We start from the raw sequence: 115,343 nt of genomic DNA on the forward strand, positions 1-115,343 counted from the left end.
CCGCCGACTCGGCTCCATGTACTTCAACATCCTGCAGACGCTGGTCGTGGCCGGTGTGGTCTACTTCTTCGTCTGCTGGCTGCTGTCCCGACTGGCCGAATCGCTGCCGGCACGTCTCCAGCAGCACACCGCCGCGCCGACCGAGCCCGAACCCGTGGCCCCCATCGCGGCAGGCGATCCCTCCAACGTGAACCAGATCGCCGTGGCCAAGGAGGTCGAGGAGCTGCCGCTCGGCGGCACCGATCGCCAGTACCACGTGCATCATCGTGGCACCAACGCCTCGATCCACCAGTGGAGGCAGACCAAGTACGTGCAGGGATACGACGTGACGCACCCCGAATCGCAGGAGGAAGCCGAAAAGGACAAGCTGTTCAAGCTCCACCACAAGAAGGAGAACCACAGCGAGGAGGAGTGATCCTCCGGCTGCCTTTGCGTAGGCCGGGTACATGCAAGCCGTTCCGTATGAAGCCATTGCTTCGTGCGGAACGGCTTGCGGCGTTTATGAGGGCTATACTGGAACGCGGCGATCGACCCTGAAGGGCGGTCAGCCACGCAACAGAGACGGCACGGCCAAGGCGGCCGGCACGCCGTCGACCCCGAATAAAGGAATATCATGACAACATCCAACGGTGCATACGGCAATGCCGATGCAACCACAGCAGAGAAACGCAATATGGAAGGTACGGCCAATGAGGCCGGCGTGGCCAGCACGGACGAAAGTCTGAACGCCCGCATCAAAACGCCGAAATCCAAGCGACCGAACACGTGGGTCATCATCGTGGCGGTGGTGGCCGTCATCGCGATCATCGTCGGCGTGGTCGCCGTGGTCAACGGACGAAACGCCAAGCAGTCGGCATCGAACAACGACACCGTGACCATCGGGCTCAAACTCGCGCCCCCCAGCCTCGATATCCGTCACCAATCCGGATCGGCCATCGAACAGGTGCTCATCGGCAACGTGTACGAAGGACTGCTCAGCCGCGACAGCGACAACGCCGTGCAGCCGGGACTCGCGAAAAGCTGGGATATCTCCAAGGACGGCAAGACCTACACCTTCCACCTCAACCGGAACATGACGTTCTCCAACGGCGACAAGCTTGACGCCGATGACGTGGCATGGTCCATCAACCAGCTCAAGGAAAAGCAGTACTACAACGCCAACCAGGTGGAAAGCCTCACCAAGGCCGAAGCCGTCGACGCGAACACCGTGCGGCTCACCCTCAGCGCCCCGGACTCCAACCTGCTGTGGTACCTGACCGGGCGCCCGGGCCTGGTATTCGACAAGGACGCCACCTACAACGCGAAGACCCAGGCTGTCGGATCCGGCCCATACACCGTCGAATCCTTCGACTCTGCCAGCAAGATGGTGCTCAAGGCCAACCCGAACTACTGGGGCGCCGCCCACAAGCCGGCCACGCAGCATGTGATCATCGACTTCATCACCGACGACAACGCGGCCGTCAACGCGCTGAAAAGCGGCGACGTGGACGTGCTCTCGCCGGTGAACGCCACCCTGGCGAAATCGCTCGACCCCAAGACCTACAAGGTCTCCACGGCCGACGGCAGCGACAAATTCGTGCTCGCCTTCAACTGCGCGAACAGCAAGCTCAAGGACAAGCGGGTGCGCCAGGCCATCCGCTACGGCATCAACCACAAGGAGATCATCGCTTCCCGAGGCGGTGTGGACGCTGCACTCGGCGGGCCGATCCCATCCGTGGACCCCGGCTACGAGGATCTGACCGACCTGTACCCATACGATCTGGACAAGGCCAAGCAGCTCATGGGCGAAGCCGGCTACTCCACCGGCAAGCCGCTGAAACTCACCCTGACCTATGCCAACACCTACGGTACGGAACTTGGCGACCAGCTCAAGAGCCAACTCGCCAAGATCGGCATCGACCTGAACATCAACTACGTGGAGTTCTCCACCTGGCTGCAGGACGTGCATACCAACGGCGACTACGAGCTCTCGCTGGTGGACCATGCCGAAAGCCACGACTTCTACAAGTGGACCACGCCGGACTACTACTTCCATTACGACAACGAGACCGTGCAGTCGCTGTACGCCAAGGCGCTCGCGGCCACCAGCGAGAAGGATAGCGCCGAGTACCTCAAGCAGGCGGCGAGGACCGTCAGCGAGGATGCTCCGGCGGATTGGCTGTTCGCCTACCGCGTGACCGTGGCCTACAACAGGAACATCAAGGGATTCCCCAGCAAGCTCAGCCAGACCGTGCTGCCCCTGTGGCAGATCTCCAAGGCGGAATGACATGGGATTCGTGGCCAAGCGGTTCGGGCTGTTCGTAGCGGCTCTGTTCGGACTGTCGATACTGGTGTTCGTGGCATTGCGCATACTGCCCGGCGACGTCGCGGCCGTCATGGCCGGAACGAACGCCACGGCGGCCCGCATCGCCGCACTGCGTACGCAGATGGGACTCGACAGACCGCTGATCGTGCAATACGGCGATTGGCTCGCAGGACTCCTGCACGGCGACCTCGGCATGTCCGCCATCAGCGGCAAGTCGGTCGCCTCCCAGGTCGGCGCCCGTGCCGCGGTCACGTTCCCGCTCATCGTACTCAGCCTTATCATCGCGCTGCTCATCGGCCTGCCGCTCGGATGCGCGGCCGTCATCACCAGAAACACGCGGCTGCGCGGGCTGTTCCACGCGCTCGCCATCGTCGGCGGTGCCGTTCCCGCCTTGTGGAGCGGCCTGCTGCTGATCCTGCTGTTCTCCCGCGGGTCGGGACTGCTGCCGGTCCTGCCCTCGCAGGGGTTCCCGAACAACGGCTGGGCGAATTTTGGGCGTGCGGCCGCTTCGCTGGTGCTGCCCGCATTGGCCACCGGCATTACCGCAGGCGCGGGCATCATGCGCTACACGCGTGCGGCGTTGGGCGATGCCGCGCAATCCCAGGCAGTGGCCATGGCGATGGCGTGCGGTATGACCCGCCGGCAGGCGCTGCTGCGCGTCGGTTTGCGTCTGTCGCTGCCGCAATTGGTGTCGGTCGCCGGATTGACGTTCGCCCAAATGGTGACGGGCGTGATGGTGGTCGAGAACCTGTTCGCGCTGCCCGGTCTTGGCGCGATGCTCGTCACCGACGTAGGCAACCGCGATCTGATCGCCGTGCAAAGCGAACTGTTCCTGCTGGCGGCGTTCTTCCTGCTGCTGGGACTGGTGGTCGATATGGCGCATCGCGTGCTCGACCCGCGGCTGAAGAACGCGTCCATCGGTTCGGGGGAGGTGCTGTGATGACTGCTGCCCGTGTGATCGTGCGCTCGATGTGGCGCAAGGCAAGCGGCAAATACGCGCTGATCGTGCTTGGGATATGGGTGATCGTCTCGCTCGTCTCGCTCGTCTGGACCCCGCATGCGTTGCTCGATGCCGACGGGTTCCATGCCTGGCAGGCCCCTACGGGGGCGCATCCGCTGGGAACGGACGGCGTCGGTGCCGACGTGCTGAGCTGGCTGATGGCCGGATCGCGCACGAATCTCATCATCGCGGTGCTGACGGTCATCGTGGCCGGAGTGTTCGGTCTGGCGCTGGTCGCCGCCATGGTGTCGCGCGCATCGGCTCTGCGGTCCACATCGGTGGTACTGGTCGACGCGCTGATCTCGATTCCGACCGTGCTGATCGCCCTGATGCTCACCGTGCCGTTCGGCGCTTCGGCGGCGGTGATCGTGGCAGCATGCGGATTCGCCTATGGATTGAACCTGGCGCGTATCGTAAGACCTGCGGCCATGCTTGCCGCGCGTTCGCGGTATGTGGAGTCGGCGGTGTGGTCGGGCGCTTCCGGCATGCGGGTGTTCCTGACGCATATCGTGCCCAATGCGATGCCGGTGCTGCTGGTGCAGCTGTCGATGAGCGCGGGCACGTCGATACTGGCCGAATCCGGCCTGACCTACCTGGGCGTCGGCGTGGGAGCGGGCGTGCCGAGCTGGGGACATTCCCTTGCCACATCCGTGAAATTCATCAGTATCTACCCGATGACCGTGCTGTGGCCCGGTCTGGTCGTGACGCTGACGGTGATTGCTTTGCATCTGTTCGGTGATGCGCTGCGTGATGCGGCGGATCCGCTGACCAATCCCGAGCTGAGGGAGGCCGCATGAGCATCGAGATTCGTGATCTGGACATTACGGTCGGCTCGAAACGCATCGTGCACGACGTGTCCATGGATATCGCCGACGGCGAGCGGGTCGGCCTGATCGGCTCGTCCGGGTCGGGCAAATCCATGATCGCCAAGGCGGTGATGGGATTGCTGCCCGAGACGGCGCGGGTGGGCGGTTCGATCGTGGCCGGCGGCAAGCAGCTGGTCGGGCTGGACGATACCGCCATGGCCGACCTGCGCGGACGGTATATGGGCATGGTGTTCCAGAATCCGGCGGCGGCGCTGAACCCGGTGATGACGGTCGCCCAGCAGGTCGGCCTGCCGTTGTACCTGCATTACGACCTGTCGCTTGATGAGCGTGTCGAGCGTGTCAAGGCGATGCTCGACAAGGTCGGCCTGCCGCAGGATGCGCTGCTCAAATACCCGCATGAGCTGTCTGGCGGCCAGCAGCAGCGCGTCGGCATCGCCACCGCGCTCATCACGTCGCCGAAATTCATCATCGCCGACGAGCCGACCACGGCATTGGATTCGATCACGCAACGCCAGATCGTCGATCTGCTGACATCGCTGGTCGACGGTGCCGGCGCGTCGATGCTGTTCATCACCCACGATTTCGCCGTGTTGTCGCGCGCCACCACGCGCTGTTATGTGCTTGACGGCGGTGCGATTGCCGAATCGGGCAGGACCGCCGACATACTGCACGATCCGCAGGGCGAACCCGCACGTCGATTGGTCGGTGCGGCGAGAATGCTCACGCTGCGGCGAGATGCGGAGGTCTCGACTCGTGGGTTTTCGGGCGTGACGGCCGCTGAGAGGAGCCATGACGATGAGTGAAACCGTGCTGCAGGGGCGGGGCATCTGCAAGAGCTTCGGGACGAAACGAGACCGCCGGCAGGTGCTGTTCGACGTGGACATCGACGTGCGCGAGAGGGAGTGCCTGGCGATCATCGGCGCTTCGGGGTCGGGCAAATCGACATTGACGCGCGTGCTGTTCGGGCTGGAACCAGCCGATTCGGGTGAGATCACGTACCGTGGGCAACGGCTTTCGCCATCGCACGACTCGGCGGCGAGCCGTGCACTGCGCGACGAGACCGGATTGGTGTTCCAGGACCCGTTCGGCTCGCTCGACCCGCGTTGGCGGGTGGCGCGTACGGTGGGGGAGCCGTTGAGGCTTCGACGTGACGGACCGGGCGATGACGAGATCGTCTCACGGGTCGATCGTGCGTTGCGTGCGGTCGGTCTTGATCCGAAGACGTTCGCCGCGCGATACCCCGTCGACCTGTCCGGAGGGCAGGCACAGCGTGTGGCCATCGCGCGCGCCATCGTGGCCGATCCGTGCATCATCCTCGCCGATGAGCCGATGAGCGCCATCGACGTGGCCGCCCGCGTTCGTATCCTTGATGCCTTTGCGGCCATCAGGCAGGCGAATCCCGGTATGTCGCTCGTCATGGTCTCTCATGATCTTGGCGTGGTGCAGCATATCGCCGACCGTGTGATGGTGTTGCATGACGGGCGGGTGGAGGAGAGTGGTCCGACCGCGCGGATCCTTGGCGACCCGCGTACCGCGTACACGCGCTCGCTGATCGAGGCCGCTTCGTTGTAGCCAGGTTGTTGTTGCTGTAGGGTTGCTGTTGCCGTAGCTATGGCCGTAGGTCATGCCGAACCATGGATGACCACATAGTGAGACACTTGGGAAAGCGTTGTTTTGCAGGTTGCCGGATGCGCGGGAATTCCAAGGCTTAGGGCATGCCCGCAGTGTGCCTGGCATCACCGGGTGAAAGGTTTTACGCGCCGGCGGCCAGGATGCTTCGGCGCACCGTTGTCGATACGCGTGCTACAGTACGAACCATGCATTTCATTTCATGTTGTTGTCGCTAACCGACGCCTGGGGGCGCACGGTCAGTGACGCATAACTTGAAATAGAACGCATTCTTCGCGACAGCAGTCGTCGCAATCGGAATCACACGGTACCTGCGGAATCGGCATATCGGTTCCTTGGCCACGCATACGCATACCGCATATCGGCGGTACGATTCCGCAACACCTGGAACGCGATATTTCAGCAACACATGGTTTCTGCCCGTCCGCATCCGGACGTCGGTTCGCAAGAACAACACACACGAACCAACAGAAAGCAGCGACCATGACCATCTACAACAGCACCTCGGAACTCATCGGCAACACCCCGCTCATCCGTCTCAACCATGTGACCGACGGCATCAAGGCCACCATCGCGGCCAAGGTCGAATACTTCAACCCCGGCGGCTCGTCCAAGGATCGCATCGCCGAGCGCATCGTCGACGCCGCCGAACGAAGCGGCGAGCTGAAGCCGGGCGGTGTGATCGTGGAACCGACCTCCGGCAACACCGGCGTCGGCCTGGCCATGGTCGCCCAGCAGCGTGGATACCGCGCGATCTTTACCATGCCTGACAAGGTTTCCGAAGCCAAGCGCGCAGTGTTGCGAGCCTATGGCGCCGAAGTGATCGTGACCCCCACCGACGCCGGTCCGAACGATCCGCGCTCCTACTATCAGGTCGCCGAACGTCTCGCGCAGGAGATCCCCGGAGGCTACCGTCCCAACCAGTACGACAATCCGAACGGACCGGAAAGCCACTACCACACCACCGGCCCGGAAATCTGGCAGGCCACCGACCACAAGGTCACGCATTTCGTGGCCGGCATCGGCACCGGCGGCACCATCTCCGGCACCGGGCGCTATCTCAAGGAGGTGTCCGACGGCAAGGTGCAGGTGATCGGCTCCGACCCGGAAGGCTCCATCTACTCCGATCCGAGCGACGTGCACCAGTACAAGATCGAAGGCGTGGGCGAGGACTTCTACCCGAAGGCCTTCGACCGAGACCTGCCGGACGAGATCGTGCAGGTCGCCGACGCCGAGGCCTTCGAAATGACCCGTCGCCTCGCTGCCGAGGAAGGCCTGCTGGTCGGTGGATCGGCCGGCATGGCCGTCGTCTCCGCGGTGAAATACGCACGTAAGCACGATCTTGACGAGAACCAGACCGTCGTCGTACTGCTTCCCGATTCCGGGCGCAGCTACCTGGAGAAGATCTTCAACGACGACTGGATGCGCGCCAACGGATTCGGCGATGTGGTGGACCGCACCACCAAGCCGAGTCTCGCCGAACAGTACCTGTGACGGCATGCGGATTCCCGAGCATCGCAAACGCAACCTCTCCACAGTCACTACAGACAATCAGTTCTTACACAACAACCAACCCAACGATTTCAACCAGCAAAGGACCAACATCATGACCATCTCCACCAACACCGCAGCCCTCAACGCCTCCGCCCGCGCCACCCGCGCCATCCACGCAGGCCAGGAGCCCGATCCGACCACCGGCGCCGTGGTCACGCCGATCTACATGACCTCCACTTTCAAGCAGGACGGCGTCGGCGGTCTGCGCCACGGCTACGACTACAGCCGTTCCATCAACCCGACCCGCAATTCCTTCGACGAGCAGCTCGCCAGCGTGGAAGGCGCGACATACGCGCTGAGCTTCTCCTCGGGCCTCGCCGCCATCGACGTGCTGCTGCGCTCCACCCTGAAGCCCGGCGACAACATCCTGCTCGGCAACGACGTGTACGGCGGCACCTACCGTCTGCTCTCCAAGGTGTTCGTGCCGTGGGGCATCGGCCTCGACGTGGTCGACATCACCGACACCGCAGCCGTGTCCGCCGCGCTCGCGAAGAAGCAGTACGCCTACATCTGGGTGGAGACCCCGTCCAACCCGCTGCTCAACATCACCGACATCGCCGCCACCGCCGCCGTGGCGCACGCGCACGGCACCAAGGTCGTGGTGGACAACACCTTCGCCTCGCCGGTATTGCAGCATCCGCTGGACGACGGTGCCGACGTGGTGGTCTACTCCACCACCAAGTACATCGGCGGCCACTCCGACGTGGTCGGCGGCGCGGTCGTTCTGAATGATGAGGAGATCCGCGACGCCGTAGCGTTCCTGCAGAACGCCGCCGGTGCCGTGCCCTCGCCGTTCGACTCCTGGCTGGACATCCGCGGCCTCAAGACCCTCGACCTGCGCGTCAAGCAGCACAGCCGCAACGCGTTGAAGATCGCGCAGTGGCTGGAAACCCGCCCCGAAGTGGAGCGCGTATGGTACCCGGGCCTCGAATCGCACCCGGGCCACGAGATCGCGGCGCGCCAGATGCACGGCGGCTTCGGCGGCATGATCTCCATCCAGATCGCAGCCGGATTCGAAGCGGCCAAGAAGTTTGCCGGTGCCACCGAGGTGTTCACCTTGGCGGAATCCCTGGGCGGTGTGGAATCCCTGATCGAGCATCCGGGTGCCATGACCCACGCCTCCGTGGCCGGCACCACGCTTGAGGTTCCCGCCAACCTGATCCGCCTGTCCGTCGGCCTGGAGGATGCGGACGACCTCATCGCCGATTTGGAGCAGGCGTTCGCGCAGATCTGATTGCCGGGCCGATATTCCGATGCCGATTCCCGCGAAGTCCTGAGGGCGTGATTGCTCAAGTGCGGTTCTGAGGGCGGCAGTTGGATAGCTGGATAATATGGGGGCTTGTCTTCTTTGAAGACGGCCCCTTTTTCGTGCCTGATGGGGATAGGAAGAGCACGGCCGCCGTTGACGTGTCTTAAAAATGGTGTGCAAGGAATAGGGGAAAGTACAAAGGTGGAACCACACAGCAAGATCGATGGTTCCACCCTGTCAGGAGATACATCGGGAGATGCCGATGGTTGGGAAGAATCAGCATTGAGCGAATGCTCGGGAAAAGGAACTCCCCAACAGTTCGCATTATATGGGTGCGTGACCGTGCATAATCGGCATTTGTCGTTTTGCATGGTTTGCTGTTGTTTTTGCAGCGGTGGTGTCCACGTAGTGATACGAACCATGAGACAGTGTCGAAACGGTACCTGGCTGCGGTGTGCTGTGGCGGGGCTGGTTCGGCATTGCCGATCGAGTCATATTGCGTGTTTTCCTTGTATCTCGCCTATGTGTGGCAGATTTGCCCCCTTCTGTTTTGCTATCTCGCTTATCTGTGGCACCGAAACCGGGATACGCGAAGTACGAGCGTTGGAATTCCAACGCTCGTACTCGGCATATCGCGCGATACGTGCCACAGATAAGCGAGATAGCGATATCGAAAACCCGAAATCTGCCACACGTAAGCGAAATAGGCCGCAGTTTTGCCACGTTCCGCGACTTATTTAGTCGTGTACCTCTGTGGGGTGTTAGCTTGTGAATGAGGGTCTTGATTGTCGTTTGGTGGAGTTTGTTTGCTGTTACTGGATAGTTGAGGAGTAGCGCGTGTCGTGGAATTGACATGCAGAGATGTGGGCGTTACTATGAGTGAAACGTTTCGACGAAACGATTCGATTCTGAATATTCAGTATTCGGCAATCGAAAAGTCAGTCTGAGACAAGTTGGTTCATGCCCTGTGGCGAAGCGGCTGGGGGTGTGTCCCGCTGTTGGTTGCCGGCACCCGTCTGCGCATGATGGAACACTGGCGGCATGGTTGTCGGGAATGATAGGAGAGTGTGATATGGCAGGCATTAAGGATGTGGCTCGTGCCGCTGGTGTGTCCGTCAGCACGGTTTCCTATGTGCTTTCCGGGAAACGTTCCATTTCCGCCAAGACCACCGGCAAAGTCATGGCTGCGGTGGAGAAGCTTGGCTATACGCCGGATGCCAGCGCCCGTAAAATGCGTGGCGTGCGCAATCAGATTATTGCATTGAGTGCACCGATTCGCGGCGACATCAATCAGGCGAAATACAACGCCTACTTCCTGCATACCGCTTGGCAGGCGAAGGACAGGGGCTATGACGTGCTTCTGCTGACCGGTGAGGATGCCGTGGGCGATCTTCGCCGTGTGACGCAGAGCAATCTGGTCGACGGTGTCGTGCTGCTCGATATCGAGGAGCACGACGATCGCGCGGCGGAGGCGGGATCGTACTCGAAGCCCTGCGTGGCCATCGGTCTTCCGAGCGAGCATAGCGAATGCGCGTGCGTGGATATCGATTTCGCCTTGGCGGGTCGGCAGGCCGCCGACTGCCTGTATGGCAAGGGGCGTCGCAATGTGGTGTTCCTGCGTGACAACGAGTCCGACTATGAGCGTGGTTCGGGGTATGTGCTGCTGTTTAGGGAAAGCCTGATGGCTCATGCCGAGGAGCTGGGGATGCGGATCGTCGAATCCTCCAAACATGCGTTCGGCCAGTTCGATGCCGCGGATTTCGTGCGCAATGTGTTCTGTACCGGGGATAGACCGACCGCGATCATCAACCAGGCCAGCGCGAATGTGCTCAACCAGGTGCTTCAGGAAATGCAGGCCGTGGGCCTGTCCGTGCCCGGGGATGTGTCGGTGCTGTCGTGTGGGACGTATTTCGAGGGCGAGCTGATGACGCAGCCGATCACCGAAATGCCGGTTATGCCGCAGGAGCTCTGTTCCAAGGCGGTGGGATTGCTGGTGGATGCGATTGAACGGTACGTCGATATCAAGGGCGTGGTCGAGCTCTCGAAACCGGTGATGCGGTGTCGGGGCTCCGTTGCCGAGGTCGGCGTCGGGTAATCGCCGGGCGGGTTGCTGTCCGTCTGTGTAAGGCGGATTTCCATAACTGAATTCGAAACGATTCGATTCCTGTATGCGTCGCAGACGACGTCGCCGTAGAACAATTGCGGGTTTTGGCGTAGCTGCTTTCGAAACGTTTCAACAACATTGGATTTCATAACTGAATAGCACAAGAAGTCCCTTCAAGGAGGAAGAACATGAATATCAAACAAGGTCTTGCGGCCGTGGCCGTCGCAGCGATGTCGCTGACGTGTTTGGCGGCCTGCGGAAACGACAGCGCGCAGGACGATGAGAAGCCGGCGAGCCTTTCGTTCTGGTACTACGAGGAAGATGATGCGGGGCAGACCCAGGCTTGGAGACGCGCTGCCAAGGCCTTCGAAAAAGAGACCGGCGTCAAGATCAACTTCGAGCGCAAGTCCTTTACCCAGATCGCGCAGAACGGCAGCCAATTCCTGAACTCCGACGAAGCGCCAGACCTCATGGAATCCAACCGCGGCAACGGCTCCGCCGGCGTGCTCTCCACCATGGGCCTGCTCACCGACCTCGGCGACTATGTCAAGCAGTACGGCTGGGACAAGAAGGTGACCGGCGCAAACGCAGCAGTCGCCAAGTACGACGAGAACGGCATCATGGACGGCGATACCTGGTACGGTATGACCAGCTACGCTGAATTCCAGCGCGTCTACTACAACAAGGACCTGTTCGCCAAGTACAACATCAAGATTCCGACCACCTACGACGAGTTCGTGGACGCCTGCCAGAAGTTCGTGGACGCCGGCGTGACCCCGATTGCAGCCGACGCGCAGGAATACGGCGTGATGTGGCTGTGGTGGCAGCTCGTTTCCAAGAATGCCGACTCCAAGTTCATCGACAACTGGCAGCTGTACAGGGGTGACGTCGACTGGAATTCCAAAGTGCTGACCAACTCCGTCAAGACCATCAACGAGTGGCTTGACAAGGGCTTCATCTCCCGCAACGCCACTGGCATGAAGGCCGAGGACACCACGCAGGCCTTCATCAAGGGCGAATATCCGATCTACCAGACTGGTACTTGGAACCAGGGCCGTTTCGTCAAGCAGATCAAGTCGTTCGATTGGGACGCGGCCGTCATGCCGGAATCCAACTACGCAGTCGGCTGCGCAGGCAACCTGCTGGTGATTCCCGAGAAGTCGCACCACAAGGATCTGTCCGCCAAGTTCATCGACTACGTCCTCTCCGATGATGTGCAGAACTTCCTCGGCAACGCAGGCGGCATTCCGGTAGCGGCAGACACCAGCAAGATCACCGACGCGAAGAGCAAGGCCATGATCGAGGAATACGATTCCTACGCCAAGGACGGCAAGCTCAGCTACTACCCGGATTACGCGGCCTCCAACCTCACCGACGCGGTTCCAGCGGAGTTCCAGGAGCTGGTCAACGGCACCAAGAAGCCGGCAGACGTGCTCAAGAACATCCACGAGAAGTACGACACCGGCGTCGAGGATATGGGCGTCAAGAACAACTAAAAACAACCGATCCTTCCTTTCCATTCCAACTCCAATAATGGTGCGGCCCGCCTTCGGGCGGACCGCACCAACCCTTTCCTCCCCCATACATTCCGCACGTCGCATCGCGCCAAATCGTGCGTCATCACAGAACAATCCATCGGAAATCCCTCGGATCATCAACATTTCAAAGGACTTGCAATGTCTCAAAAGACCAAGCACGAAGCCTCCATGTCGAGACTTCCCGGCAACCGCTCCGCGAAATTCGTTCCATACCTCATCCCCGGCCTCATCGGCCTGTTCGCGGTAGTTGTTGTTCCGTTCATCTGGAACATCTACCTGAGCTTCACCCGCTGGCGTGGCGTCGGTCCCGTCAAGTGGGTCGGCCTGAAAAACTGGAAACGCCTGTTCTCCGATTCGACGTTCTGGATTTCCTTCGCTAACTCGTTCTGGATCATCGTGGCTATCGTGGTCATCCCTACCATCCTCGGCCTGTTCATCTCGTCTCTGCTCACCGACGTGATCCAAAAGAAGTTCGGCGGCAAAACCGCTTCCTTCCTGCGCGCGCTGTTCTATTTGCCGCAGCTGCTTCCGGTGGCCGTCGCCGCAATCATCATGGGCTGGATCTTCCGCCCGGAGGACGGTGCCGTCAACGCACTGCTCGCCAAGATCGGCTTGGGTGCATTGCAGCACAACTGGCTGGGCAGCCCTGACAGCGCACTGCCGATCCTCATGTTCATCCTGGTGTGGATCCAGCTCGGCTACCCGATCGTCATCTTCATGTCGGGCCTGCAGCGCGTCGATCCGGAACTCTACGAGGCCGCAGGTCTTGACGGCGCCAACTGGTGGCAGAAGTTCCGCGTGGTCACCCTGCCGTCCATCATCCCTGAACTGCTGGTGGTCATCCTCACCGCAACCATCGGCGCACTGAAGACCTTCGCTCCGGTCTACCTGCTCACCAAGGGCGGTCCGGGCACCTCCACCACGGTTCCGTCGTACTACTCCTACAACCAGTTCTTCCAGGTACAGCAGGTGGGCTACGGTGCCGCAATCTCCACAGCGCTGACTGTGGTAATCATCGTCTTCTCCATCGTGTTCACCCTCGTGCAGAAGCACGTCGAGAAGGAACTCGTCTGAGAGAAAACCCGAAAAACAATCGCAAGAACATACTAAAAATCCGAAAAGCAAAGGTGCCATCATGACTTATTCCATGTCCACGGCCGCCGCGCGCAAGGCCTCGAAGAAAACGCAGCACGTGCGTTCCGCAGGTGACTGGATCACCCTGATCCTGCTCGTCGCCGGAGCTCTGCTCGTCCTGTTCCCGCTGCTCGTCCTGACCGTCAACGCGTTCAAGACCTCCGCCGATTACAACGCCACCGGCCCGCTCTCCCTGCCGAAGCACTTCACCATGGAGGGCATCATCTCCTTCTGGACTACCACCAACTTCCCGCTGAAGTTCTGGAACAGCTTCATCATCTCCCTAGTGGTGGCTGTCGCGGCGGTCGTGCTGTCGGTGCTCAACTCCTTCGCGCTCGGCATCGGCAAGGTCAAGGGCAACACCTGGATCGTGCTCGGCATCATGCTCGCCAACATGATGCCGCAGGAAGCGCTGCTCTACCCGCTGTACACCATGTTCAAGCAGGTCGGTCTGTACAACACCAAACTCGCGATCATCATCATCTTCACCATCATCCAAAGCGCCTACGGCACCTATCTGCTGTCCTCCGTATACGGCACGTTCCCGCAGGCCATCCTTGAGGCCGCGGCCATCGACGGCGCCTCTCGCTGGCAAATCCTGCGCAAGGTGGTGCTGCCAATTTCTTGGCCGACCATCAGCGTGCTGTTCGTGTTCTTCTTCGTGTGGACGTGGAACGAATACATGATTCCGATGGCGTTCCTCATGAGCGATGACGTACAGACCATTCCGCTGGCACTCGCCACCCTGCAGGGCCAGCGCACCATGGAAGCGACCACGCTGGCATCGGCTTCGCTGCTGAGCATCATCCCGACCATCATCTTCTTCATCATCTTCCAGCGCAAGCTGTCGCAGGGTATCACCGCCGGTGCAGTGAAGTAACGCGACCCAACAACGCTGGGATGTTGTGAAATAACGCAAAAACAGATACAACCGGCCGCGGCGGCTTTCAGCACCGTGGCCGGCATTATCGACGCGCCCACTGCAAGGGGGATCTACGATAGTCGGCAGTGGTAGGCGGCGCACCCATTTCCGCGTTTCCCAAGCTGTTTAACAAAGGAGAGAACAATGAATACTATGGCGACTTCCGGTTTCGGCAACGGTGCCCTCGATTCGCTAGCAATCGCGACGGACCACGGCCGTACACGTTGCGTCAACGCCGAAAACCCGACCGGCGGCAAGGGCACTGCAGCCACCGCCGCCAGCGCGCTCGGCCCGTCACGTAAGGGCAGCCCTTGCATCCAGACGATCAAGGCGGGCGATTCGGTCACGCTGATGGACGTCGATGGCCCGGGCGTGATTCGCCACATTTGGATGACGGTCACCGACCGCACTTCCCCGACCGGTCCGAACGTACTGCGCAATCTCATCCTCGAATTCTATTGGGATGGCGAGGAGACGCCGTCCGTGCAGTGCCCGATCGGCGATTTCTTCTGCTGCGGTCACGCACAGGCCTGCCGTATCAATTCCATCCCGATCATGGTGGTGCCAAATCGAGGTTTCAACTGCTATTTCGCCATGCCGTTCGAGCACGCGCGCATTGTGCTGCGCAACGATCACAACGAGGACGTGCCGGCCTTCTTCTACCAAATCGACTACACGGAATACGACGCGCTGCCAGCCGATGCGATGCGCTTCCATGCGCAGTGGCGCCGCGAACGCGTCACCGAAATTGCCCGTGACTACACGATTCTCGACAATGTGCACGGCCATGGCGCGTACATCGGCACCTACCTTGCGCTGACCGCGCTGGAAAGCCGCTGGTGGGGCGAAGGCGAAGTCAAGATGTACATCGACGGCGATGAACAGTACCCGACGTGGTGCAGCACCGGAGCGGAAGACTACTTCGGCGGCGCGTGGAGTTTCGCCGACTTCGACGAGCATGGCCGCATGCGCGAGAACACGTTCACCGGACCGTACCTGGGATTCCCGTCCTATTCGCAGCGTCTTGCCGCGCACCGCGAAAGCGACTACTGGGATGTGGCCACACCCGTCATGCGCGGCCTGTACCGCTGGCACATTCCGGATCCGATTTATTTCGATTCTGACCTGCGCGTCACCTGGCAGCAGATCGGCACCGAGGAAGCCGGCAATTTCGAGCGGCAGGATGACGTCGCGTCGGTGGCATACTGGTACCAGCTTGAACCGCACACGCCGTTCGATCCAATCGGTGACCGTCACTTCCGGCAACCTCGCTGACATGATGGCACGGGGATGCGGCCCGCGGCCGGACACGGCATGTCCGTCCAGACGGGCCGCGCAGCGCGCAGCCCTTTAGTATTGCCGTCTTTTTGAAACCCGCATGCGAGGTTTTCTTCCTTTCCCTCGCACGCGAAACCGATATGCAACGCCCGGATGAACACCTGTATCCGGGCGTTGTTGTCATATGAGGGCATAACCTCGGTGCGCATCGTGGAGTTGGCATTGTAGCGCTGGAAAAATCATCGTGAAATCCGCATGAAACCGCACGGCAAACGATTGATAACGTGAACGGTTTCGTATGGAAATCGTTCAGAATTCATTCAGAAAACTATGTGATCGACAATCCTCTCATTATCTCGTTTCACCCGTAGGGCGGTTAGCGATGTCAGGTTTGCTTTGTCTTTAGTGTCGCCCCGGACGTTTGTGGATATTCGCCGGATGAAGCGGAGATAGTCGACAACAGAGAGGAAAAGGAATATGGCGGAAGCCGAACATCCCATCACCACAGCATCAGCAGAATCCGACATGCAATTGGCAAAACAGCCGATTAATGCCAATCGTTCTCGGAGTAAGCGGCGTCTTGCCTCGGCCGTTGCGGCAATCGGTAGTATTGCGCTGTGCGCAACCATGGCCTTCGCAGGGGGCGTTCCTGCTTATGCAGACACTTACTCCAGTACCACGGTCGCTACCGCTTCCACCGTCACTTCCGGCACCATTCCGACGGGGCAGCTTTCCGTGGTGAACTTCCATCCCAAATGGGGCGATAAGCAGGCCAACAAGAACAGCATGCTTAAATACATTGCAGACGCACATAACAATGGCGTCAAGATGATTGTTTTCCCCGAAATGGCGCTCACTGGTTATGTATCATCCAGCGATCCGGATTCCGCGGCCTATCGGATGGCCGTCTCTCAGGCGGAGACCACGGAAAGCCCCATCACACGTGAACTGGCAGAAACCGCCGCAGCGGATGGCATGTGGGTGATCTACGGCACGTCCGAGAAGATCCCTGGTGACACCGATCACGCCTACAATTCCGCCTTCGCCATCTCGCCGAAGGGTCAGGTCAGCGCATATCAGAAGATAGCGCCGGTGGAAGGTGACTGGGCCACGCCAGGCAGCACGCCGGTTATTCTGCAGACCGAGTGGGGCATGATGGGTCTGAGTATCTGCTACGACACCTACGCGCAGCCCGAAATCGAACGATATTATGCGGCGCAGGGCGTGAGCCTGCTTGTCAATCCGACTGCGACATCCCGTAGCTACACGGATATTGACGGCGATGGTGTGAAGGACGCCAAGGGCTGGGAATGGTACTACCGGAACCGTCTCGAATCCATCGCCTCCCGCGACGGGTTGACGATCGCCAGCGCCGATCTGGTGGGTAAGGACGGCTACGCAGGCGAAGACGGGGAACAGCCATACGATTTCCCGGGCGGCAGTGTGATTCTGCGAGGAGGATTCAGCGAGGCCAAATACTATGCCGGGCAGAACGCTAACGGCAACATCATCACCGCCAAGGAAGGTGCTCTCGTCAACAACGCCGACCTGCGGCTGTCCGTAGGCAGCGCCACCAAGGTCTCCAACGACTTCCACCCCGACTACTACGCCAAGTGGTATGCGCAGCTCGCCGATAAGCAGGAATCCGGCCAGAGTCTTTCGTACCATTACGGATCCGTGGATGCGCCGACCGCCGCAGTGGCGAACGTAAGCGCGGTGTGGGGCGACAAGGACGCAAACACCAGCATGATGCTCAAGTACATCGACGAGGCGCACAGCAAGGGCGTCGACATCATCGTGTTCCCCGAAACCATCCTCACCGGATACGACAGCACCGATCCGGAAGGCAAGGACGACGCCCACACCTCCAACGCGGAAGTCAACACGTTGCTGGCCAAGAGCGACGACTACATGCAGGTCGTGCTCGCCGAAAAGGTCAAGGGCGCGGACGGCGACACCACGCGAGGCGAACACGTGCAGCAGATCGCCGCAGCCGCCAAGAAATATGGTATGTACGTGGTGTTCGGCCTGCCCGAGATGCCCGACAACGGGCCAATCGTCGACACCGATGGGGTGAAGAAGGTCTACAATTCCGCCGCGGTCGCCTTCCCGGACGGCCATACCGATTCGTTCCAGAAGATGCACCGTGCCGGTTCTGAGGAGACCGCCTGGTCCATGCCGGGCAGCACGCCGCTCATGTTCGAGCTCCCCGAGTGGAAGGACGCCAACGGCAATCCGCTCAAGGCAGGCGTCGACATCTGCCGCGATGGGCATTTCTATCCGGAACTTGCCCGTTACTATGCGGCAAGTGGCGCGGAACTGCTGCTGCATCCGACCGCAACCACCGGCAACGCATGGTACCGCGAAACCCGCATGGGCAGCTATACCGATCGTGACGGTCTCGGCGTGGTCACCGATAACGTGTGGGGTCCGGACGGCTATCCGCTTGACGGTGACGGCAATCCGATCTACTCCGTGAACGACAACGGCGAAACCGTTTCCTCCGGCAAAACGGTGGCCGGCTACAACTACATGGGAGTCGGCGACGATCCGTTCCGTACCTCGAGTCTGATTATTAACTCGTGGAGCGGTAAGAATGGCACGGCTTTCGACTATGCGACCGGCAGTGCGCTCGATACCAGTGGTACGGGTAAGGGCGCATCATCCACCGATTCTGCTGATATGACCTTCGCTGAAGGTGCCTATGATCCAGATAATCTTGAATACCGGAACATGAATCTGAAATCCGCAGGTTTTCGTGTGATGAACTTCCAAGCGCGTCTGTACTCCAAGATGTATGACCAGCTTGCGAAGCGATTCATCGCCGGATATCAGTCCATGTACCCCGAGACCGCCGCGCTCGACAAGACGGCGCTCGCCGATCCGATTGCGCAGGCCAAGGCCAAACTTGCCGAAACCGGCAAGTATACGGATGATTCCGTATCCGCATTGACCGATGCGTATGAACAGGCGCTCTCTTTGCAGAACAACACCACGTTCAGCAGTGAGCAGAATGGCTTGGTCACAGCAGCGGCGAAACAGCTTGATGAGGCTGTCGCCGGTCTGAAGGCGGTTGGCGCGGGCATCGGCAAGACCGATGGTGCCAAGCCATCGGCAAACGGCGGTTCCGCCTCCTCCGCGACATCCGCCGCGGCAGGTACGCAGCAGAAGGAAAACGCCTCCGAAAACGCGGCGTCCGCGAATACGGGTTCCGGCGTGGCGGCGGTAGCAGCCGTGATGGTTCTGCTGCTTGGCGCGGGAACGACTGCAGGCGTGTACGCTCGCAGGAAATCCGTCGGCAAGTGATCCGTTGAATGCAGGAACGCCAGTCGTCGGTGCGGAACCGGCCCCGCCGCAATGTGATGTTGCGACGGGGCCGGTTCCGCGTTTGCGGTCGGTCACGCTCCGACGAGACGCGGCGGGGCAAAGTGGGAGCGGAATGTACAATGGACAACCGGGCTGAAAGCCGCTGTGTAGTGACGATAGGAGGGGCGTTGGGCGACATTCGATCTGAGATGGAGCGTCTCCGCCCGGTGTATGAAACCGGTGTGCTGCGTCTGCTGATGCGCAGCAATTCGCAACTGTATGTAGCGTTGCTCCGTTCCTCGTTCGAGCCATTGACCGGGGAGCTGCCCAGGGAGGTGCTTGAAGAGCGCTTCGCCAGGGCGCTGTCCCAGCTTGTCGAAAGCGGCGATTACACGCTCAAGGACGACCAGACGCTGCCCGATGCCGCGCATCGCATTCTTGCGGAGCTTTCGCGCGAAGGCGACGGCGATTACGCGTGGCTTGCGAACTCTCTCGACGTGGCGTCCCATCGCTATCTGTACCGTCTCACCGCCCGCGCGCATAGGGCGATCGAAGCGTTGTCCCGTCTTGAGGACACCACGCAGGCGCTGTCCGGCGCGCAGGCCAACAGCATCATCATGGAGATCGAGCATGCGCGCATGCAGCTGACCGCCGATCCGAACGAGCGCATCAGACTGCTCAACCGCGAGATCGAGGAACGGCAGAAGGAGATCGAGCAGCTCGAACACGACGGCACTGTGGAGCAGCTGTCGTCCAAGCAGGTCGAAGACATCATCAACGTGGTGCACAACACGCTGCGCGGCGTGCCCATCGACCTGCGCGAACTTGCGCTCGCGGAACGAGACAACGGCGATGCGCTTCGCCGCCGTATGCAGGCGGGCGCGATGTCCGTCGAGAACATCCTCAGCGCCTACCATGACGAATACCGCCGGTCCTTCCGCGAATCCGATAGCGGCAGGCGTTTCGAAGACGCATTCCAGGTCATCGTCACCGAAGAGGGTCGTCGTGAAATCGACGACGCAGTGCGCGACATCGCCAGGAATCCCTATCTTGCCGGCGAACCGGGAGTGCTGCTCAACCAGGTCAGGGCCGAGCTTGAGCGTATCTACGAGGGTATCGAGGACGTGCGCCGCCAGATGCGCGCCTCGGACGAGGCCGTAAGCCGCCTGGTCCGTCAGCAGACCGATACGCGCTACCGCACCATGCTCGCCAAGCTCAACAAGCTGTTCGCCAAGACCAGCGACGAGGCGAAGGCCAATCCCGGCAGCGCCTCCCGACCGTACCACACCGACACGGGCGCCGTGCAGTTGGCGGTGCTGCCGACCCGCCCGGCGAAGCCGATGATCCATGCCGCGCCGCCGAGCCTGCAGGACCATGAGGACATTCCGTCCGTGGAATCGCCGGATCTCAAAGCCATGATCGAGGTCGGCGGGCCGCGCTTAAGGCACATGCTGTCGTTGATCCGTCAGTCGCCGCGTACGCTTGCCGACGGCCGGGTGGATCTTGCCGCCAGCTTCAACGACCTTCCCGAGCGCGAACGCCGCGAAAGCGAGATCGTCGGTTTCCTGAGCGCGCTGCACGTGCAGGGCGATGCGCAGTACGTGCAATGGCATTGCGTATCGCTCGACGGCACGCCGCGGGTGTGGCGCACGCGTCCGGTGGCGGCAAGCGTGCAGACCCTTGACGAAATCGTGGGGGAGGAGTGAGCGTGAACGCCGAAGCGAAGAAGCCGGAGACATACGGGCGAGCCGATGGGAACGGCCGGAACAATGGGAACGAAGTGAACGGACAGGACGGAAACGCCATGGACAACGAAACGAACGAGACAATGGAAGCCGCGGGGAACATCACGGACGTGCAAAGCGCGGAACAGGTCGACGCCGATCGCCCGGCGCAGGCCGTCGCCAACCCGTACGCACTGTTCAACGGCGACACCGGCGACATGACCGCCGACGCCCGTATGGCGGCCATCGCGCTCAAACGCGACCGGTACATCAGCGATGATCTCTACTGGCTGGTGCACGACGATGCGAGTATCCGCGAAGCCGTCACGCGTTCGTTGAACAACGATCTGCTTGAGCTCAAGGAGAACCGCAAGTACCGCATCATGTATGCGGCGCCCGTCAATGGCGCGGAAACCAGCATCCGCTCGCTCAAGACGCGTGCGAGCCTGACGCGCGAGGAAGCGGCGACGCTCGCATTCCTGCGCATCCGCGTGCTGGAATACGAGAACACGCGGGTCGATCCGGAGGGGTGGATCATCAGCCATGACGAGATCCGCGCCGCGCTCGCCAGTGGTTCCGGCTATCTCGCCTCCAGCAACGACGAGGAGAGTGTGGCGAAGAAGATCCGTTCCACGATCTCCCGCATGATGACCTACGGTTATCTCGAACAGAGCGATGGCGACGACATGTACCTCATCACGCCGCTAGTGCCCGTGGTGCTGGATGGCGATGTGGCCGATCAGTGGCTGGGCGTCTCGGCGGACGATGTCGATGAGAGTGACGGCACCGGTGAGGGCAACGACATCGACGGTATCGACGACATCGATGCTGCTGACGAGACGGGCGCTGCTGACGAGAGCGCGCAGAACGCGCAAAACGCAGAGAGCCCACAGGGTGCCGATTCCGAGGGTGCCTTGGATGAAGCCCGTAGCACGGACGAGATGCAAGGCGTCGAATCGCGGGCCGCCGCGGAACAGGAAGCTCTGGATCTGTGGGCATCCGCCGCGTCAAGCACATCATTCGACGCCGATGACGCATCCGGCAAGGGGAACGAGGAGGATCAGTGATGACCGATAACGACATGCACATCATCGCGGACCGGTGGATGCTGGAAAGCCGTCAGGTGATTAACTGGGGTTCGTACGAGGGGTACCACGAATTCAAGCCGTCCATGAGCGACGAGATGCCGGTCACCCTGCTTGCGGGTGCCAGCGAATCCGGCAAGTCCACGCTGGTCGACGCGCAGATCTCCCTGCTGTACCCCACGGGCACGCCATATAACAAGGCCTCCAATTCCGGCCGTTCCGAGCGTAACGACTACACCTATCTGCGTGGCATGCTCGGTTCCAGCGATGGGGAGAACGGGGAGACCCCGATCTACCTGCGTGGGCGGGACGATAACGATGCCCCGCAGGCCGTGTGGGGCGCGATCGTCGACACCTATCTGAACCGCACTACCGGCGCGGTGCTGTCCTGCGGCAAGTTCCTGTATCTTGCGTCCGGCGACGGGCGCGGCGAGGTGCGCAGGCAGTACATCGCGTGGAACAGGAAAATCGATCCGCGCAAGATGGACCGATTCCGCGATACGCCGTTCACCCCCACCATGCTGAAGAAAACGTACCCGGAATGCGATTCCTTCCCCAACGCGGAGGCCTTCCATGCGTACATCTGGCGTGAGATGGGACTGAGTCCCGAAGCATGCCGGCTGCTGCATAAGATCCAGTCCGCGGACGCCCCCTCCAGACTGGACGACATCTTCAAGCAGGGCGTGCTCGGCGTGCCGGAGGCTCTGGAGCTGGCGCGGGCCACCGTCGACGATTACGACCGGTACGACGAGAACTTCCGCAGCATGGATGAGAAGGCCAAGCGCATCACCAAACTGCGGGACATCCAGAACCAGTACGGCGCGTACACCGAGGCGTTGCAGGCCCGCCGCGAATTCGACGCGGTGAACCCGGACGACGAGCAGGGCAATGCCGCGCTCGGCGCATGGGCGTACTCCCGCATGGCAGGCGAAGTGCGTTCCGGTCTGCCGGCCGCGCAACGCAAATGCGAGGAATACGAACGCAAACTCGAAGCCGCAAGCCGTGAAAGCAGCGATCTGGAGACCGAGCTCAACGAGGTCAAGGAACAGATCAGCGGCATCGACGACGGTTCGCTCAAGCGGCTTGAGGGCGATCTTGAACGCGCACGCCGCGACGCCGAGGAGACGCGCAAGCAGCGCACAAGCGTGCAGGCCCGTTTCCAGCAGGCCGGCGAAACCATGCCGAACAACGAGGAGCACTGGAATATCAAGCGTGACGCCATCGCCCAGGCGCTCGACTCCTACGATATCGACAAGGCGCAGCGCGAGAACCAGCGTGACGCGATGTACGACGAGGTGCGTGATCGCCGTAAGGAACGGGAAAGCCTGCAGGCCGATTTGAATCGCCAGCGCAACCAGAAGACCCGCATCACGCAGGCCATGGACGAGGCGCGCGGCATGCTGGCCGATGCCGTAGGGCTTGATCCCAAGCATCTGCCGTATGTGGCGGAGCTCATGGACGTACGCGAGGATTCCGAAGCGTGGCGTGTGGCGATGAACGTGACCTATGCGCCCATCGCGCAGACCATTCTGGTCGATAAGCGCTACGAGCAGGGCTTTGCCAAGAAGGTCAGCAGCATCGACCCGCGCCTGATGATCCGCCGCACCTGGCAGTTCGTGGACACCGACGCCTCATACGACACGGCCAGTACCAAGGGCTGGATGTCCAGCAAGCTGCGGTTCAAGGCCGGCTCTCCGTTCACCGGATGGTTGAGGGAGCAGGTCGCTTCGGAACGCTTCGACGCGAAATGCGTGCAGACCATCGACGACGATGACCGCGACGAACGCCAGGTGCAGACGGATGGCCAGCTCAAGTCCGGGGCGCATGGCTTCCACGGCATCAAGAACACGCATATGATCATCGGTTTCGTCAACGAGCGGTACCTGACCGAGTTGCAGCGCAAGCTCGAGAAGGCCATCGAGAATCTGGCCGAGGCCACGATCCGCCACGAGCGTGCGAAGCGTCAGGTGGATCTGCTGCGTGACCAGAAGGAGTTGGCGAACTTCATCTCCGATATGGACTGGAGCAAGGTCGACGTGGTCGGCGCCGAGCAGAAGGTCGAGGATCTGAAGGCGCGTATCGAGGAGATTCGCAGCAATCCCGAACTCGCCAAGCTGACGGCACGACGCGACGGTCTGAACGCCAAGATCGACCAGGCCAATATGGCCAGGGCCCGGGCCCGAGTCGACCTGAACACCGCCTCGCACGCCATGCAGGTCGAACAGGATTGGCTCAGCAAGTACGGCAAGGCAGAATTCGACGATGCGCTGCTGCCCGGCGCGTTGTCCAATCAGCTCACCGACATGTACGAGGCGGTCTACGGCATTTCCCCCAACACGAGTCGTGCGGAGCTCATCACTTCGAATGTCGTCAACGGCGAGGGCCTATACTCGGACCTCATCGTGACCAAAATGGCCAATGCGATCCGCAAGCGCATCACCTCGCTGAACGACCAGGCGGATGTGATGCGCGCCAATGTCGAGACGCGCATGGCCGACTATCTGGAGGCCTACGATCCCGGCGACAACACCGTCACCGCAAGCGTGGAGGAATACAAGTTCTACGTCGAGGAGCTTCGCAGCCTCGACATGCTCAGCACGCGCAAGGCCACGGACGAGGAGTACGTGAACAGCCTTGAGAAGCTGCGCATGAGCTTCATGCAGATCGCGCGCGCCGTCGACACCGACAAGAAGCGCATCGACGAACAGCTCGACCGCATCAACGCGATGCTCAAGGGGCAGCAGTTCGGCCCGCGCCACGGCAGCCTGTCGATCAGCGTGGACGTGCACCAGCCGGCCCACGAGTTCGTGGGGCTGATGCGGAACACCATCGCGGACCTGAACGATTGGAAGCAAAGCGATCAGGACGATCCGGCGGCCACGCGCAAGCAGTTCGCACGCTGCCGTACGCTGGTCGACCAGCTGCGGCAGGAGCTGAGCCAGGTGCGCGATGCGAACGGCATCAAAAGCTATGGCGCGAAGAACCTTGACCCGCGTTGCCGTTGCTCGTTCTATGCGATCGTCAAGCATGAGGACGGGCCGGACGAGCGCATCACCTCGACCGGCGGACGTTCCGGCGGCGCATTGCAGGAGCTTACGTCGTTCATCTACGGCGCCGCGCTGATCTATCTGCTTGGCGGCGATGTGACCGGCCAGCCGACCTACACCACGCTGTTCCTCGACGAGGCGCTGATCAAGGCCGACGGACGCTACACACAGCGCGCCCTAGGCGTACTGCCCAAGCTCGGATTCCAGGTGATCGTATCCGCGCCGGAAAGCAAGACGGCCGAGATCCTTGAGGTGGCGACCAAGGCATACGTGGCCTATAAGGACACCTCCAACGGTCATTCCTACCTGCAGGAGATCACCTCCGACGAGATCACCCGGCTTGAATCGGAGATCGCGGCCGATATGAGCGGGGAAAGCGGCGAAGAGCAGAAGGGCGAAGATGCCGAAGGCGGGGAATCCCAGGGCATGTAGCAGCCGTGGGCATTCCGTCCTCGGTGGATGGTCTATGGGCGTGGGTGGTCTGATTCGTCCGGCGGTTTATCCGGTGGATGATAACGAGGCTGCCTGCGTCCGCAGACAGCCGCGCCAAGCACACGGCATCGGCGCATGAGCCGGAAACCGGAAAGGAAGTCCCATGCCAGCAACGAATACGAGCAATGTCGGTGTAACGCAACGTGAGCAGGAGCTTGCGGCGAGCGTCGAACGACAGCTTGTGAAACGTGTCGAGGATCGTCTCGACAAGCAGCGATTAGTGGTGGAACCGGAATGGCCCTATGAATTCGGTATCCGCAAACCGACGAAAAGCGAGCTTATGCAGGATTCGGACACCTGCATCGCCACGGCGAGGGCGATTCGTTCCTGGGCGCAATCGCATGGCTGTCAGTATGAGGAGAAGTCCCGTTCGCTGGGAGCGTATTGCGGCACGACGCCACTGGTGGAACGCGTATCGGTGCCCGATGAACGGACGGCATTGGCGATTGCCGGGCGGCAGTGCGCACGGCGATACCGCACTACAAGGCAGCGACTGTTGCGGCTGCGTGAGGAATTTTCCGTCGGCGAAGACATCCTCATCTCGGTCGTGCGCAAGCTCGACGGCATGAGCGACCTTGATTTCGAGCTGGTCGTGCAGGCCACTCATTATTTCGAGAAGCACGACGCATCCGGCATGAGGCCGCGCGCCGTGGCAATCCCCGGATTCTCCGCCAAATGGCTGGGAACCGCAAGCTCCAAACGCCGCAAGGCGATTTGCCTGCTGCTCGACCGCACGTCGCTTGACTTCGAGGAGAGGCCGGGCGAGATCCGCATGCGCTACCTCGACCCGGGCCATCGCGGCTACCCGGATCTGTACGTCACCGAACCTTGGGTCATCGCGGATTGTGCGAAATACCAATATGCGGTGATTGTGGAGAACAAAGACGACTACCAGGAACTGCCGCGCATTGATGATTGCATCTGCATCTTCGGCGGCGGCTGGGCATCGAATCGCATCGCGACGCTGCTGCCGTGGATCGTGGATATACCGCATGTCGTCTATTGGGGCGATATGGATGCGGACGGGCTTGAGATCCTATCCGGAGTGCGCGAATCGGGGATCGGCTGCGATTCCATCCTGATGGACATGCCGGCCTATAGGCGCTATCAGCGGTTCGGCACCGAGTACACGGACAAGAACACGATCATCGAACCTCGCAAGATCGGTGAAACACCGGGGCTGACCGCCAAGGAACGCACGCTGTACGAGGCGTTGTGCACCGGCGAGGGCGTGACGTATCTGAGGATCGAGCAGGAGCGCATTCCGATTGTGGACGCCGTGGCCGAGCTGCGTGCGGCCGGTTTTCCGATTGCTGATTGAGCCTGATGCCGTAAACAAGCCATTTGGCAAGCATGACGAGTAACCGGAGAGGTGAACGAAAGGCAGCGGGTGCCCGCAGTCTCTTCCCCGCTTGCGGTACGATGGCGTGAATACGTGGCCGTGCCGGCGCTGCATGGCGCAAACGGAAGGAACAAGACATGAAACTGGATAAGTACGCGGTGTTCTGCATGTTCGGCATGGTGCTTGCGGTGCTCTCGCTGGTGTTCGGCATTCTGGGCAAGGGAATCGTGGCCGGCTCGTTCGGCTTGGCCACGGGCGGCGTCTGCTTCGCCATGTTGCTGCTGACCAAGATGCCCGACGAAAACGCCGCTGGCGATGGCGATGACGAGGACGCGCAGGAGGACTGACTTCTCGTGCCTGCAGCCGGAGCGCACTGTACGCCATATCGGCGTAGTCTCCGCCCAAAGCTATACTTGGCTCGGTTAAGATAGTTTTCCATGTTTGGAGATAACGCATATGGCATTCGGCACTGAGCCCACCCCCACCGGACTGGCGACTCCGTCTATCGACGATTTGATGAAGCACGCCGATTCCAAGTACGCGCTGGCGATTTTCGCCGCGAAGCGCGCACGTCAGATTAACTCCTACTTCACCCAGCTCAACGAAGGTCTGCTGCAGAACGTCGGCCCGCTGGTTGAATATCAGAGCCAGGACAAGCCGCTGTCCATCGCCTTCCGAGAGATCGACGAAGGCCTGTTGGAGGAGACCCTCGGCGAGGACGACCTGACCGAAGGCAACTGATCCGCGGCATATGAGACGCATGGCGAAATAGGGGCTTGCATCGGCTTTCGAGCCGGGCAAGCCCCTTCGCATGCCGGATGTCCCATGGGCGCGGATGCGCCTGTGATTTCGGCCTACCGCGAAGAATCGCCGAATGTTGGCATTTCCGATCACGCGTGGAAGACTTCATAACCGAAGAAAACTGAATATCGAAAAACTGAATATGGCAATATGCCAATACGTATCATTGTGCCTCGCCCAAGAGCGGGGCGATAAGTCCGAAAGAGGGATGATATGACTGAAAAACGACTTATTTCCGCGGAATCCGTCACCGAAGGCCACCCCGATAAGGTATGCGACCAGATTTCCGACGCCATTCTCGACGACCTGCTGGCGCAGGATCCGTCGTCCCACGTCGCAGCAGAAGTGAGCGCCGCCACCGGCACCTTCATGGTGTTCGGCGAAGTAAGCTCCGAAGGGTACGTCGACGTACAGGCCAAGGTGCGCGACACGCTGCGCCGCATCGGCTACACCAGCTCCGAGGTCGGTCTTGACGCCGACTCCTGCGGTGTGCTGGTTGCGCTCGTCGAGCAGAGCTCCGAGATCAACCAAGGTGTGTCGCGTCTGAGCGCAGAGCAGGAATCCGCCGCCAGCCGCGAGGAACGCTACGAGGCACAGGGTGCCGGCGACCAGGGCGTGATGTTCGGCTATGCCACCGATGAGACCGACGTATACATGCCGCTGCCGATCTACCTGGCGCACCGTCTCGCCTACCGCCTGGCGCAGGTCCGTCACGAGGGCATTGTCCCGCATCTGCGCCCGGACGGCAAGACCCAGGTCACCATCGAATATGACAATGACGATAAGCCCGTGCGTGTGGACACGGTGCTGATCTCCACCCAGCATGATCCGGAGGTCACCCAGGCGTGGCTTGCCGAGCAGCTGAAGCAGCATGTGATCGACCCGATCCTCGACGAGGTGCTGGGAAGCAAGGTCCGTCACGACGACTACCGCGAACTGGTGAACCCGACGGGCTCCTTCGTGCTCGGCGGCCCTGCTGCGGATGCCGGTCTGACCGGCCGCAAGATCATCGTCGACACCTACGGCGGTGCCGCTCATCATGGCGGTGGCGCGTTCAGCGGCAAGGATCCGTCCAAGGTGGATCGTTCCGCCGCCTATGCGACCCGTTGGGTGGCCAAGAACATCGTGGCCGCCGGTCTGGCGCACCGCGTGGAGGTCCAGGTCGCGTACGCCATCGGCGTTGCCGATCCGGTGAGCGTGAACGTGGAGACCTTCGGCACCGAGATCGGCGTGACCCGCGATCAGATCGCCACCGCAGTGCGCAAGGTGTTCGATCTGCGTCCGGCCGCGATCATCGACGAGCTCGACCTGAAGCGACCGATCTACGAGAAGACCGCGGCATACGGCCACTTCGGCCGCGTCGACGTGGATTTCCCCTGGGAGCAGCTCAACAAGGTCGACGAGCTCAAGGCCGCCATCAAGGCCTGATACGCATGCAGGGCATGCGGATCGTGCGGCGCTATAGGCTGTGATCCGCAGATGTAACGGCATGAAGAAGCGTCCTGCCTGATCCATATGGGATTGGGCTGGACGCTTTTTGCGATATGCCGGAAAGTGTGCCGGCAGACCATACTGATGTCCAATATGCGGACATATTAGTTTCGCCGATATATAAATTCCCGCCGGAGGAAACGATTGACGGGACTATAATCCCGCATGGATTCACGAAACCGCATGTGCGATTCCGTACGCAACAATGCAATCATTAAGGAGGCAATGTTGGGGATGAAGGTCGCCGATATGGTGCAGCTGTTCGTCAAGCCTGAGGCTCCGCTGAGGGTCGAGGCGTTCGACGGATCTTCGATGGGGCCCGAGGACGCCCCGTTGTGCATCCAGGTCAGGAATTCCCGTGCCGTGTATTATCTGGTCGATAATCCCGGTGAGCTCGGCTTGGCCCGTGCCTATCTGCAGGGCGACATCGATTCGCCGCAGCTGATTCCGGGCAATCCATACGGCGTGTTCAAGCAGCTGACGCAGCTCAAGCCCTATGCGCGCAAGCCCAATCCGGTCAAGCTGGCCGAGGCGTTGGGCACAATCGCCAGCCATGGCATCCGTCATCCCGAACCGCCGAGCATCGAAGGCCCCAGCAAGCTCAAGCGCATCAGCGAAGGCCTGCTGCCGCACTCCAAGGCCGGCGACGCAGCCACCGTCAGCTATCACTACGACCAGTCGAACGACTTCTATGCGATGTTCCTCGGCCCATCCATGACCTACACCTGCGCGGTGTTCGACAATCCGCGCGTCTCGCTGGAGGACGCACAGAAGGCCAAACTCGACCTCGTGCTCGACAAGCTCAACCTCAAGCCCGGCGACCGTCTGCTCGACATCGGCTGCGGATGGGGCTCCATGGAGATCGAGGCCGCCAAGCGCGGCATCCATGTGCTGGGCGTCACCCTGGCCGAGGAACAGGTCAAGTGGGGGCAGGAGTGGATCAAGCGCGAAGGGCTGGAGGACCTGGCCGAGATCCGTCTGATGGACTACCGCGATGTTCCCGAAGGCGACTTCGACGGCATCTGCTCGCTCGGCATGATGGAACACGTCGGCGTCAAGCATTACCCGGCCTACTTCAAGGAGATCTACGACAAGCTCAAGCCGGGTGCCATGCTGCTCAACCACCAGATCACCCGCACCTGCTCGTATGCCGGCAAGTCCGCCGGTCCGTTCATCGACCGGTACATCTTCCCCGACGGCCAGCTCGCCTCCCCGGGCGAGATCGAACTGAAGGTGCACGACGCCGGCTTCGAGGTCATCCACGAGGAGAACCTGCGCCAGCATTACGCGCTCACCCTGCACCATTGGAACGAGAACCTGGTGGCGCACTGGGACGAGGCCGTGAAGATGGTCGGCGAGCCCAAGGCACGTCTGTGGGGTCTGTATATGGCCGGATGCGCCTACAACTTCGAGATGAACAACATCCAGATCCACCAGTATCTGTGCATCAAGCCGAACCGCGACGGCACCGACAACTATCCGCTGCGCCCGTGGTGGCCGGTCCACTGATCGGATTCGCCCAGAGCGAAGTCGACAAACGAAAACGAAAAAGGCGATTGGAATCAGGCTGCGGGCCCGGTTCCAACCGCCTTTTCCCGTATAGTGACGTAAGCTGAAACCATGAGTTTCGAGGATGCAGAGCAACTGGCGCTTGACGGGTTGGCCCCCCGCAAGCGCCGTTCGCGCGCATCCAGACATATCAGGGCCGCAGTCGCTCCGATCGTGCGGGTGGTGCTCGATGTCCAGGCCGCGCATCTGGGGCAGACCTTCGACTATCTCGTCGACGAGAAGGATTCCGAATATGCCCAACCGGGCGCAATGGTGCGTGTGCGATTCGGTGGGCAGCGGGTGAACGGCATCATCTGGGAACGTGCGGACAGCAGCGATATCGCCGCCGCATCGCTGCGATACGTGGAGCGTGTGTTCGTCGGGGGAGTACGGGTATCCGAGGCGCAGCGTCGCGACATATCCGCCATCGCCGAAGCATACGGCGGCACGTGGGCCAATATTCTGCGACTGGCGATCCCACCCCGTGTGGCGAAGGTGGAAAAGGAACAGCAGCTGGTGTCGTCGTTCCAACGCGGCGGTGCCATGGCGAGGCAGACGACGCAACGCCTGTCGCAAGCGGTCGGCCAGGCGTTCGAAGGCATGGCCGGCTCGTACGATACCGGTGTGCGTGATCTGCAAGCCGCGCTGCATGGCAGTACGTTCCGGTCGTTCGTCTTCGATCCGTTGCCGGGCGAGGAGTCCGCGGCCAAGGCCTTGGCGTGGATGGCGGCGGAATCCATGCTGGCCGGTCAGGCCGCGGTGATGGTGCTGCCGGATGCCCGGGAAACCGATGCCCTGCTGCATGAGCTGGAAGCCTTGGGATTGCAACGGTTCGCACAACATGGTTCGGCGACAGGCGGCTGGACCGGCGATGTTGCGGTGCTTACTGCCGCATTGCCGCCGGCGGATCGCTACCGCGCCTGGCTGGCCATTGCCACAGGCAAGGTGAAATGCGTGATCGGCACGCGCGCCGCCATGTATGCCCCGGTGGAAGGGGCGGCGTTGTTCGCCATCATGGACGATGCCGCCTACCAGCAGGCGGACGGCATGATGCCCTATGCCCAGGCGCGCGGCGTGCTGCATCTGCGTGCCAGATTGCATGGTGGGGTGTTCGTGGCGCTCGCCAATGCCCGGAGCCCGCTCAGCCAATGGGAGGTGGACTGTGCTCAGGGCGGCTCGACGGCATTCCGCACCCAGAGCGTCGCCAGCGCGGTAAGCGGCCCCAGCAGGGCGATACGCCCATTGCCCAGCGTGCTCAAGGACACCTGCCCGTGGGTGCGTTGGCTGAACCGCGACGAGCTCGCACGCCTGGCGGACCCTTCGATCGGCGCCAGAGTGCCGCACACCGCGGTCAACAACATCCGCCAGGCGCTGCAATCCGGTCCGGTGCTGTTCTCCATACCCGCTGACGGCGTGGCCGAAGCGCTGAGCTGTGCGAATCCGAAATGCCTGCGGCAGGCCCGTTGCGCCCGTTGCACGGGCCCGTTGCAGCGCGTCCACGGTGCCAATACGCCGCGCTGCAGGTGGTGCGGGCATGCCGCGATGAACTGGACATGCCCGTATTGCCATGGCGAGCGACTGCGCGTGGTGCATGTCGGTGCGGCCGGCACGGCGGATGAGCTTCGCGGGTTGTTCCGTGGGGTTCCGGTCATGTTGTCGAGTCCGAGCCAGCCGAACGGTCCCATCGAGGTCATCGACGGCAAGCCGGTCATCGTCGTCGCCACGCCGGGTGCCGAACCGCGCGTACGGGTCACTGGCGTGGAAAGAAACGGCACGGCACGGTATGGCGAATACGCTTCCGTCGCCATCCTCGACGCGTGGAACAGCCTGTACAAGCCGGGGCTCGATGCGCGCGTGGACACGCTTGCCGCATGGATGCGCGCGGCCTCGATGTGCGCGCCACGGACGCGCGGCGGTCAGGTGCTCATCATCGGCGAGACCTATCCGGCCATCGCCAGGTCGCTGATGCTATGGGATTCCTCGATCCTCGCCGAGCAGGAGCTGCAGGAACGCCGAAGCACCGGCATGCCGCCGGTCGTTTCGGTGGCATGCGTGTGGGGTCGGGATGAATCGGTGCGCACGGCGTTGGAGCATATCGGCGTGATCGGAGGGGATATGGCGGTATGCCCGGCACCCCACGATCCGCGTGGCGGATTCGACCAAGGGCGTTTCGCCGCGGCCCCAACCGTTTCCGGCGGGGCTGGCGTGCCCGCGGCGGATGCGGGGGAGGGTGTCGTTCCCGTGGATTTCGGCGAGGAATGGCCGGGGCTGCTTGGCCCGGTGCCGATCGCGCAGCCGCGTACTCTGAACGCGCGTGAGCTGGAGGCGACCGCCGATCGTGTCAAGGCCGTGGTGCGTGTGCCCTATGCGCGGCGCGAAGAGCTTGCACGACGATTGCAGCATGAGGTCGCTCGGCATGTCGCCTCGCGTGAGTTCGGGGAGCTGCGCTTCCAGCTCGATCCCAAGGATCTGATCTGACGACCGGCGGCGGGCGGTGACGGTGGCTGCGCGATGCGGCATAATGAAGGCGGTGCGTTTTGCAACCCGGCGATACGGTTATGGCCGGAAAACGAAGCATCGACGACAACGGAACCGATACGGCAAGGAGCATGCGATGAAGGGATGGCCTGGAGAGCCCGACATGGAATACGACACGCTGGTGGCGCAGGGCGAGGCGGCAGCGAATGCCGGCAAGCCGATCACGGACGTGATCTTCGATTTCGGCAATGTGCTGCTGTACTGGGACCCCGTCGCGGCGTTGGTCCCCAGATATAGCGCGGCGACCATCGAACAGTTCCTCGACAACGATATCTCGGGCTTCTATGACGCCAACGATCGTATGGATGCCGGTGCCACGCCGGAGGAGGGCATCGCATGGATGCGTCAGACGCATGGCGACAAGTGGGCGGACATCCTGGCGTACTATCTCGATAATTTCGAGGATTCCCTCACCGGTGTGGTGCCGGGCGCGCGTGTGCTGCTCAACGACCTCAAGGCCGCCGGCATCGGCGTGTGGGGCCTGTCGAACTGGGAGAAGGAGCTGTTCCCGATCGCGCAGCGTGCCACGCCGATCCTGCAGCAGCTGGACGGCAAGGTGGTGTCGGGCTATGTGCGGTTGCGCAAGCCGGACAGCGCGATCTACCGCAAGGCGCTTGAGGAGTTCGGCATCGGTGCCGAAGGCGCGGTCTTCGTGGACGACAAGGCGATGAACATCGTGGGTGCGAACGCCGTGGGCATTCGTGGCGTCAGGTTCCGCGATCCGGCGAAGCTGCGTGAACTGCTCATCGCCAACGGCGTCGCCATCCCGGGCGTCCAGTAATCGAACCGAGAGGCCGTTTTTCGGTCCTACTCGGTCGCATTGGTCAGGAATCTTGCAAGAACCTCATAAGAATCAAGGAGAACGTATGACATTACGACTGCTGTTTGCCGGAACACCGGACGTGGCGGTGCCCTCGCTGCGCGCCTTCGCCGACGATCCCCGCTTCGAGGTGGTCGGCGTGCTCACCCGGCCGGACGCTCCCACCGGCCGCGGGCGCAAGCTCACCGCAAGCCCGGTGAAGGCCGCAGCCCTGGAACTCGGCATCCCCGTGTTCACCGACAAGCCGCGCAGCCCGGAGTTTCTGGACACGCTCGCCGTCCTGCATGCCGACATCGCCGCGGTGATCGCCTACGGCAACATCCTGCCCAAGAACGTGCTCGACGCGGTGCCTCTGGGCTGGTACAACCTGCATTTCTCCAATCTGCCGAAATGGCGTGGCGCTGCCCCCGCGCAGCGCGCCATCTGGGCGGGCGACGCCACGACTGGCGCCGACGTGTTCAAGGTGGGCGAGGGATTGGACGACGGCCCTGTCATCGCCTCGATGACCATCGAGCTGACCGGACGCGAGACATCCGGCGAACTGCTTGATCGACTGGCGAAGGAAGGCGCGCCGATGTATGTGGACGCGCTGGCCAAGGTCGGCGACGGCACCGCGCAATTCGTGCCGCAGGCCCACGAACAGGCGGAATATGCGCATAAGATCAGCGTCGAGGACGCGCATGTGGCGGTGCACGATACGGTGGAGGCCATCGACAGGCAGATCCGCGCATGCACGCCGAATCCGGGCGCATGGGCGAACCTGCACGTCACCGGCGAAGCGGAAGAATCGATCAGCCTGCATGTGCTGAACGCCCGTCCCGCCGACCCGCAGCAGCCGAATGTGCCGAGCGAACTGGCACCGGGTGCGCTCAAGGCAGGCAAGAAGAACGTATGGATGGGAACCGGCAGCACTCCGCTGGAACTGCTGGAGGTCAAGGCGCAGGGCAAGAAGGCCATGCGTGCCGCCGACTGGGCACGTGGCGCCCGTCTGGCCGATAGCGCCTATCTCGACTGAACCCGTATTGGTCCTGCGGTTTGATGACATGCCGCAAGCCGCAGAACCGGAACGCCGGTAGGCGAGTGAGATGGCAGCTATTCGAGAAAATCAAGCACCAGGCGCAGATCGCGTGTGGTGATCGCCGCGGGAGCCGCCTCACGGGTCTTGGGCTTGGCACAGAACGCGATGCCGAGCCCGGCCTCCAGAATCATGGGAATATCGTTCGCGCCGTCGCCCATGGCCACTGTCTGGCTCATCGGCAAGCCCAATTCGTCTGCCCACGTGTGCAGGGAATCGAGCTTCACCTGCTTGGTCACGATCTCGCCCAGCACCTTGCCGGTGAGTACGCCGTCGCGGGTCTCCAAGCGGTTTGCCAGACGATAGTCGATATGCGCATCATCCGCCAGACGGTCCACCACCTCGTGGAAACCGCCCGACACCACACCCACATGCCAGCCATGCGCATGCAACGTATCGATAAGCTCATGCGCGCCATTCGTGAAATGGATGTGCCGGTACACCTCATCGAACACGCTGACCGGCAGCCCCTCCAGCAGTGCCACGCGTGCCCGCAGCGCCTCGCGGAAATCCAGTTCGCCGCGCATCGCCTGCTCGGTCACCTGTGCGATGCGCTCGCCGCAGCCCGCGGCCTTGCCCAGTTCGTCGATCACTTCCTCGTCGATCAGCGTGGAATCGACATCCATCACCAGTAGGCCCGGGTGGTTCAAGGAAGGCCTGTCGGACGTGGTATGAGTAGGGCAAAGGGGTGCTGTCATGCTTTCGATTGTGGGAAAACGTTGGGACAAACACCGCCGAACGGCATGTGAAGGCCTTACTGTAGAGGCAGCAGCCGTTGCGAACGGCATTGGACATAGAGGAAAGGCGCGTGCTTATGGATGAACGGAAACCGGGCGCCGCATCGCAAACCGCTTCTGTGAGGGCGAACGATGCCGTCGATGCCGAAGCGCTTGCACAGGCGAACGATCAGCTTATGGCCAAGAACCATGCGTTGGCCGAGGCATTGACACGGGCGGGCAAGGAACTGAACAAGGCCCGCGCCCAGCTCGCACAGCTTGCCCAGCCGCCGTTGACCTTCGCCACCATGGTGCGTGTCGATTCAAGCCGCACGGACGAGTACGGCGTACAGCATGCGTCCGCGGAGGTGATCGCCGGCACGCGCCGCATGATCGTGCCGGTCTCGGCCAACTTCAACGCCGCACGTCTGACGGCCGGCAATACCGTTCTGCTCAACGAGTCGATGGTATTGGTCGATCAGCGCGGTGCCGACACCGTGGGCACGGTGCGCACCATCGCGCAGGTGCTCGACGACGGACGTCTGCTGGTCGGCGACGCCAGCGGTTCGCTGACCGCGGTGCGTCGTTCCGGCGAGCTGGCGCTTGAGCATCTTGCCAACGGGCAGCGCGTGATCGTCGACCCGTCCGCGCGTCTGGCGATTGCCGTGCTGCCGCAGGAGGACGCCCTCGACCTGGTACTTGAGGAGGTGCCGGATGTCACCTTCGATGACATCGGTGGCCTCGACAGCCAGATCGAACGCATCCGCGACGCGGTCCAACTGCCGTTTCTGCACCATAAGCTCTTTGAACGCTATAATCTGCGCGCGCCCAAGGGCGTGCTGCTCTACGGGCCTCCGGGCAACGGCAAGACGCTGATCGCCAAGGCCGTGGCACATGCACTCGCCGAGGAATCGGGCGCAGGCGGCGGCGTGTTTCTCTCGGTCAAGGGACCGGAACTGCTCAATAAATACGTCGGCGAATCGGAACGCCTGATCCGTCTGATCTTCGCCCGCGCCCGCGAACGCGCGGCGGACGGACGCCCGGTGGTGGTGTTCATCGACGAGATGGACTCGCTGCTGCGTACACGCGGTTCGGGCGTCTCATCCGATGTGGAGACCACCATCGTGCCGCAGTTCCTCACCGAACTCGACGGCGTGGAGACCCTGGACAATGTGATGGTGATTGGTGCGTCCAATCGTGTGGACATGATCGATCCGGCCGTCCTGCGCGCCGGACGCTTGGACGTGAAGATCCGCATCGACAGGCCCACTGCCGAATCCGCCGTGGCGATCGTGCGACACTACCTCACCGATGATCTGCCGTTGCAGCAGGGGACGGACGCCTCCGCGCTTGCTACCGTCCTGGTGCGCGACATCATGGACAGGTCGCTGCGACGCCAGCTTGCGCAGGTGCGCGACTCGAACGGGCGCTGGCGCGGCCTGTTCCTCGCCGACGTGGTGTCCGGCGCAAGCCTGAAGAACATCGTCGACCGTGCCAAGACACGCGCGGTCAAGGCCTCGATCCGTACCGGCGCGGAGGTCGCATTGAACGCCGACCTGCTTGCGTCGGCGGTCGAAGACGAATTCCGCGAGACCCGCGACTCGCTGCTGGACACCGATCCGGCCCAGTGGAGCCGCGTCAACGGGTTCGAGGCGGGCAGCATCACCGCCATCAGGCCGGTCGATACGCAGAGCGAATAACGGGAACGGCAAACCAGCACACAGCAGGAGGAAACGATCATGAGCGTGCAGCGCGTGATGGGGACGGAAACGGAATACGCCGTCTCGCAGGCCGGGACACGGCACTATCAGCCGGTGCAGCTGTCATTCGACGTGGTGGCGGCCGCGACGACCGAAGGCAACCGTCACATCCGATGGGACTACCGGCAGGAGGATCCGGTCAACGACGCGCGCGGCACACGGCTCGACCGGGCAGCCGCACGTCCGGACATGCTCACCGATTCGCCGCAGCTTAACATCACCAACGTCATCGCGCCCAACGGCGGTCGTATCTACGTCGACCACGCGCATCCGGAATATTCCGCCCCGGAAACCACTGATCCGTTCCAGGCCGTCACCTACGACCATGCCGGCGACCGGCTCATGCTCGCCGCGGCACGCCAGGCCAGTCACAACACCGGGCACGCGATCGAACTGCACCGCAACAATGTGGACGGCAAGGGAGCCAGCTGGGGAACGCATGAGAATTACATGATGCAGCGTGCCGTACCGTTCGATGACGTGGCAGGCCTGATGACCGCCCATTTCATCTCGCGTCAGATCTGGGCGGGATCCGGGCGCGTCGGCATCGGCGAGCACAGCGAGATCGCAGGCTACCAGCTCAGCCAGCGCGCCGACTACATCCACGCCAAAATCGGATTGCAGACCACCTTCGACCGTCCCATCATCAACACACGCGACGAACCGCATGCCACCGGCGCATACCGCAGACTCCACGTGATCGTGGGCGACGCCAACCGCATGGACACCCCGCAGGTGCTCAAACTCGGCGTCACCAGCATGCTGCTATGGACGCTTGAGCACGCGGATGAGGCCGGCTACGACATGCGCGGACTCATCGAAGGGCTTCGACTCGCGGACCCCGTCGAGGCCATGCATACGGTGTCCCACGATCTCAGCCTTAATGCCGAACTCGCCTTGGAATACGGCGGAACCATCACCGCCTGGCAGATGCAGGTGCGGTTGCGCGGTGCGGTGTACGCGGTGGCGGCAAGCGTGCTCGGCACCGATACCAAGGGCGAGCCAGCATGGGAGGATCGGCAGACCCGCAATGTCATGGCCATGTGGGGGCAGGCGCTCGCCGACACGGCCGCGATCCGCCACGCCTCGGATGACGAGCGTCTCGCCCTGCATGCCGAAGCCGGACGCGTCGAATGGCTGCTGAAATGGCAGCTGCTGGAGAAGATGCGTCGCAGGCTCGGCGGCGCGGAATGGAACGATCCGCGCCTGGCCGCCATCGATTTGAGCTGGGCGGCGCTCGACCCGGCCCGATCCATATATGCCAAGGTCGCATCGCATACCGAACGCATCGTCGATGACGCTCAGCTTGACCATGCCGCGTCCAACGCGCCGGAGAACACGCGTGCCTGGCTGCGTGCCGAGCTGGTCAGGCGTTTCCCCGAACAGATCGTGGCGGCCAGCTGGTCGCATATCACCGTGCGCAAGGCGGATTCGCTGAGCCACGAGCTCGACGTCACATACGGCAATGCCTCTGCCGCGCAGTCCCATGGTTTCAGGCAGGAGGATCTCGTCTCCCTCGACATGTCCGATCCGCTGGCATTCGGCAAGGCGCAGGCCGCCGCGTTCGTGGACGATGCCGTCGATGCGGCGCAGGCCCTCGGCGCAATCGCCGGGCGAAGTTAGAATGAGGCACTATGGCACAGCAAGAAAATCTACGCGAATTGGCAATGAAGGTCGTCGAGACGGTGAAGGCCGCCGGCGCCCACGCGCTGCAGGACCAGCTGAACTCGCACGGCACCGTCATCACACGTGGTGAGGACGGCCGGCAATTCGTCAGCGAGGTCGACAATCGCCTGCTGCGGTATGTTTCCGGCAGGCTTGCGGATATCGAGCATTTCGATGGTTTCTGGCAGACGCGCCCCGCCGAATGCCGCCCGGGCCAGCGCTACTGGTGTGTCGGCAAGCTTGACGGCGCGATCAACTACGTACGCAATATGAGCGAATGGGCCGTCACCATCTCCCTGTTCGAATTCAACCAGGAGGGATCCGCCCAGCCCATGCTCGGCATCGTGCATGCCCCGGCGTTGGGTGAAACCTATGTGGCGGTACGAGGCGGCGGTGCGGTGCGCATCCGCAATACGCCGTTGGGCGAGAAACGCGAGAAGGTCGTGCCCTCCGTCACGCCGAACCTCGAGGGTGCCGTGGTGAGCTTCGGCATGTCCTACGTTCCCGGTGAATCGGAACGTGCACTGGCTACGGTGGCGGCGCTCGCCGGGCATCACCCCGCCGATGTCAAGCGTGTCGGGCCGGCATCGCTCGACCTGTGCAAAGTCGCCGACGGCACCTACGACGCATACTTCGAGCCGGAGCTGCACGAATGGGACGTGCCCGCGATCTCCGCCGCCGCAGTCGTGGTGTGGGAGGCGCAGGGAGCGTTGCACCGTTGGGACGGCAGCAACATCCATTGGCGCCAGAACAACGACATCGTATGCACCAACGGGCTGATCGACCGAGAACTCAAGCCGATCCTCGCCCAGCAGTAATCAGGCGGTATTCCGTCTAGCAGTGTTTAAGGAGGGCATGATCATGCCTCAGCAATTCCAGCAAAAACAGCAGGAAAACCAGCAGCCGGCCGAAGAGGAGCAGGTGGCCAAGGCCGCAGCCGGCCAGCAGCAGGACGACTTCGACGCATTGGATTCCGTGCTGGACGACATCGCCTCGACGTTGGAGACCAGCGCCGAGGACTATGTGTCCAGCTTCGTGCAAAAAGGCGGCGAGTGATGCCCCAGCTGCGTGACAGCAGCACCCGTGCCATGCATGCGAGCACGGGGATGCGTGACGATTTCGCGCGTATCTTCGGCATCGAAACCGAATACGGCGTGTCCGTCACGGGTGCCGATCGTGCCGTGGACGCGGGCCAGGTGGCCATGACGATGTTCCAGCCGGTCGTTTCCCGTGCGCGTTCCACGAACACGTACCTGACGAACGGGTCGAGACTGTATGTGGATGTGGGTTCCCACCCGGAGTACGCCGCCGCCGAAGCGCTCGATCCGAAGGACGCGCTGCTACAGGACCTGGCAGGGGAACGCATCATGAGACGGCTCGCCGCCGACGCACAGACCCGTCTGCGCGCCAGCCATGGCGACCATGCCACGATCCATGTATTCAAAAACAACGTCGATTCCGCCGGTCATGCATTCGGTTGCCACGAGAACTATCTGGTCCGGCGTTTCGTCAAACTCGAACTGATCGAGGACCAGCTGCTGCCGTTCCTCATCACCCGGCAGTTGTACACGGGTGCCGGCCGGTTCGCCGAGTCGGGGTTCCAGATCACGCAGCGCGCCGATTTTCTTGATGAGGCGGTCTCCTCCGCCACGACCCGCGCGCGCCCGATGATCAACACCCGCGACGAGGCGCATGCCGATCCCGAATCCTACCGTCGTCTGCACGTGATCATCGGCGACTCCAACCGTTCCCAGTGGGCCACGTGGGTGAAGCTCGCCACCACGCATCTGGTGCTGTGCGTCATCGAGGACGCGGTACGCCGTGGCGTTCCATCGGGTTTCGAAGGTCTTGCCCTGACCGATGCGGCGTCGGCGAACCGTACGGTAAGCCGTTTCCTCGACGATCCCCAGGCGGGACTATCCATTGCCGGAGCCGACGGCACTGCGGCATCCTTGACGCCACTGCAGATACAGCGTCGATATTTCGAGGTGGTCGAATCGTTCGTGCATGCCCATGGCGACCGCGTTGCGGCAAGCATGCCGAACACATCGCCGCAGGAGATCCTCGAAGCGTGGGATTGGGCGTTAAACGCGTTGGAACGCGGCGACATCGCCGCATTGGCAGGCCGGGTGGATTGGGCGTTGAAATACCGTCTCGCCGAGGCCATGCGGCGCCGTACCCCGGGCATCTCCCATACCGTTCTGGAACGGCTTGAGCTGGAATACCATGATGTGGCCAACGGGCGGCTATATGATTCACTGATCGCGCACGGGCAGTTGCATGAGATCACCGATCGTCAGGCCGCCGATCGCGCGGTCAGCGTCGCGCCGCAAGGCACCCGTGCCGCATTGCGCGGTGCGTTCGTTACGGCGGCGCAGCAGGCGAACGCGCAGTATTCGTGCGATTGGACCACGTTCACGCTCACCAGTCCCGTGCGCCATGAGGCGGTGCTGCTCGATCCCTTCGGCACGTCGCCCACGCCGGATTTCACCGTGCTGATGGACGCATTGCACGCAGCGCAATAGGCGCTGACAGCCCTGATGCGCGTTCATCGCGCTCAGGGTCGCACAGCCTACGGCATTGTACGGCGTGCGGCGTTACATATACAAAGAACCCCCGACCATCAGTGGTCGGGGGTTCTCATATACAGTGCGAGATCACTTCTCGGTGACGGCCTTCTTCAGCAGGGAGCCAGCGGAGATACGCACGCCGTAGGTGGCCGGAATCTCGATGGTCTCGCCGGTGCGCGGGTTGCGGCCGGTGCGGGCGGCACGCTTGACGCGCTCAGCGGAGAACAGACCGGTCAGCTTCAGGCCTTCGCCGGACTTCATAGCCTCGACGAACACATCCTGGAAAGCATTGACGGCAGCTTCAGCCTGAGCCTTGGTCAGGTTGGACTTCTGAGCAATCTTCGAGACGAGATCAGACTTGTTGTATGCCATAAGTGTCCTTCTTTATCCGGGGATGACTCCGCCAGGAGTGCATCCGTTTGTGACATGTAAGATATTAGCGCACGAACCCGCCAAATACCGCATTATGGCAACGTTTTTCCGTGTTTTCTTCCCGTTTTGGGCAAAAATGTGGGACTTGTGTGACAAGTTCGGCGCATTGCGACGCGATTCAGGCGAGATTGTGCTTGTTCAGCCAGCGCATGGCCAATGCTCCCAACGGAATACGCAGCCAATAGAACACCACGCGATGCAGCAGCGTGGCCGACAGCGCCACGCCCTGGGGGACGCCGACCGCGACGAAAGCGAAGGTAAGCGCCGCCTCGACGCCGCCGAGGCCGCCCGGAGTGGGGACTGCGGAGCCGAGCGCGTAGGCGAGCATGAACACGAAGATCGTCTCAAGAGGGTTCATATGCACGCCGAACGCGAGCAGGGCCGACCAGAACGCCAGACCGGTGGTGATGTTCTGCAACAGGCCGCCGCAGATGCTGACGGCAAGCTCGGTGGGCTGGTTCAGCACATTGATGAGCTGCGTGAAATACGTTTTCGCCATGGGCACAAGACGCTGCAGCATCAGGCGGCGCAGCGGCGGGATCATCATGGCGATGGCCAGCACCGCACCCACGATGCCCAGCACGATCACCAGGGTGTTCGTGGGGATGCTGCCCGACAGCGTGTGCTTGCCGGTGAACAGGCCGATGCCGATGATCAGCACGAAATACGCGAGATAGTAGACGGCCATCACCGCGCTCATAATGGCGGTGGCAGTGGTATTGCGGTAGCCGGACTTGCGCAGGAACTGCAGGTTCACGAAGGCCGGGCCCACACCGGCGGGCATCGACACCGTGGCGAATCCGCCCGCGACCTGGCTCATGAACACGCCGAGCGGGTGCCGCTTGCCCTTTTCGATCAGCGCGCCGAGCGAGATCGACGATCCGATCCAGCTCAGCAGGCCGAACGCAAGACAGATCACGGCCATGGTGGGATTGGCGTTGCGCAGCGCCGCGAAGATCTCTTCCGGCTTGAGCTGGGTGAACACCACGACCACGGCGACGATGACCAGCAGCATGGTCAGCATGGACCGCCAGGAGAAGCGCGCCAGCGTCACCGTTTCCGGAACGTCGCTCTGCTCGTCGTCGGCCATGGCGTTGATGGAGGACTGCAGCGTCTTCAGCAGCTGCCTGTCCCAGGAGTCCAAGGCGCGCGTGGGGGAGGGGATGGCGACCTTCTGCAGGAACGGCGCGATCTTCAGCAGCGTTTCCTTGCCCCACACCTCGCGCGCGGCGGCAAGGGCGTCGTCCACGCCGATCAGCGCCGCGAACAGCGTGAGCAGCTGCACTTTGTCAAGTGCGATATTGGCGCTCGTCGAACCGCTGTCGCCGTTGTGCCAGCCGGCGATGACGGGGATGCCGCCATCCATTCGGGCAAGGGAGTCGGGCGTGATGCGGCGGTGCGTGTAGCCGCGCCTGTTGGCCACGTCGAGGAATCGCATGTATTCGATGGCATCGTCGCGCGTGAGGATATTCAGATTCGTCGGGCGTTCTCCGGTATGCGCATCGAGTACCAGAATCGCCGATTCCTCCGTATCCGCCACGCCATAGGGTGCCATGGCTGGCAATCCCGCGGCGCGCAGCGCCAGCAGCATGGAGAAATGGTGTTGCACGGCATCGCGGACATTGCGGTCGCGGCGGGTGGGGATGCCGGTGAAACGCAGCCAATCCCACAACTGCTTGAGATAACCGGCGGTGTGCGTCTGTGCGTCGAGCACGGAGACCACGTACCGTTTGCCGGCGGTGGTGTGCATATCGTAGATGCGCGACCCCTCCACCAGATCGTCGTCCAAGGATGCGTTGAGGGAACGGACGCGGCTGGTCGCTTCCTGGCTGCGGGTGAGCGTGGCGACGTCAAGGCCGATGGCGCGCAGCGCATTCGCCAGTTCCTCACCCCATATGCCGGTATTGCGTGTTCCCGTGGCGAAGCGGATGACCATGCCGAGCGCCCTGCCGAGGGAGAACGAGACCAGCGCACCGGCCACGGAATGCCACGACAGCATCACCATGAGCGCACCGGTGGCATAGAGCAGGTTCCACCCCCACTTGACCGAGGAACGGATGCGGCGCGGTCCCGCAGCGGTGAGGAAGGCCGCCATGGCGGAATAGATGCCCGGCAGCAATCCTGAATCCAGCAACGTGGTGGCGGAGACCAGCGAAAGCGCCAGCGTCCTGTCGCTGATCCCGCAAAGCAGCAGCGATATGCCCCATGAAATCAGGTATCCGGCGAGCATGCTGCCTATGGCGATCACCGTGGTCAGCCATTCGCGGGCGAACAGTAGTTGCAGTACCACGGTCACGACGATGATGACGGTGACCAGCTGCTGCAATACGGAGGCGGGGATGCTGGCAAGCCAATCGAAGGCCCGTGCTGCGGTGTGCACGTCCGATTCGACACCGCTGGTGATGCCGCCCATATATACGGCGAACACCATTACGATGGCCGCGCCGGCCAAGGCGACCGCGGCGCGTGTGAGATCCCCGAAATCGTGGGTACGTCTGGGGGCGACGTCGTCAATATGCATGTCCGTCCTATCCGTCATGCGTGTCGATATGCCTTAAATGTCGATTGCCGATGACGGCGGCCGCCTGGAAGGCCCCGCCATCATCGGCAATCGCATGGTGAACGTCAGCGGTCGAAGGCGACCAGCTTGCTGGCCCAACCGGTGTAGGTGGCCGGCGTCAGCGCCTTGAGTCGTGCCGCGGTCTCGTCGTCGAAGGCCTGCTGGTCGATGAACTGCTCGACGGCCTCCTTGCTGATCTCATGGCCGCGCATGAGCTCCTTGACCTTCTCGTACGGCTTTTCCATGCCGGGCAGGCCCTTGAGTTCGCAGGCGCGCATGGCGGTCTGGATCGGTTCGCCGAGCACTTCCCAGTTGGTGTCGAGCTCGTGTTCGATGGCCAGATCGTTCGGGTGAATGGACTTCAGGCCGCCCATCAGGTTGTACAGCGCCAGCTGGCTGTAGCCGAGCGCGGAACCGATGTTGCGCTGGGTGGTGGAGTCGGTCAGATCGCGCTGCCAACGGGATTCCACCAGCGTGGCGGACAGCGTGTCGAGCAGGGAGCAGGAGATCTCGAAGTTCGCCTCGGCGTTCTCGAAGCGGATCGGATTCACCTTGTGCGGCATGGTGGACGATCCGGTCGCGCCCTTCACCGGAATCTGCGCGAACACGCCGCGGGAGATGTACATCCACACATCCACGCACAGATTGTGCATGATGCGGTTGGCGTGCGAGACGGTGGAATACAGCTCGGCCTGCCAGTCATGGCTTTCGATCTGCGTGGTCAGCGGGTTCCAGGTCAGACCCATGCGGTTCTCCACGAACTCGCGGGAGACGGCGATCCAATCGACGTCCGGGCAAGCGGCCAGATGGGCACCGAAGGTGCCGGTCGCGCCGTTGATCTTGCCCAGGTATTCCTGGTTTTCGATGTGCTTGAGCTGTCGGTTCAGGCGGTACACGTACACGGCGAGTTCCTTGCCGAGCGTGGTCGGGGTGGCGGGCTGGCCATGGGTCAGGGACAGCAGCGCCTTGTCCTTATACTCGTCGGCCTTGTCGGCAAGGTGATCGATGATCTCCTTGAACGCCGGGGTCCACACCCGTTCCATCGCGTTCTTGACGCAACGTGCGGTGGAGAGGTTGTTGATGTCTTCGGAAGTGCAGGCGAAGTGCACCAGGGTCTTGAGACGTTCGTTGATGTTGGTCAGTTCGGCTGGGGCTTCGTCGATGAAGTCGTCGATGTAGTATTCCACGGCCTTTACGTCGTGGTGGGTGACCGCCTCGTGTGCGGCATGCCGGGCGATGCCTTCGGCACCGAAGTTCTCGGGGATGGAACGCAGATAGTCCTGTTCTGCGGCGGTGAACGGCTTGACGCCGTCGATGATCGGCTGGTTGCCGTTGCCTTCGAAGCCATTGGCCAGCAGGATCATCCATTCCACTTCCACGCGCATGCGTTCGCGGTTGAGCGCGGGTTCGCTCAGGTATTCGACCAGAGGCGCGGTGGCGTTGTGATAGCGGCCGTCAAGAGGGGTGAGTGCGATTGCGGGAGAGATATCAGTAAGCTTCATGCCTTTCAGGGTACTTGGTGGCGTGGAGCTGCGCGATGCCATGGCGTTACACTCGTAGGCGTGGCAAACGGGAACACGGGTAAGACAAGCGGAAACACGGGCAAGGCGGGCAGGCGTTCGGGCGGCAAAGCGGGCGGCAAGACCGGCAAGATCGAGAAATACGAGCGGGGCACGCGCAGCTACACCATGTCGCATATCCGGGGCAAGGACACCAAGATCGAGGTGCTGGTCCGCAGCTATCTGTTCCGGCGCGGCCTGCGATTCCGCAAGAACGACAAGCGTTACCCGGGTCACCCGGACATCGTGCTGCCCAAATACCATGTCATCGTCTTCGTCAACGGCTGCTTCTGGCATATGCACGAAAGCTGCGGCAAGCAGTCGATGCCGAAATCCAACGTGGAGTTCTGGAACGCGAAACTGCTGCGCAACCGTGAGCGCGACTGCCGCCAGCATCGGCAGCTGCTTGCGGATGGCTGGCGCGTCATCGACGTGTGGGAGTGCGAGCTTGCCAGGAAGGTGCGCGAGGAGCGGCTGGAGCGTCTGTACACGCAGATCGTCGATTCCGGCGAGCCGCATATCGACGAGACGAACGACAGCCGTTGGGACGCGCTGGGCGAGCGGGCCGGTTCGCAGGACGCTATCGACACGTCCCGATAGCATCGAGGAGGCCTGTCCGAGCATGAATCGAACGCTTGCAGGCCGGATACCAATCAGAAACCTTGCCGAGTAGAGCTACGGAATTCCGTATGGATTTGCAGCGAAGCCGCCATGCGCCACGCATGGTATCAGGCCTGGGCCTAGGGGGAAACGCACCGGGCCCACGTTGCGGGAATGCCGCTACCCTCGCGCAGCACGTGTGGGCGGGCGCACGTGCCGGACGCAACACAATGAAGGAGCAAGTGCATCATGGCTGCGATCAACGCAACCAATCACGCCGGCCAAACTGCCGACGCCAACCCGAATACCATCATCTATCGCCCCATCACATGGAAGGATGTGGACGCCGTGGTCGAATTGTTCGACCGCACCTGGCCTCAGAGCGGTTCGCTTGAGGGCACGCGATTCTCGACGCTGATATCCAGATACTTCGTGCTGCACTATCTGCAGCCGACCACATTCGCCAACGCCGCATTCACGCCGGACGGAACGCTTGCCGGCATCACTTTCATCCGCGTGGCCGGAGAACGCCCGCAACTCGACGACATCGACGTCGCGGACGAGATGGCCGCCACCGAGCGTCTGATCCGTACGAATCCCGAGGCGTCCAGGCGCCTCGACATGGTGAAGAACTCGTTCGCCTTGGAACTCGATCTCGAACGGGGAAGCAAGGCCAACGAGACCACGCTGGGTGAGCTGGAGCTGTTCGTCGTCAACCCGGACGTGCGCGGGCACGGCGTGGGCGGCGGCTTGTGGAAGCGCATGCAGCAATACCTGGCCGCATGGGATGTGGATGCGTTCTACCTGCACACCGATTCCGATTGCGACGTGAGCTTCTACGACCACAAGGGTCTGGAACGCATCGCGCAGCGCCCGGCCGGTACCCCGGTCGAGGAGGGCAAGGAGCCTCTGTTCGATGACATGTTCATCTACCGGGGGCGGGTGAACGCCTGATGACCACCAATAATGAACCTATCGGTGCAACAGGCTCCGGCGGCGTCGCCGCGTCTGCCGGCAAGCCGCGCTCGCCGTACGCGGTGCTGTTCTCCATCCCCGGCACGAAGGCGTTCTGCGCGTCGGGGGCGTTGGCGCGTCTGCCGATGTCGATGATGGGTCTGGGCATCATCCTCGCTCTGAACCACCTGTACGACAATTGGACGATCGCCGGCACCATGAGCGCCGCCTACGTGCTCGCCACCGCGGCCGTCACCCCGCTGTACGCGCGCCTGTTCGACCGATTCGGCCAGCGCAGGATCGGCAAGGCCGTGCTCGCCGTGCAGATCGTCGCCATGCTCGGCTTCGCGTTCGCCGCACTGGTGCGCGTGCCCATTCCGCTGTTGTTCCTGCTCGCCATCGTCATGGGTTTGACCCAGTTCGCCTTCGGGGCGCTGGTGCGTACCCGCTGGGCGTATGTGCTCGACCGCACCGGCAACAGCGAGATGCTCAACACCGCCTATGCGTTGGAATCCGCCATCGACGAGATCGTGTTCATCTTCGGGCCGATTCTCGCCGCGTTCCTGGCCGCATCCGTGCATCCGGTCTCCCAGCTGTTCGTGCCGACTGCCGCCAGCGCCATCGGCGGCACGATCTTCTTCGCCCTGCGCGATACGCAGCCGCCCGTGGTCCGGGCCATCGAGGTGAGCGCCGTCAGCGCCGACGACAAGGACGTGCGCGCCGCCAACGCGCCGGGCCGCGCCGACGAGAACGCCACCAGGCTGAGCCTCAAGCAGCTGAAGAGAAGCGGTGCAAAGGCTAGGCGCAACGTGCTCACCTATGCCGGCGTGATCCCGCTGCTGCTCGTCTTCATCATCTTCAACATGAGCTTCACCGCGTTTGACACCTCCATGACCGCCGTGATGAAATCGCTGCACCTCGACTCCGTGCTTGGCGTGCAGCTCGCCATGCTGGCGGTAGGCTCGTGCATCGGTGCGCTCGCTTTCGGTTCGCGCGAGCTCAAGGGGTCGCGCTGGCTGCACATGGTGATGTTCCTGTCCGCCATGACCGTCGGATTCGTGGTCATCCACGCCTGCATGGGCAATCTGATCGTCATGGGCTTGGTGGAGATTCTGACCGGCCTGACCATCTCTCCGGTATTCGCCTCCGGCAATCTGGTGATGAAGGAGACGGTGCCGGAGGAGTCGCTTACCGAAGGGCTGTCGTGGGTCTCCATGGCGGGTACCGTGGGCTCGTCCTTCGGTTCCATGATCACCGGCATCGTGCTCGATCATGCCACACCGAGCACCAGCCTCATGATGCCGTGGATCTTCGTGCTGTGCTCGATTCCGTTCGCGTTGCTCGGCTGGATCATCGTCCGCAAACGCGGCTAGTCTCGAACGCATACGAATAGTGACGGGTTTCGGACGGGAGCTTCCGTGCGGAGGCTCCCGTCCTTTGCATAGATAAGGAGCAGACATGATTAGGGTTTCGGTCGTCGGCGCCAAGGGACGCATGGGTTCGCACGTGGTCGACGCGGTCAACGGCGCTGAGGATATGGAGCTGGCGCTCGCGCTCGACGCCGGTGACGATCTGAAGAACATCGCCCCGGCCAACACCGATGTGGTGGTGGAATTCACCGTGCCGTCCGTCAGCCTGGGCAATGTGCTCACGCTGATCGCGCAGGGCGTGGACGTCGTGGTCGGCACCACCGGCTGGACCGATGAGAAGCTGGCCCAGGTGCGTGAGGCGATCGCCAATAGTCCCCGTCCCGACAGCCAGAAGGTGTTCATCGCGCCGAACTTCGCCATCTCCGCGGTACTCGCCGACTACTTCGCCACCAAGGCGGCCAAGTACTTCGAGTCCGCCGAGGTCATCGAACTGCATCATCCGAACAAGGTGGACGCGCCGTCCGGCACCGCCATCCACACCGCCCACGGCATCGCCGAGGCGCGTAAGGCGGCGGGTCTGGGCGACGTGCCGGACAACACCGAAACCGATGGCGGCTCCCGCGGACAGGTGGTCGACGGCATCCACGTGCACGCCGTGCGTCTGCGTGGCCTGAACGCCCACGAAGAGGTGCTGTTCGGCAATGCCGGCGAGCAGCTGACAATCCGCGCCGACAGCTTCGACCGCGGCTCGTTCATGCCGGGCGTGCTGCTGGCCGTGCGCAAGCTCGCCTCCGACGCGCCGACTGGTCTGACCATCGGCCTCGACAACTTCCTCGACCTGTAGATCTCATCCCCAGGTTCCCTCAGGCCGCCGGCATCCGCGCATATGCCGGTGTCGGCGGCATGGAGGGGGAGGAGGAGAATGCCGGTTCGTGGCGGCAAACCTTCCACAATGTGGCTCTTGAGCGCAAAGCGGCGTCAAGAGTCCGTGGCGGGAAGTACCGTGTCAACTATGAGTGAGAGTGACATGCACCTTTTGAACCCGGCTCCGTTTGGCCGCATCCTTCCCGCAATGATTACCCCGATGAAGCCCAATGGCGACGTCGATTTCGAAGCGGCTCAGAAGCTCGCCAAGCAGCTCGTCGCCGATGGCGCCGACGGCTTGGTCGTCAACGGCACGACCGGCGAATCGCCTGTCACCCATATGGATGAGAAGGTGGATCTCGTCCGCGCGGTCAAGGAAGTCGTGGATGTGCCGGTGATCTCCGGCGCAGGCTCCAACGACACCGCGCACACCGTTCGCATGGTGGAGCAGACCCAGGAGGCGGGCGCCGACGCGGTGCTCGTGGTCATGCCGTATTACTCCCGTCCGAGCCAGGACGGCATCGTCGGCCACTACAAGGCCGTCGACGAGAACACCGACAAGCCGATCATCGTATACGACGTTCCTTCCCGCACCGGCCTGAAAGTCAAGATCGAAACATACGACCGTCTTGCCGAACTGGATCACGTCGTGGCCGTCAAGGATGCCACCGGCGATCTGGCGGCAGCGGTCGAGAAGCAGCAGCGCACCGGTCTCGCTTGGTATTCCGGCGATGACGGCCTGTTCCTGCCGTTCCTGTCCATCGGTGCCGTGGGCATTATCTCCGTGATCGCGCATGTCGCGGCCGGCCCCATGGCCGAACTGGTCAACGCCTTCGATCGTGGCGATATCCATGAGGCCCAGCGTCTGGCCAACCGTCTTGCCCCGCTCGTCCATTCCCTCAACGGTGACGGCTATCAGGCCGTCATGGCCAAGGCCGCGCTCAAGGTGCGCGGCGTATTGGACAGCACCACCATGCGTCTGCCGAACATCGGTCCGGATGCCGCACAACTCGAGAAAGCAAAGGCAGGCATGCAAGCCGCCGGACTGCTGTGAGGCGGTCCTCGAGTTTCGCCGTGCGCAGCCGGGCGATTCCAGCTGTCGCTTCCGTAAGAGTACGGAAGCACATCAAATGAATAAGGAATAGTCCCTCAGTATGGCACAAGAAAAGAAAGCAACGAAAAGCACGCGTCGCCGCGGATCGGCGTCGCGCAAAACCAACGATACGCAGAAGAACGCCACCCGTCGTTCCTCCGGTTCCCGTGGCCGCGGGCGCAACCAGAAGAACTCCGCTCCGCAGGCCACCGCGCCGCAGCAGGATGCTGTGCTGATCGCGCCGCCGAAATACCGCAAGGGTTCGATGCGCATCACGCCGCTCGGCGGCCTTGGCGAAATCGGCCGTAACATGAACGTGATCGAGTACAACGGCCATCTGCTGCTCATCGATTGCGGCGTGCTGTTCCCTGAAGAGGAACAGCCGGGCGTCGATCTGATTCTGCCCGATTTCAGCTACATCAAGGATCGTCTCGACAAGGTCGAGGCGCTGGTGCTTACGCACGGTCACGAGGATCATATCGGTGGCGTGCCGTATCTGCTGAAGCTGCGCCCGGATATCCCGCTGATCGGTTCCAAACTTACCCTGGCCTTCGCGGAGGCGAAGTGCAAGGAGCATCATCTCAACCCGACGAAGGTCGAGGTCACCGGTCGTGACAAGCTCAAGGCTGGTCCGTTCGAGCTTGAGTTCATCAACGTCACGCATTCCATCCCGGACGCGCTGGCCGTATATGTCAAGACCCCGGCCGGCTCCCTGATCGACACCGGCGATATCAAGCTCGACCAGCTGCCGCTCGACCATCGCATCACCGATCTGGTCGAATTCGGCAAGATCGGCGAAAAGGGCGTGGATCTGCTCATGATGGATTCCACGAACGCCGAGGTCCCGGGCTTCGTCAAGCCGGAAACCTCCATCGGCCCGGCGCTTGACCAGGCGTTCGCGCAGGCCACCCGCAAGATCATCGTCGCCAGCTTCTCCAGCCATGTGCATCGCGTGCAGCAGGTCGTGGACGCCGCGCACAAGTACGGCCGCAAGGTCGTGTTCGTCGGTCGTTCGATGGTGCGCAACATGTCCATCGCAGCCGATCTCGGCTACCTGCACATCCCCGAGGACACCGTGGTGGATCTCAAGCAGGCGAACGACATTCAGGACGACAAGCTCGTCTACATGTGCACCGGTTCGCAGGGCGAGCCGATGGCGGCGCTCGGACGTATCGCGGACGGCAACCACCGTGACATCCACATCAACGAGTTCGATACCGTCATCCTCGCCAGCTCCCTGATTCCGGGCAACGAGCATGGCGTGTACAAGGTCATCAACAAGCTCGTGCAGCTCGGCGCGAAGGTCGTCAACCGCGACAACGCCGCCGTGCACGTGTCCGGCCACTGCAACGAGGGCGAGCTGCTGTACATGTACAACATCGTCAAGCCCAAGTGCGCCATGCCTATCCACGGCGAGAACCGCCACCTGGTCGCCAACGGCCTGATCGCCGTCAAGACCGGTGTGGATCCGCAGAACGTGGTGCTCGCGGAAGACGGTGACGTGGTCGACCTGTACCATGGCAAGGCCGCGGTCGTCGGCTCCGTGCCGTGCGGCTACGTGTACGTCGACGGCGATTCGGTCGGCGAGCTGACCGACGAGGAGCTGGAGAAGCGCCGCATCCTCGGCACCGAGGGCTTCGTCTCCAGCTTCGTGGTGGTCGACACCGACGCCCGCGAGGTCGTGTCCGGTCCGAAGATCTACCTAAATGCCGTGGCCGAGGACGAAAGCGAATTCGACAAGGTGCGCCATCAGATCGTCGAGCAGCTGAACGACGCGATGATGACGGGAACGAAGGATACGCACAAGCTGCAGCAGATCATGCGCCGTACCTTGGGCAGCTGGGTCGCACGCCAGCTGCACCGCAAGCCGATGATCGTGCCGGTCGTGGCCGATATCGCCACGGACGTGGACGACGGCATGCTGGTCGGCCGCAAGTGAATCCCATGGATTCCATGACCGTGCGCATATAACGGTACGCAGTGCGCGTATGGCGTTGGGGCGTCTTGGCAGGGAGCCTAAACCTTCCTGCCAAGACGCCCTTTCGTCGTATGAGGGGATGTACGGAAAACAAATGTATCTGCACAAGACATGGGGTCTACGTAAGCTAGATACCAGCAATGCGATGGGGCGGCATGACCGGCGTATGGTCATGCCGCCCCTGCACGTCATATAGCAGATGCAGAAATCAGAGATACTCGAAGGAGTTTCATGCCCGGAGCAAACCTTACCCGTGTGGAGGCCGAAGAGCGCAAATCCATCGTGGAGGCGCCCATCCACTATTACGTCGATCTTGACCTCACCGTTGGCGGCAAGACGTTCGGCAGCGTCACCCGAATCAGCTTCGGCGCCAAGGCCGGCGCCTCCACGTTCCTCGATTTGATCGCCGACAGCGTCGAATCCGTCGAGCTCAACGGCGTCGCGCTCGATCCCGCCAAGGTGTTCGTCGACGATCGCATCGAACTGACCGACCTCAAGGAGAACAACGAGGTCGTCGTCAAGGCACTGTGCCGCTATTCCAATACCGGCGAAGGCCTGCATCGCTCCGTTGACCCCTCCGACGGCAACATCTACCTGTACTCCCAGTTCGAGGTCCCGGACGCACGCCGCGTGTACACGGTGTTCGATCAGCCCGACCTGAAGGCCATCTTCGACTTCACCGTGCTTGCACCGGAATCCTGGATCGTCACATCCAACATGCCGGCGCGTTCCGTGGAAGCCGCCGACGTCACTACCCAGGACGGCACGATGGGCGACCATGCGAACGAGGGCACGAAGCGCTGGCACTTCGAAAGCACCCCGGTCATGAGCTCCTACCTCACCGCCATCTGCGCAGGCCCGTACGCCGAATGGCACACCGAATACAGCAACGAGGACGGCCGTACCGTGCCGATGGCCATGTACTGCCGTCAGGCGCTCGCCAAGGCCTTCGAGAAGGATGTCGACTACCTGTTCGACATCACCAAGAAGGGCTTCGCTTTCTATGCCAAGACGTGGGGCGTGCCGTATCCGTACGCCAAGTACGACCAGATCTACGTGCCGGAATACAACGCTGGCGCCATGGAGAACATCGGCATGGTCACCATCCGCGACCAGTACGTGTTCGAATCCAAGGTGACCGACGCCTATGCGGAGCGCCGTGTGGTCACCGTGCTGCACGAGCTCGCCCACATGTGGTTCGGCGACTACGTGACCATGAAGTGGTGGAACGACCTGTGGCTCAACGAGTCCTTCGCCGAATTCACCTCCACCATGGCCACCGCCGAGGCGACCGAATGGAAGGACGCCTGGGCCACGTTCTGCTCCGGCGAGAAGAGCTGGGGCCTGCGTCAGGACCAGCTGCACACCACGCACCCGATCGTCGCGCCGATCAACGACCTGAACGACACCTACGTGAACTTCGACGGCATCACCTACGCCAAGGGCGCCTCCGTGCTCAAGCAGCTCGTGGCCTATGTGGGCCGTGACAAGTTCTTCGAGGGCATCCACAGCTATCTCGACAAGCACGCCTATTCCAACGCCACGCTGTCCGATCTGCTTGACGAGCTCGAGATCACCTCCGGTCGCGATCTGAAGGCGTGGAGCGCCAAGTGGCTTGAGGAATCCAGCATCAACACCATCACCCCGCAGGTCGAATCCGAAGACGGCAAGCTGACCAAGGTCACCCTGACCCAGACCGCTCCGGCCGAGTACCCGGTGCTGCGCCCGCATCGCCTGGCATTGGGCTTCTACAACGAGGACAAGGCCACCGGCAAGATCGTGCGCACCGACCGCGTCGAACTCGACGTGGACGGCGAGACCACCATCGTCGACGCTGTGGCGGGCAAGGAACGCCCGGCAGTGCTGCTGGTCAACGACGACGACCTGACCTATACCAAGATCCGCTTCGACGCGGAAAGCCTTGCATTCGCCGAGCATAACCTGGAACGTTTCGATGACGCGCTCGCCCGCGCCGTGATCTGGCTGGCCTTCTGGGATATGACCCGCGACGGCGAGTTCCCGGCGGAACGTTTCGTCGCCATGACGCTGCGTCTGCTGGCCCGCGAAACCGAATCCACCACGTTCCGCTACGCCCTGGCATGCATGGGCACCGCCGCGCACCACTATGTCGCACCGGCATCCCGCGAGCAGGTGCTGGCGCAGGTCGCAAGCGAACTGTGGAAGCTGGCGAACAGCGCCGAGGCCGGTTCCGACAACCAGTTCCAGCTCGTCACCGCCTACCTTGGGTATGGCAAGGAAGGCGATGAGACGTTCGTGGCCAATGCCAAGGGGCTGCTCGACGGATCCGTCGCCCTGGACGGTCTCGACATCGACAACAACATGCGTTGGACCATCATCAGCGCGCTGAGCGGGGTGAACGCGGTCGATCAGGCGTATATCGATGCTGAGCTCGCCAAGCGGGAGACCACCGAGAACCGCGAGTTCGCACTTGGCGCACGTGCCGCCGCAGGCACCACCGAGGCCAAGGAATGGGCATGGGATCAGGCCCTGCACAATGCCGACCTGACCAACATGCAGCTTGAGTCCATCGCGCGTGGTTTCGCCGGTACTCCGAGCGCCGAACTGGCCGATCCCTATGCCGAGCGGTATTTCGAAACGGCCGATTGGATCTGGAAGAACAAGACCTACCATATGGCCGAGGCGCTGCTCGTCGGACTGTACCCGGGGTATGCGGATCCTGCCAAGCTGGTGGAGCTGGGGGAGTCGTGGCTGGCCGACCATGCCGACGCCGACCGTGCCTTCAAGCGCATCATCACCGAGAACCTCGACGGCTCGCGTCGTACGCTCAAGGTGCGCGAATACAACGAGAACCTGTGATCCGCGCCTGAAGCCATAGGCGGAGCATAGGCAAACCAGCAAAGGCGGTCTTCCGTCCGATTCACATGAACCGGACGGAAGACCGCCTTTGTGATGTACTCGCTATCGCGGCACGGCGGCCGCAACGATCATTTCAGCATGATGAAGGACTGCGCGGGGAGCGTGATGGTGCCGTCGTCATCCGTATGGGCGTCGCCGATGGCGAACAACGATTCGCCATGCAGGCCGTCGACCGTGGCCTGTTCGGCGCCGCGCCCCGGATTGACCGCGATCACGATGCGGTTTCCGTCGCCGTCGAAGCGGGCGAACACCAGCGCGCGGCCATCGCCGGACAGCACATCGAAGCCGGCGTACGCGTGCAATGCCGGCTCCGCGGCCCGCAAGGCGAGCACCGACTGCATGGTGTGCCATAGCGAATCCTTGTTCGCCATCGCACGCTCCACGGTCGGTGCGTCCTCGGCCGGGTCGACGGGCAGATACAGCGAATCGGCGGGCGCCTCGGAGAATCCCAGGTTGGGGCCGCCGTTCCACTGCATGGGGGTACGGCTGCCGGTGCGGGTGTAGCCGCCCTCCTTGGTGGGCAGCTCGCGGTACCGCATGCCGATCTCATCGCCGTAATAGATGAACGGCGCGCCGGGCAGCGTGAGCAGCGTGGCGTAGGCAATCTTGAGCTCGCGTTCGGTCAGACGCTGTGCGGTGCGGAGCGTGTCGTGGTTGCAGGTGATGAGATTGAACAGGCCGTGATGGCGTTCCGCGTCGCGCACCTGCGGCACGTACTGGTTCAGGAACTCGATGACGGGGGTGCCGCTGTCAGCGTTGAAATAGCTGGCATCGTTGTCATGGCATAGCGGGGTGTCGGTGTTGCGCAGCAGCATGTTGTACCCGTTGGGGTTGCCGTCCCAGCGCCAGTCGAGATAGAAGTCCATGTCGAATCCGGCTTCGAGGGACTGGTAGGGGCGCCCCCACTCGGAGACGAATGCCGCTTCAGGGAATTCCGGTCGGATCTTAGAGAACATATACCGCCAGGTCCTGATGGTGAAGGACTTGTCGTCGTCATCCTGCTTGACCAGGCTGTCCGCCATGTCCACGCGGAATCCATCGGCCCCTCGGGAGAGCCAGAACCGCATCACGTCGACCATCGCGTCGCAGGTGGCGGTGGCGTCGGGGCCGAGGGCGGGCTTCTGCCATTCGCGCTTGGGATGGGCGAAGCCGTAGTTCAGCGCGGGCTGGCATTTGAAGAAATTCAGGATATACGTGCCGTCGCGTTCCGCCTCACCGCCGATGAAGGGCAGACCGTCGCCGTTGGCGATCCACAGATTCGTCCATATATACCGTTCGGAAACGTTGTCATCGCCGACCGTGCGATCCCCCGGTTCCGCTTGGGAACTGGCCTTGAACCATGCATGTTCCCCGCTGGTGTGTCCTGGGACGAGATCGAGCAGCACATGCATGCCGCGGGAATGTGCCTCTTCGAAGAGACGCACAAGGTCGGCGTTGGTGCCGTAGCGTGGTGCGACCTTGGTGTAGTCGCGCACGTCGTACCCGGCATCCTTGAAGGGCGAATCGAAGCACGGATTGATCCACAGGGCGTTGCATCCCAGATTGTGGATATAGTCGAGACGCTGAATGATGCCTGTGATGTCACCGATGCCATCGGCGTTGCTGTCTTGGAAGCTCTGCGGGTAGATCTCGTAAAAAACCGCGGAATCAAGCCATTTCGGTGTGTTTTTGAATACGTTTTCTAACATTAGTTTCCTCAAAAAACAAAGAATGATGATGATTATTAATGACACAGTGTAGCGTTGGCGTGGCATCGTTTGCAAAAAAGTGGTATATTGCTAACTGACGATGCAAGGCAGACCTCGCAGCAAACGTTTTGTAGAGGGGCGAACGCCGGGCATCAACACAGGTGATTGCGTTCTCATTGGACGGGGACGCATAAAGAAAGGAAGATCGATGAAGATCAATTGGACCAAGGCTATCGGTTTGACTGCGGCTGCCGCCATGCTTCTGCCGCTCGCCGCATGCGGTTCCAGCAACAACAGCAGCGCACAGTCCAACGGCTCCACCGAGGAAGTCACCCTGAGCGTGTGGGCGCCGCAGGAGGATCAGGCCAAGGATAACAACTGGCTGGAGAAGACCGAGAAGGCGTTCGAGAAGGCCCACTCCGAGTACAAGATCACGTGGAAGAACGACGTCGTCTCCGAGGCTGACGCCGCCGATACCGTCGAGAAGGATCCTTCCGCCGCGGCTGACGTCTACATGTTCGCCAACGATCAGCTCGGCCGTCTGGTCGACGCCGGCGCCATCGGCGAGGTCGGCACCAACGAGCTCAAGCAGGTGAAGAAGCAGAACACCCAGACCCTGATCGACTCCGTGTCCAACGGCGGCAAGGTCTACGGCGTGCCGTACACCACCAACACCTGGTTCATGTACTACGACAAGTCCGTGTTCTCCGCCGACGACATCAAGAGCCTCGACACCATGCTGTCCAAGGCCAAGGTCGCCTTCCCGATGACCAACGGCTGGTACCTGCAGGCCCTGCTGACCAAGTCCGCAGACCTCACGTTCTTCGGTGATGGCACCGACGCTTCCAAGGGCATCACCGTCGACAAGGACAAGCTGACTGCCGCCACCAAGTACCTGGTGAGCGTGGCCAATAACCCGAACTTCGTGCTCGACAACGAGAACTCCGGTCTGTCCGATCTGCAGGCAGGCAACGTCAAGGCATACTTCTCCGGTTCCTGGGATGCCAAGAACGTGAAGGAAGCCCTGGGCAAGAACTACGGTGCCGCCGCACTGCCGACCTACTCCGTTGATGGCAAGTCCTACCAGATGCAGGCCTTCGCCGGCTCCAAGGCCGCCGCTTACAACCCGAACGCCAAGAACCAGAAGGCCGCCGCCCAGTTCGCCGCGTTCCTCGGCTCCTCCGAGTCCCAGAAGTCCCACTACGACATGCGTGAGGTGATCCCGTCCGATAAGACCCTGACCGCTTCCGACGCCTTCAAGAACAACGAACTGGTCCAGGCTCAGAACACCGTGTTCAACGAGCAGTCCCTCATCCAGCCGACCATCTCCGCCATGAACAGCTGGTGGGATTCCGCTCAGGCTTACGGCGAGTCCATCACCAACAAGCAGACCACCGCCGACAACGCCGCTGAGAAGGCCGCTGCCTGGGCTGATCAGCTTGCCGCGATGAACAAGTGATTCGGTTCACACCAACATATAACTGAACATCCGGGTTCCCTCCAGAGCCCTGCCGTGCGGCCGCGGAAACGTTCGCGTGCCGTGGCCGCACGGACTATTCCCCATACGCCCGTTCCCGCTCTCTATATCACAACTGATGCAGTGCGTGTATGTATCCTGCGGTGACGGGCTTAGTAATGACCATCCATGGCATCGTTGCCATGGATAGGGGACTTCCCCCACAACATATTCGTACATTGAGAGAGGCGATTTGAATGACAGCAGCGACTCTTTCCCCCAGAGAGATGAAGCGCCGCCGCAAAATGGGCGCGGATTATGTTCCGCCGTCGCCCTACACGGTGAAGGCCGCGCTCACTGAGGGCGATATCTTCACCAAACTGTCCGCCGTTATTTTCGGTCTGGGCAACATCGTGCGCAAGCAGTACGTCAAAGGCATTGCGTTCCTGGTTGCCGAGATCGCGTTCTTCGTGTTCCTGTTCACCAACGGTATCAACTACCTGTCCAAGCTGCCGACGCTGGGCACCCAGAAGCAGGGCAAGGTGCTCGTCGACGGCTACTGGGTCTACACCGAAGGCGACCGTTCCGTGGTCATCCTGCTGTACGGCGTGTGCACCATCGTCGTGATCCTGCTGTTCTGCTACCTGTGGCGCATGTCCATCAAGACCGCGTACAAGGCGGAATGCCTGGCCAAGGAGAACGGCAGCGCGCCGACCTTCATGGATGACTGGAAGACCCTGTTCGACGCCAAGGCGCATCAGCTGCTGATGTTCCTGCCGACTCTCGGCATCCTGGTCTTCACGGTGCTGCCGCTGATCTTCATGATCTCCATGGCGTTCACCAGCTACGACCACCGCAATCTCGTGCTCTTCCACTGGGTCGGCCTTGAGAACTTCAAGCAGCTGTTCTCCAGCGACGTGAGCAACACGGTCAGCGCCTCCATGTTCATGCAGGTGCTGGTCTGGACGCTGGTCTGGGCGTTCTTCGCCACCTTCCTGAACTTCTTCCTCGGCCTGTTCCTGGCCATGGTCATCAACCGCAAGACCACCAGGTTCAAGAACTTCTGGCGCAGCATCTTCTCCATGTCCATCGCCGTGCCGCAGTTCGTGTCCCTGCTGGTCATGCGTTCCATGCTCCAGCCGAACGGTGCCGTCAACCAGCTGCTCATGCAGTGGGGCTGGATCGACAGCCCGCTGCCGTTCCTGAGCAACGCCACCTGGGCACGCGTCACCGTGATCATCGTGAACCTGTGGGTCGGCATCCCGTACACCATCATGCAGGTCACCGGAATTCTGCAGAACATCCCGGTCGATCAGTACGAGGCCGCGAAGATCGACGGCGCGAACTGGTGGCAGATCTTCACCAAGATCACCATGCCGTACATCATCTTCGTGCTCACCCCGTACCTGATCACCACCTTCACCGGCAACGTGAACAACTTCAACGTGATCTACCTGCTCACGGGCGGCAACCCGACCCCGGTCGGCGCCTCCGCTGGCAAGACCGATCTGTTGATCACCTGGCTGTACAAGCTTACCGTTGACAAGTCGGATTACAACCTCGGTGCAGTGATCGGCATCATGACCTTCGTCGTGTTGGCCGTGGTCTCCCTGGTCACCTACCGTAACTCCGGCTCCTACAAGAATGAGGAGGCATTCCGATGAGTTCCAAGCACGCTGTGGCAGATCCCGAGCGTCGTGGCCTGATGCACGACCAGAAGAAGCGCCGTATCCTCGGCGATGTACTGTCCTATGTACTGCTTTCCGTCCTCGCCATCATCTGGCTGATTCCGATCGTATGGGTGTTCCTGGAAAGCTTCAACAAGAACACCAAGCCGTACCCGAAGACCTTCTTCCCGACGGAGTACACGTTCGACAACTACCGCAAGCTGTTCACGGACACCTCCGTGCTCAACTTCCCGAAGATGTTCTCGACCACCTTCATCGTGGCATGCTTCACCTGCCTGATCTCCGTGGTGTTCGTGCTGTCCGTGGCATACTGCATGAGCCGTATGCGCTTCCGCACCCGTCGTACCTTCATGAACATCGTCCTCATTCTGGGCATGTTCCCGGGCATCATGGCTGTCACCGCCATCTACTTCATCCTGAAGGCCATGAACCTCACCAGCGGCAACGTGACGATCATCGCACTGATCCTCGTCTACTCCGCAGGCACCGGTGCAGGCTTCTACGTGATGAAGGGCTTCATGGACACCATCCCGACCTCGCTTGACGAGGCCGCCCTGCTCGACGGCTGCACCCGCTTCCAGGTGTTCTACAAGATCATCATCCCGATCTGCAAGCCCATGATCGTCTACCAGGCCATCACCGGCTTCCTGATCCCGTGGCTCGACTTCGTCATGGCCAAGGTCATCTGCCGTACGCAGTCGAACTACACCGTCTCCCTGGGTCTGTGGCTCATGCTGCAGAAGGAATACGTGCAGAACTTCTACGCACGCTTCGCCGCCGCTGCAGTGGTGATCTCCATCCCGATCGCCATCATGTTCATCGTGATGCAGCGCTTCTACCAGGAATCGATGTCCGGTTCCGTGAAGGGATAGCATTCATGTCGCTCACTAACACAGCAGAGCCTTATCCGTTGTGTTTGGAGCGTCGATTGGGCGCCACCGTTTCCGACGATGGCGCCCAATTTGCGCTCTGGGCACCAACCGCCAGCCAGGTGACGCTTCGCCTGTTCGCGCATGGCACGGACGGCGAACCCGGCAGCCGCGCGCTGGGGGAGTACCGGATGCATCCCGAAACGGACGGATCGTGGACAATCGATGTTCCCGGCGCGACGCATGGCGTCTATTACGACTATCTCATCGAGTTCGAGGACGGCAGCGTGACGCGCAGCGCCGATCCCTGGGCACGTGCCGCCGGCGCGAACGGTCGGCGCAGCATGGTGGTCGATCTGTCGCGTACCGATCCTGACGGCTGGGATGCGGACAAGCGGCCCGGGACCCCGATCGATTCGGACGTGATCTGGGAGACGCATATCGGCGATTTCAGCAATGACCCGTCCAGCGGCGTCCCCGCGGAGCATCGCGGCAAGTATCTCGCCTTCACCGATTCCGGCACCACGCTCGACGGCGAAGGCGCGTTCCCCACCTGCGTCGAATACCTGAAGCGGCTCGGCATCACCGTGGTGCAGCTGCTGCCGTTCTACGATTACGGTTCCGTCGACGAGACGCGGTCGGGAGGCTACAACTGGGGCTACGATCCGGTCAACTACAACGTCCCCGAAGGCTCCTACGCCACCGATCCGTATGACGGCGAAGTGCGCATCCGCGAGTGCAAGGCCATGATCCAGGCGCTCCACGCGGCCGGCATCAAGGTGGTGATGGACGTGGTGTACAACCACATGTACACCACGGACAACTGGTTCGAACGCGTGGTGCCCGGGTACTTCTGCCGTCGCACGGACGACGGCGCGTTCGCGAACGGCTCCGGCTGCGGATGCGACATGGCCACCGAGCATGAGATGTTCCGCAGGTTCATGGTCGAATCGGTCACGTACTGGGCGAGCGAATACCATCTTGACGGGTTCCGCTTCGATCTGATGGGTCTGATCGATGTCGAGACCATGCGTGCGATCCGCGCCTCGCTTGACGCCTTGCCGGGCGGCCGCTCGATTCTGATGTACGGCGAGCCGTGGGCCGCGGGGGAGAGCGCCCCGCTGCCGGGTACGATTCTGGCCGACAAGCGTGCGCTGCTGCTGCTCGAGTCGCGTATCGGGCATTTCTGCGACACCACGCGCGACGCGATCAAGGGCCATGTGTTCTACCGTGACCAGCCGGGCTATGTGAACGGTGCCGCGCAGCAGAACCGTCAGGCCGTGCTCGACGCCGTGAACGCCCATCGCACCGCACGCGTGAGCGAGGGGAATGCCGGGCAGATCATCCAGTACGTCTCCGCGCACGACGATCTGACGCTGTGGGACAAGCTGAGCATCAGCATGCGCGGCAACGGCACGGATCATCTTGCCAGCAACGCCATGTATGACGATGTGCTCGACGGCGCCGCCGCGGCGAAGGAGGTACTGAACGCCAATCTGCTGGCCGCCGGCATCATTGGCGTCTCGGCCGGCCTGCCCTTCATGCTTGCCGGTGAGGAGTTCGCGCGTACCAAGCATGGCAACGACAACTCCTTCGAATCCGGCAGCAGGATCAACGAGCTCGACTGGCACCGTGCCTCGGATATGCGTGGTCTGGTGCGTTTCTATGCCGATCTCATCGCGCTGCGTACCGGCGATAAGGCATGGTTCGACGCCGAGCGCATCGTCGTTCCGACGGAAAGCTCCATGATCGCCTTCCTGGTCGGAAAGCACGCGGTACTCATCAATCCGGATGTACGTGAACGCACCATGCCGTTGACCGTGATGAATCAGGCCGTTGCTCGGTGCGATGCCGGGCGATTCGGGGATGCCGCGCCCATATGGCGTTGTACGCTGGATTCCACCAGCGATCGCTATGCGGTTGCCGCGTCGGACACGCAATCCGAGACCAAGAACGTGCGGCAGGCCGGTGCAGGCGCATGTGCGCTGGACGATGCCGGATTCCATCTGGCTGCGCGGTCGTTGTCGATTTGGACAAGGGAGGTCCATGATGGCCAAACGATATGAGGCGGTGTTCTTCGACCTGTACGGCACGTTGATCGACATCCGCACCGATGAGGAATCCCCCAGGGCATGGAACGCCCTGTACGAGGCGCTGCGAGACGCCGGTGCCGAGTATGCGGACGCCGATGGCGTGAAAAGGGCATTCAACGAAGGCCTTGCACGGGTTCTGGAAGGCCACGGGTCGGATCAATGGTATGAGCCCGACTACATTCCCGTCTACCAGCGGATGTTGGCCGATCGCGGTGTGGCCGCGGACGAGAATCTCGCCCGGGACATGGGCCGCGTGTTCCGTCGCGCCTCGACGAGCCTGTTCCGCCTGTATCCGGGGGTGATGGTCATGCTGGACACGCTGAAGCGTGAGGGGGTGCGCGCCGTTCTGGTCAGCAACGCCCAGTCGTGCTTCACGCGCCCCGAACTGGCGTTGCTCGGCTTGGACAAGGCCTTGGACGACATCCTGATCTCCAGCGAGGAAAGCGTTCGCAAGCCCGGGGCGGCACTGTTCGAGCATGCCTTGCGGCGCGAGGGTCTGACCGCCGATCAGGTGGTGATGGTGGGCAATGATTCCGTCAACGATATCGGCGGTGCGAAATCGGTCGGTATCGGCGGTATCTACTTCAATACGGAGATCTCGCCGTCCGGCGACACCCTGACCTGCGATGACGCGCTCTTGTCATGCCGTGGCGCCGACTACGACGCGATGCTGGAATTCGTTCTGAGGCGTCGTTGAGCACGTGCCGCTGGGTCGCGCTGTCACGGCATAATAGGTCGGCCGGCAAGGCCATGAACGAGAGGAACATATGAAACAGCAGGATACGAAAACCGACAGCAGCGAGCTCATCGGGCGTCGCAAACCGAGGCGTCGCGGGTGGACGGTGTTCAACCTCAAAGTGATCGGCGCCATCTTCATGTTCCTGTCCGTGGCGAGCGTCACGCTGGTGCCCGCGATGTTCGGCGGCGACATCACCAAGGACATGACGGCGCTGAGCGTCGCCATGATCTGCGAGATCGTCTCGTGGTGCGCCATCCCGATCTACGCCTGGCTGCTGTTCGACGGGTATCGCCATACGCATAGCCGCTGGATGTATCTGCTGCAGCTGCTGGTGCTCGCCATCGTGTGCGAGGTGCCTTACGACAAGGTGACGTCCGGCAAGTACGTCGACCTGAATTCGCAGAACCCGGTGTTCGGTCTGTTGATCGCGCTGATCGTGATCGCCGCGTTCGACTGGATCAAGCGCCGCTACGAGGGCGCGATGCAGTATGTCCTCATGGTCGTGCTGGCGATCATTGGCCTGCTGTGGAACCTGATGCTGCACATCGGCCTGAGACAGGGCGTTATGAACGTCGGTACAATCACCCTGGCGTTCGTCCTGATTTTCTATCTGATGAACAAGCGTGAGAACACCATGATGATCACGGCCGGCCTGATGGGCGCGGTGTCGTTCATCGCACCGGCCGTCGGCGTCGCGTTCCTGCACTACCGCCGTGACGAGCTGGGCTACAAGCATGCATGGACCAAGTGGGTGTTCTATGCGCTGTACCCGCTGATGCTGCTGATAGGCATGGCCGTGTGAGACGTTGTGGCTTTCGCCGCGGCAGACATGCACGTGAGGGCGTGCGTCGGGGAATCCGGCGCACGCCCTCACGCGTACTAGGGGAAACAATGCCGGTGCGTTACGGGCGCAGGGCTATGGTCATGGGCCGCCTCATTTCGTTGGATTGACGAGGATGCTGGTGGAATCGCGCTTCTCCTGGTCGGTTCTCAGGTCCCAATCGGCGCGACGCAGCGCGTACATGATCAGCGGGGGAACACCCAGAACCACCACGACCACCGCGACCAGCAGCGCATAGCCGAGCGACGACATGCCGGTGAATCCGGCCGGGCGCACGAAGGTGAGCACGAATGCCGCGGCGGCGGCCACGAATCCCACGCCCGCGATCCAGTTCAGCGCCGGGACGCGGTAGGTGCGCACGACCTCCGGGTGGCGGATGCGCAGGCGGATCGCCGCGGCGAACATCATCATGTACATGATCAGGTACAGGGCGGTGGCCATATCGACCAGTGTGGCGAATGCGGTGTTGCCGTTCGGGATCAGCACGAACAGCAATGCGAGCACGGTGACGATGACGCCCTGCGCCAGCAAGATGCCCTCCTGCACGCCGGCGGCATTGCGCTTCTGCAACGCCGGGGGCATCAGACCGGTCCGCGCGGCGGATAGCAGGCCGCGCGACGGTCCGGCGATCCAGGTGATGACCGAGGAGAACGCTCCCAGCGCGATGAGCAGGGAGATGACCGGCACGCCCCAGCTCATGCCGAAGTGGTCGAAGAACTCTTTGAATGCCAGATTGATGCCGTCGATCAGACCAAGCTCCCTATGCGGCACGGCGAAGGCGATGGCCAAGGTCGGCAGCACGAGCACCAGCAGGATCAGCACGGTGGACAGCACCGTGGCGCGGGGGAATTCACGCCCGGGGTCCTTCATGTCGTTGGCATGCACGGCGTTGACCTCCATGCCCGCATAGGCGAGCACATTCGATACGATCAGCACGATGGAGGCGATGCCCGTCCATGGCGGAAGCAGCGCGGAGACGCGCAGCGAGGTGTGCATCGGTTCGCCGGTGCACAGCCAGACGACTCCCAGCACGATGAGCAGCGCGGCGGGGAAGAGCGTGCCGATGAGCCCGGAGACGGAGCCGACCTTGGCGAACAGGTTGCCGCCACGTAGGGCGACCAGCGTGGAGATCCAATACAGCACGATGATCACCACGGCCACGTATACGCCGTTGTTGCCGAGCGAACCCGAGCCGAACACGTACGACAGGCTCACCGCGATGAAGGAGATCTGGATCGGGTACCAGACGACGTTCTGGATCCACTGCAGCCAGATGGCCACGAATCCGGCGCGGTTGCCGAAGGCCTCGCGCACCCAGACGTACACGCCGCCTTTCCAACCGGTGGCGAGTTCGGCGGAGACCAGGGCCGTGGGGATGAGGAAGAACACTGCGGGAATGAGATACAGCAGCACCGAGGCCAGCCCGTAATCCGCCATGGCGGGAAGCGAACGCAGCGAGGCGACCGCCACGACGGTCAGGATCGCCAGCTGGCCGACCGACATGAGCGCCTTGCCGGTGCTACGCGTCCCGGTCCGTGCCGGGGCAGACGAGTGCGCACTGGCGGTGCCGGAAGTCGAGGACGGAGGCGTCCCGGTCCGATTGACCCCAGATTCCAGGGGCGCCGCCGCACCGGTATTGTGCGCAACGATGGCACATGGCTTCTTGATATGAATGCTCATTGCAGCCAGCTTTCATGAATGATGTGGTCTTAGGGAAGAATGATTGATGCATGTGATAGTTAAAACTAAATCAATTGTCTAATTATGATATGGAAAAAAGACGCCCCGGAGGGGTTGCCGCTAGTAGAGAGAGAAGAGTCGCGTCGAACCCCTCCGGGGCGCCTTGCCGGTTCGATCCGGTTCAGTGATGGAAGACGGAGGCCCTTGCCTCGGACGGCATCGGGGCCTGCAGGCCGTCAAGGTACTTCACGCATGCCTTGAGGTCCTTGAGGAACGACTCGGCCAGATCATGGCTGAATCCGTTGCGCACCACGATGCGCTGCACGGTCACGTCGGTCAGGTCGACGGGCATCGGGTAGGCGGGCACCAGCCAGCCCTTCATGCGCAGACGGTCCTGCAAGTCGTACAGGTTCCACTTGCGTCCCGGCTTGTCCTTGAGCATCCATGCGAAGACGGGGATGTCGGAACCGTCGTTCCACAGCGTGAAGTCGTCCATCGCGCCGATCTGCGACGACAGGTACTTCGCCACGTCGTGCGACGCCTGCTGCACACGGCGGTACCCCTCGAATCCGAGGCGGAGGAACATGTAGTACTGCAGCAGCACTTGGGCGCCCGGGCGGGAGAAGTTCAGCGCGAAGGTCGGCATCTCGCCGCCAAGGTAGCTGACCTTGAACACCAGGCTGTCCGGCAGATCGGCGGTGGAACGCCATACGACCCAGCCGAGACCGGGGTAGACCAGTCCGTACTTGTGGCCGGAGGTGCTGATGGACACCACGCGCTTGACGCGGAAGTCCCATGCGAGATCGGGCTGGATGAACGGCGCGATCATGCCGCCCGACGCTGCGTCGACATGGATGTGGACATCCAGTCCGGTCCTCTCTTGGATGCGGTCGAGCGCCTCGGAGATCCGCTGCACCGGCTCATACATGCCCGTGTACGTCACGCCCATGATGGCGACCACGCCGATGGTGTTCTCATCGACGTACTTGTCCAGATCGTGGCCATCCATCACCTTGTGCTCCTCGCTGATCGGCACGAAGCGCGGCTCGACGTCGAAGTAGTTGCAGAACTTCTCCCAGCACACCTGCACCGCGCTGCTCATGACCAGATTCGGCTTGTCGGTGGGCAGGCCTGCGGCCTTGCGTGCCTTGACCCAACGGCGCTTAAGCGCCAGCCCGCCGAGCATGCAGGCCTCCGACGAGCCGATGGTGGAGGTGCCGATGGCGTGGTCCGTGTCCGGGTCGTTCCACAGGTCGGACAGCATATGCCAGCAACGGGTCTCGATCTCCGCGGTCTTCGGGTACTCGTCCTTGTCGATCATGTTCTTGTCGGCCGCCTCCATGTAGAGGCGATTGGCGTAGTCGTCCATCCATGTGCCGACGAAGGTGGCGAGGTTCAGGCGGGCGTTGCCGTCGAGCATGGCGTCGTCATGAACCACCTGATAGGCGGTTTCCGGCAGGCTGCCGGTTTGTGGGATGCGGTTCTTCGGGAACGCCTTGGCCTCCTTCGGCCGCGCGAAGATGGGGTTGATCTCCACGCTGTCCGCCGGGTTTGCGGCTTCTTCGGCGCTGCAGCGGCAGCCGGCGTCGATAGTGGTGTTGGAATGCATGTCTGACATCGCAACTTCCTTTTCATTGGTGCGAACGTACTCTGCGTTCGTGCTTACAAGATAGACATATGACCCCTATTTGTGCATATAAATCTCCGTCGAATTCGCTACATGGATACAGGTTTTGCGCCGTAGGGCATCGGTGCTATTCGCGCGCGGGTTGCACAAAGGTATGTGCGATGCGCTGAGCGCCGGGCGTTTCGTCTCAGGGCGTCCGCATGGTGAATGTGAAAATGGACCGGAAATGCGGCTTTGACGGCAAGGCGGTGAACCCCGTTGAGTACGATGGTGCGCGGAAAGACAATTTCAGATAGCAAGGACTGAATACTCATGCCGAACATGTTTGGAACCGATGGCGTTCGAGGATTGGCGAATAGGGATCTGACCGCGCAGCTGGCATTGGACCTCGGCGATGCCGCCGTACGCGTACTGGGGGACAGCAATGCCAAGGACGGGCAGCCGGAAGGGCGTCGCCGCGCGCTGGTCGGCAGGGATACCCGAGTCTCCGGCGATTTTCTCGCCTCCGCACTGTCCGCGGGCATGAGCGCCGGCGGCTTCGACGTGATCGACGCGGGTATCATCCCCACTCCGGGCGTGGCCTTCCTCACCTCCGTGCTCAACGTCGAGATGGGCGCGGTGATCTCCGCATCCCATAACCCCATGCCCGACAACGGCATCAAGTTCTTCGCCCGTGGCGGCTTCAAGCTGCCCGACAGCAAGGAGGACGAGATCGAGGCCGTGCTCGGCCAGGATTGGGAGCGTCCCACCGGTGCCGGTGTGGGCCGTGTCAGCCACGACACCGTGACCGCCACCAACCTGTACATCGACCATCTGGTCTCGGCCGTCGCGCCGATCGAGGCCGGCAAGCCCCAGCCCACGCCGCTGAAAGGTCTGAAGGTCGTGGCCGATTGCGCCAACGGCGCCACCTCCGTGGTCGCCCCCGAGGCCCTGCGCCGTGCAGGTGCCGACGTCATCGTGATCAACGCTTCCCCCGACGGCTACAACATCAACAAGAACGCCGGTTCCACGCACCCCGAGCAGCTGCAGGCCGTGGTCAAGGCCTCCGACGCCGATATGGGCGTGGCCTTCGACGGCGACGCCGACCGTTGCCTGGCCGTGGACGAGGACGGCAACATGGTCAACGGCGATCAGATCATGGGCATTCTGGCTCGTTCCAAGAAGCGCGAAGGCAAGCTCGCCCACGATACGCTGGTCGTCACCGTGATGAGCAACCTCGGCCTGAAGCTGGCGCTGAAGGACATGGGTATCTCCACCGTGCAGACCAATGTGGGCGACCGCTACGTGCTTGAGGAGATGCTCAAGGGCGGCTACACGCTCGGCGGCGAACAGTCCGGGCATGTGATCAACCGCGAGTTCGCCACCACCGGTGACGGCACCCTGACCGCACTCACCCTGTGCAACGAGGTGGTGAAGTCCGGCAAGAGCCTCAAGGAGCTTGCAGCCGACTTCCCGCAGCTGCCGCAGACCCTGGTCAACGTGCCCAACGTCGACAAGCTCGCATCGAAGACCAACCCCGTGGTGCTTGAGGCTGTCCGCAAGGAAGAGGCCATGCTCGGCGAAACCGGCCGCGTGCTGCTGCGTCCGTCCGGCACCGAACCGCTGGTGCGCGTGATGGCCGAGGCCGCCACCCAGCAGCAGGCCGACGAGGTCTGCGCTCGTCTGGCGAAGGTCGTCGCCGACGAACTCGCCCTGTGAGGCCCTGAAGCGGAAAGGAAACCCATGTTCGGCAAGAACAGCAAAGTCGACCTCGAACTCAACCGCGATGTCGAGCAGCTCATCAAGACCGGCGGCAAGGAGCACATCCTGCCCATCGTCCAGGCGGGCGAGCCGGTACTGAGGCAGCAGACCGCCGCATACACCGGTCAGCTGTCCAAGCACACGTTGGCCAAACTCATCGACACGATGCACACCACCATGCTGGAGGCTCCCGGCGTGGGGCTTGCGGCCACGCAGATCGGCCTCGGGCTGGCCCTGGCCGTGCTTGAGGACCATATCCGTGACGACGAGGACGATCCGCGCGAAATCGGCGAACTGCCGTTCCGTGTGATCATCAACCCCGTATACACGCCGGTCGGCACCGAGACCCGCAGCTTCTATGAAGGCTGCCTGAGCTTCGACGGCTACCAGGCCGTCCGTCGCCGCTGGCTCGACATCGATGCCGAATGGGACGACGAGAACGGGGAACACCACAAGGAACGCATGCACGGTTGGCCGGCCCGCATCTTCCAGCATGAAACCGACCATCTGAGCGGTGAGCTGTACATCGACCAGGCCGAGATCCGTTCGCTCACCACCTATGAGAACCTTGAGGATTTCTGGTGCGAGGACCCCGTCCCCACACAGGCCGCCAAGGAGCTCGGTTTCAAGCTGTGACGGCGGAAGACGGCATGACCTGGCGGAACGAGGCAAAAGGCGATATTGGGCAATGGCAGCTCGCCATGCCCAAGGATGCGGATGGAAACACCATCGACTGGCAGTGGATCGGCTCGCTTGACCTGGATCGGGGCATCGGGTGTCTTGCACCGGAGGAGACTTCGGAATCGCTTGACCCGCAACGCATCCATGACATGTTGCGCGACGACTACGCCACCCGCGACAGGCTTGAGCCGATCATCGCCCAATGCAGCACGTCGTTCATGACCGATTTCGACAGGCATATCGATTCATACCGGCTGCCGCGCGCGCTTGCTTATGCCAACCGTCGCCTGAACGACGAAATCGATCTGCTGCTGCTTGCCGGCGAACGGCTGAAGCTATGGACGGTGTCCCGTAAACGCCAGGGGCGCGGCACAGCCGTGGTGCTGGGAGCCCCCGAGCCGGGAGGGCATTTCCCTCCCGGTGTCGAAGTCGACGATATCCGCGATCGTACGGCGGACATTCTCAACGAGCGCGCCGAGCGACGCAAGGCCGAACGCGCCCAACGTGCATCCGCATCCGCGCTCAGGGAACAGGCCAGTCTTTCGGGAGTCGGCGGGGCGGCACATGCCGAAGGTGCAAGCCAGCCGACCGGGAAATCCACGCATGACTGGCGCAATGCATATCTGCCCGGTCGCGACATCGACACGGTGATGGGCATCGACATCGAGACGACCGGAACTGACCCCGCCAGAACCTACATCATCGACGTCGGCTTCGAATACATGAACATGCGTTCGCCTCGGCCGTCCGCAATGCCGGGCGGCTACGCATACGCCGAATCCCGGTATGCCTCGGGCGAGGCATATGGCCAGTCCAGGCTGAGTTTCGGCGTCACCGAACGGAACGCCGAGATCGGCAATCCGTTCATCGCCAAGCTCACCGGCATCGACGTGCATGACCGCGGTCCGGCCAGCGGATGCCGCATGTTCGACGAGTGGCCAGAAGCGCAGGCCGGCCTGCTGCAGCGTCTCATCCAGCAGCCGTATGTGGCACACAACGCCACCTTCGAACATGGTTTCTTCATGCTGAACGTCGCCGGATACGCCGAAGCCTACCGTGCCGGCGGCATCGTGATCGTCGACACGATGCCGATGAGCAGGCAATGGGACCCGGGCTCCGTGGCAAGCGACAGCCATCCGTATGGGGACAACACCCTGGACGCCTATGCCAAACGGCAAGGGGCCTTGAGCGCCGACCAGAACGAGCGGCATCTGGGATTGGAGGACGCCCATATCATGCTGGTGGCCATGAAGCATCATCTCGATTGGCTGCGTGAGCAGGGGAGTGGGCCCTGGGGCTCGGATGGCAGGCCGGGCGTCGGCGGCAAGCAGTGCGGGCGGCGCTACTAGCGGCGGCTGGCCACGAGCGTGGCGGTACCATGGAAGCCATGCACAAGCAACAGCAGCCGCAGGGCGGCAAGCTCACCATCGCAATGGTGGTCGATTCGGTGGGCAACCAGGGCAACGGCACGTCGAATTCGGCGCTGCAATGGGCGCATGAACTGGAACGGCAAGGCCACCATGTGAGGCTGGTTGGCATCGGAGCCCCCGTCTACGCCGCGCGCGTCCGCCATGTGCCCCTGGTTTCCTGGGTGGCCGCGAAGCAGCAGATGCAGTTCGCGCAGCCCGATGACGATCTGTTCCGCCGTGCCTTCAACGGCGTGGATGTGGTGCATGTCTACATGCCCTTCGCATTCGGGCGCAGAGCCGCCGCAGTCGCCAGGCAGATGGGCATCCCGGTAACGGCCGGCTACCATGTGCAGCCGGAGAACGTACTATATTCCGCCGGGCCATTGCGATACGTCCCCGGCTTGCCCCATCTGATCTACCGTCTGTTCCACTATTGGCTGTATCGCGACATCCGGCACATCCATGTGCCCACCGACATGACCGCGCGTTTGCTGCGCAGGAACGGATACCGGGCGAAGCTCCACGTGATCTCGAACGGGTATTCGCCGCGGTTCACGCCGTCCCCGTCGTCCCGGCGATCCGGTGACGGCAAGCCGTTCCGCATCATCGCGTCCGGCAGGCTGACCCACGAGAAGGACCACATCACACTGATCAAGGCGATCGAACGCAGCAGGCATGCGCAGGACATCGAGCTGGTCATTGCCGGCACCGGACCGCTGCGGCATTATCTCGACATCCAGGCGCGTCGCAGGCTCAAACGCCCGGCAAGTATCGGCTTTCATCGCAACGCCGACATGCCGGACCTGCTCTGTTCGGGCGATCTGCTGGTGCATTGCTCCATAGCGGACATCGAATCCATCAGCGTCATCGAAGGCATGGCGTGCGGTCTGGTGCCGGTCATCGCGGTATCCGACCTGTCCGCGGCAGGCCATTTCGCGCTGCTCCCGCAATCGAGGTTCCCTGTGCGTGACGCGGCGGCGCTCGCCAAGCGCATCGACTGGTGGATCGAACACCCGGAGGAGCGAGCCGAATGGAGCGAACGATATGCGCGGCATACGGCGCAATGCTATTCCGTGCGCTCCAGCGTGCAGGCCTTCGTGGCCATGGAACGCGAGGCTATAGCAGATCGATGAGCTGATCGGTCTGCTCCTTCGTGGTCGCCCAGCTGGTGCAGATGCGCATCACCGTATGCGTGTCGTCCGCCTTCTGTGTGAAGCCGAGCAGCACATGCTCTTCGAGCCGCATACGTGTCGGCTCGTCCAAGGTGACGAAGATCTGATTGGTCGGTGCGTCGAAGGTCAGCGTATAGCCCTTCTCGCGCAGCGCCTTGCGGATCCGATCCGCGCATTCGTTGGCGTTGCGGGCGATGCGGAAGTACAGGTCGTCGGTGAACAGCGCATCGAACTGCACGCCCAGTAGGAAGCCCTTGGCCAGCAGGGCGCCATGCTGCTTGATCAGGGTCAGGAAATGCCTGGGCGTGTTGTGCTTCGTGAACACCACCGCCTCGCCGAACATGGCACCCACCTTGGTGCCGCCGATGTAGAACACGTCGGCGATGTCGGCCAGGTCCTGCAACGTCATGTCGCAGCCGGTCGCGGTAAGCGCGTAGCCGAGACGCGCGCCGTCCACGAACAGCGGCATATCGTATTTGTGCGCCACGTCGGCGATGGCCTGCAGACGCTCCTTGGAATATACGGTTCCGTATTCGCTCGACTGCGATACATAGACGCAGCCGGGGAAGACCATGTGCTCGTAGTTGCCGTCCGCATAGAACGTCGCGCAGAACTCGTCGAGTTCCTTCGCGTCCATCAGACCGTTGTGGTGGGGGATGGTGAGCACCTTGTGACCGGAATACTCAATGGCACCGGCCTCATGCACGTTCGGATGCCCGGATTCGACGGCGACCACGCCCGCGTACGGCGGGGTGATGGCGTCGATGACCACCTGGTTGGTCTGCGTGCCGCCGACAAGGAACCAGACATCGGCGTCCGGCTTGCCGCAGGCTTCACGGATCTTGGCCTTGGCCTGGTCGCAGATGGCGTCGCTGCCATAGCCGGGGTAGGAGTCGGTGCCGATGGCGTTGAGCGCATCGAGCACGGCCGGGTGCGCAGCCTGGGAGTAGTCGTTTTCAAAATGCAGCATGGTGTCTCTTTCCTGCGTGGCTTGTGATTGGTTCGGATACGAAAAAACCCTTCCGCAGGGGAAGGGTTTCGTGGGGTGGATAACGCGGCTCGAACGCGCGACCTTCTGAACCACAATCAGATGCTCTACCAACTGAGCTATATCCACCATGTTCATGTGAACGGCGAACCGTTTCGCACAACGAGTGATTACTATACACGGTTTTTCGTCTTCGTGTGCATCGGCGTGTTGCGGATACGCGTCGTGCATATGTCTTGCGTGCGTTATGGGGCAGATGCGGCATATATGACGGGTTTTTCTCGTTCATAATATGAATGCTCCGATACATGGAAAGCGCTGCTGGGGCAAGGTGGGACGCGCTGTCCGAAGAACATGCCCAAAAGGCACAGCGGTCATGCCGGCGGCGGAGTGATCGGTTTTGTCCGCCCGGCATATGGAAAGAGAACACAAGAAGAGTACAAGAAGAGGAAAATGCAGAAAGTCAAAGCCTTTGGAGATTGGCTTACCAAATGGTTCACTGCGATCGTGATCGTGTGGGCCGTCTTTAACTACTTCGTGCCGCAGACGAGCCTGTGGGGGAAGTCCTATACGGGGTACTTCCTGGGCGTCGTGCTGTTCGGCATGGGATTGACGCTGACGCTTGACGATTTCAAGCGCATCCTGACCCAGCCGCTGATGGTGATCGTCGGCACCGTCGCGCATTTCGTCATCATGCCGCTCGTGGCGGTGCTGCTGTGCTGGATCTTCCATCTTGACGGTGCACTCGCCGTCGGTGTGATCCTGGTCGGCTGCTGCCCGTCCGGCACCTCGTCCAATGTGATGAGCTACCTGAGCCGTGGCGACGTGGCCCTGGACGTGTCCATCGGCATCCTGTCCACGCTGTGCGCACCGTTCATGATCCCGCTGCTGATGCAGTGGCTCGCGTCCCAGTACGTGACGGTTCCCGCCCAGTCGCTGTTCCTCAATGCCGTCAAGGTGGTGCTGTTCCCGATCGCCCTTGGTGTGATCTGCCATGCCATCTTCAAGGAGAAGATCGAGAAGGTCACGGTCGCGCTGCCGATCGTTTCCCAGGTCGCCATCCTGCTCATCATCGGCGTGGTGGTCGCAGCCAACGGCCCGAAGCTGTTCGTGGCCTCCTCCCTGCTGGCCATTCCCGTGGTCATTCTTCATAACCTGTGCGGCTATGCGCTGGGCTTTGGTTTCTCCAAGCTCATGTACAAGGTGTATCCGAAGGGCTTCCGCTATGCGCAGCAGAAGGCCATCACCTTCGAGGTTGGCATGCAGGATTCCGCTTTGGGCGCGACCCTGGCGCTGACGTCGTTCGCGTCCAATCCGCTGGCCGCGGTTCCGTCCACGTTCTTCAGCGTGTGGCACAACATCTCCGGTTCCGTGCTGTCGAGCTGGTGGCGTGAGCATGACGACAAGCATCAGATCCACCCGGATTCCGATAACGGAGAGAAAGGATCCGCTGCGAAGGCGCATGCCGACGGTGCTTCCGATACGAAGCCTGCCAACGCCTGACGGCGAACGAGGCAGGCAACAGCCCCTGAACCGCGCAGAACGGATCAGGGGCTGTTCGTTTTCGTTGATGGAAAACGATAAAATGTTCGTTTTTGTTCATTTGGTATTATTGCCATGATATGTTGAAAATATTGACGTTATGACCTGTTGCATGCCGTGTCGTATGTTCGGAATGATGTATACTGTAACCGAAGGCCGGAGTTGCAGACTGGTCGAGAATTCGTCAGATCGCAACGAAGCGCCATGGCCGTGAGGTACAAGCGCAACGCCTTCGAAATAATTGAAGATAGCAGGCATGCAAGCGGCGAGAAGTCAGCAAAGAGGCTGGGCCGCTGAAACGAGGTGATTGGTTCCGAAGCGCAGCGCAAGGTGGCGCGGACGCTCGGAAGCGAAACGATGAGATGGATAGCAGGAGGGTGGCTCCGGCAGCGGAATTGCCGGAGCCACCCTTTGTTATGTGCCGTTATGTGCCGCATGATTTTCATTGCAGATTCGTGATTGGCCTTGCTGGAGACCGCCGATGCGGCGGTTGATTCGCAACACCGATGTTGCCTTCGGGCGAGCCGGTTATGGGCGTGGTGATGGCGGTTCGCTCTTATTCGGTTTCATGGTTTCACATCTCTTGTACGGCAACAACGTGTTCTGTGTCTGGAGGTAGCTGTGATTCGTGCCAAGCCGCGCCAATCAGTCTCCTGCGTGGCGATTTCTGAATAGGTTCCACATTTGGCTGTGCTGAGATGTCGCCAGCGTAGCCGTTTCCGTATGGAGGCCAGGTCCGACCATGGGAGCAGGTCCCAGGTGCAGCCGTTGTGTAATGGTACCCGGGTTTTGCCACGCTGAGGGATGGTATATGATGCCTAATCCGGCTGTGTTCCGTAGTTTGCCATGCTGAGGTGCAATACGTGATATCAAGCGCGGCTGGGATCCGTGTCTTGCTTCGCAGGATGCCCATTAGCGAGGCATGCCCGGAATAGGATCCGTGTCCTGCTGCGCTGAGCAGCCTTCTGTATGGCAGTTGTGGGCTACGCCCCATGTTTTGCCACGTTGGACTACCGTCAGTGGGTCTGTTTCCGGATGGGTTGCGGATTTGGCTTTGCGTGAGTGGAATCCGTATGGCTTGGTCCGGTAGTTTTCGCAATCCTCCAGGGGGACTCCCCTCGATGCCACTGCAAGTAGCGCCTGTGGCTTGCTGCGTGGAAAAGGCGGGCTGGTGCTCTATTCAGGCGGATACTTCTACGTCTACCTCGGACATTGACTGTATCTTGATGTATTGCTCTGCCGTTGGCGAGACAGCATTCGGGCGATGGTTTGGCCGCATGGTTGGCTGTATGGTATCGCCGAACCTTCCTCCGGCGAGTTATCCACAATCGTGGAACTATTGGAACACGCGTGCTTGGAGGGGGTCAATCCACATTTCTCCGAATGTCGCACCATGCGAAGCGTGCTGGGTTATGTTCATTCCATGAGAAAACACACACGAATACGCGAACTGATATCGGATGCCACGGCGCAGCGGCGGTGCGTGCACTCGTCGGTGAGGTCGGAGGCGGCGGCGCTGCAACGAAGAGCCCAGGAAGGAGAGGAATTGATCCGCGTGGCTCCGGGGTATTATGCGCCGCGCGAATACTGGCAGGATCTTCGGCCTCCGGATCGTACATTGCACTTGGCCCGGGCCGTGGGAATGAATCATCCGCAATGGGTGTTCACCGGTGCGGCTGCTGCGGCGGCATATGGCCTTGAACATCAGTGGACGGTGCATGACGGGACGCTTGCCATAACGGATGCCAAGCAGAATGATTTTTGCCGGGGAAGTGGGATCCGCAGACTGTACATACCGGTGGGCTATATGCAACCGGTCGAAGTGGTACATGGGATACGTGTTCCCGGCGTGGTGCAGACCGTACTGGATTGTGCGAGGCTGTTTGAGTTCTGCAACGCGATCCCGGTCGCGGATTCCGCATTGGCGCGGGGTGTGAAATACGACGAGCTGCTAAGTGGATGCATAGGGCTGAACGGTGAGCTACCCAAGGTGATGCGTGTGCTGAACCATGCCGATGGGGCAAGCGAGAATGGCGGGGAATCGCTGGCTCGGGCGACGATTATCGAAGGCGGTTATGACAGACCGTTGCTGCAGATGCCGTTCGTCGATCCTGAATCCGGCCGATGTTATAGGGCGGATTTCGTATGGGTGCTTCCGGACGGTTCGATTGTCATCGGCGAATTCGACGGCACCGGTAAGTATGTCGATCCTCTGATGACCGATCGTAAAAGCATTCAGGCGACGGTCCACCTGGAGCGTGAACGTGAGACCGCTCTTCGTCGGGCTGGAGCACGAATGATCGTGCGCTTCACCTATGACGATGTCGTGCGCCGTACGCCGTTGTGGCGCAAACTTGCGCAGGCCGGCGTACCTCGGTCCGATAGTGTGCGTGGCTGAGATGACCGTTGGTGCCGAAGGCGGCGCTGAGTCTGTCGCCGAGTGCGCCATGTCGGTGTGGCAATATTTGGGTGCTATGCGAATGTCGTCATGCTGGTTATCTGCTGGCGGGGCTGTTTTCGGAAGGAGATTCTGCTCGGCTGCAGTGGGCGGTTGCTGCCGAAACCGCCGTGCGGCGACATCCGGTTCTCGCTACGCTGCCGGGTGGCGCGCGATGCCAAAACCGGTCGCCATCCGTGTCTGGTCACGTCGAGGAATCTCCAGCGTGGCGATATCCGGGTGGCGCGCGGATTATGCGATGCTGGTTGATTCCCTGCGTAGCTGGTTCCGGACGATGGTTAGGTTCGGCTGCGGTAGGGGAGTCCCGGAGGAACCGTTACGGGATAGCGTCCGGCTTTCGCGCCATTGAGCGAACATCAGTGGGGCGAAAACCGGATGCCATGCGGCTGCGGCCACGTTAAAGTGCTCGCCGACGGAGCCTGCCTGCAAGATGCAGATGAATTCGGTCGCGATCGGCGATGCGATAGAGAGTGGTGCGTTGTCGGCCGCGACACGTCGGGGGAGGATTTGTCCGACGTTGCCGTATAGTTGTAATTCGTGTGTGCCAACAGCATGCCTTATGTAACAGGCGGGCTGGTTGGGATATCCCGAGAATCGTTTGGATCGCGGGCAGTAATGCCGCGGCGAGAGAGGATTGGGTCATCGGGCCGGTGAACAGTGGCTATCTTTCCGATTCGGGCGCTTGCCCGTGCAGTGGGAGAGTGTGGCTGCAGTGCGGCGGCCTCACAGGTAAGAAGAACCACTGAATCGGAGAATTCAAGTTGCCTACTATTGAACAGCTCGTCCGCAAGGGACGTTCGCCGAAGCCGAAGAAGTCCAAGACTTTGGCGCTGAAGGGCAGCCCGCTGCGTCGCGGCGTGTGCACCCGTGTCTACACCACCACCCCGAAGAAGCCGAACTCCGCTCTGCGTAAGGTCGCCCGTGTGCGTCTTTCCTCCGGCATCGAAGTCACCGCTTACATCCCGGGTGAGGGCCACAACCTGCAGGAGCACTCCATCGTGCTCGTGCGCGGCGGCCGTGTGAAGGATCTGCCGGGTGTGCGTTACCACATCGTGCGCGGCGCACTCGATACCCAGGGCGTTAAGGACCGCAAGCAGGGTCGTTCCCTGTACGGAGCAAAGAAGGCGAAGTAAGAGATATGTCACGTAAAGGACCTTCCAAGAAGCATCAGCTGCTGCCGGATCCGATTTACGGCTCCACCGTTGTGGCACAGCTCATCAACAAGATCCTCCTCGACGGCAAGAAGTCGATCGCTGAGGACATCGTGTACTCCGCACTCGATATGGTCAAGGAAAAGACCGAGCAGGAGCCCGTGGCCGTGCTGAAGCGCGCCCTCGACAACATCCGTCCGTCCCTCGAGGTTCGCTCCCGCCGTGTCGGTGGCGCCACCTACCAGGTGCCGGTCGAGGTGAAGCCCGCCCGTGCGAACACCCTGTCCCTGCGCTGGCTGACCGACTTCTCCCGCGCTCGTCGTGAGAAGACCATGGCCGAGCGTCTCGCCAACGAGATTCTCGACGCCTCCAACGGCCTGGGCGCTTCCGTGAAGCGTCGCGAGGACACCCACAAGATGGCCGAGGCCAACAAGGCCTTCGCCCACTACCGCTGGTAATCACTCGGACCTTTAGAAAGTTAAGGAATAAAAATGGCTGAAGAGGTGCTTTCGGACCTTCATCACGTCCGCAACATCGGCATCATGGCTCACATCGATGCCGGTAAGACCACCACTACCGAGCGTATTCTGTTCTACACCGGCAAGAACTACAAGATCGGCGAGACCCACGACGGCGCTTCCACCATGGACTTCATGGAGCAGGAGCAGGAGCGTGGTATCACCATCCAGTCCGCCGCTACCACCTGCTTCTGGCACCGCCAGTCCCACGACACCAAGGACAAGTTCCAGATCAACATCATCGATACCCCTGGCCACGTGGACTTCACGGCCGAGGTGGAACGTTCCCTGCGCGTGCTCGATGGCGCCGTTGCCGTGTTCGACGGCAAGGAAGGTGTGGAGCCGCAGTCCGAGACCGTGTGGCGTCAGGCCGATAAGTACGGCGTTCCGCGTATCTGCTTCATCAACAAGATGGATAAGCTGGGCGCGAACTTCTACTACTCCGTCGACACCATCAAGGACAAGCTGGGTGCGACCCCGCTCGTGATGCAGCTGCCGATCGGTGCCGAGAACGACTTCACCGGCGTTGTCGACCTGGTTGAGATGCAGGCCTACGTGTGGAACGGCACCGAGGAGCTCGGCGCCAAGTACGACACCACCGAGATCCCGGATGATCTGAAGGACAAGGCCGAGGAATACCACAACGCTCTGATCGAGGCCGTCGCCGAAACCGACGACGCCCTGATGGAGAAGTTCTTCGGTGGCGAGGAGATCACCAAGGACGAGATCCGCGCCGCTGTCCGCAAGCTGACCATCAACAAGGAAGCCTTCCCGGTCTTCTGCGGTTCCGCGTTCAAGGATAAGGGCGTTCAGCCGATGCTCGACGGTGTGGTTGACTACCTGCCGAGCCCGGAGGACGTTCCGGCCATCCAGGGTTACGACCCGCAGGATGAGTCCATCGAGATCGACCGCAAGCCGCTGAAGTCCGATCCGTTCTCGGCTCTGGTCTTCAAGATCTCCACCCACCCGTTCTACGGCAAGCTCGTGTTCGTGCGTGTCTACTCCGGCTCCGTCAAGCAGGGCGATTCCGTGCTCGACTCCACCCGTGGCAAGAAGGAACGCGTCGGCAAGATCTTCCAGATGCACGCCGATAAGGAAAACCCGATGGATGAGGCTTCGGCAGGCAACATCTACACCTTCGTTGGCCTGAAGAACGTCACCACCGGCGACACCCTGTGCTCCATGGACGCTCCGATCTCCCTGAACTCCATGACCTTCCCGGATCCGGTGATCGAGGTGGCCGTGGAGCCGAAGACCAAGGCCGATCAGGAGAAGATGGGCATCGCTCTGGCGAAGCTGTCCGAAGAGGATCCGACCTTCCAGGTGAAGACCGACGAAGAGTCCGGCCAGACCCTGATCTCCGGCATGGGCGAGCTTCAGCTCGACATCATCGTCGACCGTATGCGTCGTGAGTTCAAGGTGGAGTGCAACCAGGGCAAGCCGCAGGTTGCCTACCGCGAGACCATCCGCAAGGCCGTTATGGACCAGGGCTACACCCACAAGAAGCAGACTGGTGGTTCCGGCCAGTTCGCAAAGGTCCTGATGAACTTCGAGCCGCTCGAGACCACCGACGGCAAGACCTTCGAGTTCGAGAACGCCGTCACTGGCGGCCACATCTCCCAGGAATTCATCCCGTCCATCGAGGCTGGCGTCAAGGAAGCCATGGAATCCGGTATTCTCGCCGGCTTCCCGGTTGTGGGCGTCAAGGCCACCGTCACCGACGGTCAGATGCACCCGGTCGATTCCTCCGAAATGGCCTTCAAGCTCGCAGGCTCCATGTGCTTCAAGGAAGCCGCTCCGAAGGCCAAGCCGGTCATCCTCGAGCCGATCATGGCCGTCGAAGTCCGTACCCCGGAAGAGTACATGGGCGAAGTCATCGGCGATCTGAACCAGCGTCGTGGCAGCATCTCCCAGATGTCCGACGCCACCGGTGTCAAGGTCATCGACGCCAAGGTCCCGCTGTCCGAGATGTTCGGCTACATCGGCGATCTGCGTTCCAAGACCCAGGGCCGTGCAATGTTCACCATGCAGATGGACTCCTACGCCGAGGTGCCGAAGAGCGTCTCCGAAGAGATCATCAAGGCTCAGCGCGGAGAGTGACACACGTTGCCACGCGTGAGGTGGCGCCAGTCTCCAGTCAGCGGTAATATCTTGTATCGCTGACTGGGTTCTGGCTCATCAATGTGGCACAACCCAGAAACCCAGTAAACCTACGAAACGTCCAGGAGGACAAAGTAATGGCAAAGGAAAAGTACGAGCGTACTAAGCCGCACGTTAACATTGGTACCATTGGCCACGTCGATCACGGTAAGACTACCCTGACCGCCGCTATCTCCAAGGTCCTGCACGAGGAATACCCGGATGTCAACCCGGAGTACGACTTCAACCAGATCGATTCCGCTCCGGAAGAGGCCGCTCGTGGTATCACCATCAACATCGCCCACATCGAGTACCAGACCGAGAAGCGTCACTACGCTCACGTCGACTGCCCGGGCCACGCCGACTTCGTGAAGAACATGATCACCGGCGCTGCTCAGATGGATGGCGCTATCCTCGTGGTCGCCGCTACCGACGGCCCGATGGCTCAGACCCGCGAGCACGTGCTGCTCGCTCGTCAGGTTGGCGTTCCGCGCATCCTCGTCGCTCTGAACAAGTGCGATATGGTCGACGACGAAGAGCTCATCGAGCTCGTTGAGGAAGAGGTCCGTGACCTCCTCGACGAGAACGGCTTCGATCGCGATTGCCCGGTCATCCACACCTCCGCTTACGGTGCACTGCACGACGATGCTCCGGATCACGAGAAGTGGGTCCAGTCCGTCAAGGACCTCATGGCCGCCGTCGACGACTACATCCCGACCCCGGTTCACGATCTCGACAAGCCGTTCCTGATGCCGATCGAAGATGTGTTCACCATCTCCGGCCGTGGCACCGTGGTTACCGGCCGTGTTGAGCGTGGTAAGCTCCCGATCAACACCAACGTGGAGATCGTCGGCATCCGTCCGACCCAGACCACCACCGTCACCTCCATCGAGACCTTCCACAAGCAGATGGACGAGTGCGAGGCTGGCGATAACACCGGTCTGCTGCTCCGCGGCATCAACCGTACCGATGTCGAGCGTGGCCAGGTTGTGGCTGCTCCGGGCTCCGTCACCCCGCACACCAAGTTCGAGGGCGAAGTCTACGTGCTGACCAAGGACGAAGGCGGCCGTCACTCGCCGTTCTTCTCCAACTACCGTCCGCAGTTCTACTTCCGCACCACCGACGTCACCGGCGTCATCGAGCTGCCGGAAGGCGTCGAGATGGTTCAGCCTGGCGATCACGCCACCTTCACCGTTGAGCTGATTCAGCCCATCGCAATGGAGGAAGGCCTGACCTTCGCTGTGCGTGAAGGCGGCCACACCGTCGGCTCCGGCCGTGTCACCAAGATCATCGCCTGATTTTCCTCAGGTCGATACGATCGACACGCTGTGAACTAGCGTTCTGAACGGGTCCCTTGGATTTCCAAGGGGCCCGTTTTGTTATCCGTCGAGATTCACCGGTACCTTGCTTCGATTCGCCGGAACTAGTATGGGGTTCATGGATGAACGTACGTGGATCGCAGAGACGATGGAACGTCTGTCACATTCGAAGTTCCGTTCCAAATTCGTGCTGTCGGACAAGGACAGGGCCTATGCCAGGGCCAAAGGCAAGGAGACCATCGACCGTCATGCCCACGAACTGCTGCGTTCGAGGCTCGGGGCGGCGCACCCCGCCAAGGACGGCAAGCAAACGCCGTGGAGGGGGCATCCGGTATTCACCGCCCAACATGCCACTGCCACCTGTTGCAGGGGCTGCATCGAGAAATGGCATCATATCGCACAGGGCAGGGAACTGACCGACGAACAGATCCAATGGCTTGCCGACCTGGTTATGGCCTGGATCGAGCGTGATCTGACGCAACATCCCGTTGCATAGGGAGTCGCTGCGCAGGAAAGCGTTGCGTGTAGGGGAATGTTGTGCAGGGGAGCGGGGAGCGGAATGCCCTCCGTCTGACACCATTGCCGTATCCCTCCAAACGTTACAAGGATGTAGCGTAAATACAGGTGGAAGCGATGCGACGGCCGCGCATATATCGGTCACATGCGTTTACACATGACCGTATATCCGCGATATACCGCCGTTATCGGCACCATATGCCCCATCTGTCTCACGATTTGGGTTTTGGTGAGATAATGGCGTTCCCCGTCACGAAGAGAACTTACACTGGAGAGCTATGAGCGAAAACATTATGCGAATCATTGATCTTAGGGGCAAGAACCTCTCCCGTGCCGAGCTGCTTGCCGCCATGCCGCGTGCCGCAATGGGCACTTCCGAAGCCACCGATCTGGTGCGTCCCATTCTCGAAGACGTGAAGGCCCGTGGCGCTGCCGCGCTGCGTGACTTCGGCGAGAAGTTCGACGGTGTCCGTCCCACCAATCTTCGCGTCCCCGCAGAGGCGATGAAGAACGCTCTCGAAACCCTCGACCCCGAAGTGCGTGCTGCCATCGAGGAATCCGTGCGTCGCGCCCGCGCCGTGGCCAAGAGCCAGGTGCCGAAGGACTTCCACACCGATCTGGCGGAAGGCGCCCGTGTGGCCGAGCGTTGGATCCCGATCCAGCGCGTCGGTCTGTATGTGCCGGGCGGCAAGGCCGTATACCCGTCTTCCGTGATCATGAACACCGTGCCGGCACAGGCCGCCGGCGTGGAATCGCTCGCCATCGCGACCCCGCCGAGCAAGGGCGATCCGGACGGCCTGCCGAACAAGACCATCCTGGCCACCTGCGCCATCCTCGGTGTCGAGGAAGTGTACGCCGTGGGCGGTGCCCAGGCCATTGCCATGTTCGCCTATGGTGCCAAGGGCAGCGAGCCGCAGGACGGCGAGATCCTGTGCGATCCGGTCGATAAGATCACCGGCCCGGGCAACATCTTCGTGGCGACAGCCAAGTCCCTCGTCTCCGGTTTCGTCGGCATCGATGCCGTCGCCGGCCCGACCGAAATCGGCATCATCGCCGACAAGACCGCCAACCCGAGCCTGCTGGCCGCCGATCTGATCGGCCAGGCCGAGCACGACGAGCTCGCCGGTTCCGTGCTGTTCACCGATTCCACCGATATCGCGGACAAGGTCCAGGAGAATCTGAACTACCGTGTGCCGCGCACCGAGCACGCCGAGCGCGTGCACACCAGCCTGTCCGGCACCCAGTCCGCCATCGTGCTGACCGACGATCTCGACCAGTCCATCGACGCGGCCAACGCCTACGCGGCCGAGCACCTGGAGATCCAGACCGCCGATGCCGACGCCGTAGTGCCGCGCATCAAGAACGCCGGCGCCATCTTCCGCGGCCCGTATTCCCCGGTTCCGCTGGGCGATTACATGTCCGGTTCGAACCACGTGCTGCCCACCGGCGGCACCGCACGTTTCGCCGCCGGCCTTGGCGTGCACACCTTCATGAAGCCCGTCGAGGTCATCGAATACGACGAGCAGGGACTGAAGGCCATCGCTGCGCGCATCAACGCGTTCGCCGTCTCCGAGGATCTTCCCGCCCACGGCGAGTGCGTGCTCAGCCGTTTCATCGACGATCCGTACGACAAGGCGACCATCGTCGAGCAGGAAAAGAAGGCCGGTCTGCGATGAGCTCCATTCCCTCGAATCTGCCGCTGCGCAACGATCTGATCGGCGAGGAGCCGTATGGCGCCCCGCAGTTGGACGTGCCGGTGTGCCTGAACGTCAACGAGAACCCGTACGCGCCCGATCCCGCCGTGTGCGAGGCCATCGCCAAGCGCGTGCTGGCCATCGCTCCCACGCTGAACCGATACCCCGACCGCGAGCATATCGAGCTTCGTCAGGCGTTCAGCGATTATCTGGACCGTGAGTCCGGTGTCCGCTTGGATGTGGACGAGCTGTGGGGTGCCAACGGATCCAATGAGATCATGCTGCAGCTGTTCCAGGCCTTCGGCGGCCCCGGACGCGTGGCCCTCGGTGCCGATCCGACGTACTCCATGTACCCCGAATACGCCCGTGACACCTTCACCGGCTGGCAGCTGGCCCACCGCAATGCCGACTTCACGCTGAACGTCGACGCGCTGATCGAGCAGATCAAGGCGGTCAAGCCGTCCATGGTGCTGCTGACCAGCCCGAACAATCCGACCGGCACGCCGCTGCCGATGAGCGACATCGAACGCGTGCTTGCGGTATGCGAGTCCGCGCAGGTCGCCGGAGCCGCCGAAGGCGTGCACCCTATCGTCGTCATCGACGAGGCCTATGTGGAGTTCCGCAACCCGGGCACCCCCAGCGCGGTCACCCTGATCAAGGACCACCCGAATCTGGCCGTCTCGCGCACCATGAGCAAGGCCTTTGCCTTCGCCGGCGCGCGCGTGGGCTATCTCGCCGCGTCCAAGGGCATCATCGACTGCGTGCGCATCGTGCGCATGCCGTACCACCTGAGCGCCGTCACGCAGGCCGCCGCACTGGCCGCCTTCGAACACACCGACGAACAGCTCAGCCGTGTGGAGCATCTTCGTCAGACGCGCGAAGCCACCGCGGCATGGCTCAAGACGCAGACCTACAAGGGCAAGCCGCTTGCCGTGGCCGAATCCGAATCGAACTTCCTGCTGTTCGGCGGGTCCTTCGACGACCGCGACGCCATCTTCGACGAACTGCTCAAGCGCGGTGTGCTCATCCGCGTGGTCGGGCCGGACGGATGGCTGCGCGTGTGCATGGGCACCGACGAGGAGATGGAACGTTTCCGCACGGCGCTTACCGAAGTGCTGCGCATCGTGGAAGCGAAATAACGTGACGGGTGCGGGGTACGGGCGTGCTGCCCGCCCCCACACCCATGAATATACGGGTGAATAACCGACTAACCACTGTTGCCGTAAGGAGCGCAATATGGCAAGAACCGCACGCATCGTTCGCGAGACCAGCGAATCGCATATCGAACTTGAACTCAACCTTGACGGCACCGGAAAAACCGATATCGACACGTCCGTGCCGTTCTACAACCATATGATGACCGCACTGGGCAAGCATTCGCTGATCGATCTGACCATCCATGCCCATGGCGACACCGACATCGACGTGCATCACACCGTGGAGGACACCGCGATCGTATTCGGCGAGGCCCTCAAGCAGGCTTTGGGCGACAAGCGAGGCATCCGTCGTTTCGCCGACGCCACCGTGCCGCTTGACGAGGCGCTGGCCAAGGCCGTGGTCGACATCTCCGGGCGTCCGTACTGCGTGTGCTCCGGTGAGCCGGAAGGCTTCGAATACTGCATGATCGGCGGCCACTTCACCGGTTCGCTCGTGCGTCATGTGATGGAATCCATCGCCATGCATGCAGGCATCTGCCTGCATATGCAGGTGCTCGCCGGGCGCGACCCGCATCATATCGCCGAAGCCGAGTTCAAGGCGTTGGCGCGTGCGCTGCGCTTCGCCGTGGAGCCCGACCCGCGCGTGGAGGGCATCCCCAGCACCAAGGGTGCGCTGTGATGGCCGATATGCCTGACGATACGAACGATAAGGACATCAATCCGGACGAGCCGCTGTTCTCCGATGAGGAGCTCGACGCGGCCATGTCCGATTTCGAACGTGAGTTCGCACAGTCCGACGATGCAGCACAGAGCGATCTGAGCGAGCAGATCAAGCAGAACGATCAGAATGGCCAGATCGACGGCGAAACGAACGGCGACCATGCCGAAACCCCGGCGGCCGGTGATATCGACTTCGACTCCATCGACATTCCCGACGATGCTTCGGAAATCGACCCGTCCGTAGGATTCGAGGATGAGCTTGCCGGACTGATCGGCAACAAGGCCAAAAGGGCCGCGTTGATCACCCGGATCGCATCGGCGGAGCTGCTGGCGGCATTCTGCCAGCTTTCCGATATCTCCGCGGACTGCGTGGGGTCGAATCAGGGGGCCGTGGCCGTGCTGCGCAACCTTGACGGTGATGGTCCGGAGGCCGCGGCCAAGGACATCACCACCGTGGTTTCCGGCATGTCGGTGATTCTGGGCGTGAACCGCGCGGACAAGCTCGAAGTGACGATGTACGCGGGAGGCAAGCCGGGACCCACGCTGGCACCGCCCATCCTGTTCAACTCCACCCCTCGGTTCGTGGAGGACCTGATGCTGGGCATCGTCACCGCGGCCCAGCTGAAGGAACAGGGACTTGAAGTGGTCGATTCGGGTCGATTCGACCATGCGTCGGCCATGCAGGTGATCGCCCGGCATACCCGCCCGGGCAAGGGCGGCAGCGTGCACGGCGCGAGCATCGAGTAGCGAAAAAGCAAAGGGGAGACAATGACCACGGCAGTTGTATTCGATTACGGTTTCGGCAATGTGCGATCCATGGTTCGTGCGATGGCGCGTCTGGGTGTCGACACCACGCTGACATCCGATTACCGTCAGGCCTTGGAGGCGGACGGCTTGGTCGTTCCGGGCGTCGGTGCGTTCGACGCGTGCATGGAAGGATTGAAGGCCGTGGACGGTGACAGGGTGATTCTCGACCGTCTTCGCGCAGGCAGGCCCGTGCTCGGTGTATGCGTCGGCGAACAGGTGATGTTCGAGCTGGGGCGTGAACATGGCGCGGACGCTCCCGGACTTGGCCTGATCGGCGGCAGCGTGGATCCGCTGGACGCCGATGTGGTGCCGCATATGGGCTGGGACACGGTGGAAGCGCCTGAAGGCTCGCAGCTGCTGCACGGCATCGAGAACGAGCGATTCTATTTCGTGCATTCCTGCGCCGCGCATGAGGCCCGCGAGCTCGACCTGTCCGACCGCGATGTCGATCTGAACGCCCATCAGAAGGTGACCTGGTGCGAATACGGACGCAGCCGTTTCGTCGCCGCGTATGAGCGCGGCCCGCTGTTCGCCACCCAGTTCCACCCCGAAAAGTCCGGTGACGCCGGTGCCCAGCTGCTGAAGAACTGGATCGCGACGTTCTGATTACAGCGTTCCGGCTGGGGCGAGCGTAGGCCTTAGCAAGACGGCAATTCATCAAGTCATATCAAACGCTATATAAGGAGAAAACCATGTCCCTTACCCTTTTGCCCGCAGTGGATGTTCGCGACGGCAAGGCAGTGCGTCTGCGCCAGGGCGAATCCGGGTCGGAAACCGATTACGGCTCCCCGCTGGAGGCCGCCCGCACGTGGGTCGAATCCGGTGCGGAATGGATCCACCTGGTCGATCTGGATGCCGCCTTCGGTACCGGCGACAACCGTGACCAGCTGCGTGCCATCGTCAAGGAGCTGGGCGACAAGGTGAACATCGAGATGTCCGGCGGCGTGCGTGATGACGCTTCGCTGGAAGCGGCGCTGGAAGCCGGAGCCGCCCGTGTGAACATCGGCACCGCCGCTCTGGAGAACCCAGATTGGACCGCTTCCGTCATCAAGAAGTACGGCGATCGCGTGGCGGTGGGCCTTGACGTGCGTGGCCATACGCTTGCCGCCCGCGGCTGGGTGAAGGAAGGCGGCGATCTGTTCGAGACCATGAAGTTCCTCGACTCCGTCGGCTGCTCCCGGTACGTGGTCACCGATGTCGCCCGTGACGGCATGATGAGCGGCCCGAACATCGATCTGCTGCGTGAGGTCGCCGAACGCACCGACGCGAAGGTCACCGCATCCGGCGGCATTTCCAAGCTCGACGATCTGCGCAACATCAAGCAGCTTGCCGAGCTCGGCGTGGACTCCGCGATTCTCGGCAAGTCGCTGTACGCCTGTGCATTCACGCTCGAAGAGGCGCTTGAGGTCGCTCGCTGATTTCGGGCACAGCTCAAATCCAAAAGGCTCGTTTCCGGCTGGGAAAACCCCAAACCGGAAACGAGCCTTTTCGTGGATCCGAACCGAGCGGTGCCAGGTGCCGGACAGCGGGTTATCGTCCTACTTCTTGGAGCAGGGCAGCTCCCCGGATTCGATGAGCGAACGGAACAGCGCGTAATCCTCATCGTTCTGATCCGCATACGAATCGGCGAACGACACGATCGCCCTGTCGAATTCGTCGGTGCGACCCAAATAGCTTGAGATCGCGATGCTGTCACCGGTACGCGCATGGGCATGCGCCAAGCACCGCGCGCACATACGCGACAGATCGCTCAGCGTGTACTCGTTAAGATGATCGATGTCGATCGAGCCCTTGCCGTTCCACAGCTGACGAACGTAATAATCGCGCCGCTGCCCGTCATCCGCATTGAAATTCGCCCAGCCGAGCAGCACGTCGGCGGTCGACTGGATGAGCTTCTGCCCCTGCACCACGCGCTCGCCGTGCGTGGCGTATCTGGAATGCCCGACGAACCGTTCCAGCACCGACTCCGTGGCCTCCTTCATCTGCAGCATCAGCGGATCGTCCAGATCGCGCCCCGTCAGAATCGACACCCATGCCCGCGTGCCGACGGAACCGACGCCCACCACCTTGCGGGCGGTGTCGTGGTAGCGGTACTGGTCGAACACATGGCGGCGATCCTCGTACAGGCTGTGGCGGTAGTCGTTCATCAACGCCTCCAGCCTGGTCTGTATGGTCTCCAGATCGGCGTAATCCTGCAGCTCGTTGATCGGCACCAATGCCGGCGGCTTCGATTTGAACCGCAGCTTGTCGCCGTCAAGGTAGGTGAGCTTGGCGGCGGCGCTGCTCGAATCCTTCATCATCGCCTTGGCGGCCGCCGCGCGCAGCGTACGATTACGTTTGCCGTTTTGCGTGTATTCATAGCGATCCAACGACTCCTGAACATCCAGATGGTCGTACCACATATCGAGATAGTTCATATGGGAGTACTGCTCGATGCGCTCGCGATAGGTGTGCACGCAGCGTGCCACGGCCTCATGGCATGCTGCGGGGCTCAGCTTGTTCGCGCGCCCGCAGATCTCCACGGACACGGCAAGACGCTTGACATCCCACTCCCAAGGCCCGGTGGTGGTCTCGTCGAAATCGTTGATGTCGAACACCAGACGGCGCGAGGGAGAGAAGAACATGCCGAAATTGCCGATATGCGCGTCTCCCACGCACTGCACGGGAATGCCGGTCACAGGGGTCGTCGCCAGATCGTTGGCCATGATCAGCGCGGTACCGCGGTAGAACGTGAATGCGGATGCGCTCATGCGATAGTAGCGCAACGGCACCAGCGCCTGCACGCGTTGACGCGACTGCTCCTCAAGCAGGCCGATGATGTCGCGTCTGTTCTTGCGCACACGCCATATGGCGTGGCTGGAGAGCGGCACCCGGCTGCGCACCTCAAGACCTGCGCGGGCCCGCTGTTCGGCTGAGGAGGCCTGCTTCCATGATGTGATGTCCACAATAGGCCGATCCGCGTCGGCTCTGACTACATTCGTATCGTTCACAACCGGTATCGTATAGCGTTTTACACGCCGATGAAGGCCGTAACGGAGCTAAACTACCGGGGCAGGGGCTGCAACCGTTGGCATTTTCGCGGCGTTCCGACAGGCGGATACGGGATGGACGGGCAGCCGGAACAGGCGCGGAACGGACACGACTTGTGTTAACGATGCTCGTAACACTCGCATGGAACCATAGGGCACTATGGATAAGCAGCAGGAGTTTGCTCTGCGCACGGTCGAAGAACGCGACGTGCGCTTCATTCGGTTATGGTTCACCGACGTGCTCGGCACACTGAAATCAGTCGCCATCGCACCTGCGGAACTTGAAGCGGCATTCGAGGAGGGACTCGGTTTCGACGGATCTGCCATCGAGGGCATGACCCGTGTCTCCGAAGACGACATGATCGTCAAGCCCGATCCCTCGACGTTCCAGATTCTGCCGTGGCGTGGCGGCCCTCAGGGCACGGCCCGCATGTTCTGCGACGTATTGACCCCGGACGGGGAGCCGAGCCTGGGAGACCCGCGCCACGTGCTTAAGCGCGCGCTCGCGAAGGCGAAGGAACGTGGCTTCACCTTCTACGTCCATCCGGAGATCGAGTTCTATCTGTTCGAAAGCCAGAACGATTGGTCGCAGACCCCCAAGCCCATCGACGAGGGCGGCTACTTCGACCACGTGCCGCGCAGCCCGGGCATGGACTTCCGCCGCGCCACCGTGAACATGCTCGAACAGATGGGCATTTCGGTGGAGTATTCCCACCACGAGGGTGGGCCCGGCCAGAACGAGATCGATCTGCGCTATGCGGACGCGCTCACCACGGCCGACAACATCATGACCTTCCGCACCGTCGTCAAGGAGATTTCGCTGGAGCGCGGCATTCATGCCAGCTTCATGCCCAAGCCTCTGGCCGATGCCCCCGGTTCCGGCATGCACACGCATCTGAGCCTGTTCGAAGGCGATTCCAACGCCTTCTACGAGGCGGGCCAGGAATTCAACATGTCCCTCACGGCACGCCAGTTCGCCGCCGGCATTCTCGCCCACGCGGCCGAGATCTGCGCGGTGACCGACCAGTACGTGAACTCGTACAAGCGTCTGTGGGGCGGCAACGAGGCGCCGAGCTACATCTGCTGGGGCCATAACAACCGTTCCGCGCTGCTGCGCATCCCGCAGTACAAGCCGGGCAAGGGCAATTCCGCGCGCATGGAGTTCCGTGCGCTCGACCCGGTGGCCAACCCGTATCTCGCGTATTCGGTGTTGCTGGCGGCCGGTCTTGACGGCATCGACAAGCAGATGACGTTGGGCGAGCCCACCAGCGACGACGTATGGGAGTTCACCGACGCCGAACGTCAGGCCATGGGCATCGCGCCGCTGCCTACCTCGCTCGGCGAGGCGCTGGAGATCATGGAGAAATCCGACTTCGTGGCCGACGTGCTCGGCGAGCATGTGTTCGAGTACTTCCTGGCCAACAAGCGCCAGGAATGGCATGAGTACAACCGTCAGGTCACGCCGTTCGAGCTGAAGAAGTATCTGCCGAAGCTGTGACGCTGTGATATTGGTCGCGGATGCCGCACCGTACGGCTGATTGGCGACCATGTGCTGCGGTCATCCGCAGCAGACAGGAGGCCGCCACCGGGTGTCATACCCGGTGGCGGCCTCTATATATTCTCGTTGTTGTCTTAATCGATGCTGTTGACGGACGGGTCGAAGGTTCTGCGCATCGAAAGCTTATCGTCGTCGGTTATGGTGAATGTGACGGGGGAGTGCTCGTCGTTGAGCTGGAACATGAACACGCCTGTCGTCTGCACGCCGTTTTCGGTATTGGGATCGTGCCAGAGGACGCAGTCGAGCTTGTTGCCGTTCTGTGACGCCTTGACATACGCATAGTCTATGAAGTTGTCGTATAGTTTGAAGCGGTTGTCGATATACCGGGGGATACGGATCATGGCAACGGGATTGCCCTTGCTGTCGTGCAGTTTGGCCATGGAATCGATGCGGAAGTGCATGCTGGTGTTTCTCTTCTTGACGGTGCCGTCCTCATGGAATGCCGACTTGTCGACCTGCGGCGGCTTCGGGACGCTGGTATAGGCCACGCGCTTCAGGCGGGTTCCGGTATTGCGTTCGGTGCCGATTGCGTCGAGGGTGAATGCGGAACGTACGATATTCGCATGCCCGAGGTTCGACAGCAATACGGTGATGGGAGCGTCCGACTTGGGGAGGAGGTAATAGACGACGTATCTGGAGGATTCGCGTGGTTTGAGTTCGTCTCTGTTGAGATTCCGCGTTGCGGCACCGGGCACCGTCGTCTTGGTCAGTTCGACGCCGTTCTGCGCGACGAAGGTATTCATCTCCAGTCCCGGCGCGAATGTCTTGATACTGATGTTCTTGCACTCATAGGTCACCGCGACGGTATCTTCCTTGTAGGATGTCTTCGGCCCGATGCGCACGTCGGCGATGCCGACATGCATGCCGGTGCCGTTGTCGTAGCCGTACAGATTCCCTGCATTCTCGTATGTCGTTTCATGCTGTGCGTACTTTGAGTAGTCATCGGTCTTCATCTCGAACGAGTAGACGAGGTTGTCGAAGCGTTCGGTCAGTGTGCCCGGGCCGCATTTGATCAGTCCGGTGATGAATACCAAGACTGCGATCAGCACTAAGGGAACGACCCACATCATGAGCAATAGGTCCGTCGAGGATCGTTCTTGCAGGGGGTCGGTTTCCGATGCATCGGACGGTTCCGGATCATCGTCCAGATCCTCGTCCGGATCTTCGTCCGATTCGTCCGGAAAGTCGTCATCGGCGTCGTTCAGGAACTCCTCGCCCCGGTGGTTGGCCTTTGCCTCGCTTCCCGAATCGTTCCCGAAGATATTCGCTCTATTCTCCGGATGCTTTGCGGCATCCTTTTCCGGTTGTGCTTCCGGATCGTTCCGCGACTTCTGCGGGCTTGCGTAGCGTTGCTGCTCGCGTGCCTCGCGCAGTGCATGCTCGCGATCGACATCATCGGACAGCTTGCCGGCATTCGTGCCGGGATCGACGTAATCATTTCCCCCGAACGGGTCGATATAGTCGTTATGCGACATCCCCAGTGAAGCTCCTTCGTCTTCGTTTCCTCTCCGCGGACATCCTATCCAAAGCCTCCTGTGCCCGCCGGGCGAATATCACATCGCAGATGGAATGTTTTCGTATTCGTCGCAACCGGCGGATACGTCCAAGGCGGTGTCTCTCTCCTTTCCCCCGCGTTTTGTGATTATTCGGTTCCGAATCCAAGGCGTATGCCGATCGCGACGGGTCTTGTGCGAAGGTGGAACGGATGGCAGATACACGCAAGAAGAAGACAGGCACGGCGCGCGGCAAAGGCTCCGCGCCGAAAGGCCGCAAGCGCAGGAAAAAGGTCACGCTGACACAGCGTTGGAAACGTGCCAGCTTCGCCAAGCGTTTCAAGATCGTCTCCATCGGCACGGTCGTCGTGGTCGTCGTGGTGGCGCTGGTGACGGGTCTCGTGCACTTCCTACGCTGGTACAACGATCTGCAGGCCGCCGAGGCGCGGCAGTTGGAATTGGCGCAGCAATACAACTTCGACCCCGGCAACATCATCTCGGACGGTCAGTTCTTCAACGGCAATGCCATGAGCGAGGCGGAGATTCAATCCTTCCTCGAATCCAAGGGCGGTGCCATCGCCTCGATGAGGTTCGATACGAAAACCCAGAAGGCCGACGACCTATGCGGCGAATATCGGGGCGCGGCCAAGGAAAGCGCCGCAGCGATCATCGAACAATCCGGCCGCGTCTGCAAGGTGAGCCAGAAGGTGCTGCTCACCGTGCTGCAGAAGGAACAGCATCTCGTCACCGCCACCGATCCGAGCGACTTCCAGCTCAAGGCGGCCATGGGATTGAGCTGCCCGGACGACGACAGCTGCGACCCGCAGTATGCGGGGTTCTTCAACCAGGTGTTCGGCGCGGCGAAACGCTACCGGTACTACGTCAAGCATGAAAACGACTACGGGTACCAATCGGGAAAGCTCACGCCGATTCTGTACAATCCGAACCAGGCATGCGGCACTGCTGATGTCTACATCCGTAACAAGGCGACGGCCCTGCTGTACATCTACACGCCGTACCAGCCCAACAAGGCGGCGCTTGAGGCCGGCGACGGCGAGGGCGACGACTGCTCCAGCTACGGCAATCGCAATTTCTCGAACATCTACAGTTACTGGTTCGGCAATCCTCGCAAATAACGGAGATCGGGTTGGTTGTTCGTGCCCGGCATGGTCATCGTCCATGCCGGGCACGATTGCTTTCAAACAGCCTAGGCACGGTCCTTTCCCGGGCCGGCTGGGCTGGGAGGGGAACGGAACCCATGCCTGCTGTAGACTGAAGTACGGTCGTTCCGCAACAGAGGCGGATCGGCGCGACGGTTCCTTCGGTGATCGTCGTTCATTGTGCAGACCATGGGAAGAGCGTCTGCCATATGTAACCGATAAGGGAAGAGATGAGAGTACATTCGGCTCGTGCCATGGCGGCACTGGCAACGGTATTGGCGATGGTTTGCCTGTGCTGCACGGCATGCGGCCCAGAGCCGAAGGTGGATGAGGAAACCGTCAGATCGGTGGAGACATCATTGGCTAAACGGATTGTGGGCAGCTACACCGGCATACGCATCATCGTCTTTACGGATTTTCAGTATTCAAGCCAGAACAAGGCGACCACATATTATATGAACGTCAATGGCTGGAAATATTCGTACGATGTGGATGGCAGGCCCGGCAATGATGCGGGAAGCTACCGGGCGGGAACATCGTCGAGCAGCGATTGGTTCGGCAATAAACAGCTGCGTGATGTCGCACAGCGCAATCCAGCGGTTGCGGACAGCGACATCGCGGGCGTATCGCTCGACGGCGTGCAGGTGGTCTACCGTACGCAGCCGGCGGGTCACACATCGACGGGTAACACCACACATCACCATCGGCACCGTCATTTCAGGCATCATCATCACTGAGACGATGCGCGGCGGATACGATGACAAGATATGACGATGGCCCGTCTTCCCAAGCAGGGGAGACGGGCCATTTGCGTACGTTGCGTATATCCGAAACGAGGCGGGCTATGTCAGCTGATCACGCGCATGCGGATGGTGCCCTCGATGGACTGCAGGGCTTCGAGCGTCTTGGGGCTCGGGCGCTGCGCCACATCGGTGACCACGTAGCCGAGCTCGCCCTCGGTGCCAAGGGCCTGAGCCGCGATGTTGATGTTCTCCTCGCCGAGCACATGGTTCACGCGGGCCAGCACGCCGGGCAGGTTCGAATGCAGGTGCGCGATGCGCGCCACGCCACGGTTCTCGCTCAGGTTGATCTGGGGCAGGTTCACCGACAGGGACGTGGATCCCTTCTCCCAGTAATCCTCCAGACGCTGCGAGACGAAATGGCCGATGGATTCCTGCGCCTCCAGAGTGGAGCCGCCGATATGCGGGGTCAGGATCATGTTGTCCTCATCCGCCAGCACCGTCTCGAACGAATCGCCGCTCTTCTTCGGCTCGACGGGGAACACGTCCACAGCCGCGCCGGCGATATGGCCGGAATCCAGATGCTGCTTCAACGCATCCAGGTCGGCCACGAAACCGCGGGACAGATTCAGGAAGATGGAATCCTGCTTCATATGCGCGAACTGATCCTCGCCGAAGAAACCGGTGTTGGACTTGCGGCCGTCCACGTGAAGCGTCACGATATCGGACTGTTCCAGCAGCTCGTTCAGGGTCTCGCAGCGCCGTGCGTTGCCCAGGGCAAGCTTCTCCTCCAGATCGTAGAACACCACGCGCATGCCGAGCGCCTCGGCCAGCACGGACAGCTGGGAGCCGATATTGCCGTAGCCGATGATGCCCAAGGTCTTGCCGCGGACCTCATGGGAGCCGGTGGCGGACTTGTCCCACATGCCGTGCTTCATGTGATGCGTGTGCGCGGGGATGCGGCGCAGCAGACAGATGATGTCGCCGATGACCAGCTCCACCACGGAACGGGTGTTCGAATACGGTGCGTTGAACACGGCGATGCCGCGCTCGCCGGCGTAGTCAAGGTCGACCTGATTGGTGCCGATGCAGAAGCAGCCGACGGCGCTGAGGTTCGGTCGTGCGTCGATGACCTTCTTCGTGACGGTCGTCTTGGACCTCACACCGAGCAGATCGACGCCATCGAGCGCTTCGATGAGCTCATCCTCGCTCAAAGCGCCCTTCATGGTGGTGACGGTGAAACCGTGATCGCGCAGCGACTTGGCCGCGTCGGGATGGATGTTTTCCAATAACAGTGCTTGAGGCATGTTTCCCACCTTAGAGTTCGAGGTCCCGTTCGTCCAGCGATGTCCGAACAATGGCCAGACGCTGGGTCGGACGGGTCATGGCCACATAGAGGTCGGCGGCCGATACTAGGCGGCTCGGCGCCTCCTGATCGATCAGCCCCGGCTCGACCACTACAACGGCATCATATTCAAGGCCCTTCACCGTTTCGGTGTCGCTCACCATGATCTGCCTGTCCCAGGAATCCTGGGCACGCAGTCGACGGGCCTCGTCCGCGCCGAATACACGTTCCAACTCGGCGTACACGTGGGCCTCCAGCTGCTCCAGCAGCTGTCTCGGGCCGATCACCGCCACGCGTCCCGTGCCATCCTGGGAGACGAACTCCTGCGCAAGCTTCGCGGTCTCGCCGGCAACGGCGTCGAGCAACGCCGGACGATCCTCCACGGTGATGCGCTCGACCGAATCCGCAATGCCTCGCACGGCATGCACGGTGGAGATATACAGTCCCTGCTTGGCAGCGAAATCGGAAGCGAGCTGGGAGACCTCCTGCGGGTTGCGGTAGTCGATGGTCAGCTCGTTCACATCCCAGTGCCCGTGGCCGAACAGACGATCCATGGTCTTCGCCCAGGATCGAGTACCGCCCAGAGCCGAGGTCTGCGCGACATCGCCCACAATGGTGAACGAACGCGACGGGCAGCGGCGCATCAGCATGCGCCAGTCCATCGCGGTGAGCTCCTGCGCCTCATCCACCACGATATGGCCGTACGTCCACTCACGGTCGTTGGCCGCACGCTGGGCGGCGTCCTCGGGGGAGCTGCCATTGATATTGTCCAGCAGCATCTGCGAGGTGACGATGCCATTGCCGATGCCGTTCTGGGCGAGCGTGTCCTTGGCGAACTGGATCTCCTCGTCATGCTTCGCCTCAAGACGCTTGCGCCGTGCCGCCACCTTCGGATCCTCGCCCAGCAGCTGCATCGCCTCGTCCAGCAGGGCGATGTCGGAACGGGTCAGCGGCGAGCCCTTCTTGCGGGTCAGCGCCCGCACCTGCTCGTCGGTCAGCCACGGGGCGTAACGGCGCAGCTTGTGGGGCTTGGACAGCATGTCGTCGAGCATCCACTGCGCGGTCATCGGCAGCCAAGCCAGATTTAGCGCCACACGGACCTGATCGTTCATACGCAGCAGGGAGACCGCACGGTACAGCTCGTCCTGATCGGGCGTATAGTCCAGCTGCTCCTCATAGCGCATGCGCATGGCGGACAGCATGGACTTGACGAACGTCTCACGCGCCTTGTTATGCGGCTGATGCGTGCGACGGGCGTCGCCAAGCGCCTGCTCCACATCGACGGCCAGCATGGGCACCTCGATGCCGTTGATGCGCACGACCGGCAGATTCGAAGGGACGCGCTCGCGGTCCGCCACCGCATTGCGGATCGCGGTGACCATGCGGCGGTCGCCTTTAAGATAGGCGACCTGCGGGGTGTCGACCGCAGTGGCGACCACGCCGGGGATCAGGTCCGCGATGGTGCGGCTTACCACGCCGGTCTCGCCGAGCGAAGGCAGCACCTGATCGATGTAGTGCAGGAACGCCGAGCTCGGGCCGACGACAAGCACGCCGGATCTGGACAGCGTGCGGCGGTGCGTATACAGCAGATAGGCGGCACGATGCAACGCGACGGCCGTCTTGCCGGTGCCGGGGCCGCCCTGCACCACCACCGCGCGATCGATGGGGGAGCGGATGATCTTGTCCTGCTCGCCCTGGATCGTGGCGACGATATCGGTCATCTTGCCGGTGCGACGGGAGCTGAGCGAGGCCAGCAGCGCGCCTTCGCCGGTGAGTGTTCCGGAGGTGGAAGCCTCGTCGACGGACTTCGAATGGATGTCCAGCACCTCGTCCTCCAGCGCCACCACGTCGCGGAAGTGCAGGGTGATATGGCGGCGCATCACGATGTCTCCATGATGCGACGGCGTGGCCTCGTAGAACGGGCGTGCGGCTTCGGCTCGCCAGTCGATCAGCATGGGCGTGTGCTGCTCGTCGGTCAGGCCGATGCGCCCGATGTACAGGCGTTCGTTCCTGGTGTTGTCGAGACGCCCGAATACCAGACGATCCTCCACGCCACGAAGCTGGATCAGACGATCCTCGTACATGGTGGCGAAGGAGTCGCGCTCGGTGCGCTGCGTGGGCGATCCGTGGGACCCGGCGGCCCTGACCGCGTCAAGCCGCTGCTTCGTCTCTGCGCGTAACGCGTCCAAACGGTTGTAGGCGCGGGTGACCGCGCGCTGTTCTTCCTCAAGTTGCGAGGCATAGGTCGACATCTGTTAGTTTCCGTCCCCTCACGATGCGTGAAAACTCAGACGTTCCAATGTACTCCGTCCCTAGGTCATTTCACTGCCGGCGCGGATGCCGCAGCTTGGATGAATGGTCAATATATATAGGCGCGATGGTGGCCGGAGAAGTCCTGCACCACCGTGCCATGGGACGGTACGCATGGCCGCGGAAAAGGCAAGTGTGTCTTTTATGCGTCGAAATGGCTGAAAAGAGCGCCGCTATGGGGAGAAATGGGGAGAGGTGGGGTAAAGTGGGGCGCAGTGTGTGAGTAAGGCTATCCAATTTCGTTGTCAGGGAGGTGGGAGCAGTGGCTGAAAAGTCAATGGATGATGCCGCGGTTTCCTCCATGCCCGACGAGATGATGGCGGGGCTGCCGCCCCTGCTGCTGGGTACGTACACTCCGAAAATCGATGCCAAGGGACGTATGGCGCTGCCGGCGAAGATGCGCCCGCAGTTCGGCGGCGGACTGGTCATGGCCCGTGGGCAGGAGCATTGTGTATATCTGCTTCCGGGGTCGGAATTCCGCCGCATCGCCATGCAGATCCAGCGCACCTCGATGGTCAACAAGGCGGCACGCGAATACCTGCGTGTGTTCCTGTCCGGAGCCAGCGAGCAGAGCCCGGACAAGCAGGGGCGTGTGCTGGTGCCACAGATGCTGCGCGACTATGCCGACCTTGGCAGCGACATCGTGGTGATCGGCGTGGGCACGCGCGCCGAGATCTGGAATCGAAAGGCTTGGGAAGAGTACTTGGCCGATACGGAACAGGATTATGCGGATATTGCCGATGATGTGCTGCCGGAGGTGGGATTGTGATGACGAGCAACCGTGACGTTTCCACTATTCACCAGCCTGTGCTGCTTGAGGATTGCGTGCGTCTGGTCACCGGCGGGCTGCCGCGCAGGCAGTCGCCGACCATCGTGGACTGCACGCTGGGTCTTGCCGGGCATGCCACCGCGTTCCTCAAGGCCGCGCCGCAGGCGCGTCTGATCGGCATCGACCGCGACGCCGAGGCGTTGGCGCTCGCAACGGAACGCATGAAGAGCGAAGGCCTTGCCGACCGGTTCATCCCGGTGCATGCGCCGTTCGACGAGTTCACCCGCGCCTTGGATGACAACGGCATCCATCATATCGATGCGGCGTTCATGGATCTGGGATTGTCGAGCCTGCAGATCGACGAGACGGAACGTGGATTCTCCTATTCGCATGACGCCCCGCTCGACATGCGCATGGACGTCAGCCAACCGCTGACCGCCGAGCAGGTACTGGCCGAATACGACGAGCGTGACCTGGCCCGCATCTTCAAGGTGTATGGCGAGGAACGTTTTGCACGCCCCATCGCGCGTCGCATCGTGGCCCAGCGTACTCAGGAGGGGCCGTTGACCACGTCCGCCGAACTGAACAGGTTGGTCGACGAGGTGATTCCGAAGGCCCACCGCCCCGCGGGCAACCCCGCCAAGCGTGTGTTCCAGGCCCTGCGCATCGAGGTGAACGGGGAGCTTGACAAGCTCGCCCGCACATTGCCGCAGATTGCGCTCAAGCTCAACAAGGGCGGGCGCATTGTGGTGGAGTCCTATCACTCCCTGGAGGACAAGACCGTCAAATCCTTCATGGCGCAGGGGCTTACGGCGCGCGTGCCGGCGAATATGCCGATCGTGCCGCCCGAAGCCATGCCGTTCTTCAAGGAGCTGACGAGGGGCGCGATCAAGGCCGATGAGCAGGAGATCGCCGGCAACCCGCGTTCGGCTTCCGTGCGGTTGCGTGCGGTCGAACTGACCAGGCCGCTGCCTCAGGATATTCGTCGTCAATTCACGGAACGGGTCGTTGCACCGCGCAAGGCGATGCATGCTCGTCATGCCCAAGGAGAAGGCATCTGAGATGGCCACAGCACGTACGATTCGTTCCTCATCCAACCCGTCCGCGCGGAAGGCCTCGCCCGACATCAGGCCGGCGTCTCGCCCCGAGCTTCGCGTGGTGGCGGGAGGGAAAAGCGCGGAGGCGGGTGCCGGCCGTGCATCCAGGTTCGAGCGCCTGATCGCATGGGTCAGCAGCCGCAGGGCGCCGGCCATGCATGTGGTGGTGGCGGTGGCGTTTCTTGCCGCCACGCTGGTCGCCGCGCTGATGCTGCGCACGCAGATGGTGCAGAATTCCTTTGAATCCTCCGAGCTGGAGGTCTCCATCAGCCGCCTGACGCAGGATGTGCAGGACGATCAGGCCAAGCTGAGCCAGTTGCAGGCCTCACTGCCGCAGAAGGCGACCGATATGGGCATGGTCCCGCAGCAGGGATCGGTGTCGATCGACCTGAACGGCTACAAGAAGGGCGGACAGCAGTAATGTGGCAACGTCTGCGTGGCGTGTGTCGTTCCCTCGTCAAGGACGGTTTCCTAACCCGTTGCATCGCGATCGGCGCGTTGCTGGCTGTTGTGGCCTGCGCATGTTTCATCAGGCTGATCCAGGTGCAGCTGCTCGACGGCCAGGCGACCGCCGCGGCCGCCGTGAGCTCGCGTACGTCCAAGGTGACCATCAGCGCCAAGCGCGGCCGTATCCTCGCCTCCAACGGCACCGTGCTCGCCCAGAGCGTGGAACGCTACAACATCATCGGCGTGCCCGACGCGGCCACCTCGTTCACGCCGGTCGACTGCGGCACCAAACAGGCCAAGGCGCTGGGATACTGCCATTCCATCGACGGCAAACCCGTCGGCGTCAGCGGTGCGGCGGCCGTGGCGCGTCTGCTTGCGCCGCTGCTGCATATGGACGCGATGGAACTGGGTGCCGATCTGAACGGCACCAACCAGTACGTGATCCTGAAGAAGGACGTCACCCCGCGGGTGAAGCGCGCCATCGACAAGCTCAACCTGGGCGGCATCGTATATGGCGAGCTGAGCAGCCAGCGCGTGTATGCGGAGAACACGCTGATCGGCGCGCTGCTCGGCGGTGTGAAGGACGACGGCAGCGGGGCATCGGGGCTTGAGCTGAGCCTGAACAAGCAACTCAGCGGTACCGACGGCTATACCGTGTATCAGCGCGGCAACGGGGGAGAGGTGATTCCCGGCACCGTAAGCAAGACCAAGGCCGCGCAGGACGGCAGCGACGTGACGCTCACCATCGACTCCGACGTGGACTGGTACGTCAAGAAGGTGCTGACCGAGGGCGTCGCGTCCAGCCACGCCAAGTGGGGCATCGCGGTGGTCGAGGACGCCCTTACCGGCGAGATCCTCGCGCTGGAGGATAGCGACAATATCCAGGCAGGTTCCAACGAGGCCAAGGCCAACGCCTCCCGCGCCGTCTCCCAGACCTTCGAACCCGGCTCGATCGGCAAGGTCCCCGCACTGGCGGCGATCCTGCAGAACGGCGTGCATAAGATCGACGACCATTTCACCGTGCCCTACGAATACACTTCCGAAGGACAGAAGTTCCATGATGCCGTCTACCATCCGGACGAGCACTGGACATTGGCAGGCATTCTGCAGAACTCCTCGAACTCCGGCATGGTCATGGCCGCGGAGAAGCTGACCAGCCAGCAGCGCTACGACATGCTCACCAAATTCGGCATCGGGCAGTCCACGGGTCTGGACCTGCCCGGCGAATCGCGCGGCGTGCTGGGCAATCCGAGCTCCTGGGACGGCCGTACCAAGAACACCGTGCTGTTCGGTCAGGGGTATACGGTGAACGCGCTTCAACTGAGCCGCGTCGTGTCGGTCATCGCGAACAAGGGCGTGAACCGGCAGCAGTCGCTGATCAAATCCATCACCGACAAGAACGGCAAGCCCGTCGACATGCTCAACCGGTCCGCCACCAGGGTGCTGGACGAGAAGATCGCGAACCAGATCAGGAACGCCATGGAATCGGCCCTTGAGGAATACAAGGACGTGGCCGGCGTGAACGGGTACCGCGTGGCCGTCAAATCCGGCACCGCGGAAGTGGTGGGCGACGACGGTACGCTCAGCTCGATCATCGCTGATTTCGCCGGCATTATTCCCGCCGAGAACCCGCGATTCGTCATCACCGTGGTGATGCAGGATCCGGACGGCTCGTACGGCGGCACCACCTCGGGTAAGCTGTTTGCGAAGATAGGTGAATTCCTTATGCAGAAGTACGATGTGCCGAATTCACCGGCACGCACCGATGCTATTCCGGTGGAATGGTGATGTGCATGATGACGATCGGAAGGCCAGAATATGAGTGCGATTAACGAGTCCATCATGCAACGGACCACGCTCGGGCAATTGGTCGAGCATTACGGCTGGGACTTGGTTCCGGCATTCGCGTCCGGTGTCACCATCACTTCGCTGGCAAGCGATGTGGAATCGGTGACGCCCGGGGCATTGGTGATCCTGGGCGATGACGCCGACGTGGACAAGCTGCATCGTGCCCGCGCCCGCGGCGCATACGCGGCACTGGTTCCCCCATCCACGCGCGCAACGTTGCTTGCGGACGCGGACCTGCCGCTGCTGTTCGCCAATCCCACATCGCAGCAGCTGGGACTGCTTACCTCGCGCATGGCGGGCAACCCCTCCGCCTCGCTGGCGGTGTTCGCGGTATGCGGCAGCACGGCGCGTCAGAACGCCGCCGTGGTCTCGCAGCTCACCCGTTTCCTGCATATGCTCGGCAATCCCGTGGGCATGCTGAGCGTGGCCGGCTCCTATTCGCTGGAGCGCGATCTGAACCTCACCTACCCGCTGAACATGCTTGACGTGCAGCGTTCCCTGGCGGTATGCAGCGAGGACGGCGTGGCGGCTGTCGCGGTCTCCCTGGACGACCTCACCATCTCGGCGCACGGCATGCAGGCCGTGAACGTGGACGTGCTCGGCTCCATGCAGCCGGTGCCGCCGAATGCGGATCAGGCGTTCATCGAGCGTTTGCAGGACGAGTACGGCTTCAGGACCGAGAACCCCATCAAGGTGACGGTGCGCACCTTGGAATCGGACGCGCTGGCAAGGCAGGCCGCCGGGGCGCTCAGTCAGGAGGACGAGCAGCGATTGTCGCTGGCCATCGCCATGGTACTGGCGGCAGGCGTCCATCGCACGAACATCCGCAGCGCCCTGCGCATGGCGAAGGAACTGCGGTAAGCCGCGCGTGCGCATCACGCGCCACGCAGACGGAACAACAGACAGACGGAACATAGACGAGCAACACGGAAAGACGAGGAATCCGAAGTGACAAGCAAGATGATGCCGATGACCATCACCCAGGTGGCCGAGGCCGTTGCCGGACGAGTGGTGGCGGGCTCCGACGGCGTGCCCGAAGGCGCTGTGGCGCTGCATGCCGTGAGCGATTCGCGGCAGGTCGAACAGGGCAGCGTGTTCGTGGCGATCAAGGGCGAACGCGTGGACGGCCACGATTACGTGGCATCCGTCGGTGCCAAGGGCGCGGTGGCGGCGATCGTGGACCACGAGGTTCCCGATGCCGGCATAACGCAGATTGTGGTCGGCGACACCGTCGAGGCGCTGGGCGATCTGGCCAAGGCCAATCTGAAGCTCCGCCGTGCCAGCGGCGAGCCGTTCACCATCATCGGCATCACCGGCTCGGTGGGCAAGACCACCACGAAGGATCTGACTAAGGCGCTGCTGTCCACCATGGGACCGACCGTGGCTCCGGTCGGCTCGTTCAACAACGAGATCGGACTGCCGCTCACCGCATTGACGGTCGGCGAGCACACGCGCTATTTCGTGGCCGAGATGGGAGCGAACCATGTCGGCGAGATCGCGCATCTGACCACCATCGCTCCCCCCGACATGGCGGTGGTGCTCAAGGTGGGCGTGGCGCATCTGGGCGAGTTCGGCTCCGTCGAGCGTATCGCGCAGGCCAAGACCGAGATCGTGCGTGGACTGCTGCCGAACGGCATCACCATGCTGAATACCGATGACGAGCACGTTGAAGCCATGTCTGCGGTGGCACCCGGCGAGGTGCTGCGTTTCGGCATCGACGAGGCCAATGCCGGCCGCGATGCGCTGCATGCTCGGGACATCGTCACCGACGGTTTCGACAGGGCAAGCTTCACCATGGTCGCCGATGACGGCGAACAGGTCCAGGTCGCGCTGGCCATTCCCGGTGCCCACAATGTGATGAACGCGCTGGCTGCCGCGACGGTTGCCCACAGGCTCGGCATGCCGCTGGCGGATATCGCCCGCGTGCTTGGCGAACAGCGCCATATCAGCCCCCACCGCATGGCGGTCTCCACCGTGGAACGGGACGGGGCGCGCTTCACGCTGATCGACGATTCGTTCAATGCGAACCCCGATTCGATGCACGCCGGTCTGGATGGCCTGGCTCGCTGGTCCGACGGTGTGCAGTACCGTGTGGCCGTGCTGGGCGCCATGCTTGAGCTCGGCGGTGACGAGAAGCAGCTGCACCGCGCGATCGGTGCCTATGCCGCCGAGCATGGCATCGACGAGGTGGTGGCCGTCGGCAGCGAGACCGATCAGACGCTTGACATGCTGGCCGGGGAACTGGCGCAGGGTACGAAGGATGCCGGCGATGCCGTGGCCGTGGAATGGGCTCATAGCGCCGCGCAGGCGGACGAGGCGATCACACGCATCGCCCGCGAGCATGCCGGTACGGTGGTGCTGCTGAAAGGTTCGCACGCATCCGGTCTGAGTGCGCTTGCCGAACGCTGGTCGGCAGACGTGCAATAACGGAAAATAACGGAATAGGAACTACCGAGGGAAAAGAGACGTTTACGTGATCGCGCTCATCATTGGAATTCTGGTGTCGTTCATCGTCACGATTGTGGGCACCCCATTGCTTATCAAGCTGGTGCATCGCCTGCACTACGGCCAGTACATTCGCCAGGACGGCCCGCAGTCCCACCTGGTCAAGCGTGGCACGCCCACGCTTGGCGGTGTCGTCATCAACCTGGCCATCCTGCTCGGCTGGCTTGCCAGCGCGCTCTACCGCTATTGCCGTAGCGGTGACGTGCCGTCCCCCTCGGCATTGCTGGTGCTGTTCGCCATGCTGTCCATGGGCATGCTCGGATTCATCGACGATTTCGCCAAAGTACGCAAGAAGCAGAGCGAAGGGCTGACCGTCCGCGGCAAGTTCATCGGTCAGTTCATTCTCGCCACCATCTACGCGGTGCTGGCTCTGATGATCCCCACCAAGTCCGGCTTCGCCAGCGCGCAGGCAGGCATCAGCTTCGTGGAGACGCCGTTCCTCAGCTTCGAATTCGCGGGGAAGGTGGTCGCCATCGTCCTGTTCGTCATCTGGGTGAACTTCCTTATGGCCGCATGGAGCAACGCCGTGAACCTGACCGACGGCCTGGACGGTCTTGCGGCCGGTTCCTCGATGATCGCCTTCGTGGGCTTCGCCGTTATCGCCTTCTGGGAAAGCTACCATCTGAAGGGTGGCGACCATGGCGGATTCTCCTATGCGGTGTCCGATCCGCTTGATCTGACCATCATCGCGGTGTGCGCCGCGGTGGCCTGCTTCGGATTCCTGTGGTACAACACGAACCCTGCGTCGATCTTCATGGGCGACACCGGTTCCCTGGCGCTGGGCGGTCTGTTCGCGGCCCTGTCCATCGCCACGCACACCGAGGTCCTTGCCGTCATTCTCGGCGGCCTGTTCGTCATCGAAGCGATGAGCGACGTGATCCAGGTCGGCTACTTCAAGATGACGCACAAGCGCGTGTTCAAGATGGCGCCGATCCACCACCACTTCGAGCTGCTTGGCTGGCAGGAGTCGAAGGTCGTCGTGCGTTTCTGGATGATCGAGCTGATGTTCGTGCTGATCGCGCTGGTGGTGTTCTACGGCGACTGGGCCGCACGGTCCGGCCTGCTGTTCAGCTAGGCCCGGCAGAGCCAGACCAGTGGTGGTCGGTAGCGACCAGAAACGAACCGTATAGAGGTTTTTGAAGGAGCAATAATGGATTTCACCAATGCAACAGTGCTGATCGCGGGTCTCGGGGTTTCCGGCACCTCGCTGGCCGAAGTGCTTGCCGAGCGCGGTGCCCGGGTGATCGGCGTGGACGAGCGCAAGCCGACCGCCGACCTGCACTCCTTCGACGAGGTGGACTGGAGCAAGGTCGATTATGTGATGGCCTCCCCGGTGTTCAACCCGCGCACCCCGTTCATCCTTGAAGCGACCAAGCGCGGCATCCCCGTGATGAGCGAGGTCGAATTCGCCTGGCAGCTGCGCGTGGACACCGAACGTACCGGCAAGCCGGCACCGTGGATCGGCATCACCGGCACCAACGGCAAGACCTCCACCACGGAAATGACCTCGGCCATGCTCACGGCCTGCGGTCTGGACGCGCCGACCGCCGGCAACATCGCCTCCGGCAATATGGCCATGAGCCTGTCGCGATGTGCCACCAACCCGAAGCATGACGTGCTGTGCGTGGAGCTCAGCTCCTTCCAGATGCACTTCACCGATTCGATGGAACTGGATTGCGCGGCGATCACCAATATCGCCGACGACCATCTTGACTGGCATGGTGGTCGAGAGAACTATGCGGCGGACAAGGCCAAGGTCTTCCATCGTGTCAAGCGTGCCCTGGTCTACAACGCCGACGATGCCGTGGTCAGCGCCAAGGCTGCCGAGGCCGAAACGGCGGAAGGCTGCCGCAGGATCGGCTTCACACTCGGCGAGCCCAAGGACGGGCAGATCGGTGTGGTCGACGGCTGGATCGTCGACATGAGCGGCGTCGCCTCGGGCGAGCCCGGCGTCGCGAACCGTCTCGCACCCATCGGCGAATTCACCCACCTGAGCGAACCAGACGGCACCATCTACCCGCATCTGCTCGCGGACGCACTGACCGCGCTGGCCTTGGCGCTGGGACTCGGCGTGGATACCGGCAAGGCTCTGGAGGCGCTGAAGGCCTTCACCCCGGGAGGCCATCGCATCGCCACGGTCGCCGCGACGAAACCGGACGCGCAGGGCAAGACCATTCGTTTCGTGGACGATTCCAAGGCGACCAACGCGCACGCCGTGAAGGCGTCCATCTCCAGCTTCGCTCCGGGCAGCGTGGTGTGGATCGCCGGCGGCCTTGCCAAGGGAAGCCGTTTCGAGAATCTGGTGGCGTCCCAGTCCAAGGCATTGCGCGGTGCGGTCATCATCGGCACCGACCAGGCCCCCATGCTTGAGGCGTTCGCCTCGCAGGCCCCGCACATCCCGCTGGCGATCATCGATCCGGCGACGCCGAAGGACCAGGTGATGCAGCGGGCCGTGCAGGAGGCCGGGCGAATGGCGCAGCCGGGCGATGTGGTGCTGATGGCACCCGCCTGCGCATCCTTCGACCAGTTCAAGTCGTACGCGGATCGTGGCGACAAATTCGCCCAGGCTGCACAGCAGTGGGTGGTGGGTCGTGACGCGTGCTGAGTCATCGAAGTCAAAGCCGAAGCAGTCGCGCAAGGCGTCGTCGACAGGCAAGGTGACGCGGCGTACAACGTCGTCGGCATTGGCCGAGCAAGATCGGGTCGGCAAGGAACGGTCCGATAAGGGCGGTGCCCAAGGGGCGGATCGACGCTCCTTCGGCGTTAACAGCCTGTTCAATCCGTTGTGGTGCTACCACGGGTTCCGTATGGCGGTGGTCGGGCTAAGCGTGTTCGGCGTGATCATGGTGTTCTCCAGCTCGGCCGTCACCGCGGCCTCGGCAGGCAAATCGCCGTTCCTGTCGTCCATGAGCCAGCTGGCGTTCTGCGTGGCCGGACTTATCCTCGGCGTGGGCTGCTCCTTCGTGCCTGTGAACTGGTATCGCCGGTTCGGCATTCTGGCGGTGCTGGCTTCCGGGCTTTTGCAAGGGCTGACGCTTACGTCGCTTGGTGTGGGCCAGTACGGCAACAACGGCTGGATCCAGCTTGGTCCGATTACTTTGCAGCCCGCGGAATTCGTGAAGTTCGCGCTATGCATATGGATGCCATCCGCGTTGTCCGTGGCGAAGAAAAAGTACGAGGAAAAGGGAATCCGTGCCTACTTCGTTGCCGGCGGCGTATATTTTGCCCTGCTGGGGCTGATCCTCGCCGGCAAGGATCTTGGTACGGCCCTGATCGTCGTCGCCATAGGCGTTGTGGCGTTCGTCGTCTCCGGCATGCCTTTCAAGCTGATGGGAGGCATAGCCTGTGTGCTGGTTGCAGGCGTTGCGGCTCTGGTGTTGACGAGCCGGAACCGTCTCGACCGTATCCTCGCCGCCTACTCGACATGCTCGGCCGCGGATGCGCAAAGCATCTGCTATCAGTCCACGCACGCCCGCTACGCCATCGCCTCCGGTGGGCTGTTCGGCGTCGGCTTGGGCAATTCACGCGAGAAATGGAATTATCTGCCCGCCGCGCATAACGATTTCATCTTCGCCATCATCGGCGAGGAGACCGGCTTCATCGGTGCCGCCATGGTGATCCTCGTCTTCGTGGTGCTCGGCTGGTGCCTGGTGTTCAGCGCGATACAGATCAGGCAGGATTACAGCTCGGTGGTGCTGATGTGCGTCGCCACATGGCTGGTGGGACAGGGCATGGTGAACATCGCCGTCGTGGTCGGTCTGTTCCCGGTGTTCGGCGTGCCGATGCCGTTCGTCTCGGCAGGCGGATCGTCCATGATCATGTGCCTGATGATATCCGGCGTGGCGACCAGCATGATGCGTCAGCAGCCGGAGATCAAAGCCGCGTCGCAACGCGTTTAGCTTACGGACTATGCTCGGAGATTATGAAGAAGATTGTTCTTGCAGGCGGTGGCACCGCCGGTCATGTCAACCCGCTGCTTGCTGTAGCCGACGCCATTGTCAGGCTTGATCCTGAGGCCAAGGTGAGTGCGCTTGGAACCGAGGTCGGCTTGGAGAAGGACCTCGTTCCCGCCGCAGGCTACGAACTCGACACCGTGGAAAAGGTGCCGTTCCCCAGGCGTCTGAACAAGGCGGCGTTCCAGTTCCCCGCAAAATGGAGTAGGGAATGTGCCAGGACCCGCGAGATCCTGGAACGGCGCGAAGCCGATGTGGTCGTCGGTTTCGGCGGCTACGCGTCGGCCCCCGCATATTCCGTGGCGCACAAGATGGGCATTCCCGTGGCGATCCACGAGCAGAACGCGCGTGCGGGCATGGCCAATAAGCTCGGTGCCCGGTACGCCGATTTCGTCGGCACCGTATACGAGGGGACTGGCCTGAAGGTCGGCAGCAAGGGAACGATCGAACGCGTCGGCCTGCCGTTGCGCCCCGTCATCGCACACCTGGCTTCCGAACTGGAAACGGATCGAGCCCAGGCGCGCGCGGACGCGGCCAAGGAACTCGGCATCGACCCGAACCGACCGCTCGTGCTGGTGACCGGCGGCTCTCTGGGTGCGGTAAGCCTGAACCGTGCGGTCGCGGCGGCATCCAAGGATGTACTGCCCGTCGCACAGGTCGTGCATCTGACCGGCCGGGGCAAGGCCGACGAAGTGCGCAAGCTGGTCGAAGTGAATGCCGGCGAGGGGCACGCTACCGGTCTTGGCCCGCAATACGCGGGCCAGGGCGACTACCATATCGCCGAATATCTGGAACGCATCGACCTGGCATTCGCCTGCGCCGATCTGATCATCTGCCGATCCGGTGCGGGAACCGTCGCGGAACTCACCGCACTGGGACTGCCCGCCGTATACGTGCCGCTTCCCATCGGCAACGGCGAGCAGCGATTCAACGCGCAGCCCGTAGTGGATGCCGGCGGCGGCGTGATGGTCAGCGATGCCGAACTGACCCCCGCCTGGGTGCGCGGGCACATCCCCGCACTGCTGAGCGATACCGAGGCATTGCAGGCGATGGGAAGCAAGGCATGGGAATACGGCATCCGTGACGCCGCGGAAACCATGGCCCGCCGCATTCTCGACCTGGCGGAACACCATACCGCGTGAACCTAGCGTACAGCCATGGACTCTTCGTTTCGAGACGATCGTCCATGGCTCATAATGAACACAGCTGAATCAATCCAACAAGGAGCGTTGTCGTGACTGCAACCATCACCCTTACCCCCGCCACTGCGGCATTCGGCGCCGATGAGCGCATCGAAGTGCTGGGGCATACCTATTTCATCGGCATCGGAGGCGCCGGCATGAGCGTCCTCGCCGAAATGCTCCATCAGCGAGGCGTCGAGGTCGACGGTTCGGATCGTGAACGCAGCGCCAAAACCGATCGTTTGGAATCCCTGGGCATCACCGTGCAATTCGGCCAGCGCGCCGAAAACGTGGCCGAAGCGGACACCGTCGTGTATTCCAGCGCCATCAAGCCCGATAACCCGGAGATCGTCGCCGCCGCGCAGAAGGGCGCCCGCATCGTGCACCGCAGCGACATCCTCGCCCTGCTGATGAACGGCCGCCGCGCCGTCACCGTCGCCGGTGCGCACGGCAAGACCACGACCAGCTCGATGCTGTCGCACATCCTCGTGCAGACGGGCAAGGACCCGAGCTATGCCATCGGCGGTTCCATCCAGGCGGCCGACGGCACGACGCTCGACGGCGGACATGTCGGCGCGGGCGATGCGCTGGTGGCCGAGGCCGACGAATCGGACGGCAGCTTCGACAAATACCACCCGGAGATCGCCATCATCACCAACTGCGAAGCCGATCATCTCGACCATTACGGCGACGAGGCCCACTATCGTGCCGCGTTCGTGCGCCATGCGGGGCATGCGACCGGTCACGTGGTGATCTGCGCGGATGACGCCGACGCGCTCGCCGTGCTCAACGCCCTGCCTGCCGAAACGGCGGCCAAGGCCATCGCCTATGGAACCACCGACCCGAACGGCCTTGATCTCAACGGTGCCGCGTATGTGCACATCGTGTCGGAGCATGAAAGCGCAGGCAGCGGCGTGGAACGGTTCACGCTGCGCATGCCCGCCGGCGTTGCGGGGGAGGAGCCCTGCGAGGTGCCGGTGGAGCTGTCCGTACCGGGCGTGCACAATGCGCGTAACGCCGCTGCCGCGCTGACCGCGGCCATGCTGCTGGGCGTCGACTCCGGCGAAGCGGCCAAGGCCATCACCGGGTTCCTTGGCGCCGCACGTCGTTTCCAGGTGCGTGGCACCGTCAAGCAGGTCACGGTGGTCGACGACTATGCGCATCATCCCACCGAGATCGCAGCGCTGCTGGATGCCGCCCGTCGCCGTTACCCGGACCGCACGATCCATGTGCTGTTCCAGCCGCACCTGTTCTCCCGTACGAAGTTCTTCGCGCATGAATTCGCCGAAGCGCTCGGCAAGGCCGACGATGTCATCGTCACCGGTGTGTTCCCCGCACGCGAGAAGCAGGAGGATTTCCCCGGTGTGGGGCCCCTGACCATCGTGCGCGAGGCCAAGGGCATGCAGGGTGCCGAATTCAACGCGCAGGAAGACATGCGTGTGGCGGCCCAGATGATGGTGATGCGTGCGCATCATGGCGACGTGATCTTCACGGTGGGTGCCGGCGACATCACCGATATGGGTCCGGTGATGCTGCATGCGCTGGAAGCGCACCGCGAAGGATGTGAGTGATGTCGGGAAGGGTGGTTCGCTCGGGCCCCGATCATCAGGGACGCAAGCCACGCACCCTCACCGGCAAGGAGCGGAACGCCTCGACGCCGGAGCAAACCGCCGGCGGCAAGCAGGAGGCCAGGCATCCCATTAAGCCGAGCACCCGCACCCAGTTGCGCAGGGCGGGTGCAGTCGGCTCGAAGCAGCGTCCGAATGCGAAGACCAGCACGAAGGCCAATGGCAAGGCTGTAAAAGCGGGTGCCGCAAGGAACGTCGCGTCGCAAGGCGCGCAGCGCGGCTCAGCAACCGGTCGGAACGTTTCCGGCGGTACGAACGGGCCAAGAAGACGGACCCCGTACAAGTCCTCGACAGGCGCGGGTAACGCGAGAAATGCGCGGTCTGCGGGTGCCGTGGCCGTCCCCGGCCAGCGTCGCAGCGTTTCAGGCAATGCCGGTGGCGCCAGGCGCACGGTGGAATCGCATGGCGGCGCTGCGGGCGGTCGCATCAGCAGAAGCGAGCCGGGCTCCTTCGTCGATGCTCGGCAGCTTGCCAGCGAGGATCTGGTTGCCAAGACGTTGCGGGAAAGCTCCGGCACGTTCGGCATGGCCGCTCGCCCGAAGGTCGTGGATTTCACCGCCCGCGCCAAGGAACGCAAACGGGTGAACGCGCGTATCATCATAGGGCGCATCATCATTGCGGTGGTGAGCGTTCTTGCGGTGATCGGGCTTGGCTGGCTGCTGTTCTTCTCTCCGGTGCTGCAGTTGAACTCGGCGCAGATCAGTGTGGAAGGGCTCAACGGTTGGGTCTCCGAATCGGAGGTGCGCAGTCTGGCCGTGGAGCAGGTGGATCGTTCGTTGCTGCTGGTGGATACCTCGAAGATCGCCTCGCAGGCCAGGGACATTCCGGGTGTCTCGGATGCCAGGGTCTCCAGGGCGTTCCCGCACGGTCTTACCATTTCGCTGACGACGCAACGCCCTGCGGCGATGCTGAAGACGCCGAGCGGCACGGTCGCAGCCGTCGATTCGCAGTACCGTGTGTTGAACGTCATCTCGCAAAGCGATAGCGTCGGCATCCCGGTCATCGAGGTCGGCGACATCGAATCCAGCGTGAAGAACCGTTCCGTCAAAGAAGCGGTGAAGATCCTGGACTCCCTGCCGGAGTCGATGCGCAAGCAGATCACCAAGGTGAGCGCGAAGACCCAGGATTCGGTGACCACCGAGCTCAACGATGGCGAACATTCCGTGGTGTGGGGCGATTCGTCGGATATCGAACTGAAGAAGGCCGATGTCGACAAGATCCTCTCCAATCCGAACGTCATCGGCGACAAGAAGCAGGTGGATGTGTCGTCGCCGTACCATCCGGTGCTGCGCTGAGCCAGTAGCGGCGTCGCTTCGGCCACGCCGCTACGCTCACGGCGTATTGCACGGATCGGCGATGAGGTGTATTCTGAAAAGTCCGGTTCAAAACCGGGGCTTGATAATTCAAGATTGGGGCTGATCGGTTTCGACGGTGACCTGTTCGTCGCAGGGAAGCGTGCCGAGAACGCAGGGTCCGCTCGCGATGCCCCCTGCAAAAGAATAAGTGCTAAATCTAACCGCACTGAGTTCGCTCTCGCTGCCTGAGCTTCGCGCCAGGATTAACCAGTGAGCAGCTGCTCCGTTCACTCCTCCTCGTCTTTGGGAGGATGCTGAGCGTCGTTTAGAAGACTTGCCCTACCAGTTGAGCCACAGGGCCGGTAGGGGACTTGTACTGTAGATATGCTCGCCAACAGTTGTCTGCGACATCGTTGGGGGCAGAAAAATCGCCATCTTGGCCAGCAGACTACGCACGTAGAAGAC

Annotated in this window: 87 protein-coding genes, 1 tRNA gene, 1 other RNA gene and 1 riboswitch (2 of these 90 cut by a window edge); of the genes, 76 read left to right on the forward strand and 13 right to left on the reverse strand. The window is 62.0% G+C overall.

The window, feature by feature from the left end; genetic code table 11:
• From G1C98_RS02325 to fmt, 25 genes are all read left to right on the forward strand, one after another.
• Positions 1-415, forward strand: partial view of an amino acid ABC transporter permease gene (locus G1C98_RS02325; RefSeq protein WP_169078850.1) — the final stretch only. The gene continues 698 nt to the left of window position 1, outside the view; 415 of the gene's 1,113 nt are visible here — the last part of the coding sequence; the start codon falls outside the window, past its left edge; it ends in the stop codon at positions 413-415.
• A 198-nt stretch (positions 416-613) separates the two neighbouring features.
• On the forward strand, positions 614-2,266 hold the full coding sequence (locus G1C98_RS02330) for an ABC transporter substrate-binding protein (protein WP_169078852.1): 1,653 nt from the start codon (positions 614-616) through the stop codon (positions 2,264-2,266).
• 1 nt (position 2,267) lies between these two features.
• Positions 2,268-3,245 carry an ABC transporter permease gene (locus G1C98_RS02335; RefSeq protein ID WP_169078854.1) on the forward strand — a complete coding sequence of 326 codons (978 nt, stop codon included), beginning with the start codon at positions 2,268-2,270 and terminating at the stop codon, positions 3,243-3,245.
• Positions 3,245-4,102, forward strand: coding sequence for an ABC transporter permease (locus G1C98_RS02340; RefSeq protein ID WP_169078856.1), 858 nt, complete (start codon positions 3,245-3,247; stop codon positions 4,100-4,102). The genes G1C98_RS02335 and G1C98_RS02340 overlap by 1 nt, the downstream gene beginning before the upstream one ends.
• Complete coding sequence (locus G1C98_RS02345) at positions 4,099-4,935, forward strand: ABC transporter ATP-binding protein (protein WP_169078858.1); 837 nt, start codon at positions 4,099-4,101, stop codon at positions 4,933-4,935. Before G1C98_RS02340 ends, G1C98_RS02345 begins: the two co-directional genes overlap by 4 nt.
• A complete protein-coding gene (locus tag G1C98_RS02350; protein WP_169078859.1) occupies positions 4,928-5,704 on the forward strand; it encodes an ABC transporter ATP-binding protein in 777 nt (258 codons plus the stop codon). Before G1C98_RS02345 ends, G1C98_RS02350 begins: the two co-directional genes overlap by 8 nt.
• 540 nt (positions 5,705-6,244) lie before the next feature.
• Positions 6,245-7,255, forward strand: a complete 1,011-nt coding sequence (locus G1C98_RS02355) for a cystathionine beta-synthase (RefSeq protein ID WP_169078861.1) — start codon at positions 6,245-6,247, stop codon at positions 7,253-7,255.
• Between the two features lie 112 nt (positions 7,256-7,367).
• Complete coding sequence (locus G1C98_RS02360; RefSeq protein WP_169078863.1) at positions 7,368-8,549, forward strand: cystathionine gamma-synthase; 1,182 nt, start codon at positions 7,368-7,370, stop codon at positions 8,547-8,549.
• A gap of 1,087 nt (positions 8,550-9,636) precedes the next feature.
• A complete protein-coding gene (locus tag G1C98_RS02365; protein ID WP_169078865.1) occupies positions 9,637-10,659 on the forward strand; it encodes a LacI family DNA-binding transcriptional regulator in 1,023 nt (340 codons plus the stop codon).
• Positions 10,660-10,856: 197 nt separating this feature from the next.
• Positions 10,857-12,164, forward strand: a complete 1,308-nt coding sequence (locus tag G1C98_RS02370) for an ABC transporter substrate-binding protein (RefSeq protein WP_169078867.1) — start codon at positions 10,857-10,859, stop codon at positions 12,162-12,164.
• Between the two features lie 180 nt (positions 12,165-12,344).
• Positions 12,345-13,280, forward strand: coding sequence for a carbohydrate ABC transporter permease (locus G1C98_RS02375; RefSeq protein WP_003806528.1), 936 nt, complete (start codon positions 12,345-12,347; stop codon positions 13,278-13,280).
• 61 nt (positions 13,281-13,341) lie between these two features.
• The gene (locus tag G1C98_RS02380) at positions 13,342-14,220 is read left to right on the forward strand and encodes a carbohydrate ABC transporter permease (RefSeq protein WP_003806530.1); all 879 of its coding nucleotides are present in this window, start codon (positions 13,342-13,344) and stop codon (positions 14,218-14,220) included.
• A gap of 186 nt (positions 14,221-14,406) precedes the next feature.
• Positions 14,407-15,537, forward strand: a complete 1,131-nt coding sequence (locus G1C98_RS02385) for a glycoside hydrolase family 172 protein (protein ID WP_169078869.1) — start codon at positions 14,407-14,409, stop codon at positions 15,535-15,537.
• Between the two features lie 480 nt (positions 15,538-16,017).
• Positions 16,018-18,846: a carbon-nitrogen hydrolase family protein gene (locus tag G1C98_RS02390; protein ID WP_169078871.1), complete on the forward strand. Its 2,829-nt coding sequence runs from the start codon at positions 16,018-16,020 to the stop codon at positions 18,844-18,846.
• Positions 18,847-19,055: 209 nt separating this feature from the next.
• Positions 19,056-20,552, forward strand: a complete 1,497-nt coding sequence (locus G1C98_RS02395; protein WP_169079174.1) for a DUF3375 domain-containing protein — start codon at positions 19,056-19,058, stop codon at positions 20,550-20,552.
• 98 nt (positions 20,553-20,650) lie between these two features.
• Positions 20,651-21,637: a DUF4194 domain-containing protein gene (locus G1C98_RS02400; protein WP_240944884.1), complete on the forward strand. Its 987-nt coding sequence runs from the start codon at positions 20,651-20,653 to the stop codon at positions 21,635-21,637.
• Entirely contained in the window at positions 21,637-25,134 is a 3,498-nt protein-coding gene (locus G1C98_RS02405; protein ID WP_169078873.1) for an ATP-binding protein, read from the forward strand. Before G1C98_RS02400 ends, G1C98_RS02405 begins: the two co-directional genes overlap by 1 nt.
• A gap of 163 nt (positions 25,135-25,297) precedes the next feature.
• Positions 25,298-26,515 carry a DUF3322 and DUF2220 domain-containing protein gene (locus tag G1C98_RS02410; RefSeq protein WP_169078875.1) on the forward strand — a complete coding sequence of 406 codons (1,218 nt, stop codon included), beginning with the start codon at positions 25,298-25,300 and terminating at the stop codon, positions 26,513-26,515.
• Positions 26,516-26,673: 158 nt separating this feature from the next.
• Positions 26,674-26,883, forward strand: a complete 210-nt coding sequence (locus G1C98_RS02415; RefSeq protein ID WP_169078877.1) for a hypothetical protein — start codon at positions 26,674-26,676, stop codon at positions 26,881-26,883.
• A 109-nt stretch (positions 26,884-26,992) separates the two neighbouring features.
• On the forward strand, positions 26,993-27,277 hold the full coding sequence (rpoZ, locus tag G1C98_RS02420; protein ID WP_003825734.1) for a DNA-directed RNA polymerase subunit omega: 285 nt from the start codon (positions 26,993-26,995) through the stop codon (positions 27,275-27,277).
• A gap of 219 nt (positions 27,278-27,496) precedes the next feature.
• Positions 27,497-27,555, forward strand: a riboswitch (SAM riboswitch).
• Complete coding sequence (gene metK, locus G1C98_RS02425) at positions 27,551-28,765, forward strand: methionine adenosyltransferase (RefSeq protein ID WP_169078879.1); 1,215 nt, start codon at positions 27,551-27,553, stop codon at positions 28,763-28,765. (Overlaps the previous riboswitch by 5 nt.)
• Before the next feature lie 288 nt (positions 28,766-29,053).
• Positions 29,054-30,337, forward strand: coding sequence for a class I SAM-dependent methyltransferase (locus tag G1C98_RS02430; RefSeq protein WP_169078881.1), 1,284 nt, complete (start codon positions 29,054-29,056; stop codon positions 30,335-30,337).
• A 111-nt stretch (positions 30,338-30,448) separates the two neighbouring features.
• The gene (locus G1C98_RS02435; RefSeq protein WP_169078883.1) at positions 30,449-32,854 is read left to right on the forward strand and encodes a primosomal protein N'; all 2,406 of its coding nucleotides are present in this window, start codon (positions 30,449-30,451) and stop codon (positions 32,852-32,854) included.
• A 136-nt stretch (positions 32,855-32,990) separates the two neighbouring features.
• Positions 32,991-33,695 (forward strand): HAD family hydrolase, encoded by a 705-nt coding sequence (locus G1C98_RS02440; RefSeq protein ID WP_169078885.1) that lies wholly within the window; start codon positions 32,991-32,993, stop codon positions 33,693-33,695.
• Positions 33,696-33,780: 85 nt separating this feature from the next.
• Positions 33,781-34,749 (forward strand): methionyl-tRNA formyltransferase, encoded by a 969-nt coding sequence (gene fmt / locus G1C98_RS02445; protein ID WP_169078887.1) that lies wholly within the window; start codon positions 33,781-33,783, stop codon positions 34,747-34,749.
• 77 nt (positions 34,750-34,826) lie between these two features.
• Here fmt and serB read toward each other — a convergent pair whose 3' ends face one another.
• A complete protein-coding gene (gene serB / locus G1C98_RS02450) occupies positions 34,827-35,507 on the reverse strand; it encodes a phosphoserine phosphatase SerB (RefSeq protein ID WP_169078889.1) in 681 nt (226 codons plus the stop codon).
• Positions 35,508-35,623: 116 nt separating this feature from the next.
• Between serB and arc the strand changes: the two genes are divergently transcribed.
• From arc to pafA, 5 genes are read left to right on the forward strand one after another with little or no spacing between them, the layout of a single operon-like run.
• A complete protein-coding gene (arc, locus tag G1C98_RS02455; protein WP_277347558.1) occupies positions 35,624-37,225 on the forward strand; it encodes a proteasome ATPase in 1,602 nt (533 codons plus the stop codon).
• Positions 37,226-37,264: 39 nt separating this feature from the next.
• Positions 37,265-38,908 carry a depupylase/deamidase Dop gene (dop, locus tag G1C98_RS02460; protein WP_169078891.1) on the forward strand — a complete coding sequence of 548 codons (1,644 nt, stop codon included), beginning with the start codon at positions 37,265-37,267 and terminating at the stop codon, positions 38,906-38,908.
• A gap of 11 nt (positions 38,909-38,919) precedes the next feature.
• Positions 38,920-39,768 carry an inositol monophosphatase family protein gene (locus G1C98_RS02465; protein ID WP_169078893.1) on the forward strand — a complete coding sequence of 283 codons (849 nt, stop codon included), beginning with the start codon at positions 38,920-38,922 and terminating at the stop codon, positions 39,766-39,768.
• Positions 39,769-39,811: 43 nt separating this feature from the next.
• Positions 39,812-40,006, forward strand: a complete 195-nt coding sequence (locus G1C98_RS02470; RefSeq protein ID WP_169078895.1) for a ubiquitin-like protein Pup — start codon at positions 39,812-39,814, stop codon at positions 40,004-40,006.
• Positions 40,006-41,475 (forward strand): Pup--protein ligase, encoded by a 1,470-nt coding sequence (pafA, locus tag G1C98_RS02475; protein WP_169078897.1) that lies wholly within the window; start codon positions 40,006-40,008, stop codon positions 41,473-41,475. The genes G1C98_RS02470 and pafA overlap by 1 nt, the downstream gene beginning before the upstream one ends.
• Before the next feature lie 132 nt (positions 41,476-41,607).
• On the opposite strand, the gene G1C98_RS02480 is transcribed toward pafA, so the two are convergent.
• The 3 genes from G1C98_RS02480 to purB form a co-directional block, all read right to left on the reverse strand.
• Positions 41,608-41,892 (reverse strand): HU family DNA-binding protein, encoded by a 285-nt coding sequence (locus tag G1C98_RS02480; protein WP_003825746.1) that lies wholly within the window; start codon positions 41,890-41,892, stop codon positions 41,608-41,610.
• Between the two features lie 178 nt (positions 41,893-42,070).
• Positions 42,071-44,491 carry a lysylphosphatidylglycerol synthase transmembrane domain-containing protein gene (locus G1C98_RS02485; RefSeq protein ID WP_169078899.1) on the reverse strand — a complete coding sequence of 807 codons (2,421 nt, stop codon included), beginning with the start codon at positions 44,489-44,491 and terminating at the stop codon, positions 42,071-42,073.
• An 86-nt stretch (positions 44,492-44,577) separates the two neighbouring features.
• Entirely contained in the window at positions 44,578-46,014 is a 1,437-nt protein-coding gene (gene purB / locus G1C98_RS02490) for an adenylosuccinate lyase (protein ID WP_169078900.1), read from the reverse strand.
• 186 nt (positions 46,015-46,200) lie between these two features.
• Here purB and G1C98_RS02495 point away from each other — a divergent pair, with 186 nt between their 5' ends.
• From G1C98_RS02495 to pepN, 7 genes are all read left to right on the forward strand, one after another.
• A complete protein-coding gene (locus G1C98_RS02495) occupies positions 46,201-46,671 on the forward strand; it encodes a very short patch repair endonuclease (RefSeq protein ID WP_205831857.1) in 471 nt (156 codons plus the stop codon).
• A 249-nt stretch (positions 46,672-46,920) separates the two neighbouring features.
• On the forward strand, positions 46,921-47,625 hold the full coding sequence (locus G1C98_RS02500; protein WP_169078902.1) for a GNAT family N-acetyltransferase: 705 nt from the start codon (positions 46,921-46,923) through the stop codon (positions 47,623-47,625).
• Complete coding sequence (locus G1C98_RS02505; RefSeq protein ID WP_169078904.1) at positions 47,625-48,998, forward strand: MFS transporter; 1,374 nt, start codon at positions 47,625-47,627, stop codon at positions 48,996-48,998. The genes G1C98_RS02500 and G1C98_RS02505 overlap by 1 nt, the downstream gene beginning before the upstream one ends.
• A gap of 85 nt (positions 48,999-49,083) precedes the next feature.
• On the forward strand, positions 49,084-49,839 hold the full coding sequence (gene dapB / locus G1C98_RS02510) for a 4-hydroxy-tetrahydrodipicolinate reductase (RefSeq protein WP_169078906.1): 756 nt from the start codon (positions 49,084-49,086) through the stop codon (positions 49,837-49,839).
• Between the two features lie 168 nt (positions 49,840-50,007).
• Entirely contained in the window at positions 50,008-50,913 is a 906-nt protein-coding gene (dapA, locus tag G1C98_RS02515) for a 4-hydroxy-tetrahydrodipicolinate synthase (RefSeq protein ID WP_169078908.1), read from the forward strand.
• A 100-nt stretch (positions 50,914-51,013) separates the two neighbouring features.
• Positions 51,014-52,891 (forward strand): ribonuclease J, encoded by a 1,878-nt coding sequence (locus tag G1C98_RS02520; protein WP_169078910.1) that lies wholly within the window; start codon positions 51,014-51,016, stop codon positions 52,889-52,891.
• A 270-nt stretch (positions 52,892-53,161) separates the two neighbouring features.
• Positions 53,162-55,768: an aminopeptidase N gene (gene pepN, locus G1C98_RS02525; RefSeq protein WP_169078912.1), complete on the forward strand. Its 2,607-nt coding sequence runs from the start codon at positions 53,162-53,164 to the stop codon at positions 55,766-55,768.
• Positions 55,769-55,896: 128 nt separating this feature from the next.
• Here the strand turns inward: pepN and G1C98_RS02530 are convergent, their stop codons facing one another.
• Positions 55,897-57,516 (reverse strand): alpha-amylase family glycosyl hydrolase, encoded by a 1,620-nt coding sequence (locus tag G1C98_RS02530; protein WP_169078914.1) that lies wholly within the window; start codon positions 57,514-57,516, stop codon positions 55,897-55,899.
• A gap of 208 nt (positions 57,517-57,724) precedes the next feature.
• Here G1C98_RS02530 and G1C98_RS02535 point away from each other — a divergent pair, with 208 nt between their 5' ends.
• The 6 genes from G1C98_RS02535 to G1C98_RS02560 all read left to right on the forward strand — a co-directional run bounded on the left by G1C98_RS02535 (position 57,725) and on the right by G1C98_RS02560 (position 65,163).
• Positions 57,725-58,975 carry an extracellular solute-binding protein gene (locus G1C98_RS02535; RefSeq protein ID WP_169078916.1) on the forward strand — a complete coding sequence of 417 codons (1,251 nt, stop codon included), beginning with the start codon at positions 57,725-57,727 and terminating at the stop codon, positions 58,973-58,975.
• 284 nt (positions 58,976-59,259) lie between these two features.
• A complete protein-coding gene (locus tag G1C98_RS02540) occupies positions 59,260-60,636 on the forward strand; it encodes a carbohydrate ABC transporter permease (protein ID WP_169079182.1) in 1,377 nt (458 codons plus the stop codon).
• Positions 60,633-61,532, forward strand: a complete 900-nt coding sequence (locus G1C98_RS02545) for a sugar ABC transporter permease (RefSeq protein WP_169078918.1) — start codon at positions 60,633-60,635, stop codon at positions 61,530-61,532. The genes G1C98_RS02540 and G1C98_RS02545 overlap by 4 nt, the downstream gene beginning before the upstream one ends.
• Before the next feature lie 5 nt (positions 61,533-61,537).
• Positions 61,538-63,595 carry a type I pullulanase gene (gene pulA, locus G1C98_RS02550; protein ID WP_169078920.1) on the forward strand — a complete coding sequence of 686 codons (2,058 nt, stop codon included), beginning with the start codon at positions 61,538-61,540 and terminating at the stop codon, positions 63,593-63,595.
• The gene (locus tag G1C98_RS02555; protein WP_169078922.1) at positions 63,576-64,319 is read left to right on the forward strand and encodes an HAD family hydrolase; all 744 of its coding nucleotides are present in this window, start codon (positions 63,576-63,578) and stop codon (positions 64,317-64,319) included. The genes pulA and G1C98_RS02555 overlap by 20 nt, the downstream gene beginning before the upstream one ends.
• A 70-nt stretch (positions 64,320-64,389) precedes the next feature.
• Entirely contained in the window at positions 64,390-65,163 is a 774-nt protein-coding gene (locus G1C98_RS02560; protein WP_169078924.1) for a TraX family protein, read from the forward strand.
• A gap of 132 nt (positions 65,164-65,295) precedes the next feature.
• Here G1C98_RS02560 and G1C98_RS02565 read toward each other — a convergent pair whose 3' ends face one another.
• Positions 65,296-66,705 carry a glutamate/gamma-aminobutyrate antiporter GadC gene (locus G1C98_RS02565; protein ID WP_169078926.1) on the reverse strand — a complete coding sequence of 470 codons (1,410 nt, stop codon included), beginning with the start codon at positions 66,703-66,705 and terminating at the stop codon, positions 65,296-65,298.
• A 358-nt stretch (positions 66,706-67,063) separates the two neighbouring features.
• Positions 67,064-68,500: a glutamate decarboxylase gene (locus G1C98_RS02570; protein ID WP_169078928.1), complete on the reverse strand. Its 1,437-nt coding sequence runs from the start codon at positions 68,498-68,500 to the stop codon at positions 67,064-67,066.
• A gap of 321 nt (positions 68,501-68,821) precedes the next feature.
• Here G1C98_RS02570 and glmM point away from each other — a divergent pair, with 321 nt between their 5' ends.
• The 4 genes from glmM to G1C98_RS02590 are packed head-to-tail and all read left to right on the forward strand — an operon-like array spanning position 68,822 to position 73,472.
• Positions 68,822-70,207: a phosphoglucosamine mutase gene (glmM, locus tag G1C98_RS02575; protein WP_169078930.1), complete on the forward strand. Its 1,386-nt coding sequence runs from the start codon at positions 68,822-68,824 to the stop codon at positions 70,205-70,207.
• Between the two features lie 24 nt (positions 70,208-70,231).
• Complete coding sequence (locus G1C98_RS02580; RefSeq protein WP_169078932.1) at positions 70,232-70,885, forward strand: peptide deformylase; 654 nt, start codon at positions 70,232-70,234, stop codon at positions 70,883-70,885.
• A 14-nt stretch (positions 70,886-70,899) separates the two neighbouring features.
• Complete coding sequence (locus G1C98_RS02585) at positions 70,900-72,279, forward strand: PolC-type DNA polymerase III domain-containing protein (RefSeq protein WP_169079184.1); 1,380 nt, start codon at positions 70,900-70,902, stop codon at positions 72,277-72,279.
• A 38-nt stretch (positions 72,280-72,317) separates the two neighbouring features.
• Positions 72,318-73,472: a glycosyltransferase gene (locus G1C98_RS02590; protein ID WP_169078934.1), complete on the forward strand. Its 1,155-nt coding sequence runs from the start codon at positions 72,318-72,320 to the stop codon at positions 73,470-73,472.
• Here the strand turns inward: G1C98_RS02590 and G1C98_RS02595 are convergent.
• Both G1C98_RS02595 and G1C98_RS02600 read right to left on the reverse strand, forming a co-directional pair.
• Positions 73,456-74,481 (reverse strand): threonine aldolase family protein, encoded by a 1,026-nt coding sequence (locus tag G1C98_RS02595; protein ID WP_169078936.1) that lies wholly within the window; start codon positions 74,479-74,481, stop codon positions 73,456-73,458. The two genes, G1C98_RS02590 and G1C98_RS02595, sit on opposite strands and share 17 nt — an antisense overlap.
• A 71-nt stretch (positions 74,482-74,552) precedes the next feature.
• Positions 74,553-74,628: transfer RNA gene (locus G1C98_RS02600), tRNA-His, on the reverse strand.
• A gap of 324 nt (positions 74,629-74,952) precedes the next feature.
• Here G1C98_RS02600 and G1C98_RS02605 point away from each other — a divergent pair.
• The 13 genes from G1C98_RS02605 to priA all read left to right on the forward strand — a co-directional run bounded on the left by G1C98_RS02605 (position 74,953) and on the right by priA (position 89,938).
• Positions 74,953-76,002, forward strand: coding sequence for a bile acid:sodium symporter family protein (locus G1C98_RS02605; RefSeq protein ID WP_169078938.1), 1,050 nt, complete (start codon positions 74,953-74,955; stop codon positions 76,000-76,002).
• 1,303 nt (positions 76,003-77,305) lie between these two features.
• Complete coding sequence (locus tag G1C98_RS02610; protein ID WP_240944885.1) at positions 77,306-78,439, forward strand: hypothetical protein; 1,134 nt, start codon at positions 77,306-77,308, stop codon at positions 78,437-78,439.
• Positions 78,440-79,260: 821 nt separating this feature from the next.
• On the forward strand, positions 79,261-79,632 hold the full coding sequence (rpsL, locus tag G1C98_RS02615) for a 30S ribosomal protein S12 (RefSeq protein WP_003825774.1): 372 nt from the start codon (positions 79,261-79,263) through the stop codon (positions 79,630-79,632).
• Positions 79,633-79,637: 5 nt separating this feature from the next.
• Positions 79,638-80,108 carry a 30S ribosomal protein S7 gene (rpsG, locus tag G1C98_RS02620; RefSeq protein ID WP_003825775.1) on the forward strand — a complete coding sequence of 157 codons (471 nt, stop codon included), beginning with the start codon at positions 79,638-79,640 and terminating at the stop codon, positions 80,106-80,108.
• Positions 80,109-80,141: 33 nt separating this feature from the next.
• On the forward strand, positions 80,142-82,268 hold the full coding sequence (fusA, locus tag G1C98_RS02625) for an elongation factor G (protein WP_169078940.1): 2,127 nt from the start codon (positions 80,142-80,144) through the stop codon (positions 82,266-82,268).
• A gap of 137 nt (positions 82,269-82,405) precedes the next feature.
• Positions 82,406-83,605 (forward strand): elongation factor Tu, encoded by a 1,200-nt coding sequence (gene tuf, locus G1C98_RS02630; RefSeq protein ID WP_003825777.1) that lies wholly within the window; start codon positions 82,406-82,408, stop codon positions 83,603-83,605.
• Between the two features lie 130 nt (positions 83,606-83,735).
• Positions 83,736-84,122: a DUF4186 domain-containing protein gene (locus G1C98_RS02635; protein WP_169078942.1), complete on the forward strand. Its 387-nt coding sequence runs from the start codon at positions 83,736-83,738 to the stop codon at positions 84,120-84,122.
• Positions 84,123-84,420: 298 nt separating this feature from the next.
• A complete protein-coding gene (gene hisD, locus G1C98_RS02640; RefSeq protein WP_169078944.1) occupies positions 84,421-85,818 on the forward strand; it encodes a histidinol dehydrogenase in 1,398 nt (465 codons plus the stop codon).
• Positions 85,815-86,975, forward strand: coding sequence for a histidinol-phosphate transaminase (locus G1C98_RS02645; RefSeq protein WP_169078946.1), 1,161 nt, complete (start codon positions 85,815-85,817; stop codon positions 86,973-86,975). The genes hisD and G1C98_RS02645 overlap by 4 nt, the downstream gene beginning before the upstream one ends.
• Before the next feature lie 97 nt (positions 86,976-87,072).
• Entirely contained in the window at positions 87,073-87,672 is a 600-nt protein-coding gene (gene hisB / locus G1C98_RS02650; RefSeq protein ID WP_169078948.1) for an imidazoleglycerol-phosphate dehydratase HisB, read from the forward strand.
• Positions 87,672-88,460: a hypothetical protein gene (locus tag G1C98_RS02655; RefSeq protein WP_169078950.1), complete on the forward strand. Its 789-nt coding sequence runs from the start codon at positions 87,672-87,674 to the stop codon at positions 88,458-88,460. Before hisB ends, G1C98_RS02655 begins: the two co-directional genes overlap by 1 nt.
• 21 nt (positions 88,461-88,481) lie before the next feature.
• Positions 88,482-89,126 (forward strand): imidazole glycerol phosphate synthase subunit HisH, encoded by a 645-nt coding sequence (gene hisH / locus G1C98_RS02660; RefSeq protein ID WP_169078952.1) that lies wholly within the window; start codon positions 88,482-88,484, stop codon positions 89,124-89,126.
• An 86-nt stretch (positions 89,127-89,212) separates the two neighbouring features.
• Entirely contained in the window at positions 89,213-89,938 is a 726-nt protein-coding gene (gene priA, locus G1C98_RS02665) for a bifunctional 1-(5-phosphoribosyl)-5-((5-phosphoribosylamino)methylideneamino)imidazole-4-carboxamide isomerase/phosphoribosylanthranilate isomerase PriA (protein WP_169078954.1), read from the forward strand.
• A gap of 120 nt (positions 89,939-90,058) precedes the next feature.
• Here the strand turns inward: priA and G1C98_RS02670 are convergent, their stop codons facing one another.
• Positions 90,059-91,510, reverse strand: a complete 1,452-nt coding sequence (locus G1C98_RS02670; RefSeq protein WP_169078956.1) for a DUF2252 domain-containing protein — start codon at positions 91,508-91,510, stop codon at positions 90,059-90,061.
• Between the two features lie 199 nt (positions 91,511-91,709).
• On the opposite strand from G1C98_RS02670, the gene glnA reads away from it, so the two are divergent.
• Positions 91,710-93,047, forward strand: a complete 1,338-nt coding sequence (gene glnA, locus G1C98_RS02675; RefSeq protein WP_169078958.1) for a type I glutamate--ammonia ligase — start codon at positions 91,710-91,712, stop codon at positions 93,045-93,047.
• A 134-nt stretch (positions 93,048-93,181) separates the two neighbouring features.
• Here glnA and G1C98_RS02680 read toward each other — a convergent pair whose 3' ends face one another.
• Entirely contained in the window at positions 93,182-94,582 is a 1,401-nt protein-coding gene (locus G1C98_RS02680) for a DUF5067 domain-containing protein (protein ID WP_169078960.1), read from the reverse strand.
• A 230-nt stretch (positions 94,583-94,812) separates the two neighbouring features.
• Here G1C98_RS02680 and G1C98_RS02685 point away from each other — a divergent pair, with 230 nt between their 5' ends.
• Together G1C98_RS02685 and G1C98_RS02690 are read left to right on the forward strand one after the other, a co-directional pair.
• A complete protein-coding gene (locus G1C98_RS02685; RefSeq protein ID WP_205831845.1) occupies positions 94,813-95,736 on the forward strand; it encodes a hemagglutinin in 924 nt (307 codons plus the stop codon).
• Positions 95,737-96,014: 278 nt separating this feature from the next.
• Positions 96,015-96,497, forward strand: coding sequence for a hypothetical protein (locus tag G1C98_RS02690; RefSeq protein WP_169078962.1), 483 nt, complete (start codon positions 96,015-96,017; stop codon positions 96,495-96,497).
• 110 nt (positions 96,498-96,607) lie between these two features.
• On the opposite strand, the gene serA is transcribed toward G1C98_RS02690, so the two are convergent.
• Positions 96,608-97,807, reverse strand: coding sequence for a phosphoglycerate dehydrogenase (gene serA / locus G1C98_RS02695; protein ID WP_169078965.1), 1,200 nt, complete (start codon positions 97,805-97,807; stop codon positions 96,608-96,610).
• Between the two features lie 10 nt (positions 97,808-97,817).
• On the reverse strand, positions 97,818-100,097 hold the full coding sequence (locus tag G1C98_RS02700) for a HelD family protein (RefSeq protein ID WP_169078967.1): 2,280 nt from the start codon (positions 100,095-100,097) through the stop codon (positions 97,818-97,820).
• A 335-nt stretch (positions 100,098-100,432) separates the two neighbouring features.
• Here G1C98_RS02700 and mraZ point away from each other — a divergent pair, with 335 nt between their 5' ends.
• From mraZ to ssrA, 13 genes are all read left to right on the forward strand, one after another.
• Positions 100,433-100,924: a division/cell wall cluster transcriptional repressor MraZ gene (gene mraZ, locus G1C98_RS02705; RefSeq protein ID WP_169079190.1), complete on the forward strand. Its 492-nt coding sequence runs from the start codon at positions 100,433-100,435 to the stop codon at positions 100,922-100,924.
• Positions 100,924-101,985 carry a 16S rRNA (cytosine(1402)-N(4))-methyltransferase RsmH gene (rsmH, locus tag G1C98_RS02710; RefSeq protein WP_169078969.1) on the forward strand — a complete coding sequence of 354 codons (1,062 nt, stop codon included), beginning with the start codon at positions 100,924-100,926 and terminating at the stop codon, positions 101,983-101,985. The genes mraZ and rsmH overlap by 1 nt, the downstream gene beginning before the upstream one ends.
• 1 nt (position 101,986) lies before the next feature.
• Positions 101,987-102,442 carry a cell division protein FtsL gene (gene ftsL, locus G1C98_RS02715; RefSeq protein WP_169078971.1) on the forward strand — a complete coding sequence of 152 codons (456 nt, stop codon included), beginning with the start codon at positions 101,987-101,989 and terminating at the stop codon, positions 102,440-102,442.
• A complete protein-coding gene (locus G1C98_RS02720) occupies positions 102,442-104,256 on the forward strand; it encodes a peptidoglycan D,D-transpeptidase FtsI family protein (RefSeq protein ID WP_169078973.1) in 1,815 nt (604 codons plus the stop codon). Before ftsL ends, G1C98_RS02720 begins: the two co-directional genes overlap by 1 nt.
• A gap of 30 nt (positions 104,257-104,286) precedes the next feature.
• Complete coding sequence (locus G1C98_RS02725) at positions 104,287-105,177, forward strand: UDP-N-acetylmuramyl peptide synthase (protein WP_169078975.1); 891 nt, start codon at positions 104,287-104,289, stop codon at positions 105,175-105,177.
• 99 nt (positions 105,178-105,276) lie between these two features.
• Positions 105,277-106,743, forward strand: coding sequence for a UDP-N-acetylmuramoyl-tripeptide--D-alanyl-D-alanine ligase (locus G1C98_RS02730; RefSeq protein WP_169079192.1), 1,467 nt, complete (start codon positions 105,277-105,279; stop codon positions 106,741-106,743).
• A gap of 46 nt (positions 106,744-106,789) precedes the next feature.
• Positions 106,790-107,896 (forward strand): phospho-N-acetylmuramoyl-pentapeptide-transferase, encoded by a 1,107-nt coding sequence (gene mraY, locus G1C98_RS02735; RefSeq protein ID WP_169078977.1) that lies wholly within the window; start codon positions 106,790-106,792, stop codon positions 107,894-107,896.
• A gap of 75 nt (positions 107,897-107,971) precedes the next feature.
• Entirely contained in the window at positions 107,972-109,426 is a 1,455-nt protein-coding gene (gene murD / locus G1C98_RS02740) for a UDP-N-acetylmuramoyl-L-alanine--D-glutamate ligase (RefSeq protein ID WP_169078979.1), read from the forward strand.
• A complete protein-coding gene (locus tag G1C98_RS02745) occupies positions 109,368-110,720 on the forward strand; it encodes an FtsW/RodA/SpoVE family cell cycle protein (protein WP_417852287.1) in 1,353 nt (450 codons plus the stop codon). The genes murD and G1C98_RS02745 overlap by 59 nt, the downstream gene beginning before the upstream one ends.
• 23 nt (positions 110,721-110,743) lie before the next feature.
• Complete coding sequence (locus G1C98_RS02750) at positions 110,744-111,916, forward strand: UDP-N-acetylglucosamine--N-acetylmuramyl-(pentapeptide) pyrophosphoryl-undecaprenol N-acetylglucosamine transferase (protein WP_169078981.1); 1,173 nt, start codon at positions 110,744-110,746, stop codon at positions 111,914-111,916.
• Positions 111,917-112,008: 92 nt separating this feature from the next.
• Entirely contained in the window at positions 112,009-113,526 is a 1,518-nt protein-coding gene (gene murC / locus G1C98_RS02755) for a UDP-N-acetylmuramate--L-alanine ligase (protein ID WP_417852288.1), read from the forward strand.
• Positions 113,526-114,878: a cell division protein FtsQ/DivIB gene (locus tag G1C98_RS02760; RefSeq protein WP_205831846.1), complete on the forward strand. Its 1,353-nt coding sequence runs from the start codon at positions 113,526-113,528 to the stop codon at positions 114,876-114,878. Before murC ends, G1C98_RS02760 begins: the two co-directional genes overlap by 1 nt.
• A 116-nt stretch (positions 114,879-114,994) precedes the next feature.
• Positions 114,995-115,343, forward strand: a transfer-messenger RNA (tmRNA) gene (gene ssrA / locus G1C98_RS02765) (it continues 48 nt past the right edge of the window).

The sequence above is a fragment of the Bifidobacterium erythrocebi genome (assembly GCF_012932675.1).
GTDB classification, from domain to species: domain Bacteria; phylum Actinomycetota; class Actinomycetes; order Actinomycetales; family Bifidobacteriaceae; genus Bifidobacterium; species Bifidobacterium erythrocebi.

Excerpts from the sequence above, each read along its gene's own strand:
- G1C98_RS02330 (WP_169078852.1), top strand. The coding sequence starts at position 614 with ATGACAACATCCAACGGTGCATACGGCAATGCCGATGCAACCACAGCA.
- G1C98_RS02335 (WP_169078854.1), top strand. The coding sequence starts at position 2,268 with ATGGGATTCGTGGCCAAGCGGTTCGGGCTGTTCGTAGCGGCTCTGTTC.
- G1C98_RS02340 (WP_169078856.1), top strand. The coding sequence starts at position 3,245 with ATGACTGCTGCCCGTGTGATCGTGCGCTCGATGTGGCGCAAGGCAAGC.
- G1C98_RS02345 (WP_169078858.1), top strand. The coding sequence starts at position 4,099 with ATGAGCATCGAGATTCGTGATCTGGACATTACGGTCGGCTCGAAACGC.
- G1C98_RS02350 (WP_169078859.1), top strand. The coding sequence starts at position 4,928 with ATGAGTGAAACCGTGCTGCAGGGGCGGGGCATCTGCAAGAGCTTCGGG.
- G1C98_RS02355 (WP_169078861.1), top strand. The coding sequence starts at position 6,245 with ATGACCATCTACAACAGCACCTCGGAACTCATCGGCAACACCCCGCTC.
- G1C98_RS02360 (WP_169078863.1), top strand. The coding sequence starts at position 7,368 with ATGACCATCTCCACCAACACCGCAGCCCTCAACGCCTCCGCCCGCGCC.
- G1C98_RS02365 (WP_169078865.1), top strand. The coding sequence starts at position 9,637 with ATGGCAGGCATTAAGGATGTGGCTCGTGCCGCTGGTGTGTCCGTCAGC.
- G1C98_RS02370 (WP_169078867.1), top strand. The coding sequence starts at position 10,857 with ATGAATATCAAACAAGGTCTTGCGGCCGTGGCCGTCGCAGCGATGTCG.
- G1C98_RS02375 (WP_003806528.1), top strand. The coding sequence starts at position 12,345 with ATGTCTCAAAAGACCAAGCACGAAGCCTCCATGTCGAGACTTCCCGGC.
- G1C98_RS02380 (WP_003806530.1), top strand. The coding sequence starts at position 13,342 with ATGACTTATTCCATGTCCACGGCCGCCGCGCGCAAGGCCTCGAAGAAA.
- G1C98_RS02385 (WP_169078869.1), top strand. The coding sequence starts at position 14,407 with ATGAATACTATGGCGACTTCCGGTTTCGGCAACGGTGCCCTCGATTCG.
- G1C98_RS02390 (WP_169078871.1), top strand. The coding sequence starts at position 16,018 with ATGGCGGAAGCCGAACATCCCATCACCACAGCATCAGCAGAATCCGAC.
- G1C98_RS02395 (WP_169079174.1), top strand. The coding sequence starts at position 19,056 with ATGGAGCGTCTCCGCCCGGTGTATGAAACCGGTGTGCTGCGTCTGCTG.
- G1C98_RS02400 (WP_240944884.1), top strand. The coding sequence starts at position 20,651 with ATGGACAACGAAACGAACGAGACAATGGAAGCCGCGGGGAACATCACG.
- G1C98_RS02405 (WP_169078873.1), top strand. The coding sequence starts at position 21,637 with ATGACCGATAACGACATGCACATCATCGCGGACCGGTGGATGCTGGAA.
- G1C98_RS02410 (WP_169078875.1), top strand. The coding sequence starts at position 25,298 with ATGCCAGCAACGAATACGAGCAATGTCGGTGTAACGCAACGTGAGCAG.
- G1C98_RS02415 (WP_169078877.1), top strand. The coding sequence starts at position 26,674 with ATGAAACTGGATAAGTACGCGGTGTTCTGCATGTTCGGCATGGTGCTT.
- rpoZ (WP_003825734.1), top strand. The coding sequence starts at position 26,993 with ATGGCATTCGGCACTGAGCCCACCCCCACCGGACTGGCGACTCCGTCT.
- metK (WP_169078879.1), top strand. The coding sequence starts at position 27,551 with ATGACTGAAAAACGACTTATTTCCGCGGAATCCGTCACCGAAGGCCAC.
- G1C98_RS02430 (WP_169078881.1), top strand. The coding sequence starts at position 29,054 with ATGTTGGGGATGAAGGTCGCCGATATGGTGCAGCTGTTCGTCAAGCCT.
- G1C98_RS02435 (WP_169078883.1), top strand. The coding sequence starts at position 30,449 with ATGAGTTTCGAGGATGCAGAGCAACTGGCGCTTGACGGGTTGGCCCCC.
- G1C98_RS02440 (WP_169078885.1), top strand. The coding sequence starts at position 32,991 with ATGAAGGGATGGCCTGGAGAGCCCGACATGGAATACGACACGCTGGTG.
- fmt (WP_169078887.1), top strand. The coding sequence starts at position 33,781 with ATGACATTACGACTGCTGTTTGCCGGAACACCGGACGTGGCGGTGCCC.
- serB (WP_169078889.1), bottom strand. The coding sequence starts at position 35,507 with ATGACAGCACCCCTTTGCCCTACTCATACCACGTCCGACAGGCCTTCC.
- arc (WP_277347558.1), top strand. The coding sequence starts at position 35,624 with ATGGATGAACGGAAACCGGGCGCCGCATCGCAAACCGCTTCTGTGAGG.
- dop (WP_169078891.1), top strand. The coding sequence starts at position 37,265 with ATGAGCGTGCAGCGCGTGATGGGGACGGAAACGGAATACGCCGTCTCG.
- G1C98_RS02465 (WP_169078893.1), top strand. The coding sequence starts at position 38,920 with ATGGCACAGCAAGAAAATCTACGCGAATTGGCAATGAAGGTCGTCGAG.
- G1C98_RS02470 (WP_169078895.1), top strand. The coding sequence starts at position 39,812 with ATGCCTCAGCAATTCCAGCAAAAACAGCAGGAAAACCAGCAGCCGGCC.
- pafA (WP_169078897.1), top strand. The coding sequence starts at position 40,006 with ATGCCCCAGCTGCGTGACAGCAGCACCCGTGCCATGCATGCGAGCACG.
- G1C98_RS02480 (WP_003825746.1), bottom strand. The coding sequence starts at position 41,892 with ATGGCATACAACAAGTCTGATCTCGTCTCGAAGATTGCTCAGAAGTCC.
- G1C98_RS02485 (WP_169078899.1), bottom strand. The coding sequence starts at position 44,491 with ATGACGGATAGGACGGACATGCATATTGACGACGTCGCCCCCAGACGT.
- purB (WP_169078900.1), bottom strand. The coding sequence starts at position 46,014 with ATGAAGCTTACTGATATCTCTCCCGCAATCGCACTCACCCCTCTTGAC.
- G1C98_RS02495 (WP_205831857.1), top strand. The coding sequence starts at position 46,201 with ATGTCGCATATCCGGGGCAAGGACACCAAGATCGAGGTGCTGGTCCGC.
- G1C98_RS02500 (WP_169078902.1), top strand. The coding sequence starts at position 46,921 with ATGGCTGCGATCAACGCAACCAATCACGCCGGCCAAACTGCCGACGCC.
- G1C98_RS02505 (WP_169078904.1), top strand. The coding sequence starts at position 47,625 with ATGACCACCAATAATGAACCTATCGGTGCAACAGGCTCCGGCGGCGTC.
- dapB (WP_169078906.1), top strand. The coding sequence starts at position 49,084 with ATGATTAGGGTTTCGGTCGTCGGCGCCAAGGGACGCATGGGTTCGCAC.
- dapA (WP_169078908.1), top strand. The coding sequence starts at position 50,008 with ATGAGTGAGAGTGACATGCACCTTTTGAACCCGGCTCCGTTTGGCCGC.
- G1C98_RS02520 (WP_169078910.1), top strand. The coding sequence starts at position 51,014 with ATGGCACAAGAAAAGAAAGCAACGAAAAGCACGCGTCGCCGCGGATCG.
- pepN (WP_169078912.1), top strand. The coding sequence starts at position 53,162 with ATGCCCGGAGCAAACCTTACCCGTGTGGAGGCCGAAGAGCGCAAATCC.
- G1C98_RS02530 (WP_169078914.1), bottom strand. The coding sequence starts at position 57,516 with ATGTTAGAAAACGTATTCAAAAACACACCGAAATGGCTTGATTCCGCG.
- G1C98_RS02535 (WP_169078916.1), top strand. The coding sequence starts at position 57,725 with ATGAAGATCAATTGGACCAAGGCTATCGGTTTGACTGCGGCTGCCGCC.
- G1C98_RS02540 (WP_169079182.1), top strand. The coding sequence starts at position 59,260 with ATGAAGCGCCGCCGCAAAATGGGCGCGGATTATGTTCCGCCGTCGCCC.
- G1C98_RS02545 (WP_169078918.1), top strand. The coding sequence starts at position 60,633 with ATGAGTTCCAAGCACGCTGTGGCAGATCCCGAGCGTCGTGGCCTGATG.
- pulA (WP_169078920.1), top strand. The coding sequence starts at position 61,538 with ATGTCGCTCACTAACACAGCAGAGCCTTATCCGTTGTGTTTGGAGCGT.
- G1C98_RS02555 (WP_169078922.1), top strand. The coding sequence starts at position 63,576 with ATGATGGCCAAACGATATGAGGCGGTGTTCTTCGACCTGTACGGCACG.
- G1C98_RS02560 (WP_169078924.1), top strand. The coding sequence starts at position 64,390 with ATGAAACAGCAGGATACGAAAACCGACAGCAGCGAGCTCATCGGGCGT.
- G1C98_RS02565 (WP_169078926.1), bottom strand. The coding sequence starts at position 66,705 with ATGTCGGTCGGCCAGCTGGCGATCCTGACCGTCGTGGCGGTCGCCTCG.
- G1C98_RS02570 (WP_169078928.1), bottom strand. The coding sequence starts at position 68,500 with ATGTCAGACATGCATTCCAACACCACTATCGACGCCGGCTGCCGCTGC.
- glmM (WP_169078930.1), top strand. The coding sequence starts at position 68,822 with ATGCCGAACATGTTTGGAACCGATGGCGTTCGAGGATTGGCGAATAGG.
- G1C98_RS02580 (WP_169078932.1), top strand. The coding sequence starts at position 70,232 with ATGTTCGGCAAGAACAGCAAAGTCGACCTCGAACTCAACCGCGATGTC.
- G1C98_RS02585 (WP_169079184.1), top strand. The coding sequence starts at position 70,900 with ATGACCTGGCGGAACGAGGCAAAAGGCGATATTGGGCAATGGCAGCTC.
- G1C98_RS02590 (WP_169078934.1), top strand. The coding sequence starts at position 72,318 with ATGCACAAGCAACAGCAGCCGCAGGGCGGCAAGCTCACCATCGCAATG.
- G1C98_RS02595 (WP_169078936.1), bottom strand. The coding sequence starts at position 74,481 with ATGCTGCATTTTGAAAACGACTACTCCCAGGCTGCGCACCCGGCCGTG.
- G1C98_RS02605 (WP_169078938.1), top strand. The coding sequence starts at position 74,953 with ATGCAGAAAGTCAAAGCCTTTGGAGATTGGCTTACCAAATGGTTCACT.
- G1C98_RS02610 (WP_240944885.1), top strand. The coding sequence starts at position 77,306 with ATGGTTTGGCCGCATGGTTGGCTGTATGGTATCGCCGAACCTTCCTCC.
- rpsG (WP_003825775.1), top strand. The coding sequence starts at position 79,638 with ATGTCACGTAAAGGACCTTCCAAGAAGCATCAGCTGCTGCCGGATCCG.
- fusA (WP_169078940.1), top strand. The coding sequence starts at position 80,142 with ATGGCTGAAGAGGTGCTTTCGGACCTTCATCACGTCCGCAACATCGGC.
- tuf (WP_003825777.1), top strand. The coding sequence starts at position 82,406 with ATGGCAAAGGAAAAGTACGAGCGTACTAAGCCGCACGTTAACATTGGT.
- G1C98_RS02635 (WP_169078942.1), top strand. The coding sequence starts at position 83,736 with ATGGGGTTCATGGATGAACGTACGTGGATCGCAGAGACGATGGAACGT.
- hisD (WP_169078944.1), top strand. The coding sequence starts at position 84,421 with ATGAGCGAAAACATTATGCGAATCATTGATCTTAGGGGCAAGAACCTC.
- G1C98_RS02645 (WP_169078946.1), top strand. The coding sequence starts at position 85,815 with ATGAGCTCCATTCCCTCGAATCTGCCGCTGCGCAACGATCTGATCGGC.
- hisB (WP_169078948.1), top strand. The coding sequence starts at position 87,073 with ATGGCAAGAACCGCACGCATCGTTCGCGAGACCAGCGAATCGCATATC.
- G1C98_RS02655 (WP_169078950.1), top strand. The coding sequence starts at position 87,672 with ATGGCCGATATGCCTGACGATACGAACGATAAGGACATCAATCCGGAC.
- hisH (WP_169078952.1), top strand. The coding sequence starts at position 88,482 with ATGACCACGGCAGTTGTATTCGATTACGGTTTCGGCAATGTGCGATCC.
- priA (WP_169078954.1), top strand. The coding sequence starts at position 89,213 with ATGTCCCTTACCCTTTTGCCCGCAGTGGATGTTCGCGACGGCAAGGCA.
- glnA (WP_169078958.1), top strand. The coding sequence starts at position 91,710 with ATGGATAAGCAGCAGGAGTTTGCTCTGCGCACGGTCGAAGAACGCGAC.
- G1C98_RS02680 (WP_169078960.1), bottom strand. The coding sequence starts at position 94,582 with ATGTCGCATAACGACTATATCGACCCGTTCGGGGGAAATGATTACGTC.
- G1C98_RS02685 (WP_205831845.1), top strand. The coding sequence starts at position 94,813 with ATGGCAGATACACGCAAGAAGAAGACAGGCACGGCGCGCGGCAAAGGC.
- G1C98_RS02690 (WP_169078962.1), top strand. The coding sequence starts at position 96,015 with ATGGCGGCACTGGCAACGGTATTGGCGATGGTTTGCCTGTGCTGCACG.
- serA (WP_169078965.1), bottom strand. The coding sequence starts at position 97,807 with ATGCCTCAAGCACTGTTATTGGAAAACATCCATCCCGACGCGGCCAAG.
- G1C98_RS02700 (WP_169078967.1), bottom strand. The coding sequence starts at position 100,097 with ATGTCGACCTATGCCTCGCAACTTGAGGAAGAACAGCGCGCGGTCACC.
- mraZ (WP_169079190.1), top strand. The coding sequence starts at position 100,433 with ATGGATGATGCCGCGGTTTCCTCCATGCCCGACGAGATGATGGCGGGG.
- rsmH (WP_169078969.1), top strand. The coding sequence starts at position 100,924 with ATGACGAGCAACCGTGACGTTTCCACTATTCACCAGCCTGTGCTGCTT.
- ftsL (WP_169078971.1), top strand. The coding sequence starts at position 101,987 with ATGGCCACAGCACGTACGATTCGTTCCTCATCCAACCCGTCCGCGCGG.
- G1C98_RS02720 (WP_169078973.1), top strand. The coding sequence starts at position 102,442 with ATGTGGCAACGTCTGCGTGGCGTGTGTCGTTCCCTCGTCAAGGACGGT.
- G1C98_RS02725 (WP_169078975.1), top strand. The coding sequence starts at position 104,287 with ATGAGTGCGATTAACGAGTCCATCATGCAACGGACCACGCTCGGGCAA.
- G1C98_RS02730 (WP_169079192.1), top strand. The coding sequence starts at position 105,277 with ATGATGCCGATGACCATCACCCAGGTGGCCGAGGCCGTTGCCGGACGA.
- murD (WP_169078979.1), top strand. The coding sequence starts at position 107,972 with ATGGATTTCACCAATGCAACAGTGCTGATCGCGGGTCTCGGGGTTTCC.
- G1C98_RS02750 (WP_169078981.1), top strand. The coding sequence starts at position 110,744 with ATGAAGAAGATTGTTCTTGCAGGCGGTGGCACCGCCGGTCATGTCAAC.
- G1C98_RS02760 (WP_205831846.1), top strand. The coding sequence starts at position 113,526 with ATGTCGGGAAGGGTGGTTCGCTCGGGCCCCGATCATCAGGGACGCAAG.